Here is a 111,776-nt window from a genome sequence, read left to right as displayed (position 1 = left end):
GACCACGGTGTGTCCCGCGTTGTTGCCACCCTGATAGCGGACGACGTAGTCGACGTCGCCACCGAGCAGGTCGGTGGCCTTGCCCTTGCCCTCATCGCCCCACTGGGCGCCAACGAGAACGGCAGCCGGCATGGTTCAGTCTCCCGTGCACAAAACGAAACCCCTGGCGCAAGCGCGACAGGGGCTCTTGCGTAGAGAGACTACCCGAACGTGCCTATTCGTCCCAAGACAACGAGGGCTAACCCTTTGTGAGGGCCTCGTAGCCCGTCTCGGTGCTGTCCTTGAGGAACTGTACGCACCGCTCGGCCTCGTCCTTCTCGCCGATCGCCTGGGCGGCCCTGGACAGGGCGTACAGGCAGCGCAGGAAGCCGCGGTTGGGCTCGTGCTCCCAGGGGATGGGCCCGTGTCCCTTCCAGCCGCTGCGTCGGAGCGCGTCGAGCCCGCGGTGGTAGCCCGTGCGGGCGAAGGCGTAGGAAGTGACGGCGTGCCCCTGCGCGAAGTACTCTTCCGCGAGCGTGGCCCAGGCCGCCGGGTAGGCGGGGAAACGGGCGGCCACGTCCGCGGCCTTGGCTCCGGATTCGAGCGCCTCCCTGGCCTCGGGCAGATCCGGCAGTTGAGTCGGGGGCGGCCCGGCGAGAAGGTTATCCATAGGACAAGTCATACCCGCCGGGCCATGAAACTGGCTAGGAGATCTTCGTCCCAGCGCTCTTGAGGTTCTCGCACGCCTCCACGACGCGCTTGGCCATGCCGGCCTCGGCGCTCTTGCCGTAGGCACGCGGGTCGTACATCTTCTTGTTGCCCACGTCACCGTCCACCTTGAGCACGCCGTCGTAGTTGCGGAACATGTGGTCCGCGATCGGCCTGGTGAAGGCGTACTGGGTGTCGGTGTCGATGTTCATCTTGACGACGCCGTACGAGATCGCCTCGTGGATCTCCTCCAGCGACGAGCCGGAGCCGCCGTGGAAGACCAGGTCGAACGGCTTGTCCTTGCCGTACTTGGCCGCGACCGCCTCCTGGATCTCCTTGAGCACGCCCGGGCGCAGCTTGACGTGGCCCGGCTTGTAGACGCCGTGGACGTTGCCGAACGTGGCGGCCAGCAGGTAGCGGCCCTTCTCGCCGATCCCGACGGCCTCGGCGGTGGCCAGCGCGTCTTCAGGGGTCGTGTAGAGCTTCTCGTTGATCTCGCCGACGACGCCGTCCTCCTCGCCGCCCACGACGCCGATCTCCATCTCCATGATGACCCGCGCCTTGGCGGACTTCTCCAGGAGCTCCTTGGCGATCTCCAGGTTCTCGTCCAGCGGCACGGCGGAGCCGTCCCACATGTGGGACTGGAAGAGCGGGTCGAGGCCCTTGGAGACCCGTTCCAGGGAGATGTCGAGCAGCGGCCGCATGAAGCCGTCGAGCTTGTCCTTCGGGCAGTGGTCGGTGTGCAGTGCCACCGTCACGGGATATTTGGCGGCCACCACCCGCGCGTACTCGGCCAGCGCCGTGGCCCCCGTGACCATGTCCTTGACGGTCGCGCCGGACAGGAACTCGGCGCCGCCCGTGGAGACCTGGACGATGCCGTCGCTCTCGGCCTCGGCGAAGCCCCGCAGAGCGGCGTTCAGCGTCTGCGATGAGGTCACGTTGATCGCCGGGTAGGCGAATCCGCCGGCCTTGGCCCGGTCGAGCATCTCAGCGTAGACCTCTGGAGTCGCAATAGGCATGATTCATCTCCCTGAGAAGTAACGGCTTCGCGCAGGCCCAGTATCCCGACTCACTACCCCGTGTGGTAGACACAACGCGTTTGTCGCCTCTACAGGTAGGCTCTCGGGCGTGGACTGGCTCTGGAATCTCCTCGACCCGACGTGGTGGCTGACCGTGTTGGGGGCTTTCGCGACGATCGGCGTTCTCGCCATCATCTTCGCCGAAACGGGCTTGCTGCTCGGGTTCTTCCTCCCCGGTGACTCGCTGCTGGTGGCCGCGGGGATTTTCAGCTCGGTCTCGGTGGCTCAGGGAATGGGCATCGAGCCGCTCTCCTTTCCCGTCCTGTTGATCGGCACCCCCCTGTGCGCCATTGCGGGCGCCCAACTCGGGCATTTCCTGGGCGCCAGGTTCGGCCGCAGACTCTTCGACAAACCTGATTCGCGCTTGTTCAAGAGGGAGCACGTCGTCAGGGCCGAGGAGTTCTTCGAGAAGTTCGGTCCGGCCAAGGCGGTGATTCTGGCCAGGTTCGTGCCGATCGTGCGCACGTTCATGAATCCCGTCGCGGGCGTGCTGGAGATGCCTGCCAAGCGCTTCTTCCTGTGGAACGTCGTCGGCGGCGTCGTCTGGGTCGAGGGCCTGCTCCTGCTCGGTCACTTCCTCGGCAGCAAGGTCGACCCCAAGCAGATCGACAGGTACATCCTGCCGGGCGTCTTCGTCATCGTGTTCATCTCGCTGATCCCGATCATCGTCGAGGTGATCAAGAAGCGCAGGGAGCAGAAGAACCTTCCCGAGCCCAACGGCAAACACCACCGCGTGCCGACCGACAGCCAGTACTGAGCCGAAAACCGGGGGTTACCCGGGGTACGCTGCCGACTGTGGGACGCCACAGGTCAGATCCGATGGGCGTCGCCCGCTTGGCGCTCGCCGTCCTCGCCGCGGGCGCCGTGGTGACGCTGCTGGTCATCGGCGGTCGCGCGCTGTTCGGCTCGTTCGGCGCGACGCCGCCCGAACGCGAGCGCGCGTCGGCCGTCACGCCCGGCCCCGCCGCGGAGACCGCCGCGCGGGTGCCGACCGTGCACATCGAGTGCTTGGCCGATGCCTGCCCGATCGTCACCGTACGCGTGCCGGGCGGCGACGTGCTGCAGTATCGCGAGATGAGCAGGGGCGAGGAGGTCAGCTACTACGAGCCCGAGCTCGACGTCGTGCTCAGCGACGCGGGCACCGTCCGCGTCACCGAGAACGGCAAGCCGCGCGAGCAGGGAAAGGTCGGCAAGCGGGAGGCGTTCACCGTCAAGGCGTCCGGCGGCTGAGGCCCCGCGGCCGAGGCCCGGCGGCTGAGGCCCGGCGGCCCCTCGGTTCAGAGCCCGAGGTCGTCGAGGGTGAAGACCGAGCGGTACTCCAGGCCCTCGCCGGTGATGCGCTCCCGCGCGCCCCGGTCGACGATCGTGGCCACGGCCACCACCTCGGCCCCCGCCTCGCGCAGCGCCTCCACGGCCGTCAGCGGCGATGAGCCCGTCGTGGAGGTGTCCTCGACGGCCAGCACCCGCCGCCCCTTGACGTCGGGCCCCTCGATCCGGCGCTGCATGCCGTGCTGCTTCTGCGCCTTGCGCACCACGAACGCGTCGAGCGTGCGCCCGCGCGCCGCCGCCGCGTGCAGCATCGCGCCCGCGACCGGGTCGGCCCCCAGCGTGAGCCCGCCCACCGCGTCGAACTCCAGGTCGGCCGTCAGGTCCAGCATCACCCGGCCGACGAGCGGCGCGGCCACGCCGTCGAGGGTGATGCGGCGCAGGTCGAGGTAGAAGTCGGCCTCCATGCCGGAGGACAGGATGACCTTGCCGTGGACGACGGCCTTGCTCTTGATCTCGGCCAGCAGGTTGTCGCGATCCGTCATGCGCCCAAGCTTATGGCTCCGGCCGGAGGACCCGTCGCGGCGCCCTCGAACCTTCCGAAGGTAAAGGCGCGGGTGCGGTTTAGTCCCGGCGGAGAGTGCGGAATGAATGCGCGGGGCAACCCCGCGTAATCGTGAGGTCACTATGGGTGTCGAAACTCCGCAAAGCGATGCAGAGCTCCTCCAGGCGGTCAGGGAAGGCAACGCCGCCGCCTACGGGCAGCTCTACGAGCGCCACGTCGCCGCCGCCCGCGCGCTGGCCAGGCAGCTCGTCAGGCGCGCCGAGGTCGAGGACGTGGTCGCGGAGTCGTTCACGAAGATCCTCGACCTGGTCGGCCGGGGCGGCGGGCCCGAGTCCGGCTTCCGCACCTATCTGCTGACCGTGGTGCGGCGCACGGTCTACGACCGCTCCAGGATCGAGAGCCGCCAGGTGACCACGGGCGAGATCGAGGAGTACGACCCTGGGGTGCCGTTCGTCGATCCGGCGCTCGTGGAGCTGGAGAAGTCGCTGATCGCCAAGGCGTTCCTGTCGCTGCCCGAGCGGTGGCGGGCAGTCCTCTGGCACACCGAGGTCGAAAGGTGCAAACCGGTCCAGGTGGCGCCGCTGCTCGGCCTGTCGCCCAACGGTGTGGCGGCGCTCGCGTACCGGGCGAGGGAGGGGCTGCGGCAGGCGTACCTGCAGATGCACCTGGGCTCGCCGCCGAAGCACGACTGCCGGCCCGTCCTGGGCAAGATGGGCGCGTACGTCCGGGACGGGTTGACCAGGCGCGACGCCAAGGAGGTCGACGAGCATGTGGCCGCCTGCGAGGAGTGCAACGGGGTCCTGCTGGAGCTGACCGACGTCAACCGCGGGCTGCGCGTCATGGTCGGCCCGCTGGTTACGGGGCCGATCTTCAGCGGGTACGCGGCGGCCCTGGCGAAGTCGGCCGCGGGCGTCGGCGGCGCGGGCGGGCTGCTGCGGGTGTTCGGCCGGCTGTGGCGGGGGCCCAGGCACCAGCAGGCCGCGATGGCCGGCAGCATGGCCGTCACGGTGGCCGTGGCGGCCGGGCTGATGCTGGTCACCGACGAGAAGCCGATCACGAGGCCCACCGCCGCCGTGCCGGTCGCGGGGCCGCCGCCCGTTGCCGGCGAGCCGATGCCGGTGCCCGTGCCGTTGCAGAGCGAGGAGCCCACGCGGGTGCGGCCGCCGGCCAGGAGCCCGGTCAAGAGCACGGAGCCGGGCAGGGCGCGGCTGCGTGCCACCGTCGAGGCGCTGGGATCGCTCGTACGCGCCCGGCCCGGCATCGTCGGCCTGCGCCTGCGCAACTACGGCGAGGCGCCCAGCGAGGCGCTGACGGCGCTCGTGGACCTGCCCTCCGGCGTGACGCTCGTCCCGCCCGCGCGGCACGACGACCGCGACACCGTGGGCACCGTGGACGGGTGGGCGTGCCGCCCCTCGGGGCACGACGCGCGGTGTGCCAGGGCACCGCTGGCGGCAGGGCAGGGCACGGCGCTGTTCCTGCGGGTGCGGGTGGCGGCGGAGGCGCCGGAGGGCGCGGGCCCGGCCGTCCGGATCGACTCGGGCCCGCTGCACGTCACGGCGCAGGCGGAGGACGGCGTACGGACGACCGGGGCGCCCGCCAGGTTCGCCACCGACGGGAAGGTGGCCGTCAGGGCGATCGGCAACTCGCTGCTGACCTGCCCCGAGACGGGCGCCGGCTGCGCGGAGGCCAGGCGGCGCCAGCGCGGCCAGCGCGACAACGACCTCTGGCCGATGACCGCGCTCGACCAGGACGACAGCCCCGCCACCGGCGCGTCCAGCGGGGCCGCGCTGAGCCTGCCCAAGGGGAGCAAGGTCGTGTGGGCCGGCCTCTACTGGTCAGCGAGCGCGACGACGGCCGGGCCCATCAAGGTCAGGCCGCCGGGGCGGAGCCAGTACACGCTGGTCAAACCCGACGACGTGGCGCTCCGCGAGCTGCCGTCGGGGCCCGTCTACCAGGCGTACTCCGACGTCAGCGAGCTGGTCGCCGCCTCGCACCGGAACGGCACGTGGTGGGCGGCCGACATGCCCATGGAAGAAGGGGTGTCCCGGCACGCCGGATGGAGCCTGGTGCTGATCGTCACGGATCCCGCGGAGCCGTACAGCCAGGCCATGGTGCTCGACGCGGCCACCGTGGTCGGCGGGCCGGCACGGCGGGTGCGCATCCCGCTCGGCGGGCTGAGCCCGGCAGCATCGCCCGCCCGGGTCGAGCTGGTGACGTGGGAGGGGGACGCCGACCTCAAGGGCGACAAGGTCTCCCTCGGGTCCGGCGCGCTCGCTCCCGAGGACGGTGATCGGGACGCCGCGAACGTCTTCGACGAGTCCTCGGCCGGTGCGGCGGAGATGACGTTCGGCGTCGACGTCGACACGATCGGGGCCGAGCTCGGGGTGGATCCGGGGCTGACGATCGCGACGGACAAGGATGTCGTGCTGTTCGGAGTGGCCGCGTTGAGCGTCCGCGCGCGATCATGACTGTGAACGGGACAAACTGGTACGGTCTGCCTGAATCGTCCGGTGTGGCAGCGGGTCGATGCCGAATCGTCGGGATTAACCCTCGCGCGATCACCTGCTTTCATTACCCTGAGAGAGGGCCGCCGAGTCCGGTCTCTGACGGTGCAGAGCCAGCCAGGACGGACCACCATGAAAGGGGCGGTGCTTAGTGGATCGCTGTGCGCTGTTCGTGGACGCCGGCTATCTGCTGGCCGATGGCGCGATGGCCGTGCACGGCACGCGTCATCGCGAAGCGGTTGCCTGGGACTACCCGGGGCTGCTCCAGCTGATGACCAGCCTGTCGCGCGAGCGCACCGGCCTGCCGCTGCTGAGGTGCTACTGGTACGAGGCGACGGTCGAAGGCCGCCGCACGCCGGAGCACGACGCGCTGGCCGACATACCGGGCCTCAAGCTCAGGCTGTCGCGCATCCGGCCGGGCCGGCGCGAAGGCGTCGACGCCCAGGTCCACCGCGACCTCATGACGCTCGCCCGCAACAACGCCATCTGCGACGCGGTGGTGGTGAGCGGGGACGAGGACCTGGCCCAGGTCGTGTGCGACGCGCAGGACCTCGGCATCAGGGTCAGCGTGATCCACATCGCGGCCGACGGCGGCTGGGCCGTGTCGCGGTCGCTGCGCCAGGAGTGCGACGACCTGGTCGAGCTGGGCGCCGTCCACCTGCGCCCCTACGTCAGCCTGGTCACGGGCATCACGGAGGCGTCCAACGGGCACCAGCCGGTCAGCAACGGGCAGGCCGCCCATTCGCTGCCGCCCGCCCAGCCGTCCCTTCCCCCGTCGCTGCCCCAGCTGCCGCAGTCCAGCGGCAGCCACGCCGCCGGCTCCTCCTCCACGCCGTCCTCGTCCAACGGGTCCTCGTCCGGGCGCGGTCAGTCGTCCACGCCGCCCGTGCTGCCGACGTACGCCAGCTACCAGCCCGAGCAGCTGCCGGCCACGCCCGCGCCGCCGTCCACTCCGGCCACCGGGCCCATCCAGTCGCAGTCGCCCAGCACCGGGCAGTTCGCCAGCCCGTCGTCGAGCGGCACCTACCAGCCTGCCCAGCTGGGGCCGTACACGGGGCCGCAGCCCGCGCCCGTCACCCCGCCGTCCGCCGCCACCGCCGGCGCCACCACGCTGTCGGACGCGGTCAAGTCCGCCCACCGGGAGGGACACGACTTCGGCGAGTCCGTGGCGCGCGACGCGCCCGCGCTGTGGCTGGAGGCGGTGCTGGCGCGCAAGCCGCGAATGCCGTCGGACCTGGAGGCGCGGTTGCTGCAGGGGTCCTCCCTGCCGATCGACTTCCTGCTGCACGACGAGGTACGGCACGCCCTGAGACGCGGCTTCTGGGACGCCTTGGAACGCGCCCGCCACTGACCCCCCACCAGCCACTGCAGCTTCCACCGCCCCGCGGTTCACCCCCCGGCCGCTCCCGCTTCGCCGCCTCGCTCACCACGCGACCTTCCGGCCACGGGCCCCCGGCCACAGCACCCCCGCAACGCGACCCCTCTGGTTCCCGGCCGCCCCATGCACCGACGCCCCGCCCGGTAACGCGCGAGGTCAGGAGAGGGCGTCGAAGCCGGCGCGTAGGTGGTTGAGGCGGTCCGCGAGGTCGGACAGGGGCACGGCGAGGGCCGGATCCTGGGACTTGCGGGCCAGCTCCCGCACCCGGGCCAGCTCGTCCTCCACCGCCGTCAGCCGCCGCGACAGCTCAGGCAGCACCGAGGCATGGTCGCCGACCCCAGGCGGCAGCTCGCCGCTCACGCGGTCGCGGAGCAGGGACGCCTGCTCGGCCAGCCGCTTGTTCATGTTGTACAGCTCGGTGAACACCGACACCTTCGCCCGCAGGACCCAGGGGTCGAAGGGCTTGGTGAGGTAGTCGACCGCCCCGGCCGCGTAGCCGCGGAAGGCGTAGTCGGGCGCGCTGTCCACCACGGTCAGGAAGATGATCGGGATGTTCCTCGTCCGCTCCCGCCGCTTGATGTGCGCGGCCGTCTCGAAGCCGTCCATGCCGGGCATGCGCACGTCCAGCAGGATCAAGGCGAACTCGGTGTTGAGCAGCGCCTTGAGGGCCTCTTCGCCCGACCTGGCGCGGACGGGCACCAGGTCGAGCGAGGAGAGGATGGCTTCGAGAGCGATCAGGTTCTCCTCGCGGTCGTCAACGAGGAGAATCTTGGCGCGATCCGGCATCGATCACGACCCTTCGGCTGCTGAGGCTGACGAGTCGGACATGGACCCGCGCCCGCGGCTCAGCCAGCCGCGCAGGCGTTCGAGCAGGCGGTCCACGTCCACCGGCTTGGGGACGTAGTCGGACGCGCCGGAGGCGATGCTCTTCTCGCGATCGCCCCGCATGACCTTGGCGGTCAGCGCGATGATCGGCAGGTCGGCGAACTGAGGCATGCGCCGGATGGCGGAGGTGGTGGCCCAGCCGTCCATCTCCGGCATCATGATGTCCATCAGCACGAGCGCGACGTCCTCGTTTCGTTCGAGCTGCTCGATCCCCTCCCGACCGTTTTCAGCGTAGACGACCGTGGAACCGTGTCGTTCCAGGACGCTGGTCAACGCGAAAACGTTGCGGATGTCGTCGTCCACGATGAGGATCTTGGCACCGCTGAGCGGGTCGTCGCCCTGCCACTGGACCGGCGTCTCCACCGGCTCGACGAGTTCCGGCATCGGCAGGTCGAGCGGCGGCGGCGGCTCCGGCGTGACCGCGGCCGACTCCTCCGTCGGCGCCGTCATCAGCTGGCGGCGGGGCGCGCCGCCGTCGGTGGCGGCCAGCGGGCCGGTGTACGAGGCCGGCAGGTAGAGCGTGAACGTGCTGCCCTTGCCCAGCTCGCTGTCCACGTGGATCTCGCCGCCGAGCAGCCGGGCGATGTCGCGGCAGATCGCCAGGCCCAGGCCCGTGCCGCCGTACTTGCGGCTCGTCGTGCCGTCGGCCTGCCTGAACGCCTCGAAGATGACGTCCCGCTTGTCGGGCGCGATGCCGATGCCGGTGTCGATCACCTGGAAGGCGAGCAGGTCGTCGGCGCCGTGCAGGGTGTCGTCGTCGAAGTCGACCCCGGGCGGCGCCATCGAGACGCGCAGCTTCACCTCGCCCCGCGGCGTGAACTTCACCGCGTTGGAGAGCAGGTTGCGCAGCACCTGCTGCAGGCGCTGCTCGTCGGCGCGCAGCTCCTTGGGCACGTCGGACTCGACGTCGACGCTGAACGACAGCCCCTTGTCCTGCGCCAGCGGCGTGAACGCGGCCTCCAGCAGGTCCACCATCTTCGGCAGCGACACCTGGATCGGGTGGATGTCCATCCGGCCCGCCTCGACCTTGGACAGGTCGAGCATGTCGTTGATGAGCTGGAGCAGCGAGGAGCCCGCGCTGTGGATCGTGCGGGCGAACTCCACCTGCTGCGAGGTCAGGTTGCCCTCGGCGTTCTCGGTCAGCAGCTTGGCCAGCACCAGCAGGCTGTTGAGCGGCGTACGCAGCTCGTGGGACATGTTCGCGAGGAACTCGGACTTGTAGCGCGAGGAGACCGCGAGCTGCTCGGCGCGCTCCTCCAGCGTGCGGCGGGCCTGCTCGATCTGGAAGTTCTGGATCTCGATCGCGCGGTTCTGCTTGGCCAGCAGCGCCGCCTTGTCCTCCAGCTCGGCGTTGGACCTGCGCAGCTCCTCCTGCTGGCGCTGCAGCTCGTCGGAGCGCTCCTGGAGCTCCCTGGTGAGCCGCTGCGACTCGGTGAGCAGGTCTTCGGTGCGGGAGTTGGCGATGATCGTGTTCATCGTGACACCGATGGTCTCGACGAGCTGGCGCAGGAAGTCGAGGTGCACCTCGCCGAACGGCGTGAACGAGGCCAGCTCGAGCACGCCGAGCACCCGGTTCTCGAACAGGATCGGCAGCACCACGATCTGCGCGGGCGTGGACTGGCTGAGCCCGCTGTCGATGGTGATGAACTGCGGCGGCACGTCGTCGAGCATGATGTGCCGGCCCTCGGCCGCCGCCTGGCCGACGATGCCCTCGCCGATCGCGAACCGCTGGCGCGGGCCCCGGTCGGGGCGCACGCCGTACCCGCCGATCAGGATCAGCTCGTGGTCGCCCTCGGGGTCGATGCCGTAGAAGGCGCCGTAGCGGGCCGAGACCAGCGGCGTCAGCTCGCTCATCGTCAGCTTGGCCACCTCGAGCAGGTCGCGGTGGCCCTGCATGAGCCTGGAGATGCGGGCCAGGTTGGACTTGAGCCAGTCCTGTTCCTGGTTGGCCTGGGTGGTCTCGCGGAGGTTGGCCACCATCGAGTTGATGTTGTCCTTCAGCTCCATCAGCTCGCCCTGCGCCTCGACGGCGATCGAGCGGGTCAGGTCGCCCCGGGCCACGGCGCTGGTGACGGTGGCGATGGCGCGCACCTGCGTGGTGAGGTTGCCGGCCAGCTCGTTGACGCTCTCGGTGAGCCGCTTCCACGTGCCCTCGACGCCCTCGACCCGGGCCTGGCCGCCCAGCTGCCCCTCGGAGCCCACCTCTCGGGCGACTCGGGTCACCTCGGAGGCGAACGACGACAGCTGGTCCACCATGCGGTTGATGGTGGTCTTCAGGGCCAGGATCTCGCCCTGGGCGTCCACGTCGATCTTGCGGGTGAGGTCGCCGTTGGCCACGGCCGTGGTGACCTCGGCGATGTTACGCACCTGCGAGGTCAGGTTGTTGGCCATGAAGTTGACGTTGTCGGTGAGGTCCTTCCAGACGCCCGACACGCCGGTTACCCGGGCCTGGCCGCCGAGCTGGCCCTGCGTGCCCACCTCGCGGGCCACTCGGGTCACCTCGTCGGCGAAGGAGGACAGCTGGTCCACCATCGTGTTGAGGGTGTCCTTGAGCTGCAGGATCTCGCCCTGCGCGTCGACGGTGATCTTCTTCGACAGGTCGCCCTGGGCCACCGCCGACGACACGGCCGCGATCTGGCGCACCTGTGAGGTCAGGTTGTTGGCCATGAAGTTGACGTTGTCGGTGAGGTCCTTCCAGACCCCGGACACGCCGCGCACCTGCGCCTGGCCGCCCAGCTGGCCCTCGGTGCCCACCTCGCGGGCGACTCGGGTCACCTCGGAGGCGAACGACGACAGCTGCTCGACCATCGTGTTCATGGTCGACTTGAGCTCGAGGATCTCGCCCTGGGCGTCCACGTCGATCTTGCGGGTGAGGTCGCCGTTGGCCACGGCCGTGGTCACCTGGGCGATGTTGCGCACCTGGTACGTCAGGTTGTTGGCCATCGAGTTGACGTTGTCCGTCAGGTCCTTCCAGACCCCGGACACGCCCTTCACCTCGGCCCGGCCGCCCAGCTTGCCCTCGGTGCCCACCTCTCGGGCGACTCGGGTGACCTCGTCGGCGAAGGAGGACAGCTGGTCCACCATCGTGTTGAGGGTGTCCTTGAGCTGGAGGATCTCGCCCTGCGCGTCGACGGTGATCTTCTTCGACAGGTTGCCCTGGGCCACCGCCGTCGCCACGGTCGCGATGCTGCGCACCTGGGAGGTGAGGTTGTTGGCCATGAAGTTGACGTTGTCGGTGAGGTCCTTCCAGACGCCCGAGACGCCGGTCACCTGGGCCTGGCCGCCGAGCTGGCCCTCGGTGCCCACCTCGCGGGCGACTCGGGTGACCTCCTCGGCGAAGCCGGAGAGCTGGTCGACCATCGTGTTGACGGTGTTCTTCAGCTCGAACATCTCGCCCACGGCGTCGACCGTCACCTTGCGGCTCAGGTCGCCCTTGGCCACCGCGGTGGTCACGACCGCGATGTCGCGCACCTGCGCGGCCACGCGGGACGACATCGTGTTGACGGCCTCGGTGAGGTCGCGCCAGCTCCCCGACATGCCACGCAGGTTGGCGCTGCCGCCCAGCCGGCCCTCGGTGCCGGCCTCGCGGGCCACCCTGGTCACCTCGCTGTTGAACAGCGCGAGCTGGTCGACCATGCCGTTGATGGCCTTGCCCAGGCGCCGCACCTCGCCCCTGGCCGACCGGTCGAGGTCGATCCGGCGCGACAGGTCGCCCTTGGCGACCGCGTCGATCACGTCGGCCGCGCCGCTCACGGGGCTCACCAGGGCGTCGATCAGCTGGTTGACCGACTCGACGCTCTCCGCCCACGCGCCGACGCCCGGTCCGGGCGTCAGCCGCTCACCGAACCGGCCCTCCTTGACGACCTCTTTACGAACGCGCACCAGCTCGTTCGCCAGATGCTCGCGGCGGTCGGCCACTTCGTTGAGCAGCAGCCGGACCTCGCTGAGGATCCCGGGAGGCGCATGTGGGACACGACGCCGGAAATCACCATCACGCCAAGAGAAAAGGGTCTCGAGGATGGGAATGAGATCCGACTCGGTGTAGGTCCTCTCCTCCGGGGTTGGCGCGGCCTTGGCCGTGGTCATGGGGCCTCCTTCACTCGCGGCGGGCTCCGGCGAGTGATTCAAGTCTGTCACGATGAGTAGCTCTGAGTCCTGCCCTTGGATTTACCCCAAGTCAGCTGGAAGTGTGGTAGGCACGGTGGGATGACTGCTTCTCCCCATGCGGTGCTCGCCGCGACCTTCGCGCCGGGCGAGACCGCTGTGACGGCTGCGATGAGGTTCACGCGCGAAGTGATGACAGCGTGGGCCACCGGCGGCGTGCTCCATACCGCCGAACAAGTCGCGGGGGATCTGGCCGAGCAGGTCGCTGACGAGCCGTTTGAGGTGATCTGGAAGCATCTCGGGGATGCCGTACAGGTAGAACTGAGGCAGCGAAGCCTCTCCCAGGGTGATCCGAAAGCTCCTTCCGCTAACGTCGAAGAGTGGGGCGTCACCTTCACGGGGGATTCCCGTGTCCATTGGGCTAGGCTCACGCTACCTGGCTCCCCGGACAGAGTGGCAGCCGAATGGCTGGAGGAGAGCGCCCGAGGGCCGCACTGGCTCGGGTTTCTGGCCGACGCGAGTGACCTGCTCGCGGGCACGCTCGACCCGGACATGGTACCTGCCATCATCGCCCAGGTCGTAGTGCCGAGGTTGTCCAGCTGGTGCGCCGTCTACACCTCCGACAACTCCGGGCCGATGCGGCTGGTCTATCTCTGGCACGCCGACGAGGCCAGGATCGACGGGCTGCGCGACCAACTCGCCGAGATGGACGTCGACGCCGCCGACGCCAGGGTCACCTCGACCGTCCATCTGGCCGACTCCCAAGTGCTCGCGGTGCCGCTCATGGCGCGCGGGCGCGGTCTCGGCATGATGTGCCTGGGCCGGCCCGACCGCTTCCCCGACGACGTCATCCAGTTCGCCGAGGACATCGGCAGGCGTGCCGCGCTGGCCATGGACAACGCCCGGCTCTACGCCCAGCAGGCCGCCGCCAACCGGGCGCTGCAGCGCAGCCTGCTGCCGCCCAACGAGCCCGAGGTCCCCGGGCTCGACTACGGCGTCATCTACGAGCCCGCCGGCGAGACCAACGAGGTCGGCGGCGACTTCTACGACCTGTTCAAGGCGGGCGACGACTCGTGGCGGTTCGCGATCGGCGACGTGTGCGGCACGGGCCCCGAGGCCGCCGCCGTGACCGGGCTCGCCCGCCACACGCTGCGGCTGCTGGCCCGCGAGGGTTACGGCGTGGCGGCCGTGCTCGGGCGGCTCAACCAGGCGATCCTGGAGGAGGGCGAGCGGGCCAGGTTTCTCACGCTGCTGCACGGCGACATCACGCCCGTGTCGACCGGGCTGGAGGTGCGCCTGGTGTCGGCCGGGCATCCCGAGGCGCTGCGGCTCAGGCCGAGCGGCAAGGTGGAGGCCGTGACCACGCCGCAGTCGCTGCTGGGGGTCTTCCACGAGGTCATGTTCGAGGCCGACACCGTGCACCTGGAGCACGGCGACGTGCTGCTTGCGGTGACCGACGGGGTGACGGAGCGGCGCTCGGGCGGACGGCTGCTCGACGACGACGGCGGGCTGGCCAAGCTGCTGGCCGAGTGTGCCGGGCTGTCGGCCAGGGCGGTGGCCGAGCGCATCCGCAGGGGCGCGGCCGAGTTCGCCTCCGAGCCGAGCCAGGACGACCTGGCCATCGTGGTCCTGCGCGCCCGCTAGCACGCTCAATAAACGCCTCCCTGTGACAGCGTCGGCACATGCTGTCACCGGGAGAGTCTGACGGTCAAGTCCGTCAGGAAACTTCTTACAGTGTGTCAAATGTCACTGTGATTGAGGTGTTTCCTGGCGAATTCGAGCTGGAGGGCGGTCTGCGCGATCCGCTCCGCCATCACGAGCGAGCCGCCGATGGCGTCGTACATGTACAACTCGTGCTCGCGCCCGTGCTCGGCCAGCTTGGCCACGTACTTCTCGATCTGGCGCAGCGGGCAGCGGGTGTCGTTCTCGCCCGCGAGGATCAGCAGCGGGCTCTTGACCTGGTCGACGTAGGTGATGGGGGAGCTGGCCGCGTACTGCTCCGGCCGCTCGTCGGGTGAGCCGCCGAGCAGCGCGCGGTGGTAGGCGCGCAGGCTCTCCGCCTCGTCCTCGTACGAGGTCTGGTGGCAGGCGATCGGCACCGCCGCGATGCCGGCCGCCCACAGGTCCGGCTGGGTGCCGAGGCCGAGCAGCGTGAGATAGCCGCCCCAGGCCGCGCCGGCCAGCACGACCCGGTCCGGATCGGCGATGCCGCGGTCGACCACGACCTGGCGTACGGCGGCCACGTCGGCCAGCTCGATGTGCCCGACGTCGCCGTGCAGCGCGTCGCGCCAGGGCGAGCCATATCCGGTCGAGCCCCGGTAGTTGACCCGCACCACCGCGAACCCCGCGTCCACCCAGGCCGCGACCTCCGGCGAGAACGCGTCGCGGTCGTGCGCCGTCGGGCCGCCGTGCAGCAGGAAGACGGCCGGGTACGGGGCGACGCCCGTCTCGGGCTTGGAGACCAGCGCATGGATGCGGCCGCCCTCGCCGTCGACGTCCATGTCCTCGACGGGGACGCTCGGCGGGGCGGGCGGGCCGCCGGGATTGACCACGACCTGGCCGCTGCTGGAGCGGATGACCGGCGGGCGCGAGGCGCTGGACCAGGAGTACTCGACGTGGCCGCCGGGCCGGGGAGCGGCCTCGTCGATCACGCCGTGCGGCGTGTCGATGAGCGTCAGGCCGCCGCCCGCGAGGTCGTAGCGGTGCATGTACGTGCGGGCGCGGTGGTCGCGCAGGATGAGCAGGCCGCGGCCGTCGTCGTACCACTCGGCGTTCAGGTCGCCCGGGTCCTTCAGCCAGATCTCGCGCTGCTCGCCGCTCACCGGGTCCCAGACCAGGAGTTCGTGGCGCTGGCGGCGCTCGTGCAGGGCCAGCAGGCGGCGGTCGCCGACGACGGGGGCGAAGTGCAGGCCGGTGACGCCCTTGAGGGGCCCGTCGTACAGCTCGCCCACCGTCTCACCGCTCTGGCGGACGACGCGGAGCGCAGGGTGGCGGAAGTCGCCGTACTCGCCGTGGTTGATCGCGATGAGCGAGCCGTCGAGGGACATGTCGGCCACCCAGGCGGCCTCGCTGTGCTCGTACAGGAGCGTCGCCGGGCCGCCGATGCGGACGACATGGATCCTGAACGTGCCCTCGCTGGCCATGCTGATCGCCGCGACGCCCGTCGTGGACAGGGCGATGCCGCCGGGCTGGCCCGGCGGCAGGTCGGGGGCGACCGGCTCGTTGGGGCCGCCGGCGAACGGCTGGCGCCACCACACGCCGAACTCGTCGCCGCCGGTGTCGGCGAACCAGTAGATCCACTGTCCGGTGGGGTCGATGGCGGCGTACGCGGTGCCCTTCGGACGGTCGGTGACCTGGCGGACGGCGCCGGTCACGCGGTCCCAGGCGTAGACCTCCCAGGTGCCGGTGGCGTTGGAGCGGTAGATGGAGCGGTTGGGGGCCTGGCGCGCCCAGGACGGCAGCGTCATGCGCGACGCGCGGAACCTGGCCTGCCAGCGTTCCTCCGCCTTCATCCGGTGCGCCCCCTCCCATTGATGTCCCGTGCCTCCGGGCGCGGGATGCCGTCCAGTATTGCGCGTGTTCCGGGGAAAAACTTGGGGAATGTGGGGGAATTTCGGACTAAATGCCCCATCAGTAACACCAGTCCCACATGCCCGTCAAGGAACAGGTCTTGATCGGGGTGCGGTCTCGAAGATAGACACGTGAAACGCGGCGTGCGTTACTACTTTTTGCTGTCCTTTCATGACATTTCGGGAGATAAATCCCGCTATTCGCCTGTCAAGCTCCGCCGCGTCGGTATGCCAGGCACTCGGGCCCATACCGACCACCTGGGCGATGTCGTCATGCCCCAGCTCCATCTCGAACTCGACCGAACGCCGCTCCACCTCGGCGAAGCCGTCCAGGCTCCGCGCCAGCCTGCGTTCCTTCTCCTCGTCCACGGAGAGCAGCCCGAGCTCCTCGACCAGCGGGCTCAGGTGCCGCGCCGCCGGTGTCACGACCACGGCGACGCCGCCAGGCCGCAGGATCCTCCTGAACTCGGGCCCGTTCCTGGGCGCGAACACGTCCATCACCACATCGGCCACCCCATCCCTGATGGGGAGCGGACGCCACACGTCGGCCACGAACGCCCCTGCCCTGGGATGCACCCGCGCCGCCCGGCGTACAGCGTGCTTCGACACATCGAACGCCATCCCGATGCCATCGTTCACCGCGTCCAACGCGGCCGCCAGGTAGTGCCCGGTGCCCGCGCCTGCGTCGACGATCAACGGCGCGGCCCTGCCCTCCGCGCGACGATCGCCGTCGATTTCCGGCTCGTACGCGGGATCCGTTGACCCAGCGCCGTAACCGGCCTCCACTCCAGCCCCACGGTACGCCCTCAGCCCCGTGCCGTCATTCGATTCGGTGGAGTACTCACGTTTTGCTGGAACGTTCTTGTCGCACACGTACTTTCGTACGGTTTCCGCTACCGCGTCGTGCAGTGGTGCGTAGTGGCCCGCATCGAGAAATCGCGCCCGCGCGGCCACCATCTCGGGGCTGTCGGCGGTTCCCGGGGGTTTGTTGCCGACCAGGAGGCTTACGTAGCCCTGCTTGGCGACGTCGAAGGCATGCCCTTGGGCACACCGGAGCGCGCCGGCGTCGAGCCGGAGGGCGGCTCGGCAGACGGGGCACGCCAAGTATTCGACGATATCGGCCAGCATGCCGCCCATTCTCGTCCACCACCCCGGGACCCTTCCCACGGGGCGGGTTGCATCGCGGCGCATGGGCTCCCGACGCGGGCCCTGCCACGCTGCCGGTCGCCCGCCGTCCTGGAACGAGCGGCCGATCTTCGACACCCGGGCGGCACCCCGGAGACCGGGTTTCCGCGCGGCGGCCGGCTGGGCGCTATGGAGGCTGGATGCTCGTGCGGCGGGCAACTCGGCCCTACGGACACCGGGTTTGCGTGCGGCTGGGCGCTACGGAGGCTGGATACCCGTGTGGCGGCTGGCTGGGCGCTACGGCGACCGGGCGCCCGTGCAGCGGGTGGCTGAGCGCCGGTGCGTTGCGCCGGGCTCCGCCGTACGCCTGCTCGCCGATGCGGTGCGTCAGGGTGCGGAGGTGTGTGGTGCGGTGAAGCAAGGGGGGAAGGGGCGGGGTCAGGCGGCGGCTGCTTCGAGGAGGAAGGCGGCGTTGGAGGGGGTGGAGCGGAGCTTGTCGACGAGGATCTCGAGGCCCTGCCGCTTCTCCAGGGCGGTGAGCATGCGCCGCAACCGCCACACCACCTGCCGCTCCTCCGTGTGCAGCAGGATCTCCTCCCGCCGGGTCCCCGAGGCGTCCAGGTCCACGGCCGGGAAGAGCCGGCGCTCCGCGAGCTCGCGGACGAGGTGCAGCTCCATGTTCCCCGTCCCCTTGAACTCCTCGTACAGGTTGTTGTCCATCCGCGACCCCGTGTCCACCAGGGCGGTGGCGAGGATGGTGAGGGAGCCGCCGCCCTCGACGTTGCGGGCGGCGCCGAAGAAGCGCTTGGGCGGGTACAGGGCCCCGGCGTCGATGCCGCCGGTGAGGACCCGGCCGCCGCCGGGCGCCAGGTTGTTGTACGCCCGCCCCAGCCGCGTCAGCGAGTCGAGCAGCAGCACGACGTCCTGGCCGGACTCGACGAGCCGCTTGGCGCGTTCGATGGCCAGCTCGGCGACGGCGGTGTGGTCGCGGTCGGGGTGGTCGAAGGTGGAGTAGAAGATCTCGCCGGAGATCGTGGAGCGCATCTCGGTGACCTCTTCGGGCCGCTCGCCGACGAGGAGGACCATGAGGTGCACCTCGGGGTGGTTGCGGGTGATCCCGGCGGCCAGCGCCTGCAGGACCATGGTCTTGCCGGCCTTGGGCGGTGCGACGATGAGGCCGCGCTGCCCCTTGCCGATGGGCGCGAAGAGGTCGATGACGCGCGTGCTGAGCGACTCGGTCTCGATGTGGAGCCGCTCGGTCGGATGTACGGGTGTCAGCTCGGCGAAACTCGGCCGGTCGCGCCACTGCGTGGAGCCGTTGACCGAGGTGACGCCGACGAGCTTGTTGCCGGCGAACGACGCGACGACGTGGTCGCCGGGCCGCAGGTCGAACTGCCGTACCTTGTCGGGCGTGAGGCGCACGTCGCCAGGGCCGGGAAGGTGCCCGGCCCGGAGGAACGCGGATTTCTCGCGTACGTCCTGGAGGCCCTCGACCTGGCGGACGGGCACGTCGGAACGCTGCTCAGGAATGTGTACAGACATGGTGGAACCCCTTTGGGGGAATGCGCCGGACCAGCCCGAAAGCGGCCGGGCGCGGTGCGGAAAGAAAGGAAGCCGGCCCCTTGAGAGAACGGGGCGAGACTCAGATGAAGACCAGCGGAGCGGAAGCTCGACGCCTGGTGGCAAGATACCACACCATCTGGTCCAGTAAACGCCTAGCCCTCTTGGGCTATTCCCGGACCGTTCTCGGAGTTTCTCCCACGGACGCGGGCAGGGGGACGTGACAATGTTCTTCTCGGCACCGTACTGCGAGGAAAATTACCGCACCCGGTGTGCCGGAGGGCATACGGCCCCCGTCGAAGCAGCGCCATCGTGTCAAGCGACATGCAGGACCCCTGCAACTCGGTGAGGGTTCCATAGAACCAACAGAAAACTCCTTGGGGGAGCACCATGAAGACCGTCAACCACTGCCCGCGGTGCCACCACGAGCTCGACGAGGGCCCGATCATGTACAGGTGCGCGCACTGCTGCCGCGCCGTCTACGCGGCCGACATCGAGAACGAGTTCGTCCCGCGCCAGCAGCAGGTAGCCGTAGCCGCCTAATCTGGGCAAGTGCCGCATACATCTATAACAGTGTCCGGCGTCGAAGTGACGCCGCTCTGCGACGCCGTAGGTCCCATGGGAGCGGCGATCCGCCGCCCGCTCGCCGAGATGTTCCCCGGTTCCGGGCTCCAGGACGAGCCTTGGGTCCTGCACTTCCACTGCTACCTGATCCGCGACGCGGCCGGTCGGCTGACCCTCGTCGACACCGGCATCGGTGACGAAGACTCACCGGCCGCGAGCTGGGCCCCGGTTCCCGGCACCCTCGCCGGCGAGCTGGCCGCCGCGGGCGTCTCGCCCGCCGAGATCGGCACCGTCGTACTCACGCACCTGCACAGCGACCACGCCAGCGGCGTGGTGGCCGACGGCAGGCCCGCGTTCGAGAACGCCCGGTACGTCCTCCAGCAGGCCGAGGTGGACGCCGCGCAGGGTCCCGTGCTCGACCGGCTCCTCACCCCGATCAAGGGGCAGCTGCACGTCGTCGATGGCCAGGCGGAGGTCTCGCCGGGCGTCCACGTGCATCACGCGCCCGGGCACACGCCGGGCCACCAGATCGCCAGGGTCGGGGACGTGGCCGTCACCGGCGATCTCGTGCTCCACCCGGTCCAGCTCGACGACCCGGCCATCCGGTACGCCTACGACGACGACCAGGAGGCGGCCGCGCGCACCCGGGCGGAGGTGCTGGCGACGCTCAGGGCCGAGCGCGCGATTCTCGCGACCGCTCACTTCGGCGAGCCGTTCCTGCGTCTGTGACGTTTCCCGGGCACGATGTGTAGCCATGAAGATACGCGTTGTGACCGGTGTCGCACTCGGCGCCGCTCTGGTCGTCCCGTCGGCGGCGTGGGCGGCGCCCACGCCCGATCTGTCGGGGGCCGCCGTCTACGTGGCGGCAGGCAACCAGCTCAGCCGATACACGGCCGCCGGCGAGTGGCACCAGCTCGCCAGCTTCGGAGCCACGCAGTTCGCCGCGTCGCCCGACGGCACGAAGGCCGCCTGGATCACCGAGAGCGGCAACCTCAACATCAGGGAGCGCGGCAGGACCAGCACGATCGTCAGCGGTCTCCAGGGCAGTACGCCGTGCCTCACCCCGGTCTGGTCCGCCGACTCGACCAAGGTGGCCTACCCGAGCACGAACGGCACGATCACGGCCGTCCGGGCCGACGGCAGCAACGCCCCGCGCAAGCTGGGCGTGTCCAAGGGCGTCTGCCACCTCGCCTGGTCGGGTAACGGACGCTACCTCGCCGGCTACACCACCACGGGCGACGGCCTCTACCGGCTCGACTCCAAGACGGGCAAGACCGTCATGGTCAAGGGCGTCAAGTCCATCACCCACGTGCAGAGCCTCTCGCCCGACGGCACCAAGGCGGTCGTGGCGTTCCCGGAGGGCGCGCAGGCGCTCAGCGCCAGGACCTGGCCCACCACGTTCAAGCCGGTCATCCTCCAGATCCCGTCGGGCAAGAGGCAGAAGCTGCCGGTCAAGGGCAACGCGATCGGCGCGTACTACCTGCCGGACGGCCGTCTCGTGATGCGGATGGCCGCCGAGCGTACGCAGTCGCGGCACGCGGCCGTCCACGCCCACAACACGCTGGTCGTGTTCGACAGCGCGGGCAACGAGCTCCAGCGGCTGGCCGAGCCGCCCAAGGCCAAGAACCAGGCGCTGCTCCAGGTCGTGTCGTAGCGGCTACCGCCCGCTCATGACCGGCTGATCGGCCAGGAGCGACGTGGGCAGCGAGGCCATCGCGGTCAGGCCGCCGTACGGGGAGGGCGCGAGAGTGACCTTGATGCCGTGCCTGGCCGCGAGCCTGCTCACCACGAACAGGCCGAGCCGGTCGCTCTGCGCCAGGTCGAACTCCGGCATCTTCGCCAGCCGCTCGTTGAGCTCGTCCAGCTCGGCCCTGACCAGGCCGAGACCGCGGTCCTCGACCTCGATCATCAGGCCGTGCGGGGTGGTCGAGGTCCGCAGGTCCACCCTGGTCTGGGGCGGGGAGAAGAGGGTGGCGTTCTCGATCAGCTCGGCCATCAGGTGGGCCACGTCCGTGACCACCGCGCCGTGCAGCGCGACCGGCGGCGGCTGGAGGATCTCGACCCGCTCGTACTCCTCCACCTCCGCCACGGCAGCGCGCAGCACGTCGAGGATCGGCACCGGGTTGCGCCAGCCGCGCCCGGGAGCCTGGTCCGACAGGATGATGAGGCTCTCGGCGTGCCTGCGCATGCGGGTGGTGAGGTGGTCGAGCTTGAACAGGTCCGCCAGGGCCTCGGGCTCCTCCGTCGCCCGCTCCATGCTGTCGAGCTGGAGCAGCTGCCGGTGCAGCAGCGACTGGTTGCGCCTGGCCAGGTTCACGAAGACCTGGCTGACGCCGTGCCGGAGCCGGGCCTGGCTCACCGCGGCCGCGACTGCCGTGGACTGCACGTCGTTGAACGCCTGGACGATGTCGCGTACCTCGGACGTGTGGGACTTGACCTCGATCGGGGCGACCTCTTCGGCGGTGGGCGGGGCCGTGTTCGTCCGCAGCCGCTTGACCAGGCCCGACAGCCGCACCTCGGCCAGCTCCGTGGCGGCGTCGCGGAGCCCGGCCAGCTCGCGCACCAGCCGCTTGCGGAAGCGCAGCGAGAGCATGATCGACGCGATGACGGCGATCAGGCCGAGGCCGCCCGCGACCCCGATCTTGATCAGCATGCCGATGGCCGTCGGCGTCACCCGGTTCACGAGGCTCTTGACGGCCAGGGCCTGGTTGCGCTCGACCGCCGCCCACAGGTTCTGGCCGTCGACGGGCCAGGTGGCGGCCGTGGCGGGCAGGCCGTTCGTGGCCGCCTGGCCCCGGATGGCGTCCTCGGCGTCCAGGAACTCCTTGTAGACCGGTGACGCGGACAGCCGCGCGTACGGGCCACGCAGGTCGCTGTCGAGATGCGAGAGCGCCTGCGAGAACAGCAGCCGCCTGGTGGCCACCATCCCCGTGAACGCCTCGTGCTCCCCGGGCTCCACCCGGCCCCTGGCCAGCACGACCGCGATCAGCGCCCGCTCCCTGGACAGCAGGTCCTTGGCCTCGCCCAGCATGGTCACCGCCCTGGCCTGCTTGTAGAGGGCCATGTCGGGCACCAGCACCATGGCGTCGTACAGGCGGAAGGACGCGTCCACGATCTGGCTGTAGCCGTCGATCACGTCGAGCGGCGCCACGGTCGTGCCGTCCACCGCGCGGCGGACCTCCGTGAGCTGGTCGAGCTTGGTGTTCACCGCGACGAGCTGCGTGGTCATCTCCGGTGACAGGTCACGCTGGTTCTTGGCGAGCGCGCGGAACGCGGCCACGGCCTTGTCCGTCTCGCCGCGCTGCTTGACCATCTTGGCGGCGCCCTGCCCGCTGACCAGGAACTCCACGGAGAACAGCCGTTCGTCCTGCAGCTCGATGTTGACGCGCTCGGACGGATCGGCCAGGTTGGTCGCCAAGTCCTTGATCGACAGCAGCCGCATGCCGTCGCCGCCGGTCAGGCCCGCGGCGAACGCCCACAGGCCCACGAGGGACAGCAGCGGGACGAACAGCAGGACGAGGAGTTTCACGGCGATGGGGCGGCCACGCGTGGGGGGCATGCGACCTCCGGGTGCAAGATGAGATCGCCTCGCAGAGTACACCCCCCTTTGGAAGGATTTCTGTGCGTCTTCCGCGTTCTTTCTCCGGCTGGACCATCGCGGTCTTCGGATTCCTCGCCTTCGCGCTCGGCCTGCTCGGGTTGGTCTCACCCGACTCGCTGCTGGCCATGCTGGGTTTCGAGGTGCTCGACGTCCGGCCCGCCGGGGACTACACGCTGGTCTATATGGCCGCCTCGTCGATGGCGGCAGTGAACATGGGCGTTTATTACGTTTTCGCCGCTTCTAACGACTACACGCCGTTCTTCCGGTGGACGGTGCCGTTCAGGCTCGTGACGTTCGCGGTCTTCACCACGCTGGTGGTGACCGGGGCCGCGCCGGCCAAGTTCTTCGGCGTCGGGCTCTGGGAAGGGCTGGGCGCGATCATCACGGGGTTCGCGCTCTGGCGCGAGGGCAAGCTGGTGCCCTCGCGCCAGTGAGTCACGGCCTGGCCTCCTCCGAGTCGCGCGCGACCAGTCGGTCGCCCGGCTCGGGGGTGTGTTGCAGGCGCCTCTCCAACTCGCGCTTCTCGTCCTCCAGCCGGGCCACCCGGTCGGAGGCCTCGGCCCTGGCACCCTGCAACCGGCGGCGGCGCCTGGCGGACCTGCGCGAGCCCGAGCCGATCAGCCAGAGGCCCAGCAGCAGGACGGCCATGGCCGCCGCCCCCGCGAGGAACATCTCCACCTGATTGGGCTCGAAGGTGTACCCGAACAGGATGTACCTGGCGCTCTCCTCGGTCAGGACGAGGGCCACGGCGCTGCCGGCGAGGAGGACCAAGAGTACTCCAAGCAGAATCATCCAACTCACCCCTTGTCGTAAGAGCCCGTGTCCACTGCCCTCACGGGGACGGGGTATGCGCCAAGATTGCAATCATGAGACCTGAGCCGGGGCAGGTGCTCCACTTCTCCGAGGACCCGACGATCGAGCGGTTCGTCCCGCACGTGGCGCCGACGTCGAGCCAGAAGGAGCCGTACGTGTGGGCCGTCGGTCACGACCGTTGCCCCGACTACTGGTTCCCCCGCGCCTGCCCGCGGGCCATGGCCTGGGTCGGGCCGCGTACCACCGAGGAGGACGCGGCCCGGATCATCGGCACGGGGTGCGGCGAGCGGGTGCACGCCATCGAGTACGGCTGGCTCCAGGCGATCGGAGAGGTCCGGCTGTACGCGTACCGGCTGCCCGCCGACGGCTTCGCGCCCATCGGGGACCCGCCGACCGCCGTGGTGTCCACGGTCGCCGTGACGCCGCTCGGCCCACCGGAACGGGTGGGCGACCTGTTCGAGCTGCACGAGGAGGCGGGGATCCAGCTCAGGGTGCTGCCCAGCCTGTGGCCGTTCTGGGACGAGGTGATCGCCAGCACGCTGGAGTTCAGCGGGATCAGGCTGCGCAACGCCCGTCGATGAGGGCCTGCAGGGTCTCCAGCGGCATCGAGCCGGGCGGCCGCTTCTCCTGCGCGAACTTGTTGGCCTCGCGCCGCAGCACCTCGTTGACCGGGGTGGGCATGCCGTGCAGGCGGCCGAGCAGCACGATCTCGCCGTTGAGATAGTCGGCCTCGATGGAGCCGCTGCCCCTGGCCAGGCTCTGCCACGACGACCCGCCGCCGCGGACGATGCCCTCGATGGACCGGACGTCCACCTGGTTGCCGCGCAGGCTCGCCTCTTCCTCCGGAGTGGAGTACGTGATCCCGGCCCGGTCGAGCAGGTCTCTGGCCTCGGCCCTGGCCGCCTCGACCACCTTCTCCCTGCCGGGGACGTGGCCCACGAGCGCCTCCACGGCGTTGCCCAGGTTGCTGAGCAGCTTGCCGTACTTCCAGCGCATGACGTCGGTCTGGGTCAGGCCCACCAGGCCGTGCTTGCCGAGGTCGCCGGCGATCCGCTCGGCGAGGTCGTCCACACCCTGGGGATAGCGTCCGACGTGGAGCAGGCCCGAGTACGGGTGACCGTACGCGGCGACGACGCCGGGCTCCAGGTGCTGGGCCGGCAGCCACACGCAGATGCCGTAAACGCGGTCGAACCGCCGCAGGACCATGCGCTCGTTGGCGACGCCGTTCTGGGCGCAGGCCACGGGCAGGTCGGACGGCCAGCCGGCGAGCGCGGCGACGGTGTCCTGGGACTTGGTGGCCAGGATCAGCACGTCATCGTCACGCGCGGGGACGGGGCCGTCGGCGGCGGGGATGTCGAGGGTCTCGGTGGATTCGGGGGTGATCAGGCGCAGGCCGTCACGCTTGAGCGCCTCGTAGTGGGCGCCTCTCGCGACGAGGAGAACGTCGTGCCCGCCTTGGTGGAGGCGGGCACCGATGGTTCCGCCGACTGCCCCTGCCCCGATCACTATGTAGCGCATTGTCCAAGGATGTCACTTTGCGAGGGCGACCTGGGTCTGCGCCGGCACGCCCGCGCCCCGCGTACGCTCCCGCATGATCGTCTTGAGCACGCGCCAGCCGTCGCGCACCGCGTTCAGGTTGCTCACGCCGTGGATGCGGGAGCGCTCGTGGCTGGGGACCTCGTGGATGATGAGGCCGGCCTGGGCGGCGCGGACGTTCATCAGGGTCTCGATCTCGAAGCCGTCGCAGTCGAGCTCGAGGGAGTCGAGGTGACGGGCCCAGAAGGCGTTGTAGCCGTAGCAGAGGTCCGTGTAGCGGGTGCCGTAGAGCAGGTTGGTCATCCCGGTGAGGACCTTGTTACCGAGCGAGCGGATCGGACTGAGGTCGTCCGAGCCGCCACCAGGGGCGTACCTGGAGCCCTTGGCGAAGTCGGCGCCGTTGAGGAGGGTGGAGACGAAGGAGTGGATCTCCCGGCCGTCGGTCGAGCCGTCGGCGTCGATCATGACGATGATGTCGCCGCGGGCGGCCTGGAAGCCCTCGATGAGGGCGTTGCCCTTACCGCGCCGGCTCTGCACGACGACCCGGAGGTCGGGGCGCAGCCTGCGCGCTACGGCGACGGTGTCGTCGGTCGAGTTGCCGTCGACCAGGATCACCTCGTCGATCCAGTCGGGCAGCGTCGCGAAGACGTGGGGGAGGTTCTCGGCCTCGTTCATCGCGGGGACGATGACACTGACACTGACGCTGGCGGCGAAAGGCTGCTTGTTCATGGAATCAAGATGACTCCCCACACATGCAAGTCACTTGACACCGCCTTGCATTGGTCCGTCATTTATCGGACCAACGCCTCCGCGGCCCTCGCGATGATCTCGTCGACGGTCTCCTCGGGGGTCTGGCGCGTGGTGTCCAGCCACAGACCGATGCGCGGGGTCTCGGTCCGCAGCGACTCGTCTAGCTGGGCAATCGTCCAGTCGGAGCCGTATCCGACCTTGGGGCGGGCACGTTCGCGGCGATCCACTTCATCCGGCTCGGGCGCCAGGACGATTACATGAAGGGGACGAGTATGAATCAATTTCGTAAACCGTTCCAAGTCCGGGCCAAGAATAACGTCCTGGACTATTGGCGTGAATCCGGCATCGAAATACAGGTCCGCGGTGTTCGCCGCTATCCGATGACGCAGCCGCAGCTGGCGGACCGCCTCGCCGTCGAGCTCGGGGGTCATCTCGGCCCGGCCGCCCACGACCATGCGCCGGAACGTGTCGCCGCGCACGTGCGCCGAGCGCGGCAGCCGCTCGGCCAGCGCCTGTGCCACGGTGGACTTGCCGGCGGCCGAGATGCCGGTGATCAGGACGGCGCCCTTCACGTGCCGACCAGCTTCCGCACCCGGTCGGCGCCGATGGACAGCAGCAGCGTGGGCAGCCGGGGGCCGGTGTCGCGGCCGACCAGCAGCCTGTAGAGCAGGGCGAAGAAGGCCCGCTGCGCCGCCTTCAGCTCGGGCGTCGCCTTGGCGTCGGCCGGCAGGCCCGCCTGGAGCTTCGGCACGCCGTACACGAGCGTGGTGAGGCTCTCCAGCGACCAGTCGTCCAGGCCGTCGGACAGCAGCCGCAGCGACTCGCGCTCGGTCTGGCCGAGCGAGTCGAGCAGCTCCTCGTCCGGCTCCTCGCGCACGCGGGTGCGCTCGTCGGCGGGCACGTGGGCGTCGACCCAGCGCTGCGCCCGGTCCAGGCGGGGGCGGGCCTCGTCGAGCGTCTCGATCGCGTCGAGGTCGCGCAGGATCCGCAGGGTCTGCTCGGCGTCGCCGGTCGTCACGTCCACGATGGAGGCCAGCGTCCGGTACGGGACCGGGTGCGGGGTGGCGGGCAGCGGGCCCGCGGCCGTGCCCACAGCCCTCCTGTACGCGGCCAGCTCGGCGGGCTGGCCCTGGCCCTCCGCGATCTTGCGGCCCAGGGCGTCCCACTCGTCGTAGAGCCGCTGGATCTCCTGGTCGAAGGCGATCTTGAAGGACTGGGCGGGCTTGCGGCGGGCGTACAGCCAGCGCAGCACCGGCGCCTCCATGATCTCCAGGGCGTCGCCGGGAGTCGGCACGTCGCCCTTGGAGCTGCTCATCTTGGCCATTCCGGTGATGCCGACGAACGCGTACATGGGGCCGATCGGCTGCCGGCCGCCGAACACCTCGCCCACGATCTGGCCGCCGACGATCCACGCCGAGCCGGGAGAGTGGTGATCGACCCCGGACGGCTCGAAGACCACGCCCTCGTAGGCCCAGCGCATCGGCCAGTCGACCTTCCAGACGAGCTTGCCGCGGTCGTGCTCGGCCAGGCGCACGGTCTCGCCGAAGCCGCACTCGCAGGTGTAGGCCAGCTCGGTGGTCGCGTCGTCGTACGCGGTGACCGTCGTCAGGTCGCGCTCGCACAGGTCGCAGTACGGCTTGTACGGGAAGTACTCCTCCACCTGCTTCGACCGGTAGCGGGAGAGCACGGCGTCGATCTTCGCCCGCTCGCGCACGGCCAGCAGGATCTGCTCGCGGTAGGCACCGCGGGTGTACTGCTCGGTCTGGCTGATGCCGCGGTATTCGACGCCCAGCTCCTCCAGGGCCCGGATCATGGGCGCCTTGAAGTGCTCGGCCCAGTTGGCGTGCGAGCTCCCGGGAGGGGCGGGCACCGAGGTCAGCGGCTTGCCGATGTGCTCGGCCCACGACGGGTCGATGCCCGCGGGCACCCTGCGGAAGCGGTCGTAGTCGTCCCAGGACAGCAGGTGCACGCACTCCACGCCGCGCCGCCGGATCTCGTCGGCGACCAGGTGGGGGGTCATGACCTCGCGCAGGTTGCCCAGGTGGATCGGGCCCGACGGGCTCAGGCCCGAGGCGCAGACGATCGGTTTGCCGGGCGCGCGCCGCTCCGCCTCGGTGATGACCTCGTCCGCGAACCTGGAGACCCAGTCGGTCTCGGCACTTTCCGCCATCGCGCCATTCTTGCGGCTCCGCGCCGCCCAAGCCAACGCGTTACCAACCAAAGCCGCCGTGTCGCCGGTCCCGGACAGCCCGCGCCCCGCCGCCGACGAGCGGCGGGGCTGCGGGTGGGCGGGGTCGCTAGAGGGTGGCCGCGTGGGGGTCCCAGTCGGCAGGGAGCGGGTCCGGGGCGGTCGTGGTGGAGGTGATGGGCAGGAACTCCCCGCGCTCGCCCGACTCCGAGATGGCGCACATGAGCTCGAGCACGTGGTACGCCAGCTCCCCCGACGCCCGGTGCCCCGTGCCCGCCCGGAGGGACCTGGCCAGGTCGAGCACGCCGATGCCGCGCCCGGCCGTGGTGCCCGACACCGGCAGCTCGCGCCAGTCCGGGTCGCGCAGCCCTCGGGCCAGCAGCGGGCCCTCGAAGGTGTTGGGGTCGGGGAGCGACAGCGCGCCCTCGGTGCCGATGATCTCGATCATCCGGCGGGGGACCGGCGAGTCGAAGCTGAACGTGGCCGTCGCCGTCGCCGTCCCCGGGAAGTCGAGCAGCGCGTTGACGTGCGTCGGGACGTCCACGGGGAAGACCAGGCCCTCCTTGGGCCCCGAGCCGACGACGCGGTGCGGAAGCGCCTTGCGGGTGTCGGCCGCCACCCGGGTGACGGGCCCGAGCAGCGACACCAGGGCGGTCAGGTAGTAGGGGCCGAGGTCGAAGAGCGGGCCGCCGCCCGGCTGGTAGAAGAACTCGGGGTTGGGGTGCCAGGACTCCGGCCCGAGGTTCTGGATGGCGGACGTGACGGCGACCGGCTCGCCGATGAGGCCGGAGCGCAGGGCGTGCAGGGCCGACTGGAGCCCTGCCCCCAGGAACGTGTCGGGGGCGCCGCCGACCCGCAGGCCCAGGTTGGCGGCCTCGGCCACGACCTTGGCGGCCTCGTCCACGTTCATGGCCAGCGGCTTCTCGCCGTACACGTGCTTGCCGGCGCGCAGCGACTCCAGCGCTACGGCCGCGTGCGCGGACGGGACGGTGAGGTTGACGACGATCTCGACCTCGGGCACCGCCAGGACGGTGGCGAGGGTGCCCGACACGGGCACGCCGTACTCGGCCGCGACCGCGGCGGCCCGCTCGGTGTCGATGTCCGCGAGGCCCAGCACGCGGACGTCGGGGAAGGAGGTGAGGTTTCGGAGGTATTGGCCACTGATGTTCCCGGCGCCGATGAGGGCGACGCCGATGGGGCCGTTGCTCAAGAGCTCTCCAGGGAGGTGAGGTAGGCGTGGCTGTCAGCGAGCGCGGCGAAGATGTCGGTCGCGCACTCGTCGAGCTCGACGATGCGCCAGGCGTCGGGCGCGGCGGCGAGGATCTCGGGCACCGGCATGACCCCGCGGCCCACCGCGGTGTGCGGCTCGCCCCTGACCACCGGGCCGTCCTTGACGTGCAGCGCCAGCGTGCGCTCGGAGAGGCGGCCGAGCAGGGCGGGCACGTCCGCGCCGCCCACCGCCGCCCAGTACGTGTCGATCTCCAGGAACACCTCGGGCGCGAGCAGGTCGGCCAGCACCTCGATGGCGTGCCGGCCGTCGATCTCGGGCTCGATCTCCCACCAGTGGTTGTGGTAGCCGATCCGCATCCCGTACGGGGCCGCCTGCTCGGCGAAGCCGTTCAGCAGGTCGGCCGTGCGCGACAGGCCGTCGCGCGTGGTGAACTCCTCGTGCTCGATGCCGCCGGGGATGATCACCAGGTCGGTGCCGACCGTGGCGATGGCGTCGAAGACCTCCGCCGGCTCCTTGCTGAGCAGCGCGTACGCGTGCGTGCTCGACACCGTCAGCCCCAGGTCGTCCACGACCTCGCGGAAACCCTTGGGGTCCGTCGTGGGGTCGTAGGGCTCCACGGCCCGGTAGCCGATCTCCGCGATCCGGCTCAGCACCGTGTCGCGGTCGGCCGCCAGCGCGTCCCTGACGGTGTAGAGCTGGACACTGATGGGTTTCGTCATCCGCGTACCCCCAGGAGGTGCTCGAGTGCGAGCTGGTTGAGCCGGGTGAAGTGGAAGCCGCGGGCGGCGGCCACCTCGGGGTCGAAGTCGTCCTTGGCCAGGTCGGCCAAGGTCTCGCCCGGCGCCAGCGTAGGCTGGGCGAGCTCGTCCACGCGGGAGGCGCGCAGGGCCTCCTGCACCTCGGGGTCGGCGCGGAAGACCCGCGACTTCTCCTTGAGGATCAGGTAGGTGCGCATGTTCGCGGCCGCCGAGTCCCACACGTCCTGGGCGTCATCGGTACGCAGCGGCTTGTAGTCGAAGACGAGCGGGCCGTCGTAACCGTGGGATTCCAGCAGGTCCACCAGGAAGAACGCGCTCTTCAGATCGCCGTGTCCGAAGATCAGGTCCTGGTCGTACTTCGGGCCGTGCTGGCCGTTGAGGTCGATGTGGAAGAGCTTGCCGTGCCACAGCGCCTGGGCGATGCCGTGCACGAAGTTGAGCCCGGCCATCTGCTCGTGGCCGACCTCGGGGTTGACGCCCACCATCTCGGGGCGCTCCAGCTCGTTGATCAGGGCCAGGGCGTGGCCGATCGTGGGCAGAAGGATGTCGCCGCGGGGCTCGTTCGGCTTGGGCTCGATGGCGAAGCGGATGTCGTAGCCCTTGTCGATGACGTACTGGCAGAGGAGGTCCAGGGCCTCCTTGTAGCGGTCCATCGCGGCCTTGACGTCCTTGGCGGCGTCGGACTCGGCGCCCTCGCGCCCGCCCCAGCACACGTACGTCCTCGCGCCGAGCGAGGCGGCCAGGTCGAGGTTGCGCATGACCTTGCGCAGAGCGTATCGCCGCACGTCGCGGTCGTTGCTGGTGAAGGCGCCGTCCTTGAACACCGGGTGGGTGAACAGGTTCGTGGTGGCCGCGGGGACCTTCATGCCGGTCTCGTCCAGGGCCTTCCTGAAGGCGGCGATGGCCTTGTCCCGGTCGGGCTCGACGGCGAGCAGGTCGTCGTCGTGGAAGCTGACGCCGTGGGCGCCCAGCTCGGCCAGGCGGTGCACGGTCTCCACCGGGTCGAGAGCGGGGCGGGAGGCGTCACCGAACGGGTCGCGCGCCTGCCAGCCGACCGTCCAGAGGCCGAAGGAGAAGCGGTCGTCAGGGGTGGGAGTGAATGCGGTCATCGAGGTGCGCTCCATCTGTTTAGTCCATAATCTGTACATAATCCTGAGGAGGTAGGCATGGTGGCGTCAAGAGGGGTCCGGCATGATTCCATGCGCGCCCGTAACCTGGCCGTGGTCCTGGGCGCCATCCACCGATCAGGACCTCACACCCGGGCCGCGCTCGCCGAGATGACGGGGCTCACCAAGACCACCGTGTCCAGCCTGGTTTCCGACCTGATCGAGGCGGGGGCGGTGGCCGAGGGCGGGGCCGTGCGGGGCGGCGAGCGGGGGCGGCCGGGCGTGGCGGTGAGCCTCAGCGGCGACCGGGTCGCCACGCTGGGGCTGGAGATCAACATCGACTACCTGGCCGCGTGCGTCGTCGATCTCACCCGGGACGTGCGGCTGCGCCGTACCCGGCCGGCCGACAACCGCAACTCCGACCCCCTGGACATCCTCGGCAGCCTGCGCGACCTCGTGAAGGAGACCACGGCCGAGGCCGAGCTGGCCGGGCTGCGGATCATCGGCGCGGCCCTGGCCGTGCCCGGCACGGTCGAGGGTGAGGTGCTGCGCAACGCGCCGCATCTGGGCTGGCGGGACGTACGCGTGCCGGACCTCGTCGACCTGCCCTTCGTCATCGACAACGAGGCGAACCTGGCGGCGCTCGGCGAGCTGTGGTTCGGCTCGCGGGAGACGGACTTCCTCTACGTGTCCGGCGAGATCGGCATCGGGGCCGGGCTCGTGGTGGACGGCACCGTGTTCAGGGGGACGTTCGGGCTGGCGGGCGAGCTGGGCCACGTGGTCGTCGTGCCCGACGGGCCCGCCTGCAGGTGCGGCGGGCGGGGCTGCCTGGAGGTGTACGCCGGTCAGGACGCCCTGCTGGGTGCACTGCCCTCGGTGTCCGAGCTGGTCACGCGGCTGGAGTCGGGGGACAGCCGGGCGCTGGAGGCGTGCGGGCGGGCCGGGCACGCGCTCGGCGTGGCGCTCACCTCGGCCGTGCACCTGCTCGACCCGGGCCGGATCGTCCTCGGCGGGATCTACGCGCCGCTCTTCCCCTGGCTCGAAGGGCCGGTGGCGGAGGGGCTGGGCGCCCGGCTGGGCCACATGCGGGGCACGCCGCCCGCGCTCGTGGTCTCGGGCATCGGCGCGGACGCCGCCGTGCTGGGCGCGGCGGGGCTGATCATCCAGCAGGTCATCGCCGAGCCCGCCCAGATGCTCGGGCTCTAAGGGGCGATCTCTACCATATCGGCATGCTGATCGAAGAGCGGGCCGCCGAGGACGGCGAGTTGGCGAAGCTGCTCGACGCGGCGTTCGCGGAGCTGGTGGCGCGTTACGGGCCCGAGGGGCGCTCGCAGGTCAAGGAGGGCGCGAGGTTCCTCGTGGCGTCGGTGGGCGGCCGGGCCGTCGGCTGCGGCGCCGTACAGCGCGTGGACGACCTCACCGGGGAGCTCAAGCGCATGTACGTGCTGCCCGAATATCGCGGGCGCGGCATCGCCACGTCGATCCTGGGCGCGCTGGAGGGGCTGGCCTGGGATCTGGGCTACCGGCGGCTGCGGCTGGCGACCGGGCTGCGGCAGCCCGAGGCCATCGCGCTGTACGAGCGGTGCGCGTACCGGCCGATCGCGCCGTACGGGAAGTACGTGGACGCCCCGCTGACCCGCTGCTACGAGAAGCCGCTGGCTCAGTAGTAGCCCTTGGCGCCGTCGAGCAGCTCCCTGACCGTGTCGAGGTGGCCGACGTGCCTGGCGGTCTCCTCGACCATGTGGAGCAGGATCCAGCGCAGGGTGGCGGCGTTCGAGCTGAAGCCGGGGAACTCGCCCACGTCGTCGAACGAGTGGGCGGCGACGATCTCGTTGGAGACCGCGCACTGCTGGTCGTACTCGTCGAGGAGCCGGGCCAGCGGGACGCCCTCGACCCGCATGTCGGCGTCCTCCGCCGTCTCGTCGAACTGCGGGTTGAGGGCCGAGTCGCGGCCCAGGAAGAGCACCTCGAACCAGCAGTGCTCGGTCCAGCGCATGTGGGAGACCAGGCCCGCCACCGTCATGAGCGGCGAGGTCGGCAGGACCGGCCGGTGGGCGTCCTCCTCCGACAGGCCCTGGCATTTCCACCGCACGAGCGCGCGCTGCATGTCGAGCCAGCCGATGAGCTGGGTACGTTCGTCTGCGACGGCGGGAGGGCGTACACGCGAGAGGCTCATGGCCGCCGACGCTACTTCAGTGATCGCCCTGCCGCACCGCATTTTTCCGACGGTGGGCGAACCGTCCCGGCCCGCCCACCGTGCCTAGCCGTTGGCCGCGTCCTCCAGGCCCTGAACGTCGATCTTCCGCATGCCCAGCATGGCCTTCATGGCGCGCTGCGCCCGCTCCGGGTCGGGGTCGCCGATCAGCTCCTGGAGCCGGCGCGGGATGATCTGCCAGGACAGGCCGTACCTGTCCTTCAGCCAGCCGCACTGCGACTCCTCGCCGCCCTCGGTGAGCTTCGCCCACAGCTCGTCGACCTCCTCCTGCGAGTCGCAGTCGACGTAGAGCGAGACGGCCTCGGTGAACGTGAACTCCGGGCCGCCGTTCAGCGCGATGAACCGCTGCCCGGCCAGCTCGAACGTCACCACCATGGCCGACCCGGCGGGCCCGGGCGTGACCTCGAGGACGCGCGAGTCCTTGAAGAGCGAGGTGTAGAACTCGGCGGCCTGCTCGGCCTGGTCGTCGAACCAGAGGAACGTGGTGATCTTCTGCATGGCGTTTCCTTCCTACGAGGTCTCTCGCCAACGCGTCGAACTCCCCCGGGCCGGATCGACAGACCAGACATCGGATCTTCTCTTTTTTTCTGACGTCTTTTCTGACGCGCCACCCGCAGGTCGCTAGCCGGGCGCCGGCGCGGTGCTCTCGCGGATCACCAGGCTGGTCGCCAGCTCGACCCGCGGCGTCTCGGGCTCCTGGCCGTTGATGAGCTGCATCAGCATGCGGGCGGCCATGCCCGCCATGTTGGCCAGGGGCTGGCGCACGGTCGTGAGCGTGGGGGAGATCCACTGGGCGAAGGACAGGTCGTCGAACCCGACCACGCTCAGGTCCTCCGGCACGCGCAGGCCGCGCGCCCGGGCCGCCCGGTACGTCGCCAGCGCCTGGATGTCGTTGCCCGCGAAGACGGCCGTGGGACGGTCGGGCAGGTCCAGCAGCTCCAGGGCGCGGTGGTAGGCGGGCTCGTGGCTGTAGTCACCGTGCCGGATCAGGGCGGGGTCGACCTCGATGCCCACCTGGTCGAGCGCGGCGCGGTAGCCGTCGAGCCGGGCCCGCGAGGTCAGCCGGTGGGCGGGGCCGGTGATCATCGCGATCCGCCGGTGGCCGAGCTCGATCAGGTGCCTGGTCGCGGTGAAGCCGCCGTTCCAGCTGGTCGAGCCGACCGACGGCACGTCGGGGCCCTCGTCCACGGACGGCTGCACCACCACGAACGGGATGCCCAGCCGCCGCAGCTCGCGCTCCTGGTCGGCCGAGAGCTCGGAGATGACCAGGATCGCGCCGAGCGAGCCGCGCGTGCTGAGGTCGTCGAGCCACTGGCGGGCCAGGTTGCTCCGCTTGTGGACGGCCGAGACGACCAGGCCCATGCCCTCGGCCTGCAGCGCCTCCTCGGCGCCGCGGATCAGCTCCACCGCCCAGGGGTTGTCCAGCTCGTTGATGACGAACTCGATCAGGCCGCCCGGGTGCTCGTAGCGGCCGGGCAGCGTGTAGCCGTGCTGGCCGAGCAGCCGCTGGACCTTGCCCCGGGTCTTCGCGGAGACATCCGACCTCCCGTGCAACACCTTGGACACGGTCGAGACCGAGACGCCGGCCTGGGCCGCGATGTCGGCCATCGTGCTCCGACGCTCCGTCGTGATGTCGTCCACTGTTCACATCCTTCCGCCCTCTAAGTCTGCCGTCTCGAAGAAGCTCTTGACGACATCCGACGTTTCGCCTACGTTTCCGGCAGATTGATGTTTCGCAACATTTCGCAAATCCCCTGGGGGACTTTACATGACCCTCACCGCCGCACCTTCCTCACCGCCGCGGCCGCGGCCACCCTGGGCCTGGCGGCTCCGGCCCGCTTGGAGGACGCCTTCGACGCGGCCCGCCTGCGGTGGACCGGCATGATCGCGGGCGGCTCGTTCGACCCGGGCGACCCCGACTTCGCCGCGAAGGTGGCCGCCGTCGACTCGGCCGCCGCCTCGCTGCGGGCGTCGATGAGCCCGGATCCGGCCCGCCCGAGCCTGTGGCCCGGGCAGGGGTGGGCGCAGCTCGGCGGGACCGGCGGCTGGCTGGGCCGGCCGACGGCTGACGGGCTCGCCCGGTGGGCCGTCTCCGTCGCGGTCGGCGGCACCCGCGGCCACACCACTCCGCCGTACTCCGACTCCACACCTAGGAGGAACGCATGGATCACCCACCCAGCCGCCGCGTGGTGCTCGGCGGCACGATGGCCGGTCTCGCCGTCCCGCTCCTCGGCGGCGCGCCGGCCGCCCGGGCCGCCGCCGCCCAGGCGGCGGGTCCCATCGGCTCCGGCTGGACGGAGATCTTCCCCACCTACTCCGTCCACCAGCCGCCCGACAGGACCCGTCACACGTACGACGCCGCCACCGGCGAGCACCACTTCTGGCTGTACGACACCGACCCCAGCACCTTCCCCGGCCAGGATTCGGGCCCGCGCAGCGAGCTGCGCTTCCACAACGACTACACCTCGGGGCACGCGCAGTTCGAATGCGACATGAAGATCGGGGCGGGCGCCCACCGGGTGTGCGTCATGCAGGTCTTCGGCGGCGCGACGTCGGCGACGGCGTTCATGACGCTGGCCATGAACACCGACAGCATCAACTACTACGACTCCACGACGCAGATCCACGCCCCGGTGTACGACAGGTACATCCGCCTCAACGTCGTCCACGAGACCGACCTCGGCAAGATCCACATCTTCGTCAACCGCCAGTACCGCACCAGCTTCAACGACCGCGGCGCGGCCACCCACTACTTCAAGTGCGGCCTCTACGGCCGGACGGACATGTCGGCGCGCAGCGACAACCACATCAAGAACATCCACATCTACCGCAAGTGACCCCCGCCGGCCCGCCCCCGTTTCCAGGGGCGGGCCGCCTCGTTAGAGTGCCGATCATGGAGCCGACGACCGCGGAACAGTACCGGCGCTTCGCGTCGAGGGAGGCCCGCGGCTCCTCGCCGCTGTACGAGCAGCTCGCCTCCGGGGTGGCCGGCGACCCCGACCTCATCGCGCTACTGTCCAGCCTCCCGCTCGCCAAGCGGCAGCCCAACCTGCTGTTCGCCGCCGCCCGGTACGTCGCGGGGACGCCCGCCGACTACCAGGACTTCCGCCGGTCCGTGCTCGACCACCGTGACGCGGTCGTCGCCACGATGCTCTCCCGCCGTACCCAGACCAACGAGGCGGCCCGGTGCGCCGCTCTCTACCCGCTGCTCGCCGCGCTCCCGCAGCCGCTGGCGCTGCTGGAGGTCGGCGCGTCGGCCGGGCTGTGCCTGCTGCCCGATCGCTACGGCTACGACTACGACGGCCGCCTGGCCGGGGACGTGGACAGCCCGTTGCGGCTGAGCTGCCGCACCGAGGGCGAGCCGCGCTTCGCTGTGCCGGGCTTCTTCGGGCCCGGCTTCTTCGGGCCGGGCGCGGTGACCGTCGCGTGGCGGGCCGGCATCGACCTCAACCCCCTCGACGTCACCGACCCCGACGACGTCCGGTGGCTCCGGACGCTGGTCTGGCCCGAACAGCACGACCGCCTGCGGCGCCTGGACACCGCCATCGACGTGGCGCGCGCGGATCCGCCCCGCGTCGTGCGGGGAGACCTCAACGCGCGTCTCGGCGAGGTGGCCGCCCAGGCGCCCGCGCACGCCACGCTCGTCGTCTTCCACACCGCGGTCCTCTATTACGTGCCGGACGCCGAGCGCGCCACGTTCGTGGAGCAGGTCCAGCGGCTCGACGGCCACTGGATCGCCCAGGAGGACCCGGGCGTCCTCCCGGGCGTCGACGCCCGCCTCCACGAGCGGCCGCCGGCGGACGTCGTCACCTACGCGCTCGCGCTCGACGGCCATCCCGTCGCGTTCTCCGCGATGCACGGCGGCCGGTTCCGCTGGCTGTCCGCCTGAGACCCGTCACTCGCGCGCCCCGAGCGTGTCCGCCGGACGGGGGCTCAGCGCGAACCTGCCCGGTACGGCCGTGGCCGCCAGCGCCAGCGCAGCCACGGCGGCGATCACCGCGAGATACGTGCCCGGCGGCACGTACGGCAGCGCCGACCCCGTCATCCCCGCGCTGAAGGCGGCCAGCGTCACCAGCGAGATCGCCGTCCCGAGGGCCAGCGCCACCACCGTCGCCGTCAGCGTCTCCGCGCGCAGCATCCGCGCCGCCTGCCGCCGCGTCGTGCCCACCACCCGCAGCAGGGCGAGCTCCCTGGACCTGGCCAGGGTGGACATGGCCAGCGTGTTGACCACGGCGATCGCGCAGAAGGCGATGATCAGGCCCATGGCGACGTACGTGACCGCCGCGTTGGGGCTCTCCACCTGTGCCGTCCCGGCCCCGTCGAGCGCCGTCACGCCGGATGCCCGCCGCAGCGCCTCGCGGTCGCCGCCGGAGACCAGGACGGTGCCGCGCGGGTCGTCGACATGGCCCGCGACGAGCTCCCGGGAAAGGGTCAGGTCGCCGAAGCCGAGCCCGCGGGCGTAGATCGCGACGACCCGCACCTCGGCGGGGGTGCCGTCGCCGAGCACCAGAGCGATCCGGTCTCCCAGGCGGGCGTCCAGGCGTTCGGCGGCGGTGCGGCTGATCGCCGCCGACGTCTCGCCGAGCCCGTCCAGCGAGCCCGCCACCACGCCCAGATCCATCGTCCGGTCCAGGCCGGCAGGCGTGACGGCCTGGACGGCGTACTTCTCGAGATCGATCCTGACCGACGTGCGCAGCACCTCCGTGACGGCACGCACGCCGGGCACCTGGCGCGCGGCGGCAGCGGAGGCGCCGGGCCCGAGCACGTGGTCGGCCTTGACGCCCGCGCTCAGCTCGCTCTGCGCGGCGTGCCCCATGGTGGTCTGCACGAACAGGATCGTGCACGTCATCGCCGTCATCAGGGTCAACGGCACGATCACCGAGGCCAGCCGCCCGGTGCCGGCGCGCAGGCTCTTGCGCGCGAGATAGCCCGCCACGCCGGGCGCGCGCAGCGGCAGCGCCGTCACCGCCCGCGCGAGCAGCGGCCCGAGCAGGGCGACCGCGATCGTCCACACCAGCGCGGTCAGCATGGTGACCGGGCTGGAGGCCGCCTCCGTGTTCAGGCCGGACAGCACGATCGTCAGGGTCACGCCGCCGGCCAGGGCGAGCAGGCCCGCGACCAGCCGCAACGGCGGGATCCCGGCGGCGGGCAGCGCCGTCTCTCCCAGGGCCTCCACCGGCCTGATCCGCGCGGTACGGCGGGCCGAGACGCGCGCCGCCACCCACGCGGCCACCAGCGTGGTCAGGACCGCGACGATCGAGGGGAACGGGCTGACCACCAGCCGCAGGTTCGCCGGCATCGCGCCCAGGTCGACGAACCTGGACCGCAGCCAGAACCCGAGCAGGATCCCGGCCCCCGAGCCGAGCACCCCGGCGGCCGCACTGATGAGCAGGGCCTCGCCGCCGACGAGCCTCCTGACCTGCCGCGGCAGGGCGCCGACGGCCCGCAGCAGGGCTATCTCACGCCGGCGCTGCTGCATCGACAGGGCGAACGTGCCCACCACGACCATGATCGCCACCAGCAGCGAGGTGCCGCCGAGCGCGCCGCCCAGGCTGATGAGCTTGACCCGGGAGTTCTCCGCCTCGGGGAACTCGACCGCGCCGCGCTCGTCGCCGGTGTAGGCCACGGCGCCCTTGACGGCGACCTCGACCCCGGGCCAGACGCCGATCGCCGTCACCAGGCCGTCGCGTCCGGCCAGGCGGCGGGCCTCGCCGGTGGCGAAGAAGATCGTGTCCTGGCCGGGCAGCGCCTGCGCGGTCACCCCCACCACGCGGTGGCCGGGGATCGCCCGGCCGGCGTGGCGGGCGTCCACGACCACCTCGTCCGCGGCCTTGGGGGCCCGCCCCTCGGCGAGCGTGAACGGGGTGAGCGCGGCCGACTCCCAGCCGTGGGCGGTGAAGCCGGCGTAGGGGAAGCTCACCTCGGTGACCACCTTCGTCACGCCGGGCACGCGGGCGAGGTCCCGCGCCAGGGAGGCCGGGATCCATCTGCGCTCGGACAGGAGCTTGGCCTTCTCCTTGCCGCTCTCCTTGCTCTGCCGGACATACTGGTCGCCCGCCACGATCACGGGGGCGCCGGCGTACCGCTCGGGCGCCACCCCGCCGCGCAGGCCCGTCTCCAGCAGCATCCCGCACGCCGTCACCAGCGCCGCCGCGCACAGCAGGGCCACGAACGCGCCGGCGAACCCGGCCTTGCGGTGGCGGAGCATCCTCAACGCGAAGGAGATCATCAGTTCCACGCCCCCAGCCCGGTCATGCGCCCGGCCACCTTCTCGGCGGTGGGAGCCGTCATCGCGTCCACGATCCGGCCGTCGGCCAGGAACAGCACGCTGTCGGCGTACGAGGCGGCCACCGGGTCGTGGGTGACCATCACCACGGTCTGGCCGAGCCCGGAGACCACCTCCCTCAGCAGGGTCAGCACGTCGCGGGCGGTCATCGTGTCCAGCGCGCCGGTCGGCTCGTCGCCGAAGACCACCTCCGGCCTGGTCACCAGCGCCCTGGCGATCGCCACCCGCTGCTGCTGGCCGCCGGAGAGCTCGGCCGGGCGGTGCCCGGCACGGCCGTCGAGGCCCACCCTGCGCACGACCTCCTGCAGCCAGCCCTGGTCGACCCGGGTGCCGGCCAGCATGAGCGGCAACGTGATGTTCTCCGTCACGGTCAGCGCGGAGACCAGGTTGAAGGCCTGGAACACGAAGCCGACGCGCTGCCGCCGGAGCTCGGTCAGCGCGTTCTCGTCCATGCCCGCCAGGTCGGTGCCGCCCAGCCGTACCGATCCCGAGCTGGGGACGTCGAGCCCGGCCGCACAGTGCAGGAACGTGCTCTTGCCCGAGCCCGAGGGACCCATGACGGCGGTGAAGGTGCCCCGGGGGATGGCGATCGACACCTCGCGCAGGGCCGCCACCGCGCTCCGGCCCCTGCCGTACACCTTGCTCACCGCGTCCAACCGCACTGCCTCTGTCATGGCTCCAGCCTGCTGATCTGCGCTTTCAGCCACCAGAGAGCCGGTCACGACCCCGCCATGACCTCATCATGATCCGGACATAATGGTCAGGTGATCCGCATTCTCCTGGCCGAGGACCAGCACGTCATCAGGGAAGCGCTCGTGACCCTGATCAGCATCGAGCCCGACATCGAGGTGGTCCAGGCGGTCGAGTCCGGGGACGCGGTGGTCTCCGCCGCCCTGGTCCACCAGCCGGACGTGGCCGTCCTGGACGTCGACATGCCCGGCGCGATCGACGGCCTCGACGCCGCCGGCGAGTTGCGCGCGAAGCTGCCGGGCTGCCGCACGCTCATGCTCACCGGCCACGGCAAGCCGGGCCACCTCCGCCGCGCGCTCGCCTCCCAGGTGGACGGCTTCATCCTGAAGACCGCCTCGCCGGAGGAGCTGACGGGCGCGATCAGGAAGGTGGCTCGGGGCGAACGGGTTCTCGACCCCTCGCTCGCCAGCACCGCGTGGAACCTGGCCGACAACCCGCTCACCCCGCGCGAGGCCGACGTGCTGCGGCTGGTCGCGGCGGGCGCGGAGGCGACCGAGATCGCGGGTCAGCTCTTCCTGAGCGCGGGGACCGTCCGCAACTACATCACCGCGATCGTCGCCAAGCTCAACGCCCGCAACCGCACCGACGCCGTGCGCATCGCCACCGAGGCCGGCTGGATCTAGATCGGGACCGTGGCCGTCAGCTCGAAGCAGTCGTCCTCCTGGGACACGGCGAGCCGCCCGTCGAGCGCCGTCAGCCGGGTGGTGAGGTTACCGATCCCGGCCGAGCCGCGGCGGCCCGCCGCGCCGCTTGCCCCGTCGTTGCGCACGCTCAGCCGTACGGCGCCGTCCCGTACGGACGTCGTGATCGTGCACCGGCGGGCCGAGCTGTGCCGCAGGACGTTGGTGACGGCCTCCCTGAGCACGATGCCGAGCGTGGTGTCGGCCTCCCCGCCGAGGGTGTCGTGGCCCAGGTCGAGCAGGACGTCGATGCCCGCGGTCGCCAGCAGCGAACGGGCCGACTCCGCCTCGGTGGCCAGGGACAGCTCCCGGTGCCCGCCCGACACCGTCCGCAGGTCCTCCATCGCCTGCTCGGTCATCGACAGGACGTCGTCCAGCTCCTTGCGCGCCCGCTCGGCGTCGAGGCGTCGGGCGAGCTCGCACTTGAGCAGGATCGCCGCCAGGGTGTGCCCGAGGAGGTCGTGCAGGTCACGGGCGGCACGCAGGCGTTCCTCGACGACGGCCGCGCGGGCCGGGCCGTCCCGCGACTCGTGCAGCTCCCTGGCCAGCTGGGCGAGCTTGAGCAGCCCGTACACGACCAGGCCGGTCACGACCGTGCTGATCGCGTAGTTGACGGTCAGCGGGATCGGCAGGCCGAGCAGCACGCCGGCCGCCGCGACCACCGCGACGATGGCCGCCACCAGCGGCAGCGCCACCGCCCACGGGAAGGCCAGCAGGATCGGCCCCGCCAGGAACCCCGCCACTCCCAGCCAGGACTGCCCGAACAGCGGGATCGGCGCGAACGTCAGCACCGCCATGATCGACAGCGCCACCGGGTGCCGCCCCTCGACCGATCGCAGCTGCATGAAGACGATGACGGCCAGCGGGACCGCCGGCCACGGCGAGCCCGCCACCAGCAGCGCCTTGGCCGAGAACCCCACCAGCACGGCCGCCAGCAGCGCCATCGGCAGCACGCTGCCGCCCGTGTCGGGCACCGGCTCGGTGGCCGTGGTGGGCAGCCTCGCCTCCACCGTCACCAGGGCCTCGTCGGTGAGCCCGACGGCGAGCGTGCCGCCTGCCGCCTCGACCTGGGCCGGCAGGTCGCCCAGGCTCTCGTCGCCGGCCGTGCGCGCGCCGTCGTGGGAGACGCGCAGGCGTACCGTGCCCGCCTCCGTGAAGGTCTCGATGCGGCAGGTGGTGGCCGTGCGCCGCCGTACGATCTCCGTCACGGCCTCTCGAAGCACCGCCGCCAGGAGGGCTCCCGCGGGACCCAGCGGCTCGGCGTGCCCGATGCGTACGTCCACGGTGACGCCCGCGGCGGTCAGCATGGCCCTGGCGGTGGAGGTCTCGGGAGCCAGGGACATGGCCCGGTAGCTCGCCGCCGCGGCCCTGGCATCGGCGAGGGAGCGGCGGGCGGTCTCCACGTCGGGGTCGCCCGTCCGGGCGCCGGCGGCGATCGCGGCCAGCGCCCTGCCCAGGCCCGCGCTCAGCTCGGCGGCGATGCGCAGCCGCTCCTCGGCCGCCGCCGTCACCGCCAGCGCGAGCCTGGCCGCGTTCACCTCGTCGATCCGGTCGATCATCTTCGTCAGCCCGTAGACGACCAGGGAGATCAGCACCATGCTGATCACCGGGTCGGCGGGGCCGAGCAGCGCGGCGCTCGCCGCCACCGCCGGGGCGAGCGGCCACAGCCGGGTCAGCAGCAACGACCCGCCGACGAAGCCGAGCATGCCGACCGAGGAGCCGGACAGCAGGACCGACCCGTACGCCAGGACGGCCTGGAGGGGGACCAGCCACCACGACCGCCACCGGGCGAAGGCGACCTGCACCCCGAACACGGCCAGCGCCAGGGGCGAACCGGCGGCCACATAGACGCTCGCGAAGCCCGCGAACACCACGACAACGATCAGCATCGCCCGCTTGTGCACCCGAGCAGCCTAGGAGACGCCGGGTGCCAGGGCTCAGGCGGACGTCCCGACCGGAGCGGCGGGAACGCGCCGCCCGCCGAGCGCGGCCGAGGTCCCGGGCCGGCGGGCGGAGACGGCCAGGACCGCGACCGCGCAGGCCGACACCAGACCGGCGAGTGCGGCGGCGGCCCCGAGCGTCAACGCGTCGGGGTGGACGAGGGCCTGCCCGCGCTGCGCCTGCCACAGCACCAGCCCCGTGAGCCCCGCGTACCCGAACGCGGCGACGACCACCAGCGCGGTACGGGTGCCGGCGCCCGCGAGGACCCGGAAGCGCCGGGAGAGCAGGCGCAGGCCGATCGCGACCAGCGGGAGCACCTGCAGGGCGTGCAGGCCGACGAAGTGCGCCACCCGCAGGTCGCCCGCGCCGCTCTCCCAGCCGGTGACCGGCATGCCGGCGCCGCCGTCGGGCGCGCCGACGCTGTGCGCGCCGATCGTGGCCAGGCTCAGCCCCTTGGCCAGCCCCTCCGCCTGGTCGGGGGTGGGAGCGGTCATCAGGTAGCCGACGGACATCCCGGCGAGCGAGACGGCCAGCCCGAGCGGGATCGCCCAGGCCATCGCCCGGTCCAGGCGGCGCTGCGCCATCAGCAGGATGCCCATCGCGAAGGTCAGCAGCCAGCCCAGGTACGCGGCGCCACCCATGATCATGAACACCGTCTCGTCCACCCCGGTGGTGAAGTTGAAGTGGCTGCGCACGCCCCGCGCCGCCTGGAAGGTGATGGCCGTGATCTCCGGGAGGAGGAAGCCGCCCACGGTCACCGTGCCCAGCCACCACAGCGTCCGCCGCCACCGCTGAGCCTGGCCGATCATCCAGGCCAGCGTGAGCGCGTACAGTCCGAGGGACATCGCGAACTTGATCGGCTTGAGCCACACTCCCTGGCCCATCAGCGTCCGCCCGTCCACCGCGAGCCCTATGGCGCAGACGACGGCCAGCACCGCCATCGCCGCCGCGCAGTAGCTGAGCGGACCATGCCACGCGGACGTGGCCTTGCGAAAGTCCCGGCGCTGGAGCAGGGCACCCATGACGACTCCTTCACATCGACTGGGTGCAACTCTGCTGGTCAGCGTCCTGCCCAACCAGAGACGTGATCACCGGTTCGGCATGACCTCGTCACAAACCGGGCATCTCGTTACGGCTGGTCCGATAGTGCTGAGACTGTACTGGTCAGTCTCCGATTTATACGTTTTCTTGACGCCCTGACCAGGCTAATCACCTCTTTGGCCTGGATAGTGTGCGATGCATCTTTATGCGGCCATTACGGAGGGGTGACCGTTATGGTGCTGGCGAAAAAGCCGGCCCCCACGGAAGGGACGCTGCGTTCCTGGTTGCTGGAGGGTTTGCAGACCGACCGGAAGCAGATCCAGCACGGCCCCCATGTGAAGCACCCGTGGTGGCGGGTGATGTGCCTGACCGGCGTGGACTACTTCTCCACGCTGGGCTACCAGCCGGGTATCGCGGCGCTGGCGGCCGGGCTGCTCTCGCCGCTGGCCACGTTGTTCCTGGTGGCGCTCACGTTGCTGGGCGCGCTGCCGGTCTACCGCAGGGTCGCGGTCGAGAGCCCGTACGGGCAGGGCTCGATCGCGATGCTGGAGAAGCTGGCGCCGCAGTGGTGGGGCAAGCTGTTCGTGCTGGCCCTGCTCGGCTTCGCGGCCACCGACTTCGTGATCACGATGACGCTGTCGGCGGCGGACGCGACCGCCCACATCCTGGAGAACCCGTTCGTGCCGGACTTCCTGGCCGGACAGCGGGTCATCGTCACGCTCGTCCTGCTGGCCCTGCTCGGCGGCGTGTTCCTGATGGGCTTCACCGAGGCGATCGGCATCGCCGTGGTGCTGGTCTTCGTCTATCTGGTCCTGAACGCGGTCGTGGTCGCGACGGCCGTCCTCCACGTTCTGGAGGCCCCTCAGGTCGTCGTGGACTGGCAGCGCGCGCTGAGCCTGGACTTCTCCAGCCCGCTGGTCATGATCGGCCTGTCCCTGGTGGTCATGCCGAAGCTGGCGCTGGGCATGTCCGGGTTCGAGACCGGGGTCGCGGTGATGCCGGTGGTCAAGGGCGAGATCCAGGAGCGGATCAAGGGCACCAGGCGGATGCTCACCACCGCCGCGCTGATCATGAGCGTCTTCCTGATCTTCTCCAGCTTCGTCACGACCGTGCTCATCCCGCACCACGAGTTCGAGGAGGGCGGCCGGGCGAACGGCCGGGCGCTGGCCTACCTGGCGCACGAATATCTGGGCAACTGGTTCGGCACCGTGTACGACATCTCCACGATCGCGATCCTGTGGTTCGCCGGGGCCTCGGCGATGGCCGGGCTGATCAACCTGGTGCCGCGTTACCTGCCCCGCTACGGCATGGCGCCGGAGTGGACGGGCGCGATCAGGCCGCTGGTGCTGGTGTTCTCGGCCATCGCGTTCGCCATCACGATCATCTTCGACGCCGACGTGGACGCCCAGGGCGGCGCTTACGCCACCGGCGTGCTGGTGCTCATGCTCTCGGCCGCGTTCGCGGTGACGCTGTCGGCCTGGAAGCTGGGCCAGCGCAAGGCCATGGTCGGGTTCGCGCTCATCTCGGTCGTCCTGGCCTACACCCTGATCGACAACATCATCGAGCGGCCCGACGGTGTCAAGATCGCCTCGTTCTTCGTCGCGAGCATCGTCGGCCTCTCGCTGATCTCCCGCGCCACCCGCTCCACCGAGCTGCGGGTCACGGCGGTGCACCTGGACTCGCTGGCCGAGCAGTTCGTCAACGAGGCGGCGTGCGGCGAGATCCACGTGATCGCCAACGAGCCGCACCAGCGGGACCAGACCGAGTACAACGACAAGTTGCGCGAGGCGTGGCTCACCCACCGGCTGCGTCCCGCGGAGCCCGTCCTGTTCGTGGAGGCGACGGTGCCGGACGCCTCGGAGTTCGAGTCGGAGCTGCACGTCAAGGGCGAGGAGCGGTACGGCCACAAGATCCTGTCCGTCGAGACCTCCGCCGTGCCGAACGCGCTGGCCGCGCTGCTGCTGCATCTACGCAACCGGACGGGCTCCGTGCCGCACATCTACTTCCACTGGACCGAGGGCAATCCGGTCGTGGCGATGCTGCGGTACCTGGTCTTCGGCGGCGGCGACGTGCCGCCGCTGACCAGGGAGGTGCTGCGCCAGGCCGAGCCGGACCCGGAGCTCCGGCCGCGCGTCCACGTGGGCTGACCGCTCAGTCGTCGGTGAAGCGCAGGTCCTCGCGGTCCAGGTGACGTTGCAGGCGTCGCCGGGTGCGGCGGGCAGCCACGACTGCTCCTCCCCCGACAGCCGCCGGATCTGGCTGGGCAGCTGCAGCCCGATGAGGCTGAACACCACGCTCTCCAGCAGGAAGATCACCGTGCCGTAGACGGCGGCCAGCTGCAGCCGGATGCGCGCGTCGGGGTCCTCGGTGCGCCGCCGGACGAGCGCCACCCCCGCCGCCACCACCGCCCCGATCGCCGCCCCCGACCGCGCCCAGCACGAACCCCAGCGCGAGCGGCAGCGGGGTCAGCAGGACGGTGACGAAGCCGACGGCGGCCGCCGAGACGACCACGAGCCCCACGGTCAGCAGCGTGACCGGTTTCCAGACCCGCTTCAGCTCGTGCCAGGACAGCTCCTCGCCGGCGGCGTAGATGAGCGGCGGCAGGACCACCAGGCTGACGATCTCGGGGCTGACGTGGATGTTCGACGCGTACGGGGTCAGGCCCACCAGGAGGCCCGCAAGGACCAGCAGGGACGGGGCGGGCACGCTGATCCGATCGGTGAACGTGGCCACCACCGTGGCTGCCCGCGGGGTCGTGTACGGATCCCGTCAAGAATCAACCCCCCGCCGTATGAAACCCGTCAAGAACGGCAAAACGGGCTTATTTCCGGGTTTTCCTTGCTCAAGAGCCGCTCATCTCGGGCGGTAGGAAACGTGTTCCGGAGTTGAGGAGTGGGGATGGCCGACGTCATCTTCGTCGCCCTGACGATCGCGATCTTCGTGATCTTCGGGCTGGTGGTCAAGGCGGTGGAACGGCTGTGAGTGCCGTCAACGCCACCGGTCTCGTCGTGGTCGCCGGGCTGGTGATCTTCATGGTCGTGGCACTGCTGTTCCCGGAGCGCTTCTGATGAGCACGACCGTCGCGGGGATGATCTTCATCGTCTCCCTGATCGCCGCTCTGGCCCTGGTGCACAAGCCGCTGGGCGACTACATGCACCGGGTCTACACGAGCGCCAGGCACAACGCCGTCGAGCGCCTGATCTACCGGCTGCTCGGCGTGCGCGCGGACGCCGAGCAGAGCTGGGCCGTCTACGCGCGCAGCCTGCTGGCGTTCTCGCTGATCTCGGTCCTGTTCGTGTACGCCGTGCAGCGGCTGCAGGACAAGCTGCCGCTCAGCGTCGGGATGAAGCCGGTCACCGACCACATCGCCTGGAACACGGCGGTCAGCTTCGTCACCAACACCAACTGGCAGGCCTATTCCGGCGAGTCCACGATGGGCCACCTGACCCAGATGGCCGCGCTGGCGGTGCAGAACTTCGTGTCGGCGTCGGTGGGCATGGCCGTGGCCATCGCCCTGGTGCGCGGGTTCGCCCGGCGCACCTCCGACACGATCGGCAACTTCTGGGTGGACCTGGTCCGCGGTTCGCTCCGGATCCTGCTGCCGATCGCCTTCGTCGGCGCCCTCGTCCTGGTGGCCGGCGGGCTGATCCAGAACCTCTCCGGCCCGCACGAGGTCACCACGCTGACCGGCGGCACCCAGTCGATCACCGGCGGCCCGGTCGCCTCGCAGGAGGTCATCAAGGAGCTGGGCACCAACGGCGGCGGCTTCTACAACGCCAACTCGGCCCACCCCTTCGAGAACGCCACCACCTGGACGAACTGGTTCGAGATCTTCCTGATCCTGGTGATCCCGTTCACGCTGACGCGCACCTTCGGCAAGATGGTCGGGCAGGTCAGGCAGGGGTATGCGATCCTCGCCGTGATGGGCGTGATCGCGCTGGCCAGCGTGCTGCTCACCAACGTCTTCGAGCTGGGCGGGCACGCGACCGTGCCGCAGGCCGTCGGGGCGGCGATGGAGGGCAAGGAGGTCCGCTTCGGCGTCTCCAACTCCGCCACCTTCGCCGCCGCCACCACGCTGACGAGCACCGGCGCCGTGAACTCCTTCCACGACTCCTTCACGCCGTTCGGCGGCATGATGACGCTGTTCAACATGATGCTGGGCGAGGTCGCGCCCGGCGGCGTCGGCTCGGGACTGTACGGCATGCTGATCCTGGCCGTGATCACGGTGTTCGTGGCCGGGTTGATGGTCGGCCGCACCCCCGAATACCTGGGCAAGAAGATCAGCTCGCGCGAGATCAAGCTGGCCTCGCTGTACTTCCTGGTCACGCCGGTGCTGGTACTGGTCGGCACCGCGTTCGCGATGGGCTCGGCCCAGCAGCGGGCGAGCATGCTGAACTCGGGCCCGCACGGCCTGTCCGAGGTGCTGTACGCGTTCACCAGCGCCTCCAACAACAACGGGTCCGCCTTCGCCGGGATCACCGTCAACACGCCCTGGTACGACGTGGCGCTCGGCCTGTGCATGGCCTTCGGCCGGTTCCTGCCGATCATCCTGGTGCTGGCGCTGGCCGGTTCGCTGGCCGCCCAGGCGCCGGTCCCCGAGAGCGCCGGCACGCTGCCGACGCACCGGCCGCAGTTCGTCGGCATGGTCGTCGGCGTGACGATCATCCTGGTCGCCCTCACCTTCCTCCCGGCGCTCGCGCTCGGCCCCATCGCAGAAGGACTGTCCTGACATGTCATCCCCCGCGCTCAAGGCAGCGCAGCGGAACGGCCGCGTGGGCGGCGGTCTGCTCGACCCGGAACAGATGCTGAAGTCGCTGCCGGACGCGTTGAAGAAGCTCAACCCGGCCACGCTGTGGCGCAACCCGGTGATGCTCATCGTCGAGATCGGCGCCCTGTTCACCACCGTCCTGGCGATCCTCGACCCGTCGTTCTTCGCCTGGGCCATCGTGGTCTGGCTCTGGCTGACCGCCGTCTTCGCCAACCTGGCCGAGGCCGTCGCCGAGGGGCGCGGCAAGGCACAGGCGGCCACGTTGCGCAAGGCCAAGACCGACACCCAGGCCCGCCGCCTCAAGAGCCGCACGTCCACGGAGTGGGACGTGGTCGGCGCGCCCGAGCTGCGGCAGGGCGACTTCGTGATCGTCGAGGCCGGGGAGACCATCCCCGGCGACGGCGACGTGGTCGAGGGCATCGCCTCGGTGGACGAGTCGGCCATCACCGGCGAGTCCGCCCCGGTGATCCGCGAGTCCGGCGGCGACCGCTCGGCGGTCACCGGCGGCACCAGGGTGCTGTCCGACCGGATCGTCGTCCAGATCACCCAGAAGCCCGGCGAGAGCTTCATCGACCGCATGATCGCCCTGGTCGAGGGGGCGAACCGGCAGAAGACGCCGAACGAGATCGCCCTCAACATCCTGCTGGCGGCCCTGACGGTCATCTTCCTCGTGGCCACCGTCACCATGCAGCCGCTGGCCATCTACTCCAAGCTCACCAACCCGGGCGTGCCGGACTCCCTCGCCTTGAACGCCGACGGCGTCACCGGCGTGGTGCTGGTCTCGCTGCTGGTGTGCCTGATCCCGACCACCATCGGCGCGCTGCTGTCGGCCATCGGCATCGCGGGCATGGACCGCCTGGTCCAGCGCAACGTGCTGGCGATGAGCGGGCGCGCGGTGGAGGCCGCCGGGGATGTGTCCACGCTGCTGCTGGACAAGACCGGCACGATCACCCTGGGCAACCGGCAGGCGTCGGAGTTCGTCCCCGTCGCCGGTGTCACCGAGGCCGAGCTGGCGGAGGCCGCGCAGCTGTCCAGCCTGGCCGACGAGACCCCCGAGGGCCGCTCGATCGTGGTCTTCGCCAAGCAGCGCCACGGCCTGCGCGAGCGGGAGATCCACGGCGCCGAGTGGGTGCAGTTCACCGCCCAGACCCGCATGTCCGGGGTCAACCTGGGCGAGCGCCAGGTCCGCAAGGGCGCGGCGACCGCGGTGATGAAGTGGGTCCGCGATCAGGGCGGCCACCCCACCGACGAGGTCGGGCACATCGTGGACGGCATCTCCGGCTCCGGCGGCACCCCGCTGGTCGTCGCGGAGAAGGGCCGCGTGCTCGGGGTCATCCACCTCAAGGACGTGGTCAAGCAGGGCATGCGCGAACGCTTCGACGAGATGCGCCGCATGGGCATCCGCACCGTCATGATCACCGGCGACAACCCGCTGACCGCCAAGGCCATCGCGGACGAGGCCGGCGTGGACGACTTCCTGGCCGAGGCCACCCCCGAGGACAAGCTCGCCCTGATCAGGAAGGAGCAGCAGGGCGGCCGCCTGGTCGCGATGACCGGCGACGGCACCAACGACGCCCCCGCCCTGGCCCAGTCGGACGTCGGCGTGGCGATGAACACCGGCACCTCGGCCGCCAAGGAGGCCGGGAACATGGTGGACCTCGACTCCAACCCGACCAAGCTGATCGAGATCGTCGAGATCGGCAAGCAACTGCTCATCACCCGCGGCGCGCTGACCACGTTCTCCATCGCCAACGACATCGCGAAGTACTTCGCGATCATCCCGGCCATGTTCGCGGCCGTCTACCCGGGCCTGGACGCCCTGAACGTCATGCGCCTGGCCAGCCCGCAGTCGGCGATCCTGTCCGCGGTCGTGTTCAACGCCCTGATCATCATCGCGCTGATCCCGCTGGCGCTGCGCGGCGTCCGGTACCGGCCTTCCAGCGCCTCCAAGCTGCTGTCGCGCAACCTCTACGTCTACGGCCTGGGCGGCATCGTCGCGCCGTTCGCCGGCATCAAGATCATCGACCTGTTCATCCAGTTCCTTCCGGGGATGTCGTAATGGACCGTCTACCCAGCTGGCTCCGCCAGCATCTGGCCGCGATCCGTGCGGTCGTCGTCCTGACCGTGCTGCTCGGCCTGATCTATCCGCTGGCCACCACCGGGATCGCTCAGGCGCTGTTCAACGGCAAGGCGAACGGCTCGATCGTGCAGGCCGGCGGCAAGGACGTGGGCAGCGCGATCATCGGCCAGTCCTTCACCGACGCCGACGGCAAGGCGGTGAAGAAGTACTTCCAGTCCCGCCCGTCGGCCGCCGGCGACGGCTACGACCCGACCTCGACCGGAGCCAGCAACCTCGGCCCCGAGGACGTCGTCGACGTGCTGCCGGTGCCCGGCGCCGAGGGGAAACAGTCGCTGCTGACCCGGGTGTGCGCCCGGTCCAGGGCGGTCGGCGAGCTGGAGGGCGTCAGCGGCGCCCGCCCGTACTGCACCGCCGACGGCGTTGGCGCGGTGCTGAAGGTCTTCCCCGACCGGGCGGTCAGCGTCAACCAGGCCTGCCCCGCCGCCCCCTTCGTCGCCAGCTACCAGGGGCTGAAGGTGGAGTGCGCCAAGCCCGGCGAGGACTACGCCGCGGGCCGGACCGTGCCCGTGCGCGGCGCGGTGAGCCGGGTGCCGGTGCCCCCGGACGCGGTGACCGCGAGCGGCTCCGGCCTCGACCCGCACATCTCGCTCGCCTACGCCGAGCTCCAGGCCCCCCGCGTGGCCAGGGAACGCGGCCTGCCCCTCGACAGGGTCAGGGCGCTCATCGACGGGAACACCACCGGCCGGGCGCTCGGCTTCATGGGCGAACCCGCCGTCGACGTGCTCGAACTCAACCTGGCGCTGGACCGGTCATGAGCCGGGGCCGCCTGCGGGTCTACCTCGGGGCGGCGCCCGGGGTTGGCAAGACGTACGCGATGCTCGGCGAGGGCCGTCGCGGCATGGAACGCGGCCGGGACGTGGTCGTGGGTTTCGTCGAGACCCACGGCCGCCCCCGGACCTCGGCCCTGCTGGAGGGCATGGAGGTGATCCCGCGCAGGACGATGACGCATCGGGGCGCGACGTTCACCGAGCTCGACGCCGACGCGGTGATCGCCCGCGCCCCCAGGGTGGCGCTGATCGACGAGCTGGCCCACACCAACGTGCCCGGCTCCAGGAACGTCAAGCGCTGGCAGGACATCGACGACATCCTGGACGCCGGGATCGACGTCATCTCGACGGTGAACATCCAGCACCTGGAGTCCGTCAACGACGTCGTCCAGGAGATCACCGGCGTCCCGCAGCGCGAGACCGTCCCCGACGAGGTGGTGCGCCGCGCCGACCAGGTCGAGCTGGTCGACATGTCACCGGAGGCGCTGCGCCGCCGCATGGCCCACGGCAACGTCTACGCCCCCGCCAAGGTCGACGCCGCGCTGTCGAACTACTTCCGCGTCGGCAACCTCACCGCGCTGCGCGAACTCGCCCTGCTGTGGGTCGCAGGGAAGGTCGACGACCAGCTCGACCGCTACCGCGCCGAGCACGGCATCGCCACCACCTGGGAGGCACGCGAGCGGGTCGTGGTGGCCCTGACCGGCGGCCCCGAGGGCGACACGCTGGTACGCCGGGCGGCCCGCATCGCCGCCCGCACCAAGGGCGCCGACCTGCTGGCCGTCCACGTCACCAGCGCCGACGGGCTGACCGGGGCCGACCCGGCCGGCCTGGCCCGCCAGCGGACGCTGGTCGAGAGCATGGGCGGCACCTACCACCAGGTCGTCGGCGACGACATCCCCCAGGCGCTGCTCGACTTCGCCCGCGGCGTCAACGCCACCCAGCTGGTCCTCGGAGCGTCGAGGAGAGGCCGGTTCGCCCAGATCTTCTCCCGGGGCGTCGGCGTGGAGACCACGGCGCGGTCGGGCTCCATCGACGTCCACATGATCACTCACGACGAGGTCAACAAGGGCCGTCGCCGACCGGCCCGCTCGCGGGCCGCGCTCACCAGAAAGCGCCGTCTGACAGGCTGGGCGCTGGCGGTGGCCGGGATGCCGCTGCTCACCTTCCTGCTCTCGCCCTTCAGGGACGTGCTGTCGCTGCCCAGCGAGATCCTGTTCTTCCTCTGCCTGACCGTCGGGGTCGCGCTGGCCGGTGGCATGTGGCCGGCCATCACCGCGGCCATCGGGGGATCGCTGCTGCTCAACTGGTACTTCACGCCGCCGATCGGCGAGTTCACCATCAACGATCCGGAGAACCTGTTCGCGCTGGTGGTGTTCGTGCTGGTCGCGGCGGCGGTCAGCACGATCGTGGACATCGCCGCCCGCCGTACCAGGCAGGCCGCCCGCGCGAGCGCGGACGCCGAGCTGCTGTCCACGCTGGCCGGGCACGTGCTGCGCGGCGAGGCCGCGGTGCCGTCCCTGATGGAGCGGATGCGCGAGACGTTCGGCTTCACCTCGGTGACCCTGCTGGAACGCCGGCCTGAGGCCGGCCGCACCCCCGACCACCGGTCGGACCCGGACGCCTGGCGGATCGTGGCCACCTCCGGCGGCGCCCCGTCCACCTGCCCGGGGCAGTCCGACACCGACGTGGTCATCGACGACGACATGATCCTCGCCGCCAAGGGCGGGCCGATGGACGCCGCCGACCGTACGGTGCTGGAGTCGTTCGCCGCGGAGGCCGCCGTCGCGCTGCGGCAGGAGCGCCTCCAGGAGGCGGCGGAGCGGGCCCGCCCGCTGGCCGAGGCCGACAGGATGCGTACGGCGCTGCTCGCCGCCGTCAGCCACGACCTGCGTACGCCGCTCGCCTCGGCCAAGGCGGCGGTGGAGAGCCTGGACAACACCGACGTGGACTGGAGCGACCACGACCGCGCCGAGCTGGTCGACACCGCGAAGGAGTCGCTGGACAAGCTGGGCCGCCTGGTGGCGAACCTCCTGGACATGAGCCGCCTGCAGGCCGGCGTGCTCGGCCTGACCCCGGAGCCCGTCGCGCTCGAGGAGGTCGTCCCCCGCGCGGTCGACGACCTCGGGCCGGTGCGCGAGCGCATCGAAGGGGACGTCTCCATCGAGCTGCCGGAGATCGTCGCCGACCCCGCCCTGCTGGAACGCGTCCTGGTCAACCTCATGTCGAACGCGGTCCGCTACAGCCCGCCGGACGAGCCGGTGCTGGTCACCGCGAGCCGGCACGGGGACCTCGTCGAGATCCGCGTCATCGACCGCGGCCCCGGCATCCCGCCCGAGGCGCACGACCGCGTCTTCCAGCCGTTCCAGCGGCTCGGCGACCGCGACAACCACTCGGGCGTCGGCCTCGGGCTGGCGCTCTCCCGCGGCCTGACCGAGGCGATGGGCGGCACCCTCGTACCGGAAGAGACACCAGGGGGAGGCCTCACCATGATCCTGACCATGCCCGTCTCGTCAAGGACGGTGCCGGCATGACCCGCATCCTCGTCGTCGACGACGAGCCCCAGATCCTGCGCGCGCTCCGCATCAACCTCGTCGCCCGCCACTACGACGTGGACGTCGCCGCCGACGGCGCCGCGGCCCTGCGCATGGCCGTCGACATGCCGCCGGACCTGGTCATCCTCGACCTGGGCCTGCCCGACCTGGACGGCATCGACGTCATCCACGGCCTGCGCGGCTGGACCGCCATCCCGATCATCGTGCTGTCCGGGCGGGCCGGGAACCAGGACAAGATCGAGGCCCTGGACGCGGGCGCCGACGACTACGTCACCAAGCCCTTCGGCATCGACGAGCTGCTGGCCAGGGTGCGCGCCGTCACCCGGCGCACGGCCATCCAGGAGGCGGAGTCGGCCCGCATCCAGCTCGGCGACCACGTGGTCGACCTGGCCGGCAAGACCGTCACCGGCGACGTACGCCTGACCCCGACCGAGTGGCAGATCCTGGAGATGCTGCTGCGCCATCCCGGCAAGCTGATCAGCCAGCGGCACATCCTCACCGAGGTGTGGGGCGCCAAGTTCGTCAAGGAGACGCACTACCTGCGCCAGTACATGGCCCAGCTGCGCCGCAAGCTCGAACGCGACCCGGCCCACCCCGCCCACCTGATCACCGAGCCCGGAATGGGCTACCGCTTCAAACCGTGATTCGGCGTCCTGGCGTGGATGTCAGAGCCTTGATTGTTCGTCCCCGTCAGGGTGGGCACGTGCGCCTCGACCCTGCGGTTGTTCCGCACGGCCTCGGGCAAGCGGACGGCGGTCGCGTTCTCCTCGGCGCTCAAGCCGGCCAACGTCCTCGGGGCGGACCAGCCGTGGGCGCTGCTCACCGCCCCGGCTCTGCACTCCATGATCGCCGGGCTCGACATCATCGGCATCGTCATCGACCCGGCGCGCACGATGACGCGGCCTGCGAAGCGCGTGGCCTGACCGGCCGCCGGGTCACCCTCGACCTCACCGGCCATCGCGGTTTCCAGCGGTGCGCCGGGACGTGGGGTTGTGACTTCCCGTGCGTGAATAACGCGTCAACGGCTGTAGCGAGTGCGTAGTAATGCCGTAGAAGATATCGCCCCCGCGGGCCCGGGCGGGTTTTATGAAATTGCTCCCACAGAAAGGATGGTCGATGCGCGGGCGTCCTGTGGAGATGCTGCTTCCGGCCGGGTTCGTGTGGGCGGTCGGCGCTTGCGTCGTCGCCTCGCTGGCCTTCTCCGAGGCCACGGCGCGCGTCATCGTCATGGCGGTGGCGGTCGGCGTGTTCGGCGTCTGGGTGCGGCGCTATTTCGCCGCACTGGCGACGGGCGCGATGTCGTGGTGTTTCGCGACGGGCTTTCTGGCGCATTCCGAAGGCCAATTGGCCTTCGGGGTCGACGACCTGCTCCGGCTGGCCTCGTTCACCGCCGTGGCGCTCGTGGGCTGCGCCTGGGGGTACGTGTGCGGCGCCCGCCGCCGCCACCGCCTGATGCGGGCGGACCCCCGTCGTACTCCCGTGATCCTCGGGCGACTACACGGGCGCCCCGAGGAGCTGCCGCACGAGGCGCAGTGAAGGTTCACACCTTCTCGACCGTCTCCTGGATGCCCTTCAGGACGGCGTTCAGACGAGAGGGCCGAGGTACGTGCCGCCGGACACGTCGATGGTCTGGCCGGTCACCCACCGGCCCTGCGGCCCCGCCAGGAAGCCGACGACGTCGGCGACGTCCTCCGGCTCGCCGAGCCGCCCGAGCGCGGTGATCGACTCCAGCGCGGCCACCACCTCGGGGATCGAGGTGTAGCCCGCGGTCATGTCGGTACGCACCGCGCCGGGCGCGACCGTGTTCACCGTGATCCCGCGCCCGCCGAGCTCGTTGGCCAGGGTCGGGGCCATCGACTCGAGCGCCGCCTTGCTGATGGTGTAGGCGATCTGCGTGGTGACCGCGAACCGGCTGGCCGTCGAGCCCATGTTGACGATGCGGCCGCCGTCGTTCAGCAGCGGCAGCGCGCGCTGGATCACGAAGAACGGCGTGCTGACGTTGATCGCCAGCACCCTGTCCAGCTCCTCCGGGGTGACCTGCGAGATCGGCTTGGCCGAGCTGATGCCCGCGTTGTTGACCAGGACGTCCAGCCCTCGCCCCGCGAGCCCGGCGGTCAGTCCCTCGAACAGCTGGTCCACCGCGCCCGCCTCGCCGAACCGGGCGCGGACGGTGAACGCCTGACCGCCCGCTTCCTCGATCCGCGCCACGGTCTCCTTGGCCGCCTCGTCGTTCCCGCCGTAGTGGACGGCGACCAGAGCGCCCTTGGCGGCCAGCCGCAGCGCCACCGCCCGCCCGATGCCCCGCGAACCACCCGTGACCAGCGCCGTCCTGCCTGCCAGAACGCCCATCTTCAGCTCCTTGCCAGCGGCCGGTCCTCGGTGCGGATCCGGCGATGGCTCAACCCTGGTGGCAGCGCCTCACCCCGTACTCACCGCCCGCTCACCGCGTCTCACCGGCGTTGCCAGCCCAGGTAGCCGCCGTCGAGGGCGCGGGCCGCGTAGCCGTGCTCGCTCAGGACGCGTACCGCCTCCGAGGACACCGCGCAGTACGGCCCGCCGCAGTACGCCACGATCTCCATCTCGCCGGGCAGCTCGTCCAGGCGTTCGCGCAACTCGTCCATGGGCAGGGAGATCGCCCCCGGCACGTGCCCGGCCGCGTAGTCGGCGGCCGGGCGCACGTCCACGATCAGCGTGCCGGGATCGGCCAGGCGGGAGGCCAACTCGTCGGCGGTCACGCCCTCAAGGGGTCCGAGCCGCGCCCGTACGGCGTCGCGCAGCTCGGCCAGCCGCTCCTCTGCGAACCCCCGCAACTCCGCCAGGAACCGCGACACCCGCTCGTCCGCCAGCCGGTAGTAGACCCGCTGGCCCTCCTTCCTGCTGGTCACCAGGTGGACGGCACGCAACTGCTGGAGCTGGGCGGAGGTGTTCTTGAGCGCCACCCCCGCCGCCTGGGCCAGCTCCTCGACCGTGTGCTCGCGCTGGCCGAGCACGTCCAGCAGGCGCAGCCGCACCGGGCTGGCCAGGGCCTTGCCGATGCGGGCCAGCTGCTGGTAGATCGGCTCCTCCGGGGACTCGGACATCAGACCATGTACTGGTCGTGGCGCAGGAACAGCTCCGTCCACTCCTCGGGACTGAGCTGGCGCCCGGTGTTGGAGATCTCGGCGAGCTCCTCGAAGTACGCCTCGCGGGGCGCGCCCGGGGTGAAGAGGATCAGCATCGAGGCAGGCTCGCCCGATTCGTTGCGGAAGGCGTGCACGCCGCCCTCGGGCACGTACAGGAAGTCGCCGGGCTTCCCCTCGGCCCACTTCTCGCCGTTGTAGAGCCTGATGGTGCCGGACAACACGTAGAACGATTCGGTCATCGTGCGGTGGAAGTGCGCGCCGGGACCGGACGGGCGCGGGCCCATCTCCCACCGGTACAGCCCGAACGCGCCATTCGTCGAGCCGCCCGTGCCGAGGTAGTGCACCTGCGTGCCGCTGGCCATCGACAGGTCAGGCGGGGTGTCCGCCGTGCGCAGGACGCCGCTGTGCTCGCCGGCCTCTGCCAGGTACCGGGGCTCGGGATAAGACATGTCCACTCCTTCTGATGTTCTAAGGAATCTTAGAATAACGTCCACTCCCGGCCAGGGGATCACGATTTGGCGAAGCGCGCCGTTCCTCAGCGATCACGATCACTAGGTTCTGATCGAGCGCGGGGAGAGGAGCAGCGACGATGCCGCTCGATCTCACCGCGCTGCATGAGGCGGAGCTCCTGCGCGGCGCGCTCCGCGGGTCATGGCCACCGGGCACATGGGCCCTGGCGTGGGAGACCGGCGAGCGGCCCACGGCCTTCCAGGTGTGCCCGGCCCGGCACGACGGCCCGGTCCGGGCGGTGGCTGAGGGCGAGTTCGGGGGCCGTACGTTCGTGGCCAGCGGTGGCGACGACCACGTGGTACGGCTGCGCGACGCGTCCGACCAGTCGGGGCCGGACCTGGAGGGCCTTACGGCGAGCGTCCGCGCCTTGGCGTTCGGCGTGGTGGACGGACGCCCGGTGCTGGCCGGCGGCGATCACGACGGCATGATCCGTACGTGGGACCCGCTCACCGGAGCGCGCGGGTTCGCCCGCGCCATGACCCCCGGCCACCCGGCGCGACAACGAAGTGGATCTCTGGAACCCGCTGACCGGCCGCCACCTCCAGGTGTTCGACGTGGACGACACCGGTGGGGGCCTGGCCATGGGCCGGATCGCCGATCGCGACGTGCTCGCCGTCGGCAGCGGCAGGTACGTGCACCTGTGGGACACCGCCGCCTGGGAACGCCGCGATTGGATACCGCACACCTCGACCGTCACCTGCCTGAGCCTGATCGAGCACGGAGACCGGGTCCTGCTGGTGACCGGGACCGAGGACGGCACGGTGACCCTCTGGGACGCCGCCTCCCAGCGCCGCCTCGCCGTCTTGGGCGCGTTCGCCCGCCCGGTCCGCTCCGTCGCCGCGACGACCATCCGGGGGAGCCCGCACGTGTACGGCCAGTCCCACTACGGCCGCGTCCTCGCCTGGCGAGTCGCCGCCCCCTAGCGGTCAGTCTTCGTCTTCTTCGTCGATCAGGTGCTGCGCCCATTCCGGGACCTCGTCCAGGTTGTTGCCGGAGGCGTCCAGCTCCTCCAGCGCGCTCAGGCCCGCCAGGCTTTCCGGCAGGTCCCACAGCTCGTTGTCCGCGACGTCCAGGCGCGTCAGCGCCGACAGGTCGCCGAGGGAGGCTGGGAGGCTTTCCAGGAGGTTCCCGTGGAGGTCGAGAAGCGTGAGGAACGGATATTCGCAGAGCCATTCGGGAATCACGGTGATGTGGTTGTCGCTCAGGTCGAGCACATTGAGCGAGCCGAAGCTCCGCAGGCAGGGCGGGACGGATTTGAAGGCGTTCCCGGCCAGATAGAGCTCTCGCAGGGAAACGAGGCTCGCGAGCGGGTCAGGAAGGCTACGGAGCCGGTTTCCGGTCAGGTTGAGCTCATGCAAGGAGCCCAGCTCTCCCAGCCAAGCCGGGACTTCCGCGAGCCGGTTGAAAGGTAAGCGCAGCCGGGTGAGGCCGGTCAGCTCCCTCACGGACTCCGGAACCCGTTCGAGCCGGAGATTCGTGAGATCCAACGATTCGGCATTCTCCGTCAGCGCCTGGGCGATGCGCTGCTCGACGGCGGGGTTCGTGCTCACCAGTAGACCAGGGTAGCTTCGATCTTGCTCTCGCCCTGGCGGGTCAGCAGGACGTACATCACTCGTCCGTCGATGGACTTCATGGCCCCGCCGGAGCAGTCCCAGCCTTTGCACGCCTGGTCGCCGGGTGGAACCTCGGACCATCCTGCCGCGTAAAACCCTTCAAGAGCTTCTTTCTTGGTCCCGGAGAATACGTCGAGATCGACCGATCCACCCTCTGCGGAGTCGCACGAGTCGGAGGCGTATACGTTGCTGACACTGCCCTTGGGAAACAGGTCGCGGGTGGCTCTCAGCAAGGCCTCGTTATCCTTCTTCGCCGCAGCGACGCAGTGCTCCCGTGACTTGTTCCCCTGTTCTACCATTCTGTCCAAGGCCGAGTTGAAGAGCAGCATTCCTGCGGTCACAGCGACGGTGATCACGGCAAGTGTCAAGAGAGAGGCGTACACCGCGCGTCGAGTTTTGTCGCCCAAGGATGATTTCCTCTTTCCGCTCTCGATGTCCTTCCCCATCGACAGCATGCCAGCCGGAACGGCCGGCCGGGCGATCTCGGTAAGGTCGCTGACTTATGCACACCCGACGTCGGAGGATTCCGTGGGCACATGGGCCGCTTACCTCGCATGTCAAGCATCGAGCGACGCCGTGAAAGTCCTTCCCGCAGGCGATGCCTGGGGTCCGGATCGATGGGAGGGAGCGGTTGCCCCAGGATGGTCGGTCGCTGAGACGGAGATTCTGGCGGTCGGCGATCCTGAAGCCGTCTTGGCGCGGACGAGCGGGCCCGCGCTGTTGGCCTTTGTATTGGACAGCGACCTTGCGCACGTGATGGGGGCGGCCGATGGCGAGACTCGCTGGGAGCTGTATCTCAATGAGCACTGCGCCGAGGCGTACGACGCTCCGCTGCCCGAAGTCGCCTGTGCCCAGAACGCCGACCTTCACCAGGAAATAGCTGTCTGGATCAAGGCTGCCACCGGCAACGTCGTGTCACCAGAGCGAATCCGGAAGGTCATCTCCACCCAACGCGTCCTCGCCGATGACGCCCTGCGCTCCCTGCTGTACGTCTGTGGCATCGTCACCGAGCACATGTCGTTCGGCGACGACCTCCCCGACCTATGACGCCCGCGGCCGCCGGCGAACTCCGGTCGGCCCGCCCAGGCTGCCGCCGGAAAAGCGGGAGCGGAGGGCGGGCATCACGTGGGCTGGCCGGTGGGGCGCACGACGACCGTGTTCACGTCCACGCCTTCGGGCTGGGCCAGCGCCCAGGCGACGGCGTCGGCGATGTTGTCAGCGGTGAGCAGCGGCCCGGCGGGGCGGCCGTCCGGCCAGAACGAGGTGTCCACGCGACCGGGCGCGACCAGCGTCACGCCGACGCCGTCGCCGGTCACGAGCATGCGGGTGTTCTCGGCGAGCGCGGTCACCGCCCACTTCGTCACCGAGTACATGTTGCCCGGCGAGTGGATGAACCCGGCGACGCTGCCGACCAGCACGATCCGCCCGCGGCTCTCCCGCAGCGCGGGCAACGCCGCCTTCACGAGCAGGGCGGGGCCGAGCACGTTGGTGAGGACCATGTCCCGCAGCCGGTCCGGGTCGGTCTCGGTGAGCGGGCCGTGGGTGGAGAAGCCGGCATTGGCGACAACGTGGTCGAGCCTGCCGTACTCCTTGACGGTCGCCGCCACGGCATCCTGTACGGCGTCGTAGTCGGTGGCGTCCCCCGGCAGGCGTAACACGCCAGGCACCTGGGCGAGCCTGGCCTCGTCGCGGCCGGTGACGGCAACCGCCTGGCCGTCGGCGACCAACCGCTTGGCGAGCGCGAGCCCGATCCCACTCGCGCCGCCGGTGATCAGCGTTGTCTTCACGGCGACACCGTAGGGTGCATAGCCCACCAGCAGCCAATAAATCCGCTGATGGCTGCCCAGACCGAAACCGATGACGTACGACGCCCCCAGCAGTCCGGTGCGAGCTAATGTGACGGCAGGTCCGCCAGGGCAGGCTGGGACATCGTGCGTCGCTCTGCCGGGAAGAGCCGGTAGACCGTGTCACGGAGCGCCTCGTCCCGTACGGAGACAATGAACTCCTCGGGGGTGCTCCCGCACAGCCGGCGCAGCTCGGGCGACTCGTCCAGGAGGCACTGGATCAGCGCCCGCTGATCCGCGAGCCGTCTGGCCTCGCCGGTCTCGTCCACCAGACACCCATGCCTGCCGACATAGACGAAGCAGGACGGGAGCGGGCCTCCGGAGTCGAGCGTCACGGGATGGCGCTCGGCGGGCAGGCGGCGACGCCAGTAGTTCGGCTCGGTGAGGTCGAGCACGGCCAGCTCGCGTTCGTCGAGCCAGAGCACGAAGAGCCGCGAGGTCTCGCCCGGGGCCTCCACCGGCACGGCCGGCACGTAGCCCCACCGGTTGACGTGCGCGGAGACGCCCGGAGCGAGGCCGTCCACGTCGGCGAGCGTCATGGGGACGACCGGCGGGATCCCGCGGCCAGCGAACTTGCGGCGCAGCTGACCGGGCGAGGCGTTGGAGCCCACGGCGACGACCGGGTGGCGCTCCGACATAGGGGAGCGGCCGAGGCGCGCCAGGAGCTCGCCCAGCGTCTCGTCTCCGGCCTGCCAGTCGTCCGCCGGGGCGGACTCCTCTAAGCGCAACTGCAGGTACGCGCCGTCCATCAGCATGCCGGAGGTGGCAGGGGTGCGTCCCGGGTAGGTCAGCGGCTGCGTCATGGGGTCGCCGTGGAAAAGGTCCACGGCCTCGGCCACGGTCATGAAGCATCGAGTTCGTAGACGAGCGTGTGCCGGTCTCCCGGTGCGACCGTGACCATCACGCGCACCGGCCTGCCTTCGGCGTCGTAGCCGGTGCGCATGTGCTCGGCCACCGGCGTGCCCGCAGGTAGCCCGAGTCGGGCGGACTCGTCCTTGGTGGGCATCCGGACCTGGATCTCGTCCACCAGCCGTCGCTGAGGGTGACCGATGGACGCGAGCAGGCCACCGGGGGCGCTCACGTTCTTCGGCTGCATCAGCGCCGTCCCTCTGGCAAGGTCCTCCGGGAAGTAGCTGTCGGCCACCTGGAAGGGAACGTCGTCCACGTACCGCACCCTGCGCCGGACCACCACGATGTCCTTCTCGGCGTCGAGCCTGAGGCGTTCGGCCACCGTTTTCGGCGGGATCTCCAGGCCGACGCTCACTTCCTGCAGGGGGACGCGGCCCTGGTCCTGGACCTCGGCCGCCCACGCGTCCGCGTCGGCACTGTGGCTCGCCCGGTGCTCGAAGTGGGAGAGGCGCCAGCGCAGGCGCGTCTGTGAGCGCACGGTACGGCCGCGGCCTCGCCCACTGCTGAGCAGCCCCTCGTTGGTGAGCTGCTGCAACGCCTGTCGCACCGTCTGACGCGACACGCCATGTCTCTCTGCCAATTCCTGCTCTGGCGGCACCGTGTCCCCTGGTGCCAGTTCGCCTCGCTCTATCGACGTGCGCAGGGTGTCCGCGACGCGTTCGTACAGCGCGCGAGGGTCGGATCCGGCGGGCACTTGAATTCTCCTTGGACGACTTGTACGTACTCACCGTACCAAGAGACCCTATGGTGACCGCAAAATGACAGAGCGTAGGGATGCTGAAAGCTAAAGCACCTCTCAGGCGGATGTCTCAAGCCAGGCGACGATGCTGCGCACGTACCCCTCGACGTTCGTCAGCGGACGGCCGTCAAGGATCCCGACGAGATGCCCGACCCCGAATGGGGCGTCGTAGGCGCGGGCGCGCCGGTAGGTCTCGGCGTCCACGGCCATCCTGATGGTGTCCCAGCCGCGCCAGGCCATCAGGGCCGCGTCGATGGCGGAGTCGAACAGGTGGGCCTGGTCCCAGTCGAGGACGCCGATCAACTTGCCGTCCCGGCCCCAGTGCACGTTGGTGCCGCCCAGGTCGCCATGGACCACCGCATCCGATACGGCTTCCAGGGCCGATGCGGCCTCCAGACGCCGGCGGCACTCATCCCGCCACCTGTCCGGCAGATGCGGCACCACCTGCCCGGCCAGAACCTCGGCCCAGCCCTTCTCCCTGGGTGCGTTGAGCAGTTGCCGCAGGCGCGGCGTGACGGGGACCTCGCGCACGGCACGTAGCAACTTTCCGATCTGATCCGGGTCGCCCTGCCCCTCGGGCTGCGCCTCCCCGTCGATCCACGAAACGGCGACCGTCGCGTACCGGCGAACCGGGTCACGGGTGTGAGCGGCTCCGGCACCGCGAAGGGCAGCCCGGCGTCGGCGATCTCCCGCAACACCTCCATGCGGCGCGGCATCGCCTCCGCCGACGACGGCCGCTTGCTCACTCGTACAGCCGCTGTTCCTGGGATGAGTCCGATTGCCCTCGGTGACCCGGGCGGAGTCGAGGGAGTGGCCGGGGAGGAGGGCGTCGGCAATCTCCAGCAGTTCGCCGGCGGGCACCCGCCCTTCAGCGAAGTCCAGCCCGCGCTCACGGCAGAAACCCGTCGTACCCCCTCGGACCCGGTCCGCCTTTTGAGCTGTTCGAGGGTGCAGTCGCAGTAGTACGCCCGCCCGGCCGCTTCCCGGTGTCGCGTGGCGTTGTCGGACTGGAAGTATGGACCCTCGAAGGACGGATCGGCAGTGCTGATCCCGATCGCCGCCAGGGCGTCAATGAGGCCCTGGGTTCACTCCGGCCGGTTACGCGCTGTGTCGGTGTCTTCACTGCGGAGCACGAACTTACCCCCGGATTGTCGTGCCACGGCCCAGTCGTACAGAGCCGACCGCGCCCCACCCACGTGGAACATCCCAGTAGGAGAAGGAGCGAAACGCACACGAACCGAAGAAGCTGACACGCCGCACAACTCCACCGATCAGACTGCCAGGAGCCCGGCAATTTTCTGCTGCCGAGCGGGCGGGATGCCGTCGTCCTGTTCCGGCCGGGCCGCCTCTGGGTTCCTGGCTTGCTCAAGGTTTCTTCGCGGGCGCGCCAAGAGGCGTGCCCGCAGGCGGAACCGGCGGTAGGGCAGAGCTGTATGGACATCGACCTGCGCGGCTTGGCCGTCGACGGCAGCAGCGCGGTGACGTAGTCACGGATCGTCCGCCGCGGGGCCCGCGAGACGAGCAGGCCGTCGAACCGCGCCAGATACTCCTCCAGCGGGCCGGGCGCGGGATCGACCGGAAGCCGCTCGGTCATGGCGATCTCCCAGGCAGACGGGGGTAAACGCCTGCCCCCACCGCGAGATCGTCAGTACTTACGCGGAAACTCCGCCGGCCATACAGGTCAGCCGAGACGACTATCCCCTGAGTCATCGAGGCCGAGGACGAACTACGCCATATGTGTTGGGTGTCAGCCGCCGCGGCTCGGCGCAATCTCGTCCTCCCGCTATCCCTGAAACGCAATTAATCAGACGCCTTTCGGATATCGCCATCATCTGCCTGGGGTTACTCTCAAATAGAGTGAGACCAAAAATGAGCGTAGGAAGCATGATGGCCTCGGCGCGGACTGTGCCGTCTCGCTGCCTTGAGTACTTCTCACTACGTCGGGCCATGGTCGGCGGCGCTTGTTGAGCGATGGCGTACGAATGGCTTTCGCGATTAGCGCCCACCGTACGTCTTGTCGGCATGACTCGATTTGGCGCCGTGAGCTCAAGCCCGCATATTCGTCACAGAATTGACAGCTCTCTTTGGCCCGTGGCAGCATGTGGCGCGCAATTGAGCAATTGGAATGGAGGTGCGATATGACTATCACCATTCGAAAGGTGGAGCCGGTGAAGGCGACCAGCCAGCCGACGGACAGCTAATACCATGTGTTTCCGGTGGGGTCATCCGACTCCCACCGGAAACATTCCGACAATCAGGTTGAACTGGGCTCGCTGAATGATGCTCGCGAGGATGGCTGGGCCGTATGAGAATCTCCCTGAAGCAGACCGTGTGGGAACGGTCCTCCGACACTCTTGTCGTCGTCTGCGACCCGAGCAGACAGATAACGCTGCATGATCCTGACGGCCAGGCCGAGGAGCTGCTGGTGGCGCTGTCCCACGGACCTCAGACTCTGCCGGAGCTTCACGAAAATCTCACTCGGCGTGGTGTCCGCGCCACCGTTGACCAGCTTCAAGCCGCATTATCCGTCTTTGACTCTCTCCGACTCCTCTATGACGTCGACGATGATGCCACGCCGATGTCGCCTGATGGCGGTGAGCGTTACTACAGCAATCTTGCGTTCTTCTCGGCCTTCGCCACGCTGGACGTGAGCGCCGCTGAGATGCAGCGCCGCTTGGCTCGCGCACACGTGCTCCAACTGGGCACCGGCGGACTGGGGTCGAACGTGCTGCAAAGCCTGGCCGGGCTCGGCGTGGGCCGGTTGACTCTACTCGACCATGACATTGTCGAGACGCGCAATTTCGCGCGCCAGTTTCTGTATCGCGAGTCCGACCTCGGATCTTCCAAGGTCAAACGAGCCATGGCCTGGGTCCAGGACTACGATTCACGGATCGATGTCGCTGCGGTGGAGCGGAAGATCTGCGGCCCGGACGACATTGCGGACCTGCTCCCGGAGGTTTCCCTCGTCGTCAGTGGTGTCGATCAGCCTGCCGCCGTGGACCAATGGGTCAACGAGGCCTGCGTGAGAGCCGGCGTGCCATGGGTCCGAGGCGGAATGCTGGGCACAGAACTGCAATACTTCTCTGTTGATCCCGGCCGGAGTCCATGTCTGGCGTGCCGTGACACTTCCTACGCAGAATTGCTCGCCGGTGATGACGAGGACCTCATCGGCAGCAGGCTTGGGAGTCGCTTGGCCAGGCTCAATCGAGGGATCGGGCCCGCGGCGGCGCTCATCGGCTCGCTGGTGGCCTTCGAAGCACTGCGCTATCTCACCGGGTATGAGCCCCCTCACGCCTCCGGAGCTCAGGTCAGGATACAGATCAGCGAGGGGATTCACCCGCGTCGTCAAGCCTGGAAACCGGACCCGGCCTGCGTACTTTGTGATCTGGCGCGCAAGCGGCTCGAGGCCGGATCTCATGAATGAGGGGACTTCCGCCGACCCGATTCACATGACGGGATCGGTCCGGCTGCGGCCCCTCACGCTGGTTGACGAAGGCGATGACGTCTTGGTCGGCGATCCGGAGACAGGGACGTTCATCACCGTGCCGATGATCGGTGGAGTGGTGATCAGAGCCCTGCAGCAGGGCGCGACCATCGATGAAGCCGCGGTGGAGGCGGCCCGGCATGCGGGCGAGCCGGTCGATGTGGCGTCTTTCGTGGCAGGTCTCCGTGACATCGGTTTCGTGGCCGAGGACACTGCGGCGCAAGCCGAGCCTCCGCGTACCGCGCCCATTCAACATCGGCGCTGGTTGACCGGCCCTGCGCCACAACTCGTGCGGCCTCTGTTCTCGCGTGCCGCGTGGTGCTGTTACGCGGCGGCGGCCTTCTTCTGTTTGATCTGCTTCGCTTTCAGAACAGATCTGCGGCCAAAGCCTGCGGATGTCTTCATCGTTGCGGACCAGGGCCTCAGCATGCTGCTGTTGATTCCCTTCGTCTATCTGACCACAGGACTGCACGAGGTCTGGCACTGGCTGGCCGCCCGCTCACTCGGATTGACCGCACGCTTCGGCGTGGACCGCCGGCTGTATTTTCTCGTATTCGAAACGGATCTCTCTCAGCTGTGGAGCGTGCCACGGAGCCGCCGCTTCGGGCCCCAACTCGCGGGGCTGGCCATTGACTCGACCGTCATCGCGCTGCTCCTTGTCGTCAAGCTCCTCCACAACAGTGGGTGGTACACGCTGCCACCGGTCGGCTTCAGAATCGTCAGCGCGCTCATCTTCACCGGCGTGGCGAGCGTCCTCTGGCAGTGCATGATTTTCATGCGCACCGATCTTTATGGAGTGATGGTCACGGCCATGGGATGCCGTAATCTCTGGCGCATAAAGGATCTCTCGCTCCTTCATGCGTTCGGCCGGTTGTCGGAGAAGCAGAAGTCCGAGCTCGGCAACGCCCATCCCAACGACGCGAGAACCGCCCGCTGGTTTCGCTGGGTGTACCTTGGGGGCCTGGTCATCGCCTTGCTGTATTTCGCCGTTTTCTATGTGCCGATCCTCGCCGAGCTGCTGAGATGGTCGGTTCATGGCTTGGCGCAAGGCCCGCTGCGGCTACATTTCTGGACCACCCTCATCGCGTCAATCCTGCTGTACACGCCACTACTCCTTCCGCCCGGTCTGCAAATCTCAAGGCTGCTGGGCCGAGCTGCGAAGCAAAGACAGTGAGATGTTCTCTGTAACTGTTCGTCGCCTTGCGTAGTGCTCGGCTGCCCCGGCATACCACGGCGCGATGATCGACATGCGTAAGCCCCTTGCACCGCTGCGGTGGCGATGTTGCCGAGAAGACCGGCGAGTGCCCGGTCGGCGAGCGTAGCGGGAACGTACACGACCAAGTGAGATGATCTCAGGGAAACCACAATCTTCGGCTACAAGCCGAGGGGTTGAGTCCGAGTGAGATGGCTCCATCGACTTCCGAAACGGTAAAGGGCTTGACCCGCTTTGCGGATCAAGCCCTTTACCTGGCTGTCGGGGTGGCGGGATTTGAACCCACGACCTCTTCGTCCCGAAGGAAGGCCAGGGAGTCTGGTGATGTCGACCCGAGTCGATCGGGGTGCCTCTCACTTCAGAGAACACATTGGGGAGGACGCGGGAAGTCTGATGGAGCCTTAAGGCGTCGGCTCCCGAAATTGGCTCCCGTGGCTTCTCCTTGGGGGCGCGGAGGGCCCGAAGTGAGCAGTAGTGGGCACCTGGACGCACTTCAAGGTGGGCAGCCTTCTGCGGCAGCGTGACGGGCGCGGCATCACGTTGAGACAGGAGCATGTGGGTGACCACGATCTGCCCAGGAAGGCGAAGCCATGACGCGGCGCTGTCCTCGTTGCGCGCCCACAACAGCAGGCTCCGCTCCGCCCTGGCGGTTCCCCGGGGAGGCGGCACCGGCATGCTCACGCACATTTCGGGTGGCTACGCCTTGCATGTCGCGCGCGAGAGCGTGAGGTGGACCGGCTGTCGGAGCTGCGGTGGTCCGTTCAGGAACTGGCGCTGAAGAGTTGCTTTGCGCGCCTTCAGCCGCATCTCCGCCGACGTTGCCCCGCTCGCCAAATTGACCACATGGAGAGACCTTGAGCGCCACAAGCACATTCGACCAAGCCATCGCGCTTGCCCGCGCCGAACGTGCGGCCGTCCACCACGCCGAACTGGACGCCGCCTCCTGGGGGTTCGGCCCGAGGGTCCACGGTGGGCTGCTGATGGCCCTCGGCGGACACGCGCTTTCGCTGGATCTGCGGGAGGAGTCGGGGCACGCCGATCCCATCTCCCTGAGTGCGTACTTCCTCTCACCCGCGCAGTCCGGCAAGGCCGTTGTGAGCACGCAAGTCCTCCGCCGCGGGAGAAGTCACACCAGCGCGATGGCTTGCCTCGCACAGGACGGGCGGGAACGGATGCGTATCCTCGCGACGTTCGGCAATATGGCCGACCAGCCTTCTGCCGATCCTGTGCGGGTGTTCACGGCTCCGCCGAGGATGCCTTCCCCCGAGAAGTGCGTGGGTACGGAGGCGGCACCACCCGAGCTGCTCAAGGAGGCACCATTCCTGGAGCGTTTGGACCTACGCCTCGACCCCCAGTGTGTGGGCTGGGCGCTCGGGGTGCCTTCCGGCCAGAGCTGGATGCAGGGCTGGCTGAGGTTCCCGGACGATCGTGAGCCCGATCCACTGATGCTCCTCTTGGCCGTCGATTGCCTTCCGCCGGTCAGCCTCGACCTCGGTGTCTTGGGCTGGGCGCCGACGCTGGAGCTCACCGCGCACATCCGGGCGAGGCCCGCCCCGGGCTGGCTACGGTTGAAGCATTCCACGGTTCTGGTCGGCGGCGGCTACATGGAAGAGGACGCCGAGATCTGGGACTCGGAAGGACGTCTGGTTGCGCAGTCCCGGCAACTGGCCCGGGTGGGGCGGGCGTAGCCTGGTCCGGCGGCCGGCGACCTTCCAGCGCCCGCCCGCCGTACGATGTCACGCTCCTCGACACCGCGGCTGAGCAGAGCGGCCCTTCAGCGCCCTGAATGCAGGTGGTGGAACAGTGCGTAGAAGCTTCGGGTCCATGAAAAGACTGGCCACTGCCTGACAGCCTTCAAGAACTCAACAAATCCCCAAGCGTTCCGGTGTGATCGCCTCCCGATCATCAATCATGTCGAGCTCGGTGGCGGTATGGCGATGATCAGATGGCCGATCGACGATACGTGCCTCGATGCCAACGCGGTTGCGGCGTACGTGTCCAAGTGCTGGAAGGAGGACATCGGTCAGCACTGGATCAGGAAAGTCGATGGCTGACAGCACCGAGACCACTGACGCGATGTCGCGCCCCAGGCCCAGCAGGCGTTCTTCGGCCGGAGGCGCCGGGCCATCCCACATCTGACGCAATCCGTACCCCACCGGATAGGCAAGAATCACCGACGCGAACGTGCGCGGCCCACTGCGATCGTCGTGAGCATGAGCAGCGCCCCTCCTCAGGCTCATACCAGCACACCTCCGGTCATCCTGCCGGATGCCGTCGCAGGGGAAACGCGCTCGATCGTGAAGCGATCCCCACGTGTCGCGAAGCGTGCGGCAGCGGCCGGAAAGGGACTGGTGAGCAGTGGAGGGGTGGGCGTGTTAGAGGGCCGAGTGCAGGCGGCACGAGACCGTGCCTTCGTGGGGCGGGTGGCCGAGCTGGGCATTTTCCGCGCCGCGCTGTCCGGTGGCGAGAAGCCTGTCGCGGTGGTGTACCTGCACGGGCCCGGAGGCACGGGCAAGTCCATGCTGCTACGCCGTTTCGCCGCCGAAGCGCGAGCGGCTGGACGTCATGTGCTGGAAATCGACGGCCGGCTCATCGAGCCTACTCCGGAGGCGTTCGCGAAAGAGGCCGAGACGGTGCTCACCGACGAACGCGCCGTCCTGCTCGTCGACACCTTCGAACGATGCCAGGGACTCGAGGTATGGCTGCGGGACAGGTTCCTGACCCGGCTGCCGGCCGGGGCACTCGTCGTCATCGCGGGACGGCAGCCGCCGGACGTGCGGTGGGTCTCCGATCCAGGCTGGGCGGAGCTGCTGCGGACCGTGGCCCTGCGGAATCTCGCCCTCAACGAGGCCACGGACTTCCTGCGCCTGCGTGGCGTGCCGGAGCGGATGCACGCGGCGCTGCTGGCCTTCACCGGCGGCCACCCCCTCGCCCTGACGCTCGCCGCGGCGGTGGCCGAGGGGGACGAAGGGGAGAGGGCGGACTGGCGGCCCAGCCGGGATGTGATCGAGACGCTGCTGCCCCAGCTGATCGGCGAGGTGCCCACGCCGGTGCACCGCCGGGCTCTGGAAGTGTGCGCCCACGCCTATCTCACCACGGAGTCGCTCCTGCGTGCCGTGCTCGGCGACGAGGCGGTGCAGATGTTCGCCTGGTTGCGTGGTCTTCCGTTTGTCGATTCCGCCCAGCAGGGCCTGTTCCCGCACGACGTGGTCCGTGAGGCGCTGGAGGCCGACCTGCTATGGCGCGATCCCGAGGGGTACGCGGAACTGCACGGCAAACTCCGCCGCCACTTCTTCGAACGGATCCAGACGGCCCCGGAAAGCGGGATGCTGCCCGCCGTGGGAGCGTTCATGTATCTGTACCGAACCGATCGGTACACCTCCGACTACACCACCTGGCGTGGTGAGGGCGAGCTGTGGCTGAGCCGCTGCGAACCGGCCGACCACGCCACGGTGATCGACATGACGGCCGAGATCGAGGGCCCGGAATCAGCGGTCCTGGCGCGTTACTGGCTGAGCCGGCAGCCGGAGGCGTTCCGGCTGTGCCGGTCGACGCGGAACGACGAGATCGTGGGCTTCTCCGCCTGGCTGCGGCTGACCGAGCCGTACGGCGAAGACACCGACCCCGTGATCGAGACGGTCTGGGCGCACACCCGAAGCTCCGCCTCGCTGCGTCATGGCGAGCATCTCGGCGTAGCGCGCTTCTCCGTGACCTCGCGGAAGTATCGCAAAACCCCCCACAGTCCCATCTCGCCGGTCGAGGATCTCCATCAGTGGCGAATGGTGGCCGAGGTCGCCCGTGCCGGGCCCAGGCTGGCCTGGTCGTACCTCGCGGTCCGCGCCGGAGAGTTCTGGGCTCCGTACCTGACGAGTCTCGGCCTCGAGAGCGTCGCGGACCGGCCACGAGTCGGCGACCTGACCTACACGCTGTTCGGATACGACTGGCGGACGCAGCCGGTATGGACGTGGGCGGAGGAGAGGACCCGTCTCATCCTGTCGGGCCTGCCGGGTGTTCCTGAGGCGCCCGCCACGGGCCGGCGCACCGAACTCGTGGTCCTGGACCGGCCGGAATTCGATGCAGCCGTGCGCGACGCGCTGCGCGAGCTGCAGCGGCCGGCGGAGCTCGCGATGAATCCGCTGGCCCGCAGCAGGTTGATCGTCGAGCACGGTGCGGCGCTGCATGACGTACTGACCCAGGCCATCGAAGCGCTGCGCAAGGAGCGGGGCGGCGAGAAGCACCATCGTGCGGTCGCGGCCACCTACCTGCGCGGCGTGTCCACCCAGGAGTCGGTCGCCGCGCGGCTGGGGCTGCCGTTCAGCACGTATCGCAGGCATCTTGCCGGCGGGGTGGAGCGAATCTGCGATGCGCTGTGGCGCCAGGAGATATACGGGGCAGGCGCCGATCAGCGGGATGCAGGGCATCACTGAGCTGTGAACCGCCGATCGTCGCAGGCCAGTGCGGGCGGTGGACGGTATCGAACGCGGGAGCGCTCACGGAACGGAACGGGCGAAGCGTACGTGCACGGTGAGGCCGCCGGCGGGGTTGGCGGTCGCGGTGAGCGTGCCGCGGTGCGCGGTGGCGACCGCGCGGACGATCGCGAGGCCGAGGCCATGCCCGCCGGGCCGCCCGGCGTCGCGGTGGCGGGCCCGGCCGGTGCCGCGTGTGAAGGGCTCGAACAGCACCTCCACCTGCGCTGGGGTGACCCGCGGGCCGGTGTTGGTGACGCTGATGACGGCCTGGCGGCGGTCGGTGCCGACTTCGACCGTGGCCTGGCCGCCAGGGTGGTTGTGCCGGATCGCGTTGACCACGAGATTGACGGCGAGCTGGCGCAGCAGGGTCGGATCGCCGTCCACCAGTGCGGTGGCGAGCCGCGCGGTCACCGCAACGCCGCGCTCGGCCGCCTCCCTTGCCGTGATGGCGATGGCGTCGCGGGCGAAGCCGGCCAGGTCAGCGGGTGCCGTGGTGGCGACGCCGTTCTCGGCACGGGCGAGGTCGAGCAGGGCGGTGACGATCCGCTCGCTGCGCTGGTTGACCTCAGTCAGCTCGGCGAGCAGCGTGGACAGGTCACAGGCCGGCGGGTCGGCCGCGGCGAGGTCCAGGAGGGCCTGACTGGTGGCCAGCGGGGTGAGCAGTTCGTGCGAGGCGTTGGCGGCGAAGCGCCGGTGCCCCTCGAAGGCGGCCTGGAGCCGGGAGAGCATGCCGTCGAAGGTGTCGGCCAGCTCCCTGAGCTCGTCGTACGGCCCCTGCAGCGAGACCCGCTCGTCCAGGTTCCCGTCGGCGATCCTGCCCGCGGTGGCGGTGATCCGGCGGATGGGGGCGAGCATGCGGCCGACCACGAGCCAGCCGACGCCCGCCGCGCCCAGTGCGCACACCGCCAGGGCCACCCCGGAGGCGAGCAGCAGCGTGTCGAGCACCTGCGTTCCGGCGCCGGTCGGCGCGGGAGCCGTGCCGCTTGGAGAAACGGCCGGCGTGGGGGCGACGGCAGGGGTGAGCAGGCGGGACATCAGCAGGTAGACGATGGCCAGCGCGGCGGCCGTACCGGCGGTGAAGGTGGCGCAGTACAGCAGGGTGAGCCAGGCCCGGATGGTCAGACGGGGGCGCAGGCCCATCACGGCACCAGCCGGTAGCCGGAGCCGATCTCGGTGTGGATCGCGGGCGGGTCACCGAGTTTGCGCCGCAGCGAGTGCACGGTGATCCGCACCGCGTTGGTGAAGGGATCGGCGTGTTCGTCCCATGCCTTCTCCAGCAGGTGCTCGGCGCTGACCACGCCGCCCTGGGCGATGAGCAGGATCTCCAGCACGGCGAACTCCTTGCGGGTCAGCCGGATGTCACGGCCGTCACGGCTGACGCGCTGGGTGTGCGGGTCGAGCCGTATCCTGGCGCCGGTCAGCACCGGCGGGCGGGTCTGGGCCGGGCGCCGGTGCAGCGCCCGTACCCTCGCGACCAGCTCAGGGAGCCGGAACGGCTTGGTCAGGTAGTCGTCGGCGCCCAGGCCGAGCCCGCTGACGGTGTCGTCGAGCGTCCGCGCCGCGGTCAGCATCAGGATGCGGCACGCCGAACCGCTCTCGACCAGTCTCCTGCACACCTCGTCACCGTGCACGAGGGGCAGATCGCGGTCCAGGATCAGCACGTCGTACGCGGTGACGGCGAGCCGCTCCAGCGCCGCGGCCCCGTCAGGAGCCAGGTCCACCGCCATGGCCTCGCGGCGCAGACCCGCCATCAGGGTCCGCGCCAGCAGTGGTTCGTCCTCGGCTATCAGAACCCGCACCGGCCCACTCTCTTCACCGTGCCCATCACTCCTGTGCCCCATCCTGGCCGACGCGGTATTCGGCCGGCGTTCGCTCGCCGACCGCGTCGATGGACCGGTTTCCAAACCCTGGCCGAATGCGCCTGCTGGCTCAATGGGCTTGCTCGAACACCGACGAGCGAGAACATCGGCGAACAGGAGAAGCGATGAAGATAGGGCTCAAGCCGGCGGTACTGATCGGTGCCCTGGTCCTGGGCGCGTTCACCACCGCCGGGGTGGCGTACGCCTGGGAGGGCGACGGCAACACTTGCGGAGTCCCCGGCCCGCTGACGTCGGCGGTCGGGTCGGACTCCGCTCCGGCCGCCGACGCAGGAAAGCGGGAGCCCGGCGACGGCCCGCTGTGCGTACCGGCCGTCCCGGCGGTCCCGGCGAAATGACCGCACGCGCCCGCGCACCTCAGTGCGCGGGCGCGTGCCGCCGCGATCGGCGATCCGGGCCGGATGTCCAGGTCGCGCCCCTCGAAGGGTCGGAACGGGCAGAAGTTGGCATCGAGTGGCCTGGAAAGTGAGCAACTCGCCATCCGATGCTTTGGCGCGGCGTCACAAGGCGTGACGTCAGGGAGGATCTGATGGTCGAGTTCAACCGTTCGAGCGCGATCGCCGTGGTGGCCACCGCGGTCATGGCCAGTGGCTGCCTGATGGCGGCCCCGGCGACCGCGGGGACGGCCGTGGACGTCTATCTCGCCGCCACCCTGCTCGGGGACAACGAGGTGGGGACGGGTGACAAGGACGGCGGGGCGCTCGCCCTGTTCCACATCACCGGGGACAAGATCGAGTACGCCGTCCAGTGGCGTGGCACCGAGGCCCCGTCCGCGTTCCATCTTCACCAGGGCAAGGCGGGGAAGAACGGCAAGGTCGCCGTGCCCTTCTTCGGCGAGCAGCTGCCCGGCCGGCTCAACGCCGTGGCAGGCGTGGCCCGTGCGGATTCCGGGCTGCTCAAGAGCATCGCGAAGAACCCCAAGAGCTGGTACGCCAACCTGCACACCGCCGAGTTCCCCGACGGCGCCGTACGCGCCCAGCTCAGGCGGGTGGCGAAGGTGGACCTCGACTCGCTCCTGGACGTGGGCGCGAAGACCACGTTCAGCGCCGTGGCCAACGCCGAACAGGAAGTACGCGAGCCGGGCAAGAAGGTCGGGGACAAGAACGGCGTGGCCGTCTGGCTCGTCTGGCCCAAGGGCGGCAAAGTCCACTTCGCCACCCTCTGGCAGGGCATCGCAGCGCCCACCAACGGCCACCTGCATCGGGGCAGGAAGGGCAAGAACGGCCCTGTGGCGGTGGACTTCTTCGCCGCGTCCGGCGGGCTGCCGGCGGGTGTCACCGGCGTCGCGGGCAGCGTGAACGCGTCGTCCTCGATCATCAAGGGCATCAAGCGGAGCCCGAAGAACTGGTACACGAACCTGCACACCGCCGAGTTCCCCGACGGCGCGGTCCGCGGCCAGCTCGCCAAGGGCGGCTGGTAGCGGGCGCGGCTCTGCATGGGGGGTCATGACCATCGTGATCTCCCTCATGCCGGCGACAGGCTCCACCCGCCGGCGAAATGGTCACACCGGAAGCCGGGCTGGGGCGCGATGGCGGCGGCGATGGGACGCGAGGTCTCCGGCCGGGGCACCTGAGATGCTGTCATTGCGATCAGGCTCTCCCGCTTCAGCCGGGGCCGGACTCCCGGCAAAGGGAATCCGGCCCCAGCATGTCTTCTAGCCGATGATCCTCTTGATGAAGGCAGTCATCATGACGTGCCCCGTCAAGTTGGGGTGGGCGGACTTGGTGCCGAGGGGCATCACGGGCTCGATGAACCGCTTGTTCGCGGGCTGGCACATGTCCGCGCCCTTGGTGGCCGTGTACAGGTCGACGTAGGTCGTGCTGTTCCACGCCGCCTGCTGCCTGAGCATCTCGTTGAGCTGGAAGACGGTGCGGTCGAGGTACGGGATGTCGCCCTTGGCGAAGGGTACGGACTCCCACTTGCAGCCGGCGCCGTTGGCGGGTAGCAGCGAGGGGTAGCCGACCAGCACGACCCGTGCGCGGGGACTGCGGCGCTTGATGTCCCGCAGGACCGCCCCGATCCGGGGGGACAGCTTCTCGATCCGCTGCCTTAGCTGGTCGCCGTAGTACTTCTCGCAGGGGTTGCCGTTGCGGTCTTTCGCGGCGCCCGACATGCAAGTGGCGATGATCTCCGAGAAGCCGATGTCGTTGCCGCCGATGGTCAGGGTGACCAGTGTCGTGTCCGCGGACAGGGAGTTGGCCTGCGGCGGTTTGCTGCCCTGGTGGTTCCAGATGCTGCGGGTGGTGGCGCCGGTGCAGGTGGCGTTCTTGAACGAGGACTTGTAGACCAGGGCCAGCAGGGCTGGGTGGCTCCTGCTGGAGCGTGCGCACTGGGAGTCCTGCTGGCCGCTGAGGCCGCTGCCGGAGGCGTACGAGTCGCCGAGGGCGACGTAGCGGGAGGTGACGGCCGTACCGGTCGTGCTGCCGGTCCCGGCGACGGCGAGGCCGGCGGTGGCTGAGATCGAGGCGCTGACCACTGTGGCCGTCGTGGCGATACGCCGCGCGAATCGCATGCGGATATGTCCGGTCATAAGGGTTCTTGGCTCCATGGGGTGTCCGGGTGTGAACGAGACGATGGGGCGTCGTCGGAGCGCCATGCGCTGCCTGTGACCGCCAGACGGAGACGATCGCACCGCGCGCTGATCACTTCACAGCTCAGACGGGTGTTCAGTCGCGCTCACCACTGATCAGAGCGGGACACCCGATCCATCCGTACGCCCGGCCGACGCGGGGGATTCGCGCATACCCTCAGGCACTGGGCGGCCAGACGTCATGGGTTCGAGATGGAGCGGCCGGCTCATCGAGCCCACGCCCGAGGGCCTGAGTTCGACGCCGCCGTGCGTGACGTGCTGCGGCGGCATGCGCTGATCGGCGGAACTTGTGCCGAACCCGCTGACCTCGGCAGGCCGACCGTCGAGCCGGCTCATGAACAGCGGTCAGCTTTCCGGCTTGCTCGCGATCTTCTTTCCGCGTACCGCGTGGTACAGCATGGATGCCTGGAACACGCCGGCTGTCGTCAGAACAAACAGGAACGTGGAGGGCGCGAGGTCTGGCGCGATGAGCGTTACCAGCCAGGACAGCGGCATGGTCACCACGAACAGCCAGACGCCCGCCAGGCCGTCGTCGTCCGGCAGCCGGACCGAGATCTCCACGAGGATCCTCACACCGATGACGAGCAAGATGTAGGACCCGCTGAGCGCCACGGCCAGGTTGCCCCGCTTGTACCCGGCGATATGGCGAAATGCGTTACGAACCGATCTCATGAATGCCGCTCTGTCGAAGGAGGGCCATCCGGGTACGCGTCCGGGCCCAGTGGCAGGCGTTGGAACGATGAACCGCCCCGAAGCCCGTGACGGAAGTCCTCTGGCCTGATCTGTTGGGCACACCATGGCAACGACGATTGCTCACCCACCAGTCCACTCGTTGCTCATCCGTGCTCGCTTGCCGCGTCCCGCGCAGGCCGAGCGCCGTCCGCGTCGGCATGCTCTCCACCAGCCCTCGCCCTCGCCACCTGACCGGCGTACGGCACGTCACTCGGGGATGTGGTTCTCCGCGAACGGGGACGTCACCCCGGTGTACCCCAGATGCATGATCATGCCGTCGGCGCCATGCCGGAAGTTGTGGCAGTGGTCCATCCAGATCCCCGGGTTGTCGGCGACGAAGTCGATCTCGAAGATCTCGCCGGGTGCGACGTTGAGGGTGTCGGTCCACCAGGTGCCGCCGGTGGTGGCGACGCCGTTGCGGGACAGCACGCGGACGCGGTGACCGTGGAGATGTAGGGGATGGTCGATGATGCTGCGGTTGACGATCGTGATCTTGACGCGGTCGCCTTCGGTGACCGTCAGCGTGGGTACGGCCGGGTAGAGGCGGCCGTTGATGGAACTGCTGACATAGGTGAAGGAGCCCTGGGTGAAACCGAAGCCGTCATCCAGGCGGATCTCGAAGTCACGGTCATAGGTCACTCTTTCGGCAGGCCGGCCTGTGCCGTACCGCAGAGGGTCGAAGAGCGGACCGGTGCCGAGGTGAGCGGGTGCGGCATGGCCGTCGGGGCTGAAGGCCAGTGCCGCGGTGTCGGGGATCTCGTTGACGTCGATCGACAGGCTGACCGTGCTGGGCGTCATGGTGAAGGCTACGTCGAGCCGGCCGCCGGCGGCCAGGAGCAGGTCGGTGCCCCGTGGGAGCGGCGTGGCGCCGTGGGTCGGATTGCCGTCGATGGCGGTCACCCGGTACTGCGTGCCGCCGAGGTGCAGGCGGTGCGGCTCCTCGGAGCTGTTGATCAGGCGGAGCAGGACGGGCCGGCCGGCTGCGACACGTCGGCCAGTGGGGCGGTCTGCGGTGTCGAAGGCCGCGATGGGATCGTCGCCGTCGGGCCAGAGATGGGTGAAAACCGTCTGTTCCGCCGTTCGCGGGGCCGGGCCGCCCTCGGCGGCTGCTGCGTGCGGGGCCGGGACGTCCTCGACGATCAAGGCGCCGAACAGGCCGCGCTCGACGTTTCGGGCTGCGTCACGGTGAGTGTGGTACCAGAAGGTGCCCGCCCGTTCGGGGACGAACCTGTAGACGTGCTGGTCGCCGGGCATGACCGCCTCCTGGGTGACGCCGGGCACGCCGTCTTCGGCGTTGGGCACGTCCACGCCGTGCCAGTGCAGCGTCACGCCCTCGGCGACGTCGATGTTCGACAGGGTGACCTCGACAAGCGTGCCCCGCTGGACCCGCAGTTCGGGACCGGGCGTCCGGCCGTTGAAGGTCAGCGCGTCGATCTCGCGGCCGGAGGCGAGCGTGACCTTGCCGTGTGCGGCGCTCAGCGTGAAGCGTACGTCGGGGGCGCGGTCGCGGGGGCCGGTGAGCGTGGCGAGGCTGACGCTCTCGTGATGGATCGGCTCCGACCCATGGCCGTGGTGGGCAGCAGGCTGGGTGTGGTGGACGTCGGCCACGTTGCCCTGGTAGGCGAAGGCCAGCAGGATCGCGGGCGGGAGCAGGAAGCCGAGGGCGCCCCAGGGGCCGCGGCGGCGGGACAGGATGGCGGTCAGGCACATCGCCGTCAGCGAGAGGGCGAGGGCGATCAGGGCTTCCTGCTGGGCGTACGGGATGAACTGCCATGCCGCGGACAGGCCGATGCCGACCGCCGCCGGGCGTTGGAGAACGGGGCGTGCGACGGCGAGGGCCAGGGGAAGCAGGGCCAGCGGGATCTGGAGCAGCAGGCGGGTGTCGGCCAGCGGCGGGCCGCCGGTGATCAGGAGCGCGAGGGCGACCAGGAGCCGGGTCACCACGAGGGCGGCCGTGCCGTACAGGACCCAGCGGGGGCGGCCGGCCTTCCAGCCCAGGGCCGCGGCGGCGGCCAGGACTGCCAAGGCCAGGAGCAAGTCGGTGAGGAACAGCGGCTCGGACACCGGTCAGTCCCACAGGGCGATGGCGGCGAGCAGGGCGATGGCCGGGATCAGCAGCCACGGTTCGGCCAGGATCAGGACCGCGGTGCCGAGCAGGGCGAGGTAGGCCAGCCCCTTGGCGACGCGGCGCTTGTTCTTGCGTTTGCCCCCCTTCTTGGCGGGACCGCCGGCAGGGGGCACGCCAACGGTTTCAGTGGCGTTTTCCTGGAGGGGGATGGAGGTGGTGGTCTCGTCGGTGAGCTTCGCGACGATGTCGGTGTTCGTCATGTCACTGACCTTCGCGGGAGGCGCCGGGGGCTCGCGTCGGCGAAAGCCGCCTATAGGCCGACGTCGACGACCTAGGTGAAGATCATCCCCCTGGCGACGCCGACAACCTAGGTGAACATCGCCGACGCGGCCGGGCGCCGGGGCACGCGAACGTGATCCCATGGACGCCATTGAGATCACGATGCGCGTACGGCGCGCGGACGGCCGCTGGTCGGCCCGGCCCATCTGGGTGGTGGCGGTCGACGGCGAGGCCTACGTGCGCTCCGCCTTCGGGGAGCGCAGCACCTGGTACCGCCAGATCCGGAAGAACCCGGTGACCGAGGTCGAGGTCGGCGGCATCACGCTGCCCGTCCGGCTCGACCCGGTGGACGACGAGGAGCTGATCGCCCGGGTCTCCGCCGCCTACCGCGCCAAGTACGGCCCGAGCTGGCCCGGCCCCATCGAGACGATGACCGGGCCGGAGGTCGCCACCACCACCATGCGGCTAACGGATCTCCGGGAGGCCACGTAGCTGCCTGCGAGAGGTGAGCCCGAGCTTGCGGAAGATGTTGCGCAGGTGCGCGTCCACGGTTCGCGGGCTGAGGAAAAGCTTGGCCGCGATCTCCTTGGACGTGGCCCCCTCCGCGACCAGCCGGGCGATGTGCACCTCCTGCACGGTCAGGTGGTCGGAGGTCTGCGCCGACCGGCTGCGCGCCTGCTCGCCGGTCGCGCGCAGCTCGCCGACCGCCCGTTCTGCGAAGGCCTCGGCGCCGAATCCGGACAGCAGTTCGTGGGCCGTGCGCAGTTCGGCGCGGGCCTCACGGCGGCGTCCCTGCCGCCGCAGCCACTCCCCGTACAGCAGATGGGCACGGGCCCGATAGATCCCCAGAGGGGTTGGCTCCAGCAGGGATATCGCCAGCTGATAGGCCTCCTCGTCCTCGTGGACCAGCGCCCGCGAGTAGGCCTCGACCCCGAGCCCCCAAACCTGCCCGCCCGCCTGGGTCCGCTCGCGCAACGTCACGAGCGCCGACCGTGCCTTGTCCACCTCGCCGCACCGCACGGCCGCCTCGATCAGCTCGGGCAGTGCCAGCCCGGCCAGTCCGAGGTCGCCGTGCTCGGCGGCCTGCTCGGCGGCCTTCATCGCCGCCGCGTAGTCGGCCAGGCCGTTGTTGAGCACGGCTGTCGCCCACTGCACGCTGAGCGTCATGTGCCGGCCCACCCCGGCGAACAGCTCGGCTGCCTCCTCTCGTCGGCCCCGCAGCGCGGTCAGGTGGATGCGCGGGTAGACCAGCGGGGCCGCGCCGGTGGCCGCGGCGATCGCCTCCTCCTCGGAGATCATCTCCATGGCGGCGCCGAAGTCTCCGGCGTGCACGGTGGCGGTGGCCAGCATGGCCAGCCCGATCGGCAACATGTGGAAGGAGCCGGATTCGCGGCCGGCCGCGGCGACGCGGGCGGCTATGCCGTGGAGTGCTCCGTAGTCCCACAGCTCGGCGGCGAGCATGAAGCCGAGCGAGGGCCTCCTGATCCACACGTCGTCGTCGGTGTTCCGTACGATCGGGCGCAGGATGTCCGCGGCGGCTAGGTGACCTTCGGCGGTCAGCGCTACCAGGCCGTCCAGCACCACGTCGGAGCTGGAGCGTTCCCGTGGAACGGACGGCGCCTGGCGCGCGGCGGCGATCACCTCGTCCAGGCCACCGACGAAGATGCCCATCTCGATCGCATCGACATAGCAGGCACGCGACCAGGCCGGGTCGGTGTCGGCCAGACGTCCTGCGGCACGCAGCAGGTAATCGGCCGGCCGGTCGCCGCCCCGGTTGCGTACGAAGGAGAGCCGGCCGCGCAGCAGGTCGACGCGGGGATCGCCGGGATCCAGGGTCGAGAGCAGCTCGGCGGTCACGTCGAACGCGCCGACCGACAGCTTGGCCTCGGCGGCGGCCAGCACCCGTTCGGCGCGAAGGTTCGGATCGAGGGTGAGCGCCGCGGCACGTTCGAGGAACGCGGCGGCGGCGGCCACCCCTCCCCGAGCCTGGGCACGCGTCGCGGAGCGGGCCAGCTCGGCGGCGACCTCCTCGTCGGGCCCGGCGCTGGCCTGCGCGCGGTGCCAGGCCACCCGGTCGGGATCGGCAACCGGGTCGCTCACCGCCGCCAGCGCCGCGTGCGCCCGCCGCCGGTCCTCGGCTGAGGCGGTCCGGTAGACCGCCGAGCGGGCCAGCGGGTGGCTGAAGCGGATCCGGGTGCCGAACTCGACCAGTGCGGCGGCTTCGGCCGTGGCCCTGTCCTCGAGGCCCAGCAGCGACGCCGCCCGCCACAGCAGCCCCGGGTCGCCCACGGGATCGGCGGCGGCGAGCGTCAGCAACAGCCTGGCCTCCAGCGACAGAATCTCCAGCCGGGCGCGGAAGCTCTGCTCGACGACGCCCGGTGGCGGCAGGTCGAAGCCGCCGGCCATGCCGGCCAGTCCCGCGGTCCTGGGCAGCTCCAGCAGGGCCAGCGGGTTGCCGCGGGCCTCGGCCAGGATACGGTCGCGCACCCGCTCGTCCAGTGGGGCCTGGATGGCTTGGATCAGCAGGGTACGGGCGTCGGCCTCACTGAGCGCGCCCAGGGACAGGCCGGGCAGCCCGGCCAGTTCCGGCAGGCCGTCGGGCCCGACCGGCTCCCGTACGGCGAACACCACGGCCACGCGTTCCGCGCTCACCCGCCTGGCCAGGAAGACCAGCGCCTGGGCTGAGGCATGATCCAGCCACTGGGCGTCGTCGATGACGCACAGCAGCGGCCCATCCCGTTCGACGAGGAGCCCCAGCGTCGCCACCCCCACCAGGAACGGGTCGGCGGTGCCGACGTCCAGGCCGAAGGCGACCTCCAGAGCCTTGCGGTGCCGCGCGGGCAACGCCGTCACATGTTCAAGCGCCGGCGCGCACAGCTGGTGCAGTGCCGCGAACGGCAGCTCCATCTCGAACTCGGCGCCGGACGCCTGCATGACCTGGAAGCCCGTGGCGGCCTGCGTCAGATGCCTCAGCAGTGCGCTCTTGCCGATGCCGGGCTCGCCGCGCAGCACCAGCGCGCCGCCACGGCCCTGCCTGGCCGCCGCGAGCAGCGCCTCCAGCTGTGCGACCTCCTGGTCACGCCCAATCAACATATGTCCAGAGCCAATCACTTAGAACCACGTGTAGGTGAAACCTACCGACGCGAGCGAACCCGGCCCGCTGCGACCTTGGTGGCATGAAGCACATGCCGTTGATTGTCCTGGCCACGGCCCAGTTCCTCGTGGTGCTGAGCACCTCGATCGTGAACGTCGCCCTCCCGGCGATCCGCACCGGCCTGGGGCTCTCCGCAGCCGGACTGTCCTGGGTGATCAACGCGTACGTGCTGGTCTTCGGCGCGCTGCTGCTTCTGGGCGGGCGCGCCGGCGACGTGTACGGCCTGCGCCGCGTCTTCCTCATCGGCATCGGCCTGTTCGCGATCGCCTCGCTGGCCGCGGCGATCGCCCCTGGCGATGCGACTTTGATCACCGCCAGGGCGCTGCAGGGGTTGGGCGCCGCATTACTGGCCCCGACCGCGCTGGGACTGGTCCTCACCCTCTACCCCGGCGGCAGGGCACTGGGAGTGTGGGGGGCGGTCTCCGGCGCCGGCGGCGCGGCGGGCGTACTGCTGGGTGGCCTGCTCACGGACCTGTACGGCTGGCGCTCGGTGTTCGCCGTCCTGGTCCCTTTCGCACTGGCCGCCCTGCTCGCCACCTGGCGCCTGGTCGAGCCGACCCCGCCCCGCGGCGGACAACTGGACGTGCCCGGCGCGGTCACCGTCACCGCCGGCCTGGTCGCGCTCACCTACGGCCTGACGAGCTCCTGGCCGGCGGCCCTCGTGGGGGTGGCGCTGCTGGCGGCGTTCGCGGTGCTGCAACGCCGCTCCCGCGACCCGCTCCTCCCGTCCCGGATGGCCCGGGTGGCGCTGCCCAACACGTTGATGGCGATGCTGGGCGCGGTCTGGCTGGGGCTGTTCTACTTCCTGCCCCTCTACCAGCAGCGCACCCTTGGGTACACGCCGATGGAGGCCGGGCTCACCCAGCTTCCCCTCGCCCTGATGATCACCATCTCGTCGTGGGCGGCGGCCAGGCTGCGCGGTCGCGCCATCCTGCCCGCCGGGCTGCTCGCGCTGGCCGCCGGCCTCGCCTGGCTGGCCCGCACGCCCGCCCACGGCACCTTCCTCATCGACATGCTCGGCCCGACGCTCCTGATCGGCGCGGGCCTGGGCGTGGCCTTCGTGCGGATCACCGCCCTGTCGTCCGCCGGGGTGCCGGCCGAGGACAGCGGGCTGGCCGGGGGCCTGGTCAACGCCGCGCGGCAGGTCGGCGGCGCCGTCGCCCTGTCCGCCCTGACCCTTCTTCCGACGTACGGCGGAGCCTTCCTGGCCTGCGCCGTCATCACACTCCTCATGATCGGAAAGGCAAAACTGTCATGAAAGAACTGGCCAAGCCGTACATCAGCGATCACTTCAGACCGGTCACCGACGAGATCACGGCACACGAGCTGACCGTGCACGGCAGCCTGCCGCCGGAGCTGAACGGCCGCTACTTCCGCAACGGGCACAACCCGAAGCCCGGCGTCACGCCCAGCCATTGGTTCCGCGGCGAGGGCATGCTCCACGGTGTGCGCCTGGCGAACGGGCGCGCCGAGTGGTACCGCAACCGCTGGGTCAAGACCCCGTTCCTGGACGGCGTGCCGTTCACCGGGACCGAGCTGGACGTCAGCGCGGCGGCAACCAACATCATCTTCCACGGCGGCCGCTACCTGGCCCTGCAGGAGGCCAACCTGCCGTGGGAGGTCACCAGCGAACTCGAGACGGTCGGCGTGTACGACTTCGGCGGCAAGCTGACCAGCGCGATGACCGCGCACCCGAAGGAGGACCCGGTAACCGGCGAGCTGCACTTCTTCTCCTACAGCCCGTTCCCGCCCTACCTGACCTACTACGTCGCCGACGCCACCGGCGAGATCATCCGGTCGCAGGTCGTGGACGGCTCCGGGCCGTCCCTGATGCACGACTTCGCGATCACGCGTGAGCACGCCGTCTTCATCAACTCCCCGGTGGTCTTCGACCACGCCGAGCACTCCGGCATCCCGTACCGCTGGCACGACGACGTTCCCTTCCGCATCGGCGTCATGCCACGGACCGGACCGGCGAAGGCCACGTGGTTCGAGATCGACGACCAGGCGGCGATCCTGCACGTCACCAACTCCTACGTGGACCAGTGGGGTCGCGTGGTCCTGGAAGGCCCCCGCTTCGACCGCGCCGCGTGGGAGACCTCCTGGAAGTGGTGGGTCGGTGCGCCGGGGTACGGCTCCACCTTCGACGCCGGCTCCACCTTCCACCGCTGGATCCTCGACCCGGCCACCGGCAAGGCCACCGACGAGGCCCTGGACAACCTGACCACCGAGTTCCCCTCCATGAACGACGACCACACCGGTTCGGCCAACCGCTACAGCTACGCCATCGCCTTCCCCGGCGCCGGGCTGAGCGGCTACCACACCATCAAGTTCGACACCGCCACCGGAGAGCGGCAGCTCTTCTCGCACGGCGAGGGCCGCCTGCCCGGTGAGGCCGTCTTCGTCCCGGCCGGCGACGGCACGCGCGAGGACGACGGCTACCTGCTCACCATCGTCAGCGACCTCAGGGCCGATGCCTCCCAGCTGCTCGTCCTGGACGCCTCCAACCTGACCAACGACCCCATCGCCACCATCGAGCTGCCGCGCCGCGTCCCGGCGGGCATCCACGGACACTGGATCGAGGACCACAAGTGATCACCACCATCGACAACGCGGCTCCCGTCGTCGTACGGCTCGACATCGAGATTGACGCGCCACTCCAGAAGGTCTGGGACCTCCACACCGACGTGAACTCCTGGACCACCTGGCAGCCCGACATCACCGCGGCGTCGGCCGACGGACCGCTCGTTCCTGGATCGGTCTTCCACTGGAGCACCTTCGGCCTGGACATCGCCTCCACCGTCTACGCCGTCGAGCCCGCCTCGCGCATCCTGTGGGGCGGCCCTGCCCACGGCATCACCGGCGTCCACCAGTGGACCTTCACGCGGCACGGCACTCGTACGCTGGTGCGAACCGAGGAGTCCTGGGACGGCGAGCCCATCGTGGCCGACGAGGAGGGCATGCGGCAAGCCCTGGAGGGGTCGCTGACCATGTGGCTGAACCATCTGAAGAAGGCAGCCGAGAGCGCTTGACCACCCTGAAGGGTCGTGCCGCACGACCCTTCGCCATGCTCTTCGGCGACAGTCGACAGGTTGAGTCGGGCGAGATGGCTCCCATCGACGTCCAGAAACGGAAAAGGGCCCGACCCGCTTGGCGGATCAAGCCCTCTACCTGGTCTAACTGTGTCGGGGTGGCGGGATTTGAACCCACGACCTCTTCGTCCCGAACGAAGCGCGCTGCCAAGCTGCGCTACACCCCGGTGCACGCCGGTCTTGCGCGTGCTTGGAAAAGTCTAGCGGACTCCCAAGGTACTTGTGACCGTGTCAACGGCGGGGAACGAGAGTGAGCAGTGACGCCTCCGGGAAGCAGGCGAAGCGGGCGGGGGCGTACGGGGAGGTGCCGAGGCCGGCCGAGACGTGGAGCCAGGCGCTGTCGTGGCGGCTCAGGCCCTTGACGCGGGCCCGGTCGATGCCGCAGTTGGTCACCAGGGCGCCGTAGAACGGGATGCAGAGCTGGCCGCCGTGCGTGTGGCCGGCCAGCAGGAATTGGTAGCCGTCCGCGGCGAAACGGGTCATGTTGCGGGGCTCGGGGGAGTGCATGACGCCCAGCCGGAGGTCGGCGTCGGCGGGGGCCGGACCGGCGACGAGGTCGTAGCGGTCGCGGTTGATGTGGGAGTCGTGGATGCCCGCCACCGCCACGTCGAGGTCGCCCACCTTGATGCGGGCCGTGGTGTTGTTCATGTCGAGCCAGCCCTCGGCCGCCATGCCGGCCCCCAGCTCCTCCCAGGGCAGGGAGGGCACGTGCTGGCGGCGGTCGTTCTTGGAGGTGCGCCAGAGGTAGCGGGCCGGGTTTTTGGGCTTGGGGGCGTACAGGTCGTTGGAGCCGTAGACGAACAGGCCCGGGCGGGACAGCAGGGGCTCCAGGGCGTGCAGGAGTGAGGGGACGGCGTCCGGGTGCGCGATCGAGTCGCCGGTGTTGACCACCAGGTCCGGCTTCAGCGGGCCCAGGGAGCGGACCCAGTTGATCAGCATCGTACGGCGCGGCGTCAGGTGCAGGTCGGACAGGTGGAGGATGCGTACGGGACGCTGACCGCGCTCCAGCACCGGCACGTCGAAGCGGCGCAGGCGGAACCAGTTGCGCTCCACGACAGAGGCGTAACCCAGCCCGGCCAGGCCGAGACCGAGCATGGACAATGGCACTGCGACGGCTTTCCTCACCTACTCATGATGCCCGACATCGCGCGCGCGGCGTCCGGACAGTCCGCGCAGACGGCAAGATGGAGCGCATGAGCGCATTGAAGGACAAGCTGAAGGCCGATCTGACGGCCTCGCTTAAGAGCCGGGACGAGGTACGTCTCCGGACGATTCGGATGGCACTGGCCGCGGTGAACGTCGAGGAGGTCTCCGGCAAGGCAGCCAGGGAGCTGACCGACGACGAGGTCATCAAGGTGCTGACCAAGGAGGCCAAGAAGCGCAAGGAGGCCGCCGAGGCGTTCGGGAACGCCGGGCGGGCCGAGCAGGCGCAGGCCGAGCTGGACGAGCAGGCGGTGCTGGAGGAGTACCTGCCGGCGCAGCTCAGCGACGAGGAGCTGGGCGCCCTCGTCGACGCCGCCATCGCGGAGACGGGCGCCGCCGGGCCGCAGGCCATGGGGCAGGTCATGAAGGCGGTCAACCCGAAGGTCGCCGGGCGGGCCGAGGGTGGCCGCGTGGCCGCCGCCGTCCGCGCCCGACTGGCGGGATAGTTCCAGCCCCGGTTGTTCCACCGCCCGGCTGTCCCGCTGTCCCGCTGTTTCATCCCCCGGGTGCCGGGTGCCGGTCCTGGCTACCAGGCTTGCTGCCGGGTGTTGCGGGCCCATGGCTCCCAGGCGGTCCAGGAGCCGGGCTGGCGGCTTGCGTGGGGTCTGTGGCCGGGATCGTACTGGCGGGCCCTCAGAAGGGCCTGGAGGCGGTCTCAGCGGGCCGGGAGACGGGTCCCCGCCGCAGGGGTAGGCGGCGGGGGCCGAAGTGAGCCTCAGGCCGTCAGGCGGCGGGAATCCAAGTGGGCCTTGGGCCCGTCGGTCAGCGGCCGCGGCCGTTGCCCGGGCCGTCCCCGCCGCGCCCGTCTCCCCGGTCCCCGTTCGGCGGGTCGAAGATGTCGAACGGGTCGCCGTCCCCACCGGAGGGCGGCCCTTCCTCGTCCTTGTCCTTCTTCTCGGGCTTCTTCGGCGCGCAGTTCTCCGTGCACCCGCCGAACCGCGACGTGTCCACCGGCGTGAACTCCGCGGCCTCGATCCCCTTCAGCGCGGTCAGCATCGAGTCTTTCCAGATCCGCCCGGAAATGGAGGCCCCGTACACGTACGGGTAGTAGCGCCCCCCGATCGTGACCCCGATCAGCTCGTTGCCCCTGGTGCCACGCGGGTCGCCCAGGCTGACGGCCGACGACAGGTTGGGGGTGTAGCCGGCGAACCAGGCCGACGCGTAGTTGTCGGTCGTGCCCGTCTTGCCGGCCGCGTCGCGCCCGATGCCGCCCACCTCCTGCATCGTGCCCTTGGTGAACACGCCGGACAGGATGCCGCTGACCGCGTCGGCGACCTCCTCCTCCAGGACCTGGGAGCACTTCGGCTTGTACTGCTTCGCCTTGCCGTTCCTGTCCTTGATCTCCGTGATCGCCAGCGGCTTGCAGTATTGCCCGCGCGAGGCGAACACGGCGTACGAGCTGGCGATCGTCACGGGGTCGACCTCGTTGACCCCCAGCGTGAACGTCTCCACCTCCGACAGCTTCTGCCCGTCGGCCCGCTTGACCCCGAGCTTCTTGGCCATCTTGACCACGCTGCAGAGCCCGACCTTCTCCTCGAGCTTGAGGAAGAACGTGTTGACCGAGCCCCAGGTGCCGGACTGCAGCGTCTTGAAGCCGCCGCCGCCCTCGCTGGAGTTGTGCACGGTGTGGGACGGGTCGCCGACGTTCTCGCCCTTGCAGTTCTTGAACGTGCTGTAGCCGCCGGCCGTGTAGCCCGCGGGCGCCGGGAAGCCGTCGGCGTACTTCAGGCCCTCCTCCAGCGCCGTGGCCAGCGTGTAGACCTTGGCCGTCGAGCCCTGCTGGAACCCGCGCCCGCCGCCGTGCGCCGCGTCGGCCACGATGTTGTAGCTCATCTCGTTCTTCTTCTTGCTCCCGCCGAACTTCCGCGAGGCGGCCATGGCCTTGATCTCGCCGGTGCCGGGAACGACCATGGCCTGCGAGGCCACGGGCTTGTCCTTCCTGGAGACGAACTTCTTGATCGCCTTGTCGGCGGCGGCCTGCATCTTGGGGTCGATCGTGGTCTTGATCGTCAGACCGCCCCGCTGGAGCAGCTTCTTGCGCTCGTCCTGGTTCTTGCCGAAGTCCTCGTTGTTGAGGATCTCGTACTGGACGTAGAGGCAGAAGTACGGATATTTGCTGGCCTCGCAGCCGCCGGGCGCCTTGATGTTCTTCCAGCCCAGCTTCTTCGCCTTGGCCTCGTCGGCCTCCTGCCGCGAGATCTTGCCGATCTCGGCCATCCGGTCGAGCACGGTGTTGCGCCGCTGCAGCAGCCGCGCCCGCGACTCGGGGCCGACGCTCGGGTCGGTGCGCGCGGGGTTCTGCACGGCGCCGGCCAGCGTGGCGCTCTCGACGAGGTTGAGCTCGGAGGCGGGCTTGTCGAAGAAGCGCCGGGCCGCGGCCTGGATGCCGTGGGCGCCCGCGCCGAAGTAGGCGATGTTCAGATATTTCTCGAGAATCTGGTTTTTCGAGTACTTCTTCTCGATCGCCATCGCGTTACGCAGCTCGGACAGCTTGCGGGAGAGCGTCGGGGCAATGGCCGCCGCCTGCTGCTCGGGCGTCTCGGCCTTGTTGACCAGCACCTGCTTGACGTACTGCTGGGTGATCGACGAACCACCCTGCATCACGCCGCCGCCCGACAAATTCTTGACGAGCGCTCTGGCCGTTCCCTCAACATCGATCGGCCCATGCTGGTAGAAACGGAAGTCCTCGATCGCGATCAGCGCGGTCTGCATGATCGGGGCGACCTGGTCAAGGCGGACAGACTGCCGGTTCTCAAAGTAGAACTGGGCGAACTGCTTGCCGTTGGCGTCCTTCAGGATGGTGCGCTCGGGAAGAGGGGGTTCGTCGAGCTCTTCGGGCTTGAGGTTGAGGCTTTCCACAGCGCTCTTCGTGGAGATCCCCGCCCCTCCGATCGCAGGCAGGGCCACGGCCGCGGCGAGCACCCCCGCGACCGATCCGGCGATGATCAGACGCAGGATGCTGAGGATGGGGTTGGAGCGATCTTTGCGCTGCGCTTGCACGGTACCAAGAGTACGTCGAAAGACTGACCTAATCGGTAGCCCGACACCATTTCGCCTTGACTGACGGGGGTGACTAGTCATTCCCGGTCAAGATGGCGGCGAGAAATTGGTCCTCTGGGGTCTGTCGGCCCGAACGGGTAGTTGCGTACGTTCTCCTCTGCGGCAACTGAATACGGAGGCTCGGCGCCCGCGCCCGTCGGCCCCAAATGACGACTGACCACCTAAGGGGAGTGGGGTCGAACAATGTGGATCACGGATTGGACCTCCCGTGCCGCCTGTAAGGGTGCGGATCCGGATGCCCTGTTCGTGCAGGGCGCCGCGCAGAACAGGGCCAAGCTCATCTGCCGGGGCTGCCCGGTCCGTACTGAGTGCCTCGCCGATGCGTTGGACAACCGCATCGAGTTCGGGGTGTGGGGCGGTATGACCGAGCGCGAACGGCGTGCGCTGCTTCGACGGCGGCCTGACGTGGACTCGTGGCGAGACCTGCTCGAGTCGGCCAAGGAAGAGTACGAACGAACCAACGAGCTGATCGCGGGCTGAACCAGGCCCGGCGAGCCGTAGTACGGCCGGCGCCGTCCGCCGGCCGTACTTTCATGCGCTCGCCAGCAAGGCCCCGATCTGCCGCAGACCAGTGAGATCGTGGACGTCCTCGGACATGGCGCGAACCTGCACCACGGGCACCGTGGGGTGGGCCGAGACGAAATGCTCCTGCTCGCGATGCTCGCGAGCGGTGAGCTGCATTCGCCCGGCGTGCAGCCGCAGCACGGCGGCGGTCAGCTCATGCTCGCCCCGCGCCTCCAGGTCTTCGGCGGCCGCGGCGCTACGGGCGGCCGACAGGACCGAGGCGGGTGACATGTGCACACGGTTGACCACCAGGCCGGCCAGTGGCATGCGCTCCTCGGCGAGCCTTTCGACGAAGTAGGACGCCTCCCGCATGGCGTCCCGCTCGGGCGCGGCCACCACGAGGAAGGCCGTGCCGGGGGCCTGCAGCAGTTTGTACGTCATCTCGGCCCGCTGCCTGAAGCCGCCGAAGACGGCGTCGAGCGCGGAGACGAACGTCTGCAGATCCTTGATCACCTGCGCGCCGAGTAGCTTGGTCATCGCTCCGGCCATCAACCCGAACCCGGCGTTGAGCAACCGGAAGGCGCTGCGACCTCCGGCCTTGGCCGGTGCCGTCAGCAGCCGGATGAACCGTCCGTCGAGGAAGCGTCCGAGCCGCTCGGGCGCGTCGAGGAAGTCGAGCGCGGACCGCGACGGCGGCGTGTCCACGATGATCAGGTCCCACTCGTCCGACCGGCGCAGCTGGCCCAGCTTCTCCATGGCCATGTACTCCTGCGTGCCGGAGAAGCTGGAGGAGAGGGACTGGTAGAAGGGGTTCGACAGGATCTGGCGGGCCCGCACGGGATCGGCGTGCGCCTCGATGATCTCGTCGAACGTGCGCTTCATGTCGAGCATCATGGCGTAGAGCTGGCCGCCGCCCTCGGGCGAGCTGACCAGGCGCGGGGTGTTGTCGAGCTCGGTCAACCCCATCGACTGGGCCAGCCGGCGCGCGGGGTCCACGGTCAGCACGACGGCGCACCTGCCGCGTTCGGCGGCCCGCAGCCCGAGCGCCGCGGCGGTCGTGGTCTTGCCCACGCCGCCCGCTCCGCAGCAGACGATGATCCTGGTGCCGGGGTCGTCGAGTATCGCGTCGATGTCGAGTGCGGCGGGCTTCTTCACGCTGCTCCTTGGGTGCGCATGCTCTCTGCCAGCTCGTACAGGCCGGCCAGGTCGACGCCGTCGGCCAGCAGCGGCAGCTCGTAGCTCTTCAGCCCGGCCTCGCCCAGCGACTCGCGCTCGGCGCGCTCCAGCTCGGTGCGGTGGGCGTGCTCGGCGATCTCCTCCGCGAGCGCCTCGGCCATCGACGTGGCCTCCGCCCCGTCGGCCACCCCGGCGGCCTTCAGACCGAGCACGAGCTCACCGGGGTCGAAGCGGCCCTTGACAGCTGTGTCAAGAGCGGCCTGTGGGATCAGTGATTCGCGCACCATGTTGACGAAAATGCCGCCGGTGGGAAGCCCTGCCGAACGCGATTCGGAGATGCCGTCGAGCGTCTCCTGCACGGGCATCTCCTCCAGCAGTGTCACGAAGTGCACCGCCGTCTCGGGAGATTTCACGACCCCGTTGACCAGCTCGGAGTGGTTCTTGATCGGGCCGACCCTGGCCAGGCCCGCCACCTCCTGGGTGACGTTCAGGAAGCGCGTGATGCGGCCCGTGGGCGGCGCGTCGAGCACGACCGCGTCGTAGACCCTGCGGCCGTTCTTGCCCCGCCTGCGCACCGCCTCGGTCGTCTTGCCCGTGACGAGTACGTCGCGGAAGCCGGGGGCCACGGTGGTGGCGAAGTCGACGACGCCCATCTTGGTCAGCGCCCGGCCCGCCCGGCGCATCCCGTAGAACATCTCCATGTACTCGAGCATGGCCTCCTCGGGATCGATGGCCAGCGCGTACACGTCGCCGCCGGAGGGCGCCACGGCGATCTTGCGCTCCTCGTACGGCAGCGGCGGCAGATCGAAGATCTGCGCGATGCCCTGCCTGCCCTCGACCTCGACGAGGAGCACCTTGCGACCGCCCGCGGCCAGCGCGAGCGCGAGAGCGGCGGCCACGGTCGTCTTGCCGGTGCCGCCCTTGCCGGTGACCACGTGCAGTCGCACACCGGCCCAATCCGTGTCCGGAGAGTCCACCATTCGAGGCTACCGAAGGGTCACTTGCCGGAAGCCGACGACCACCCTTTGAGATTGCTCACACCCCGGCCGGGAACTTGCCGGGACCACGGTCTTGAGCAGGCACAAGGCAGGCCGGCGGGCGGGTTTCTTGTGAGAAGCTGACCTTCATGAAGAAATGGGAGTACCTCACCGCTCCGGTGCTGATCCACAACACCAAGATGATCCTTGACAACTTCGGCTCCGACGGCTGGGAGCTGGTCCAGATCGTCCAGGGTGCCACGCCCGAGCAGCTCGTCGCCTACTTCAAGAGGGAGAAGCAGTGACCCCCGAGCAGAAGATCGCGGATCTCGGCCTGACGCTGCCCGAGGTGGCGGCGCCGGCGGGCGCCTACGTGCCGGCCGTGCGCACGGGCAACCTCGTCTACACCTCCGGCCAGGTGCCGTTCGTCGACGGCAAGCTGCAGCGGACCGGCAAGCTCGGGGCCGACCTGACCACGGAGGAGGGCGCGGAGCAGGCCCGCATCTGCGCGCTCAACGCGCTCGCCGCCCTCAAGGCCGAGGTGGGCGACCTGCAGAAGGTCGTGCGGATCGTCAAGGTCGTGGTGTTCGTGGCCAGCGATCCGTCCTTCACCGAGCAGCCCAAGGTCGGCAACGGCGCCAGCGAGCTGCTCGCCGAGGTGCTGGGCGAGCCGGGCAGGCATGCCCGCAGCGCCGTGGGCGTGGCCGTCCTCCCGCTGGACGCACCTGTGGAAGTGGAGCTGATCGCCGAAGTAGCCTGAGGCACTATGACCGATGTGACCGGATTGCCGCTTCCAGTCGAGCTCGCCGCGCGGGCGCGAGACCTCCTCGCCGGGAGGGTCGAGCCGGTCCCGACCCGCGACGCCGCCACAGTGGTGATTCTGCGCGGGAGCACAACACCTGAGGTCTATCTGCTGCGGCGCAAGGCCACGATGGCCTTCGCGGCGGGCGCGTACGTCTTCCCCGGCGGCTCGGTGGACGCCCGCGACACCGACCAGGCCGTGGCCTGGGCCGGCCCGTCGCCGGCCGAGTGGGGCACGGTCTTCAACGCGAGCGAGCAGGTCGCGCGCGGGCTGGTGTGCGCGGCCGTACGCGAGACGTTCGAGGAGTCCGGCGTGCTGCTGGCCGGTCCCGGGCCCGAGTCCGTGGTCGCCGACACGACGGGCGACGACTGGGAGTCCGACCGGCTGGCGCTGATCGACAGGAGCCTGGGCTTCGCCGACTTCCTCGCCAGGCGCGGCCTGGTGCTCCGGTCCGACCTGCTCAAGCCGTGGGCCCACTGGATCACGCCGGAGATCGAGCACAGGCGCTTCGACACGCGGTTCTTCGTCGCCGTGCTCCCCGAGGGCCAGCGCACCCGTGACGTCGGCGGTGAGGCCGACCAGGTGGCCTGGAAGCGCCCCGCGGAGGCGATCGAGCTGGCGCACCAGGGGGAGATCTTCCTGATGCCGCCGACCTATCACACGCTGAGCGAGCTGGCGGCCCACGACAGCGTGGCGGGGATCCTGGCCGAGCACAGGGAGATCGTGCCGATCATGCCGAGGGCCGTGGAGATCCAGGGCGAGATGCGGCTGGTGACCCGGTGAGCGGGCTGCACATCCCGATCGGGACGCCCGACGGCTCCCGTACCGAGCACGCCGAGAACCTGCTCGCGCCCAACCCGTCCGCCATGACGCTCGACGGCACCAACACCTGGGTCATCGGCGGGGACGAGGTCGTGGTCGTCGACCCCGGGCCGGAGGACGAGTCGCATCTGCTCCGCGTACGCGATCACCTCGGGGAGCGGCGCGTCACCGAGATCCTGCTCACCCACGGGCACTTCGACCACAGCGGCGGTGCCAGGCGCTTCGCCGAGATGGTGCGCGCGCCCGTCCGCGCGCTCGATCCGCGGCACCGGCTGGGCGACGAAGGGCTGGCCGACGGCGACGTGGTGACCGTGGCGGGCCTGGAGATCCACGTGTACGGCACGCCGGGCCACTCGTTCGACTCGCTCTGCTTCTGGCTGCCGCAGGACCACGCGATGCTGACCGGCGACACCGTGCTCGGCAGGGGCACCACGATCATCGCCCGCGACGGCGGCCTGGCCGACTACCTGCGCAGCCTCGACCGGCTCAGGGCGGCCGCGGAGAGCCTGGAGGCGCGGGCGCTGCTGCCCGGCCACGGCCCCGTGCTGCCCGACCCGATCGCCGCGCTCGACGGATACATCGCGCACCGGCGGCAGCGCCTCGACCAGATCAGGGCGGCGCGCGCCCAGGGCGCGCGCACGCCGCGCGAGATCGTCAAGATCGTGTACGCCGACGTCGACCGCTCACTCTGGGCCGCCGCCGAGATGTCGGTCGTGGCCCAGCTCGACTACCTGGACCGGTTGTAGAGCCGGTCCATGTCGAGGATGACCACGGCCTTGGCCTCGATCCGCAGCCAGCCGCGCTGGGCGAAGTCGGCCAGCGCCTTGTTGACCGTCTCGCGCGAGGCGCCGACGAGCTGCGCCAGCTCCTCCTGCGTCAGGTCGTGGTGCACCCGCAGGCCGTCGTCCGTCTTGGTGCCGAACCGCTCGGCCAGGTCGAGCAGCTGCTTGGCCACGCGCCCGGGCACGTCGGTGAAGACCAGGTCGGCCAGCACGTCGTTGGTGCGGCGCAGCCGCTGGGCGAGCGCGCGCAGCAGGTGGAGCGCCACCTCGGGGCGGCCGGTCAGCCAGGGGCGCAGGTCGTCGTGGCCGAGCCCGGCCAGCCGCACGTCGGTCAGCGCCGTCGCCGAGGCCGTACGCGGCCGCGGGTCGAACAGCGACAGCTCGCCGAACATCTCGCTCGGCCCGAGCACGCTCAGCAGGTTTTCCCGTCCGTCGGGCGAGGTGCGGGACAGCTTGATCTTGCCTTCGAGCACGACGTAGAGCCGGTCGCCGGTCTCGTTCTCGTGGAAGAGCGTCTGTCCCTTGGAGAGCTGGACCTCCGTGATGCTCGTACGCAGCGCCGCGGCGCTCTCGCGGTCCAGCGCGGCGAACAGGGGGGCCTTGCCCAGCACATCTTCGGTGTTCACTCTGCCTCCTCTGCTGCCATTGTGACTCACCCCACTCTGCGTGGCACACACAGGTTATGGGAATGCTGGAGTGTTCTGCGCTTTTCGGATGAGTCGTATCCAGGGGAAAGGTACCGGATGCCCTGATTTCAGGGGCTATCGACCCTCCCTGTGCGGCAGAAGGGGCTCAGGAGGCGAGCAGACCGTCCACGGAGGCCACCGCGGCCGCCACCGACTGGCCGAGCAGCACGCGGAGCACGTCGGCCGCGCGTGGGCGGGAAGTGGGGTCCGCTTGGCGGCACTGCCGTACCGCCAGGTGCAGCGCGGGAGGCAGCACGGCGAGGTTGCCGTCCGTGCGGCCCGTCGCCGCGAAGACCACCAGGTCGGCCCAGGCCAGCACGTCGTCGGCCGCCGAGCCCGGCGTGACGCCGGGCTGCCAGCCGATCAGCACCTGGCCGTGGGCGCCGAGCGCGACGCTCTCGTGGCTGAGCCGGAGCCCCACGTTGCCGCGGGCGTGCAGCTTGGCCACCGCGGAGGCGCAGGTCAGGGCCAGGCGATGCAGCGCCTGCCCCCGCAAAGGCCCCGATGTACGCACGAAGTCCGACAGCACCGCACCCTGACCGCTCATGGCCACCGCCTCCTGTGTCGCCCCCTTGTACGCGAGCAAGGCGGTCCTGGGTTCAACACTTCGCGGAAGCTTCTAGTCTTGCGGCATGGCCACGAACGCGGCGGGGCGCAAGCCGGAGACCCGGCTCGCATTGGTACGGCGGGCCCGCAAGATGAACCGCATCCTCGCGGACACCTATCCAGAGGCCCACTGCGAGCTCGACTTCGGCAACCCGTTAGAACTTCTGGTCGCGACCATCCTCTCCGCCCAGTGCACGGACAAGCGGGTCAACATGGTCACCCCCGTCCTCTTCGCGAAATATCCGACAGTGGAGGACTATGCCGCCGCCGACCGGTCCGAGATGGAAGAGATCATCCGCTCGACCGGCTTCTTCCGCGCGAAGACCAACAGCATCATCGGCATGGCGCAGGCGGTGTGCGACAAGTACGGCGGCGAGGTGCCCGGCAAGCTGAAGGACCTGGTCACCCTGCCCGGCGTGGGCCGCAAGACCGCCAACGTGGTGCTGGGCAACGCGTTCGACGTGCCGGGGCTGACCGTCGACACCCACTTCCAGCGGCTGGTACGGCGTTTCGGCTGGACGGAGGAGACCGACCCCGTCAAGATCGAGCACGTCGTGGGGGAGCTGCTGCCCAAACGCGAGTGGACCATCTTCTCCCACCGGGTGATCTGGCACGGCCGCCGCATCTGTCACGCACGGCGGCCCGCGTGCGGCGTGTGCCCGCTGGCCGCGCTCTGCCCGTCGTACGGCACCGGCCCCACGGCGGCCGCCGAGGCCGAGAAGCTCGTCAGGTCCGGCCCCTTCTCGTGATCGCGGGAAGTCCCCGGTGTCCCGGCGTGTTGGAGGATGCGTGACCCAAGTGCCCGACTGGCTCGACACACTGGCGGCGCAGGCTCAGCGCTTCGACGTACCGCGATGGTGGACGCCTCCCAACGGCAGCGGGCGGGCCGCCGCGGTGCTGATGCTGTTCGGTGAGGGGCCGCTCGGCCCCGACGTCCTGCTCATCCAGCGCAGCACGCACGGGCGCAGGCACGCGGGCCAGCCGGCCTTCCCCGGCGGCGGCGTCGACCCCGACGACGGAGGGCCCGTCGCGGCGGCGCTGCGCGAGGCCGAGGAGGAGACCGGGGTCGATCCCGCGGGCGTCCACGTGCTGTGCACGATGCCCGAGCTGTACCTCGGCCACAGCGACAACCGGGTCACGCCCGTGATCGCCTGGTGGCGCGAGCCGTCGGCCGTGCACGCGGCCTCGCCGCGCGAGGTGGAGTCCGTGGAGCGGGTGCCGATCGCCGAGCTGGTCGATCCCGCCAACCGGGTCACGCTGCGGCATCCGAGAGGGACGGCGGGGCCCGCGTTCCGGGTGCGGGGGATGCTGGTGTGGGGGTTCACCGCGATGGTGCTCGACACCGTGCTGCGCGAGGGCGGGCTGGAGCGTCCGTGGGACCCCGCGCAGGTGGAGGACCTCCCGCAGGAAGTGATCGACCTGGCATCGAGGGGTTAGCGGGGCGATCGCAGGGCCACGCCCAGGGAGGCCCAGTCCGCCACGTCCTTGTCGCTGTCGGCCGCCAGCGCGCGCAGCATCTCCAGGCCGGCCCGGTCAGGGGGGTCGCCCAGCACGTGCTGCAGCGCGTACGCGGCGCCGTAGCGCACCCGCGCGTCCTCGTGGCCGGCCAGCTCGATCACCGACGGCAGCGACCGCGGATCGGCCAGGTGCCCGAACGCGATCAGCACCGAGTAGAGCACCACGGCGTCGTCCTCGCTGGCCGCCAGATAGCGCAGCACCGGCAGCGTACGGTCCACGAACGGCCGCAGCATCCCCATGATGTCCACGCCGAGCAGCCGCTCCGCCACGGTGTTCGCGGCGCACAGCCGGCGCGCCTCGATGAAGGACTCCAGATCACTTCGCTGGCGCAGCACGGAGATCACGTGCCAGCGCAGGGGGCCGTCGGGGTCGGTGTCGCACAGAGCAGCCTCGATGAGATCGCGCACTGTTCCCTCGGCCGACGGCATACCGCTCAAGGTAGCCACGCGGTGACGCCGTCCTGGCGGAAGACGTGCACACTTGACCGTATCCCTGGTTACCTTTGAAACGTGCGCGGTGATCTGCTTGACCTCATCTTGATCGGCCTCGTGATCGCCTTCGGCGTCTCGGGTTACCGGCAGGGCTTCATCATCGGGGCGATGAGCTTCGTGGGGTTCGTCGGCGGGGCCGTGCTCGGCGTCTTCATCGCGCCACCGATCTCCAAGGCCCTGGTCAGCGGTGACACGCCGCAGGCGCTGCTGGCGATCGTGATCGTCTTCCTGGCCGCGACCATCGGCCAGTTCGCGTCCTCGACGCTCGGCGCCGTCGTACGCAGCCACGTCACGTGGGAGCCGGCCAAGGTGGCCGACGCGGTCGGCGGCACGTTCTCCAGCGCGCTGTCCGTGCTGGTCATCGCCTGGCTGATCGGCTCGCTGATCGTCTCCACGGCCTTCAGCCCCCTCGTCGACCAGGTGAAGAACTCCGCGCTGCTGACCACCGTCGACGACGTGATCCCGCAGGCCGCGCGCAACTGGCAGCAGCCGTTCAAGAAGTTCATCGACCGGTCGGAGTTCCCGCCCGTCTTCGACGCCATCGGCGCGGGCACGATCGTCGACGTGCCGCCGCCCGACCAGAGCGTGCTGCAGGGCGCCAAGCTGAGCCGCGCCCGGCGGGCCATCGTCAAGGTGCAGGGCAACGCGGAGAGCTGCAACAAGCACATCGAGGGCACCGGCTTCGTCTACGCCCCCGGCCGCATCATGACCAACGCCCACGTGGTCGCCGGCGTGACCCGTGACCTGCAGGTCATCGACTCCAACAACACGCCGCACGCGGCCACCGTCGTGCGCTACAACCCGCGCCGCGACATCGCCGTCCTCTACGTGCCCGGCCTCGACCTGCCGCAGCTCTCCTTCGACGGCGAGGGCTCGCGCGGCGACAGCGCCATCATCGCCGGGTTCCCCAAGAGCAAGGGGTTCACCGCGGAGCCGGCCAGGATCGGCGGCCAGCTCGACGCCGAGGGGCCCGACATCTACCGCGACGCCACGGTCAGGCGCAAGGTCTACGCGATCCGCGGCAAGGTGCTGCCCGGCAACTCCGGCGGCCCGCTGCTCACGGTGGACGGCCGGGTCTACGGCGTGATCTTCGCCGCCGCGATCAACGAAGAGGAGACCGGCTACGTCCTGACGGCCGAGGAGGTCGCCCCCGACGCGGCCCAGGGCCGCAACGACACCACCCCGGCCAGCACCCAGAACTGCGACTGACGCCCGGCTCTCAGTCGGGCAGCTTGTCCAGGATCGCGGCGACGGCCTCGTCGGGGTCGCTGTCCTGGCCGAACCCCGAGGCCGCCTTGCCGACCGCGTCGTACGCGCCGCCGTACCCCTGGACCCTGGCGGCGCCACGGCTGAAGAGGGTCAGCGCACCGCGCCCGTTGCCGCGCTGCAGGTGCGTCAGCCCGACGCAGATCTGCGCGAGGCCCTGCCACAGCTCGCGCTCGTCCTCCGGCGCGCATTTCCAGCGGCCCTCGAACACCTCGTGCGCGTTGAACGGCAGTCCCTCGCCGAGGAAGCCGCGGGCGTCGGCCAGGGCCTGCTCGGAGGTGGGGGCGTAGTCGTCGGGGACCCGGGGGACGCCGGGTTCGCCGTAGGGGAGCGGCCTGCCGTACGCGTCGCGCGGCCTGGCGTTACGGGGCCTGCCCTCGGGATCGCGGTCTCTCATCGTTCGGGCTCCGGATCGGCCAGCCAGCCGAGCAACTCGGTGTCGAACACGTCGGGGATCTCCTCATGGGGGAAGTGGCCGGCTCCTTCGAGCAGCCGCCACCGGTACGGGGCCGCCACGTAGCGGCCCGAACCCTGCGCCGTACGCGGCAGGGCGCGCGGGTCGAGTGCCCCGTGCAGGTGGAGCGTGGGGGCCTCGACCTCGGTGCGCATGGCCCTGGCGTAGCGGCGGCCGTCGGGACGCAGCTGGGAGCGGCCGAACCAGCGGTGGTACTCCAGCGCGCAGTGTGCCACGGCGGGGATGCGGAACGCCTCGCGGTATGTGCGCGCGGTCTCGGGATCGGGCCAGCCGGGCCGCGACCAGTCGTCGAGCAGCCTGCCCACCAGGGCCGCGTCGCGGCGCCTGAGCCGGTGCTCGGGCAGCAGCGGCAGCTGGTGGCCCAGCGACTGCCGGCTGGCCCTGAGCTGGCCGAACGGATCGGTCAGCAGCGCCTTGCGCTGGCGCAGGGGATGGGGCGCGGACACGGCGATCAGCCGGTGCACGCACTTGGGGTCGAGCACGGCCATCGTCCAGGCCAGCAGCCCGCCCCAGTCGTGCCCCACCACGATCGCCCCGGTCTCGCCCAGCGCCCTGATCAGGCCGGTCGCGTCGGCGGCCAGCGTGGGCAGGTCGTAGCCGCGCGGCGGCTTGTCGCTGCCGCCGTAGCCGCGCAGATCGGCCGCGACCGCCCGGTAACCCGCCTTGGGGAGCGAGACGAGCTGGTTGCGCCACGTCCACCAGAACTGCGGGAACCCGTGCAGCAGCAGCACCAGCGGCCCTTCGCCCGCCTCGACCACGTGGAAGCGGGTGCCGCCCGCGTGGACCGCGCGGTGCGTCCAGGGTCCCTCGATCTGTACGACCGACTCGTCAGGTGCCATCACGTGTCACCGGCTCACGATCGGGACGCACCGCCGGAAGCGTCTCGTCCTCGGGCGTGGCGATCTCTTTGAGCCCCTTGATCGACCTGGCGGTGCGCTTCATCCCGGCCAGTCCCTTGAGCCGCCTGACTCCGACGAACACCAGCAGACCCGCCACCAGCAGGTAGAACACGGTCACGATGAGGAAGGACAGCCAGTAGGGCAGCCACTGCGCCAGCACGAACGCGATCGTGAACGAGGCGAGGATCAGGCACAGGTGCGCCATGAAGGCGGCGGCGGCGAACAGGCCGCCCGCCGTGCCGACCCGCTTGGCGTCGAACCTGAACTCGGCCTTGGCCAGCTCGATCTCCGAGCGGACCAGGTCCGAGATCTGACTGCTCGCCTGGGCGACCAGCGAGCCCAGGGATTCTTCCTCGGGAGTCTGCGGCATGAACGTCTCCTATCGAGGCCTGGCGGCCGTGTCAAACATCATCCAGCGCGATGCGACGCTCTCGTACCGTGTGCAGCGGCACCGCCGCCAGGAGCTCTTCCGACAGTTTCGCCAGGCCGAGCCGCGCTGACAGCCAGGCGCCCCGAACACGCCGAAACTTGTCGAGCGCGAGTCCCGCTATCCCAGAACTACCCGATCGAACAAGATAGCGCCCGCGTCGGGTACGCCGGGCTTCGCCCCAGGGTCTCAGGAGCCAGGCGTATGTCCCTCTTTATTGGGACATACGCCTGGAATGTGGAATCAGTCCTCGGACTTGGCGGACGGGAGCTTCTCCGAGATCAGGTTCATCACCGTGCTGTCGGCCAGGGTGGTGACGTCGCCGATGCTGCGGTTCTCCGCCACGTCGCGCAGGAGGCGGCGCATGATCTTGCCGGAGCGGGTCTTGGGCAGCTCGGGCACGACCAGGATCTGGCGCGGCTTGGCGATCGGGCCCAGGGTCTTGGCCACGTGGTTGCGCAGGTCGGAGGCGATGTCGTCGCTCTCCTCCGCCGAGCCGCGCAGGATCACGAACGACACGATCGCCTGGCCGGTCACCGGGTCGGTCGCGCCGACCACGGCCGCCTCGGCCACCTTCGGGTGGCTGACCAGCGCGCTCTCCACCTCCGTGGTGGAGATGTTGTGGCCGGAGACGAGCATGACGTCGTCCACGCGGCCGAGCAGCCACAGGTCGCCGTCGCCGTCCTTCTTGGCGCCGTCGCCGGGGAAGTACATCCCCTCGAACCTGCTCCAGTACGTGTCGATGTAGCGCTGGTCGTCGCCCCAGATCGTGCGGAGCATCGACGGCCACGGCTCGCGTACGACGAGGAAGCCGCCGCCCCCGTCGGGGACGCTGTTGCCCTGGTCGTCCACCACGTCGGCGGCGATGCCGGGCAGCGGGCGCATCGCGGCGCCCGGCTTGCCCGCGGTGACGCCGGGCAGCGGGCTGATCATGATGGCGCCGGTCTCCGTCTGCCACCAGGTGTCGACCACGGGGCAGCGCTCACCGCCGATGTGCTCGCGGTACCAGACGTACGCCTCGGGGTTGATCGGCTCGCCGACGGAGCCCAGGATGCGCAGGCTGGACATGTCGAACTTCGCGGGGATGTCGTCGCCCCACTTCATGAACGTCCGGATCGCCGTGGGCGCCGTGTAGAGGATCGTGATCTTGTACTTCTGCACGATCTCCCAGAACCGGCCGCGGTGCGGGGTGTCGGGGGTGCCCTCGTAGATGACGCTGGTGGCGCCGTTGGCGAGGGGGCCGTACACGATGTAGGAGTGGCCGGTCACCCAGCCGATGTCGGCCGTGCACCAGTAGATGTCGGTCTCGGGCTTGAGGTCGAAGACCGCGTGGTGCGTCCAGGCGGTCTGGGTGAGGTAGCCGCCGGTGGTGTGCAGGATGCCCTTGGGCCTGCCGGTGGTGCCGCTGGTGTAGAGGATGTACAGCGGGTCCTCGGCGTCGTGGGGCTCGGCGGTGTGCTGGTCGCTCTGCCGGTCGACCAGGTCGTGCCACCAGACGTCCTTCTCGCCGAAGGCGACGTCCTGGCCGGTACGGCGTACGACGAGGACGTTCTCGACCTGCGGGCACTCGGCGACGGCCTCGTCCACCGTGGGCTTGAGCGCCGACGGGTTGCCCCTGCGGTAGCCGCCGTCGGCGGTGATGACGAGCTTGGCGTCGGCGTCGTCGATCCGGCTCTTCAGCGCCGTGGCCGAGAAACCGCCGAACACCACCGAGTGGATCGCCCCGATGCGGGCGCAGGCCAGCATCGCGATCGGCAGCTCGGGGATCATCGGCATGTAGACGGCCACCCGGTCGCCCTTGCCGACGCCGAGCTCCTGAAGGGCGTTGGCGGCCTTGCTGACCTCGCGCTGGAGGTCGCTGTAGGTGAGGGTACGGGTGTCGCCCTCGGGCTCGCCCTCCCAGTAGTAGGCGACCTTGTCGCCGCGGCCCTCCTCGACGTGGCGGTCGACGCAGTTGTAGGCGACGTTGAGCTCGCCGCCGACGAACCACTTGGCGAAGGGGGCGTTCCACTCGAGGGTCGTCTCCCACCGTTTGGCCCACGCCAGCCTCTCGGCTGCACGCTCCCAGAAGGCGAGACGGTCGGCGGCGGCCTCGTCATATGCGGCGGCGGTCACGTTCGCGGCCGCCGCCAGGTCGGCCGGCGGTGCGAACCGGCGATTCTCCTGTAGCAGGTTGGACAGCGCCTGGGTCTCGTTGCCAGGGGTCTCCGGGGCCACCTCGTGCTCCTTCTATGGCCAGATTGGATAGGTCGTGTCCCACTTCACCAGCTCACGGCCTCCACACACAAGAGGTCTAGACAGGTCTGTACCGAGGGGCGTCGCTTATCAGGTCGCATGACAACCGCTATTGAAACGTTGTCATCCTGAAATCATGTGGGGACCCATAAAGGGTTAGGCATATTCGGCCGCCGGGATTTCTCAACCCACCGTCACCTTTGGGCGCGCGCCGCCTCCGCCCGGGGCGCCGGTACGGTCGTCACCCGGTGGAGCGGGAACGGTCGTACCCGCGGGTAAGGTCGGTTTCCGTGAGTGACCCACTGGCTGTCATCGCGGAGTTCCCCGGCGTCCCCGAGGCGGTCGACTCCGCCAGGCAGGCCGTCGACCGGCTGTACCGCCACCGAGTCCTGCGCCGGGCCAGCCCGGCCGTCTCCACGGAGTCGTCGCTGCGCGGCGCCCGGGCCTCGGCCGCCCTGGAAGGTATGGACGTGTCCCTCGACGCCCTGCGCAGAGACGAGGTCCACGACCCGCTGGTCCAGGGAGCCCTGCGAACGTCGGCGGAGCTGGGCCGCCTGGGCTCGACGTGGAGGGCGGCGCCGAGGCAGGTGCTCGCCCGCCTGCACACGGTGGCGGCCGCCGGCCTGGCGCCGCAGCCCGCCCTGGGCCGTCCGCGGGCGGTGGACGAGGCGCCGGACCCGCTGGGGCTGGGGCCCGCCCCCGGCGCTTCGGAGACGGCGACGCGCATGGAGGGGCTGCTCGGGCTGCTCGAACGGCCCACGAAGGCGCCCGCGATCGTGCTGGCCGCCGTCCTACACGCCGAGCTGGCCGTACTGCGTCCCTTCGGTACGGCGGACGGGATCGTGGCGCGCGCGGCCGAGCGGCTGACCCTGGTCGAGTACGGCCTGGACCCGAAGTCCCTTGTGGCGGTGGAGGTGGGACACCTGGAGCAGAGCTCGTACACCGAGGGCTTGAGGGCGTACCTGAGCGGGACCCCGGAGGGCGTCGCGCAGTGGGTACAACAGTGTGCCTCCGCAGTAAGTCTCGGAGTGCGCGAGGCGACCGCCATCTGCGAGGCGATGCAACGAGGGTGAGGCCGCGGCGGCGGAAGCGCAGGTGGGAGCGTTTGGCCGGGCCGCCGACATAGCTGACGGCGTCTCAGTCAAGAGACGCCGTCTGCCGGCGCATCACACCGGGTTACCAAGCGTGCACCTCTATTCGTCGGAGCGGGTCAAGCCCGTCACGACGCGCCTCCCGCGGCTGGTCGCGCGTGGGTACCCGGCTGATGCGCCCGGACAAGTGGTCCGTGACACCTTTCTACGTCGGATCCGCCCTGATGGGAAGCCCTCGGACCAAGACCTTTACCCGGCCATGAGCGGGGTCCTGGCATACATCGCCATGACCACCCTCCGTGATCTGGTTACCAACCTGTGATGATTACGGAGAGTGACCACCTTTATGTGATCGTTATGCCAAAGACAAAAAACTTGGCGAAAATGCGAGATTGCTCCTCGACGAAACTCGAGTCCATCGGGCAGCATACGGGGGTATCGCCCGAAACTGGAGCGACCGTGCACGGGGTAGCTTTGCCAGTCCCTTGCCAGGCTCTGGTGAAGTGATGAAAGCTTTCTTCTGAAACGGGACCGGCTCTACCCCCCCGGAGCCGGACCGATCAGGCGACCCCCGCTCTCCCCCCCGGCGGGGGTCGCCCCTTTTCCACCCCAAGCTCCGCACACCGCGATCCACCACCGCGCCCTCCACAAGCCCCCTCACCCAATCACGCCCTCCCCGGGCACCCCACTACGGCGCCTTCCCCCGGATCGCCTTCTCACCACGCGCTCTGCGCTACGGCGCCTTCCCACGGCGGCGCTTCTCCCCGAGCGCTCTTCGCTACGGCGCCTTCCCAGGCGCCCTCCACCGAGCCCCCCGCCACCGCCCTCCTGCGGATGGCCTCTTACCGAGCGGCCCACACCCACCGCACCCTCCCGCGGGGCGTCTCCACCACCGCGCCCGCTCACCGCGCCCGCTCACCGAGCCCGCTCACCGAGCACCTCCCGCCAGCATGCCTCCACCGCAGCGGCACCCAACCACCGCACTTCGCGCGCCCTCCCATGCCGCACTCACGCCCCACCCCACGGCCGCGCCCGAGCATTCCTGCACCCGCGCCCCACGCCACCATTTGGGCCCCCGGCACCCGCAATCCGAGCCCACCGCACCCGCCTGAGCATGCCGGCATCCACCTTCCCCGCCGGAGCCTCCGGGATCCCGCACCCCACCCCCGACCCCAACACGCACACGCCCGAGCACGGCGGCCTTCACCACCTCCACGACGTCAGCAGCAACACATCCCCATTGCCCTCCAAGCCATGCCGCCGCTTATCCACAGGCCCCACCCAACCCCCACCCAACAATCCCCAGAACCCCGTTCACCCTCTCCCCACCCCACCCACCTCCAGCAACGTTGGCCTCCCGACACCACCCCGCCCCCCGAGAGGCCGACATGCACCGCCCCCTGGTCATCACCGAAGACCACGCCCTGCTCGACGACCTGGTCCGCATAGCCGCCGCAGCCGGCGCCCAACTCGACGTGGCCCACATCCCCGCCCACGCCCGCCCGTTCTGGAACCTGGCCCCGCTGATAGCAGTAGGCGCCGACCAAGCAGACGCCGTGGCCGCGAGCTCACCCCCCACCCGAGACCAGGTCCTCCTCGTGACCCGAGCCCCCGACGACCCGGACACATGGCGAAAATGCGTGGCCGTGGGCGCCCAGGCCGTCGTCACCCTTCCCAACGACGAGCGCCACCTGGTGGAGCGGCTGGCGGACGCCATGGAGCCCGACCCCCGCTCAGGATCCGTCATCTGCGTGATCGGCGGCCGAGGCGGAGCAGGCGCGAGCGTGCTGTCGGCGTGCCTGTCCCTGCGCGCCTCGGGCGACCACCTCCGTACCTTGCTGGTGGACGCCGACCCACTGGGCGGCGGCATAGACGCACTGCTGGGCCACGAGGAGGCCCCGGGCGCCCGCTGGGGAGACCTGGTCGCCAGGGAGGGCCGAATCAACTCCAGCGCACTTCAGGCCGCACTGCCGTCGTTCGGCGACCTGGCAGTTCTCTCCTTCCACAGAGGCGAGGTGGCGGCGATCCCAGCCCAAGCCATGCGCTCCGTCCTGGAGGCAGGCCAACGAGGCTTCGACCTGATAGTCGTCGACCTCCCCCGCCACCTCGACCCAGCCGCGATCGAGGCCCTCACCAGAGCGAAGACCACGCTGATGGTCGCCACGGCAGACGTACGCGGCATCCTCTCGGCCGTACAGGTGCTGGGCGAGACCCGCAAGCACACCTCGGACATCCGCGCGATCCTCCGTCCAGGTGTGGTGGACGACGAGATGGCCGCGGGCGCCCTGGGCATCCCGTCCGCCGGCACCCTGCCCGACCAGCCCAGACTCACCGCGACCCTCAACCGGGGCGAGCTGCCCAAGCTGGGCCCCCGCACCGTGATGGGCGCCCTGTGCACCACACTCCTACGAGACCTCCTCCCGACATGACCACCCCGAAATCACCCACCCCCGCAGGGGCCGTATCCCAGGAGCTGGTGGAAGCAGTCCGCGTACGCCTGGCCAGAGCTGGCGTCGAGCCCAGCGCCGCCCAGGTGGCAGTAGCCCTGCGGGCCGAGAAATCCGTGTACGGCGACGCGGAGATCCTCGCAGTGGCCAGGGCCCTCTGTGCCGACCTCATGGGTGCCGGCCCTCTGGAGCCGCTCCTGGCCCGGCCAGACGTAACAGACGTCCTGGTCAACGGCCCACGCGAGGTCTGGATAGACGACGGTAGCGGCCTGCGCCGTACCTCTGTGACCTTCACAGACGACGGGGCAGTCCGCCGACTGGCCCAGCGCCTCGCGTCCGTCGCGGGCAGACGACTCGACGACGCCTCCCCGTACGTGGACGCCAGGCTCGCCGGCGGCGTCCGCCTCCACGCCGTGCTTCCACCCGTGGCGTCCGGCGGCACCTGCGTCTCGCTACGCCTACCGCCACGCCGTACGTTCACCCTGGACGACCTGGTGTCGGCGGGCACGATCACCCCATCCGCCATCCCGGTGTTGACCGCCATGGCGACCGCCAGGCTGGCCTTCCTGGTGACGGGCGGCACAGGCACCGGCAAGACGACACTCCTGTCAGCCCTGCTCTCGCTCGCCGACCCGGCAGAACGCCTGCTCCTGGTCGAGGACTCAGCCGAGCTCCGCCCCCTCCACCCCCACGTCGTCCGCCTGGAAACCCGCCCGGCGAACCTCGAGGGCGCGGGCGGCGTGAGCCTGCGCGACCTGGTACGCCAAGCGCTGCGCATGCGCCCGGACCGCTTGGTGGTAGGTGAGGTCAGAGGCAGCGAGGTGGTCGACCTGCTGGCCGCCCTCAACACCGGCCACGAAGGCGGCTGCGGCACCCTCCACGCCAACACCGCCGCCGACGTCCCCCCACGCCTCGAAGCACTGGGCTGCGCAGCAGGCCTGACCAGGGAAGCCGTACACAGCCAACTGGCCGCCGCGCTCGACGCGGTCATTCACCTGACCCGCGGCCGCCCGGACGGCCGACGCCGCATCGCCGAGATCTGCCTGCTCTCCAGAACGTCAGCCGGCTTCGTCGAGTCGATCCCGGCCCTGACCTTCGACGCAAAGGGCAACTCCCAACCCGGCCCCGCCTACGAAGCCCTCACCCGAAGAGCCCAGCCATGATTCCCCGCACGAAGGCCACGATATGACCGGCGCCCTCATAGCAACACTGTCCACAGCCTGCGCAGTCTGGCTGTGGACGGCCCCAGACACCCCCACCACCCGCCTGACCAGACTCGTCACAGGCAGGAACAACCCCCACTGGACCTCCCTGACCACCCGCCTAACCCGTCCCACCCCGGCCCGCCGCGCGCAGCTCTGGCGCCACGCATCAATCGAGCTATGCCAGTCCCTGTCGGCAGAGCTCTCGGCCGGCCGCACCCCCGGAGAGGCACTCACCAGGGCAATCGCCTCAGTGGACTTCCCCGCCGCAGAAACCCTGCGCCCGGTCGTCGCCGCGGCAAGAGACGGCGGCGACGTCTCCGCAGCCCTCACCTCATCGGCCCCACCCCAGGGCGGCGAGGGCCTCCGCCAACTGGCAGCCTGCTGGGAAGTAGGCGTCGCGGTAGGTGCGGGTCTGGCCGCACTGGTCGATCGAGTCGCGAGCACGTTACGCGCAGCCCAAGCCCACCGCCAGGACGTCGCCGCCCAACTCGCAGGCCCCCGCACCACAGCCCGCCTCCTGGCCGTACTCCCAGCCCTCGGCCTCCTCATGGCCGCAGCCCTCAACATGCACCCGCTCGACTTCCTCCTCGGCAGCCTCCCAGGCCTCATGTGCCTAGTAGCAGGCATCGCCCTCGACACCTGCGGCCTGTGGTGGACCAACCGCATGGCCACCCAAGCGCAAACCTAACCAACGCCCCAACCACAGACCCAGCCCAAGAGGGCGCCCTACATACACACGGGGCCCGAACACCTACCCACCCCCACGGAGCAGCCCATCCACACAGCGCCGCCAGCTACATACGACCGTCACCCGCATACCGCCGTCAGCTACATACGACCGCCACTTGCATACCGCCGTCAGCTAGACCGCCACCCGCATACCGCCGTTAGCTACATACGGCCGCCACCGCACAGCGCCACCAGCTACATACGCCACCGCATACCGCCGTCAGCTACATATGACCGCCACCGCACAGCGCCGCCAGCTACATAGCACCGCTACTCATACAGCACCGCCAGCTACATAGCACCGTCACCCGCACACGGCACTGTCCCCCAACAGAGCACCATCAGCTACATAGCACCGTCAGCCATATACAGCGCCGTCACCTATCGGGACAGGCGACACAGCACAGCACCATCGCCCATTCGGAACCGCAACTCACGCGGAGCCTGCCAACTCACGCGGAGCCCGCCACGGATAGCCCGTCGACCCACGGAGAGCGTCAGAGCCCGCCACTTACCAAGTGCACCACACCGAACCGATCGGACCCCGCCTGATGCTCGAATGTCTCTCAGCCTTGCTCGCCGGCCTCGCCACGTGGTTGTGGTTCTCCCCCCGAACCCCCACAGAACGCCTATCCCGACTACGCCCGCCACCCAATCCCCACCCTCAACAGCCACATCCAAACCAGCAAACGCAACCCCGCAGTGACGAGCCGCTCTGGCAAGATTCCCCCCAAACCCGCATCACCCGTAAGACGATCACCATCGCCGCCTGCACCGGCCTGTTCACCGCACTCCTCATCGGTGGCATCCCCGGAACCATCGCCGGCCTCCTGATCACCCCGGCCGCCGCAACCTTCCTCCACAAGAAACAACAACCCCAGCAGACCCACCACGACCGGCGCCAAATCGCAGCAGACCTCCCATTCGCCGCCGATTTGATGACCGCATGCCTGCTCGCCGGCCGCCCGGTGAGCGACGCCACGGACATCACTGCCAACGCGATCGGCGGCCCCCTCGGCCGGCGACTGAAATGGGTCAGTACCCAACTACGCCTGGGCGCCGATCCCGACCCCACCTGGGCCACCCTCGCCAAGGACCCAGCCACGGCCCAACTCTCCCGAGCCATGAGCCGAGCGGCTCAAAGCGGCGCACCGGTAGCGGACGTCCTGACCCGCCTGGCCGACGACGCCCGCGAAGCCGCCAGAGCCGATTCCGTCGCCTCAGCCAGAAGCGTCGGCGTAAAAGCAGTAGCCCCACTCGGCCTCTGCTTCCTCCCGGCATTCGTCCTGCTGGGAATCGTCCCCGTGATAGCCGGCCTGGCCTCCACGATCATCATCCCCTGAAGCAACGACACAGCTTCAACATTTCCAGAACTAGCTGATCACCAAGGGCCGAACCTCGCCTGCTTCGTCGTGGGCTTGTGTAGGAAATCAGCCCGCTGGCTGGCCACGTCGAGGCGAAACGTGGCGAGCTGTCTCATTGCCATGACCCGGTTGCTCGAGCCCAGCCTCTTCTTCGACACGGCCTTGCTCGCCCTCCGCAGGGCTGCCTGCAGCGGCTCTGGTGCGTCGATCTGTGACAGTGCCGTCGTCGTCCACGATCGTGGCGAACGTCTTCACGTCCGTACCAATCCCACATGCGGGTGCATTGTCGGGTACGGCGCGCTGTCCGTTGAGTCCGGTCCGGCGATCTCAATTTGGAACGACACTCATCAGCGGCCGGCCTGCTCATCGACCGTGGAGCCGATCACTCGGACGCACCCGTTCGCGATGCGGTTCGTGAGTCACACCATGCCCTCGAGCACGCGAACCTTGCCGACGCCGAGCAGTCGCACCCATCGGGCCTCTTCAGGCTGAGCACGGTTGGTGTCGTAGCGGTACCTCGAGCCGTGCTTCCGCTTGCACCAACTGGGGACGCCGACCTTGCGCCCTTTACGTCTGCCCGACCTGGACTGGAAGAAGTTGCTGAACCAGGCAGCCCGGATGCGGCACGCCTCTTTCGGCACCCTCGAGGGCAGGCCCTCCTCGGTGAACCACGGATAGCGTTCACGGTGCTCGGCACGCCATAGCCGCTCCAAGGTCAGGGCCGACCACGGGACCGGAGTACGGCCCGCCTCAGGCACGTACGCCGTGGGTCTTTCGGCTTCTCGCTGCGTGAGTGCGGCCTTGACCTCCTCCTGAGGTTCCCCCAGTTCTCCGGACACTTGACCTGAGGTCACCCTTGATCATCAGGAAGGATGTCCTTCATGCCCGCACCTCACCCTCCCGAGTT

107 protein-coding genes, 1 tRNA gene and 1 pseudogene (1 of these 109 running past the window's edge) are annotated in these 111,776 nt (G+C 69.9%); 51 read left to right on the top strand and 58 right to left on the bottom strand.

Annotated elements, in window-relative coordinates:
• The 3 genes from ACIBI9_RS45695 to fbaA all read right to left on the bottom strand — a co-directional run.
• Positions 1–132 carry the 5' portion of an adenylosuccinate synthase gene (locus ACIBI9_RS45695; RefSeq protein WP_397232413.1) on the bottom strand. 1,152 nt of this gene lie to the left of the window's left edge, so the window shows 132 of its 1,284 coding nt (coding positions 1–132); the start codon lies at positions 130–132; its stop codon lies off the left edge, out of view.
• A 106-nt stretch (positions 133–238) separates the two neighbouring features.
• Positions 239–649 carry a DUF3151 domain-containing protein gene (locus tag ACIBI9_RS45690; protein ID WP_364851981.1) on the bottom strand — a complete coding sequence of 137 codons (411 nt, stop codon included), beginning with the start codon at positions 647–649 and terminating at the stop codon, positions 239–241.
• Between the two features lie 34 nt (positions 650–683).
• A complete protein-coding gene (gene fbaA / locus ACIBI9_RS45685; RefSeq protein ID WP_397232411.1) occupies positions 684–1,706 on the bottom strand; it encodes a class II fructose-bisphosphate aldolase in 1,023 nt (340 codons plus the stop codon).
• Between the two features lie 109 nt (positions 1,707–1,815).
• Here fbaA and ACIBI9_RS45680 point away from each other — a divergent pair, with 109 nt between their 5' ends.
• On the top strand, positions 1,816–2,523 hold the full coding sequence (locus ACIBI9_RS45680; RefSeq protein ID WP_397232409.1) for a DedA family protein: 708 nt from the start codon (positions 1,816–1,818) through the stop codon (positions 2,521–2,523).
• Positions 2,524–2,585: 62 nt separating this feature from the next.
• Positions 2,586–2,996, top strand: coding sequence for a hypothetical protein (locus ACIBI9_RS45675; protein WP_397232407.1), 411 nt, complete (start codon positions 2,586–2,588; stop codon positions 2,994–2,996).
• A gap of 47 nt (positions 2,997–3,043) precedes the next feature.
• Here ACIBI9_RS45675 and pyrE read toward each other — a convergent pair whose 3' ends face one another.
• Complete coding sequence (pyrE, locus tag ACIBI9_RS45670) at positions 3,044–3,577, bottom strand: orotate phosphoribosyltransferase (RefSeq protein WP_397232404.1); 534 nt, start codon at positions 3,575–3,577, stop codon at positions 3,044–3,046.
• 142 nt (positions 3,578–3,719) lie between these two features.
• Between pyrE and ACIBI9_RS45665 the strand changes: the two genes are divergently transcribed.
• Together ACIBI9_RS45665 and ACIBI9_RS45660 are read left to right on the top strand one after the other, a co-directional pair.
• A complete protein-coding gene (locus ACIBI9_RS45665) occupies positions 3,720–6,065 on the top strand; it encodes a sigma-70 family RNA polymerase sigma factor (protein ID WP_397232402.1) in 2,346 nt (781 codons plus the stop codon).
• A 187-nt stretch (positions 6,066–6,252) separates the two neighbouring features.
• The gene (locus ACIBI9_RS45660) at positions 6,253–7,452 is read left to right on the top strand and encodes an NYN domain-containing protein (protein WP_397232400.1); all 1,200 of its coding nucleotides are present in this window, start codon (positions 6,253–6,255) and stop codon (positions 7,450–7,452) included.
• A 183-nt stretch (positions 7,453–7,635) separates the two neighbouring features.
• On the opposite strand, the gene ACIBI9_RS45655 is transcribed toward ACIBI9_RS45660, so the two are convergent.
• Together ACIBI9_RS45655 and ACIBI9_RS45650 are read right to left on the bottom strand one after the other, a co-directional pair.
• The gene (locus tag ACIBI9_RS45655; RefSeq protein WP_397232398.1) at positions 7,636–8,265 is read right to left on the bottom strand and encodes a two-component system response regulator; all 630 of its coding nucleotides are present in this window, start codon (positions 8,263–8,265) and stop codon (positions 7,636–7,638) included.
• A gap of 3 nt (positions 8,266–8,268) precedes the next feature.
• Positions 8,269–12,450: a HAMP domain-containing protein gene (locus ACIBI9_RS45650; RefSeq protein WP_397232396.1), complete on the bottom strand. Its 4,182-nt coding sequence runs from the start codon at positions 12,448–12,450 to the stop codon at positions 8,269–8,271.
• Between the two features lie 471 nt (positions 12,451–12,921).
• Here ACIBI9_RS45650 and ACIBI9_RS45645 point away from each other — a divergent pair, with 471 nt between their 5' ends.
• Entirely contained in the window at positions 12,922–14,112 is a 1,191-nt protein-coding gene (locus ACIBI9_RS45645; protein WP_397232394.1) for a PP2C family protein-serine/threonine phosphatase, read from the top strand.
• Between the two features lie 95 nt (positions 14,113–14,207).
• Here ACIBI9_RS45645 and ACIBI9_RS45640 read toward each other — a convergent pair whose 3' ends face one another.
• From ACIBI9_RS45640 to rho, 3 genes are all read right to left on the bottom strand, one after another.
• Complete coding sequence (locus tag ACIBI9_RS45640; protein ID WP_397232392.1) at positions 14,208–15,980, bottom strand: S9 family peptidase; 1,773 nt, start codon at positions 15,978–15,980, stop codon at positions 14,208–14,210.
• Between the two features lie 144 nt (positions 15,981–16,124).
• Positions 16,125–17,165 (bottom strand): putative RNA methyltransferase, encoded by a 1,041-nt coding sequence (locus ACIBI9_RS45635; RefSeq protein ID WP_397232390.1) that lies wholly within the window; start codon positions 17,163–17,165, stop codon positions 16,125–16,127.
• A gap of 435 nt (positions 17,166–17,600) precedes the next feature.
• Positions 17,601–18,704: a transcription termination factor Rho gene (rho, locus tag ACIBI9_RS45630; protein ID WP_397232388.1), complete on the bottom strand. Its 1,104-nt coding sequence runs from the start codon at positions 18,702–18,704 to the stop codon at positions 17,601–17,603.
• A gap of 408 nt (positions 18,705–19,112) precedes the next feature.
• Here rho and ACIBI9_RS45625 point away from each other — a divergent pair, with 408 nt between their 5' ends.
• From ACIBI9_RS45625 to ACIBI9_RS45615, 3 genes are read left to right on the top strand one after another with little or no spacing between them, the layout of a single operon-like run.
• On the top strand, positions 19,113–19,265 hold the full coding sequence (locus ACIBI9_RS45625; RefSeq protein ID WP_387572230.1) for a hypothetical protein: 153 nt from the start codon (positions 19,113–19,115) through the stop codon (positions 19,263–19,265).
• A gap of 30 nt (positions 19,266–19,295) precedes the next feature.
• A complete protein-coding gene (locus ACIBI9_RS45620; protein WP_397232386.1) occupies positions 19,296–20,015 on the top strand; it encodes an MBL fold metallo-hydrolase in 720 nt (239 codons plus the stop codon).
• A gap of 25 nt (positions 20,016–20,040) precedes the next feature.
• Positions 20,041–20,940 carry a hypothetical protein gene (locus ACIBI9_RS45615; RefSeq protein WP_397232384.1) on the top strand — a complete coding sequence of 300 codons (900 nt, stop codon included), beginning with the start codon at positions 20,041–20,043 and terminating at the stop codon, positions 20,938–20,940.
• Positions 20,941–20,943: 3 nt separating this feature from the next.
• Here ACIBI9_RS45615 and ACIBI9_RS45610 read toward each other — a convergent pair whose 3' ends face one another.
• Complete coding sequence (locus ACIBI9_RS45610) at positions 20,944–22,845, bottom strand: nitrate- and nitrite sensing domain-containing protein (RefSeq protein ID WP_397232382.1); 1,902 nt, start codon at positions 22,843–22,845, stop codon at positions 20,944–20,946.
• A gap of 62 nt (positions 22,846–22,907) precedes the next feature.
• On the opposite strand from ACIBI9_RS45610, the gene ACIBI9_RS45605 reads away from it, so the two are divergent.
• On the top strand, positions 22,908–23,321 hold the full coding sequence (locus ACIBI9_RS45605; RefSeq protein WP_397232380.1) for a hypothetical protein: 414 nt from the start codon (positions 22,908–22,910) through the stop codon (positions 23,319–23,321).
• A gap of 1 nt (position 23,322) precedes the next feature.
• Here the strand turns inward: ACIBI9_RS45605 and ACIBI9_RS45600 are convergent, their stop codons facing one another.
• Complete coding sequence (locus ACIBI9_RS45600; protein ID WP_397232378.1) at positions 23,323–23,658, bottom strand: hypothetical protein; 336 nt, start codon at positions 23,656–23,658, stop codon at positions 23,323–23,325.
• A gap of 95 nt (positions 23,659–23,753) precedes the next feature.
• On the opposite strand from ACIBI9_RS45600, the gene ACIBI9_RS45595 reads away from it, so the two are divergent.
• On the top strand, positions 23,754–24,281 hold the full coding sequence (locus tag ACIBI9_RS45595; RefSeq protein ID WP_397232377.1) for a DUF6886 family protein: 528 nt from the start codon (positions 23,754–23,756) through the stop codon (positions 24,279–24,281).
• Here ACIBI9_RS45595 and ACIBI9_RS45590 read toward each other — a convergent pair.
• From ACIBI9_RS45590 to xylA, 7 genes are all read right to left on the bottom strand, one after another.
• The gene (locus tag ACIBI9_RS45590) at positions 24,256–25,218 is read right to left on the bottom strand and encodes a ketopantoate reductase family protein (protein WP_397232376.1); all 963 of its coding nucleotides are present in this window, start codon (positions 25,216–25,218) and stop codon (positions 24,256–24,258) included. The two genes, ACIBI9_RS45595 and ACIBI9_RS45590, sit on opposite strands and share 26 nt — an antisense overlap.
• A 12-nt stretch (positions 25,219–25,230) precedes the next feature.
• The gene (locus ACIBI9_RS45585) at positions 25,231–25,965 is read right to left on the bottom strand and encodes a glycosyltransferase family 2 protein (RefSeq protein WP_397232375.1); all 735 of its coding nucleotides are present in this window, start codon (positions 25,963–25,965) and stop codon (positions 25,231–25,233) included.
• 62 nt (positions 25,966–26,027) lie between these two features.
• Complete coding sequence (locus ACIBI9_RS45580; protein WP_397232373.1) at positions 26,028–26,558, bottom strand: AAA family ATPase; 531 nt, start codon at positions 26,556–26,558, stop codon at positions 26,028–26,030.
• Positions 26,555–28,156: a lysine--tRNA ligase gene (gene lysS, locus ACIBI9_RS45575; protein ID WP_397232371.1), complete on the bottom strand. Its 1,602-nt coding sequence runs from the start codon at positions 28,154–28,156 to the stop codon at positions 26,555–26,557. The genes ACIBI9_RS45580 and lysS overlap by 4 nt, the downstream gene beginning before the upstream one ends.
• Positions 28,157–28,283: 127 nt before the next feature.
• A complete protein-coding gene (locus tag ACIBI9_RS45570; RefSeq protein ID WP_397232369.1) occupies positions 28,284–29,384 on the bottom strand; it encodes a Gfo/Idh/MocA family protein in 1,101 nt (366 codons plus the stop codon).
• Positions 29,381–30,124 (bottom strand): sugar phosphate isomerase/epimerase family protein, encoded by a 744-nt coding sequence (locus ACIBI9_RS45565; protein WP_397232367.1) that lies wholly within the window; start codon positions 30,122–30,124, stop codon positions 29,381–29,383. Before ACIBI9_RS45565 ends, ACIBI9_RS45570 begins: the two co-directional genes overlap by 4 nt.
• Positions 30,121–31,272, bottom strand: a complete 1,152-nt coding sequence (gene xylA, locus ACIBI9_RS45560) for a xylose isomerase (RefSeq protein ID WP_397232366.1) — start codon at positions 31,270–31,272, stop codon at positions 30,121–30,123. The genes ACIBI9_RS45565 and xylA overlap by 4 nt, the downstream gene beginning before the upstream one ends.
• A 90-nt stretch (positions 31,273–31,362) precedes the next feature.
• Here xylA and ACIBI9_RS45555 point away from each other — a divergent pair, with 90 nt between their 5' ends.
• Together ACIBI9_RS45555 and ACIBI9_RS45550 are read left to right on the top strand one after the other, a co-directional pair.
• Entirely contained in the window at positions 31,363–32,475 is a 1,113-nt protein-coding gene (locus tag ACIBI9_RS45555; protein WP_397232364.1) for an ROK family protein, read from the top strand.
• A 23-nt stretch (positions 32,476–32,498) separates the two neighbouring features.
• A complete protein-coding gene (locus tag ACIBI9_RS45550) occupies positions 32,499–32,936 on the top strand; it encodes a GNAT family N-acetyltransferase (RefSeq protein WP_397232362.1) in 438 nt (145 codons plus the stop codon).
• On the opposite strand, the gene ACIBI9_RS45545 is transcribed toward ACIBI9_RS45550, so the two are convergent.
• From ACIBI9_RS45545 to ACIBI9_RS45530, 4 genes are all read right to left on the bottom strand, one after another.
• Positions 32,930–33,445, bottom strand: a complete 516-nt coding sequence (locus tag ACIBI9_RS45545) for a DinB family protein (RefSeq protein ID WP_397232360.1) — start codon at positions 33,443–33,445, stop codon at positions 32,930–32,932. The two genes, ACIBI9_RS45550 and ACIBI9_RS45545, sit on opposite strands and share 7 nt — an antisense overlap.
• 84 nt (positions 33,446–33,529) lie before the next feature.
• Positions 33,530–33,982, bottom strand: coding sequence for a VOC family protein (locus tag ACIBI9_RS45540; protein WP_397232358.1), 453 nt, complete (start codon positions 33,980–33,982; stop codon positions 33,530–33,532).
• A 123-nt stretch (positions 33,983–34,105) separates the two neighbouring features.
• A complete protein-coding gene (locus ACIBI9_RS45535) occupies positions 34,106–35,125 on the bottom strand; it encodes a LacI family DNA-binding transcriptional regulator (protein WP_397232356.1) in 1,020 nt (339 codons plus the stop codon).
• Positions 35,126–35,259: 134 nt separating this feature from the next.
• A complete protein-coding gene (locus tag ACIBI9_RS45530) occupies positions 35,260–35,655 on the bottom strand; it encodes a hypothetical protein (protein WP_397232354.1) in 396 nt (131 codons plus the stop codon).
• Between ACIBI9_RS45530 and ACIBI9_RS45525 the strand changes: the two genes are divergently transcribed.
• Together ACIBI9_RS45525 and ACIBI9_RS45520 are read left to right on the top strand one after the other, a co-directional pair.
• The gene (locus ACIBI9_RS45525) at positions 35,647–36,321 is read left to right on the top strand and encodes a polysaccharide lyase family 7 protein (RefSeq protein WP_397232352.1); all 675 of its coding nucleotides are present in this window, start codon (positions 35,647–35,649) and stop codon (positions 36,319–36,321) included. The two genes, ACIBI9_RS45530 and ACIBI9_RS45525, sit on opposite strands and share 9 nt — an antisense overlap.
• 56 nt (positions 36,322–36,377) lie before the next feature.
• Positions 36,378–37,373 carry a DUF2332 domain-containing protein gene (locus tag ACIBI9_RS45520; RefSeq protein ID WP_397232350.1) on the top strand — a complete coding sequence of 332 codons (996 nt, stop codon included), beginning with the start codon at positions 36,378–36,380 and terminating at the stop codon, positions 37,371–37,373.
• 6 nt (positions 37,374–37,379) lie between these two features.
• On the opposite strand, the gene ACIBI9_RS45515 is transcribed toward ACIBI9_RS45520, so the two are convergent.
• Together ACIBI9_RS45515 and ACIBI9_RS45510 are read right to left on the bottom strand one after the other, a co-directional pair.
• Positions 37,380–39,713 (bottom strand): FtsX-like permease family protein, encoded by a 2,334-nt coding sequence (locus ACIBI9_RS45515; protein WP_397232552.1) that lies wholly within the window; start codon positions 39,711–39,713, stop codon positions 37,380–37,382.
• Entirely contained in the window at positions 39,713–40,444 is a 732-nt protein-coding gene (locus ACIBI9_RS45510) for an ABC transporter ATP-binding protein (protein ID WP_397232348.1), read from the bottom strand. The genes ACIBI9_RS45515 and ACIBI9_RS45510 overlap by 1 nt, the downstream gene beginning before the upstream one ends.
• 90 nt (positions 40,445–40,534) lie before the next feature.
• Between ACIBI9_RS45510 and ACIBI9_RS45505 the strand changes: the two genes are divergently transcribed.
• Positions 40,535–41,143, top strand: coding sequence for a DNA-binding response regulator (locus ACIBI9_RS45505; RefSeq protein WP_397232346.1), 609 nt, complete (start codon positions 40,535–40,537; stop codon positions 41,141–41,143).
• Here the strand turns inward: ACIBI9_RS45505 and ACIBI9_RS45500 are convergent.
• Together ACIBI9_RS45500 and ACIBI9_RS45495 are read right to left on the bottom strand one after the other, a co-directional pair.
• Positions 41,140–43,089: a histidine kinase gene (locus ACIBI9_RS45500; protein ID WP_397232344.1), complete on the bottom strand. Its 1,950-nt coding sequence runs from the start codon at positions 43,087–43,089 to the stop codon at positions 41,140–41,142. The genes ACIBI9_RS45505 and ACIBI9_RS45500 overlap by 4 nt on opposite strands.
• A 48-nt stretch (positions 43,090–43,137) precedes the next feature.
• The gene (locus ACIBI9_RS45495) at positions 43,138–44,163 is read right to left on the bottom strand and encodes a hypothetical protein (RefSeq protein WP_397232342.1); all 1,026 of its coding nucleotides are present in this window, start codon (positions 44,161–44,163) and stop codon (positions 43,138–43,140) included.
• A 252-nt stretch (positions 44,164–44,415) separates the two neighbouring features.
• Here ACIBI9_RS45495 and ACIBI9_RS45490 point away from each other — a divergent pair, with 252 nt between their 5' ends.
• The gene (locus tag ACIBI9_RS45490) at positions 44,416–46,329 is read left to right on the top strand and encodes an amino acid transporter (RefSeq protein ID WP_397232340.1); all 1,914 of its coding nucleotides are present in this window, start codon (positions 44,416–44,418) and stop codon (positions 46,327–46,329) included.
• A 4-nt stretch (positions 46,330–46,333) separates the two neighbouring features.
• Here ACIBI9_RS45490 and ACIBI9_RS45485 read toward each other — a convergent pair whose 3' ends face one another.
• Entirely contained in the window at positions 46,334–46,918 is a 585-nt protein-coding gene (locus ACIBI9_RS45485; protein ID WP_397232338.1) for a cation:proton antiporter, read from the bottom strand.
• A gap of 242 nt (positions 46,919–47,160) precedes the next feature.
• Between ACIBI9_RS45485 and kdpF the strand changes: the two genes are divergently transcribed.
• The 8 genes from kdpF to ACIBI9_RS45445 all read left to right on the top strand — a co-directional run bounded on the left by kdpF (position 47,161) and on the right by ACIBI9_RS45445 (position 55,945).
• Positions 47,161–47,250: a K(+)-transporting ATPase subunit F gene (kdpF, locus tag ACIBI9_RS45480; RefSeq protein WP_364852056.1), complete on the top strand. Its 90-nt coding sequence runs from the start codon at positions 47,161–47,163 to the stop codon at positions 47,248–47,250.
• On the top strand, positions 47,250–48,911 hold the full coding sequence (kdpA, locus tag ACIBI9_RS45475; protein WP_397232335.1) for a potassium-transporting ATPase subunit KdpA: 1,662 nt from the start codon (positions 47,250–47,252) through the stop codon (positions 48,909–48,911). The genes kdpF and kdpA overlap by 1 nt, the downstream gene beginning before the upstream one ends.
• A gap of 1 nt (position 48,912) precedes the next feature.
• Positions 48,913–51,009, top strand: coding sequence for a potassium-transporting ATPase subunit KdpB (gene kdpB, locus ACIBI9_RS45470; RefSeq protein ID WP_397232333.1), 2,097 nt, complete (start codon positions 48,913–48,915; stop codon positions 51,007–51,009).
• Positions 51,009–51,845 (top strand): potassium-transporting ATPase subunit C, encoded by an 837-nt coding sequence (locus tag ACIBI9_RS45465; protein ID WP_397232331.1) that lies wholly within the window; start codon positions 51,009–51,011, stop codon positions 51,843–51,845. Before kdpB ends, ACIBI9_RS45465 begins: the two co-directional genes overlap by 1 nt.
• A complete protein-coding gene (locus ACIBI9_RS45460) occupies positions 51,842–54,388 on the top strand; it encodes a DUF4118 domain-containing protein (protein WP_397232329.1) in 2,547 nt (848 codons plus the stop codon). Before ACIBI9_RS45465 ends, ACIBI9_RS45460 begins: the two co-directional genes overlap by 4 nt.
• A complete protein-coding gene (locus ACIBI9_RS45455; RefSeq protein WP_397232327.1) occupies positions 54,385–55,053 on the top strand; it encodes a response regulator in 669 nt (222 codons plus the stop codon). The genes ACIBI9_RS45460 and ACIBI9_RS45455 overlap by 4 nt, the downstream gene beginning before the upstream one ends.
• A gap of 33 nt (positions 55,054–55,086) precedes the next feature.
• Positions 55,087–55,332: an SAV_915 family protein gene (locus ACIBI9_RS45450; protein WP_397232325.1), complete on the top strand. Its 246-nt coding sequence runs from the start codon at positions 55,087–55,089 to the stop codon at positions 55,330–55,332.
• A 193-nt stretch (positions 55,333–55,525) separates the two neighbouring features.
• On the top strand, positions 55,526–55,945 hold the full coding sequence (locus tag ACIBI9_RS45445; RefSeq protein ID WP_397232323.1) for a hypothetical protein: 420 nt from the start codon (positions 55,526–55,528) through the stop codon (positions 55,943–55,945).
• A gap of 48 nt (positions 55,946–55,993) precedes the next feature.
• On the opposite strand, the gene ACIBI9_RS45440 is transcribed toward ACIBI9_RS45445, so the two are convergent.
• From ACIBI9_RS45440 to ACIBI9_RS45430, 3 genes are all read right to left on the bottom strand, one after another.
• The gene (locus tag ACIBI9_RS45440) at positions 55,994–56,758 is read right to left on the bottom strand and encodes an SDR family oxidoreductase (RefSeq protein ID WP_397232321.1); all 765 of its coding nucleotides are present in this window, start codon (positions 56,756–56,758) and stop codon (positions 55,994–55,996) included.
• A 101-nt stretch (positions 56,759–56,859) separates the two neighbouring features.
• On the bottom strand, positions 56,860–57,489 hold the full coding sequence (locus ACIBI9_RS45435) for an ArsR/SmtB family transcription factor (RefSeq protein ID WP_397232319.1): 630 nt from the start codon (positions 57,487–57,489) through the stop codon (positions 56,860–56,862).
• Complete coding sequence (locus ACIBI9_RS45430) at positions 57,489–57,980, bottom strand: cupin domain-containing protein (protein ID WP_397232317.1); 492 nt, start codon at positions 57,978–57,980, stop codon at positions 57,489–57,491. The genes ACIBI9_RS45435 and ACIBI9_RS45430 overlap by 1 nt, the downstream gene beginning before the upstream one ends.
• Before the next feature lie 567 nt (positions 57,981–58,547).
• Here ACIBI9_RS45430 and ACIBI9_RS45425 point away from each other — a divergent pair.
• A complete protein-coding gene (locus tag ACIBI9_RS45425; protein ID WP_397232315.1) occupies positions 58,548–58,964 on the top strand; it encodes a WD40 repeat domain-containing protein in 417 nt (138 codons plus the stop codon).
• Positions 58,965–58,967: 3 nt separating this feature from the next.
• Here the strand turns inward: ACIBI9_RS45425 and ACIBI9_RS45420 are convergent, their stop codons facing one another.
• Positions 58,968–59,591 carry a leucine-rich repeat domain-containing protein gene (locus ACIBI9_RS45420; protein WP_397232313.1) on the bottom strand — a complete coding sequence of 208 codons (624 nt, stop codon included), beginning with the start codon at positions 59,589–59,591 and terminating at the stop codon, positions 58,968–58,970.
• A complete protein-coding gene (locus ACIBI9_RS45415) occupies positions 59,588–60,100 on the bottom strand; it encodes a hypothetical protein (protein ID WP_397232311.1) in 513 nt (170 codons plus the stop codon). Before ACIBI9_RS45415 ends, ACIBI9_RS45420 begins: the two co-directional genes overlap by 4 nt.
• 130 nt (positions 60,101–60,230) lie before the next feature.
• Here ACIBI9_RS45415 and ACIBI9_RS45410 point away from each other — a divergent pair, with 130 nt between their 5' ends.
• Positions 60,231–60,701, top strand: a complete 471-nt coding sequence (locus ACIBI9_RS45410) for a hypothetical protein (RefSeq protein ID WP_397232309.1) — start codon at positions 60,231–60,233, stop codon at positions 60,699–60,701.
• Positions 60,702–60,775: 74 nt separating this feature from the next.
• On the opposite strand, the gene ACIBI9_RS45405 is transcribed toward ACIBI9_RS45410, so the two are convergent.
• The 5 genes and pseudogenes from ACIBI9_RS45405 to ACIBI9_RS45385 all read right to left on the bottom strand — a co-directional run.
• On the bottom strand, positions 60,776–61,441 hold the full coding sequence (locus tag ACIBI9_RS45405) for an SDR family oxidoreductase (protein WP_397232307.1): 666 nt from the start codon (positions 61,439–61,441) through the stop codon (positions 60,776–60,778).
• Positions 61,442–61,545: 104 nt separating this feature from the next.
• Positions 61,546–62,343, bottom strand: coding sequence for a hypothetical protein (locus ACIBI9_RS45400; protein ID WP_397232305.1), 798 nt, complete (start codon positions 62,341–62,343; stop codon positions 61,546–61,548).
• Positions 62,340–63,101, bottom strand: coding sequence for a GntR family transcriptional regulator (locus ACIBI9_RS45395; RefSeq protein WP_397232303.1), 762 nt, complete (start codon positions 63,099–63,101; stop codon positions 62,340–62,342). The genes ACIBI9_RS45400 and ACIBI9_RS45395 overlap by 4 nt, the downstream gene beginning before the upstream one ends.
• A gap of 102 nt (positions 63,102–63,203) precedes the next feature.
• Positions 63,204–64,007 carry a phosphotransferase family protein gene (locus ACIBI9_RS45390; protein WP_397232550.1) on the bottom strand — a complete coding sequence of 268 codons (804 nt, stop codon included), beginning with the start codon at positions 64,005–64,007 and terminating at the stop codon, positions 63,204–63,206.
• Positions 64,008–64,351: pseudogene (locus ACIBI9_RS45385) on the bottom strand (glutamate--tRNA ligase family protein); the annotation flags it as partial.
• A gap of 1,100 nt (positions 64,352–65,451) precedes the next feature.
• On the opposite strand from ACIBI9_RS45385, the gene ACIBI9_RS45380 reads away from it, so the two are divergent.
• The 3 genes from ACIBI9_RS45380 (at position 65,452) to ACIBI9_RS45370 (ending at position 69,531) form a co-directional block, all read left to right on the top strand.
• Positions 65,452–66,570, top strand: coding sequence for a HesA/MoeB/ThiF family protein (locus ACIBI9_RS45380; RefSeq protein WP_397232301.1), 1,119 nt, complete (start codon positions 65,452–65,454; stop codon positions 66,568–66,570).
• A complete protein-coding gene (locus ACIBI9_RS45375) occupies positions 66,563–67,804 on the top strand; it encodes a hypothetical protein (RefSeq protein ID WP_397232299.1) in 1,242 nt (413 codons plus the stop codon). The genes ACIBI9_RS45380 and ACIBI9_RS45375 overlap by 8 nt, the downstream gene beginning before the upstream one ends.
• A gap of 893 nt (positions 67,805–68,697) precedes the next feature.
• Positions 68,698–69,531 (top strand): thioesterase family protein, encoded by an 834-nt coding sequence (locus ACIBI9_RS45370; RefSeq protein ID WP_397232297.1) that lies wholly within the window; start codon positions 68,698–68,700, stop codon positions 69,529–69,531.
• Positions 69,532–69,705: 174 nt separating this feature from the next.
• Here the strand turns inward: ACIBI9_RS45370 and ACIBI9_RS45365 are convergent, their stop codons facing one another.
• Positions 69,706–70,017: a hypothetical protein gene (locus ACIBI9_RS45365; RefSeq protein WP_397232295.1), complete on the bottom strand. Its 312-nt coding sequence runs from the start codon at positions 70,015–70,017 to the stop codon at positions 69,706–69,708.
• Between the two features lie 198 nt (positions 70,018–70,215).
• Here ACIBI9_RS45365 and ACIBI9_RS45360 point away from each other — a divergent pair, with 198 nt between their 5' ends.
• Positions 70,216–72,270, top strand: a complete 2,055-nt coding sequence (locus tag ACIBI9_RS45360; RefSeq protein ID WP_397232293.1) for an ATP-binding protein — start codon at positions 70,216–70,218, stop codon at positions 72,268–72,270.
• A gap of 63 nt (positions 72,271–72,333) precedes the next feature.
• On the opposite strand, the gene ACIBI9_RS45355 is transcribed toward ACIBI9_RS45360, so the two are convergent.
• Both ACIBI9_RS45355 and ACIBI9_RS45350 read right to left on the bottom strand, forming a co-directional pair.
• Complete coding sequence (locus ACIBI9_RS45355) at positions 72,334–73,452, bottom strand: sensor histidine kinase (protein WP_397232291.1); 1,119 nt, start codon at positions 73,450–73,452, stop codon at positions 72,334–72,336.
• A complete protein-coding gene (locus ACIBI9_RS45350; protein ID WP_397232289.1) occupies positions 73,452–74,111 on the bottom strand; it encodes a response regulator transcription factor in 660 nt (219 codons plus the stop codon). The genes ACIBI9_RS45355 and ACIBI9_RS45350 overlap by 1 nt, the downstream gene beginning before the upstream one ends.
• 185 nt (positions 74,112–74,296) lie before the next feature.
• Here ACIBI9_RS45350 and ACIBI9_RS45345 point away from each other — a divergent pair, with 185 nt between their 5' ends.
• Both ACIBI9_RS45345 and ACIBI9_RS45340 read left to right on the top strand, forming a co-directional pair.
• On the top strand, positions 74,297–74,527 hold the full coding sequence (locus ACIBI9_RS45345; protein ID WP_397232287.1) for a hypothetical protein: 231 nt from the start codon (positions 74,297–74,299) through the stop codon (positions 74,525–74,527).
• 191 nt (positions 74,528–74,718) lie between these two features.
• Positions 74,719–75,609, top strand: coding sequence for a CHRD domain-containing protein (locus ACIBI9_RS45340; protein ID WP_397232285.1), 891 nt, complete (start codon positions 74,719–74,721; stop codon positions 75,607–75,609).
• A gap of 234 nt (positions 75,610–75,843) precedes the next feature.
• On the opposite strand, the gene ACIBI9_RS45335 is transcribed toward ACIBI9_RS45340, so the two are convergent.
• The 4 genes from ACIBI9_RS45335 to ACIBI9_RS45320 all read right to left on the bottom strand — a co-directional run bounded on the left by ACIBI9_RS45335 (position 75,844) and on the right by ACIBI9_RS45320 (position 79,839).
• Positions 75,844–76,719, bottom strand: a complete 876-nt coding sequence (locus ACIBI9_RS45335) for an SGNH/GDSL hydrolase family protein (protein WP_397232283.1) — start codon at positions 76,717–76,719, stop codon at positions 75,844–75,846.
• Between the two features lie 405 nt (positions 76,720–77,124).
• Positions 77,125–77,451 (bottom strand): SCO4225 family membrane protein, encoded by a 327-nt coding sequence (locus tag ACIBI9_RS45330; RefSeq protein ID WP_397232281.1) that lies wholly within the window; start codon positions 77,449–77,451, stop codon positions 77,125–77,127.
• Positions 77,452–77,718: 267 nt separating this feature from the next.
• Positions 77,719–79,575 (bottom strand): multicopper oxidase family protein, encoded by a 1,857-nt coding sequence (locus ACIBI9_RS45325; protein ID WP_397232279.1) that lies wholly within the window; start codon positions 79,573–79,575, stop codon positions 77,719–77,721.
• A 3-nt stretch (positions 79,576–79,578) separates the two neighbouring features.
• Entirely contained in the window at positions 79,579–79,839 is a 261-nt protein-coding gene (locus tag ACIBI9_RS45320; RefSeq protein ID WP_397232277.1) for a hypothetical protein, read from the bottom strand.
• 160 nt (positions 79,840–79,999) lie between these two features.
• On the opposite strand from ACIBI9_RS45320, the gene ACIBI9_RS45315 reads away from it, so the two are divergent.
• The gene (locus ACIBI9_RS45315) at positions 80,000–80,350 is read left to right on the top strand and encodes a nitroreductase/quinone reductase family protein (RefSeq protein ID WP_397232275.1); all 351 of its coding nucleotides are present in this window, start codon (positions 80,000–80,002) and stop codon (positions 80,348–80,350) included.
• Here ACIBI9_RS45315 and ACIBI9_RS45310 read toward each other — a convergent pair.
• A complete protein-coding gene (locus ACIBI9_RS45310) occupies positions 80,324–82,951 on the bottom strand; it encodes an AAA family ATPase (RefSeq protein ID WP_397232273.1) in 2,628 nt (875 codons plus the stop codon). The two genes, ACIBI9_RS45315 and ACIBI9_RS45310, sit on opposite strands and share 27 nt — an antisense overlap.
• 92 nt (positions 82,952–83,043) lie before the next feature.
• Between ACIBI9_RS45310 and ACIBI9_RS45305 the strand changes: the two genes are divergently transcribed.
• The 3 genes from ACIBI9_RS45305 to ACIBI9_RS45295 are packed head-to-tail and all read left to right on the top strand — an operon-like array spanning position 83,044 to position 86,044.
• Positions 83,044–84,270 (top strand): MFS transporter, encoded by a 1,227-nt coding sequence (locus ACIBI9_RS45305; protein ID WP_397232271.1) that lies wholly within the window; start codon positions 83,044–83,046, stop codon positions 84,268–84,270.
• Positions 84,267–85,607 (top strand): carotenoid oxygenase family protein, encoded by a 1,341-nt coding sequence (locus tag ACIBI9_RS45300; RefSeq protein WP_397232269.1) that lies wholly within the window; start codon positions 84,267–84,269, stop codon positions 85,605–85,607. The genes ACIBI9_RS45305 and ACIBI9_RS45300 overlap by 4 nt, the downstream gene beginning before the upstream one ends.
• Complete coding sequence (locus ACIBI9_RS45295) at positions 85,604–86,044, top strand: SRPBCC family protein (protein WP_397232267.1); 441 nt, start codon at positions 85,604–85,606, stop codon at positions 86,042–86,044. Before ACIBI9_RS45300 ends, ACIBI9_RS45295 begins: the two co-directional genes overlap by 4 nt.
• A gap of 153 nt (positions 86,045–86,197) precedes the next feature.
• Here ACIBI9_RS45295 and ACIBI9_RS45290 read toward each other — a convergent pair.
• Both ACIBI9_RS45290 and ACIBI9_RS45285 read right to left on the bottom strand, forming a co-directional pair.
• Positions 86,198–86,271 (bottom strand) — tRNA-Pro (locus tag ACIBI9_RS45290).
• A gap of 64 nt (positions 86,272–86,335) precedes the next feature.
• Positions 86,336–87,199 (bottom strand): metallophosphoesterase, encoded by an 864-nt coding sequence (locus ACIBI9_RS45285; RefSeq protein WP_394501629.1) that lies wholly within the window; start codon positions 87,197–87,199, stop codon positions 86,336–86,338.
• 98 nt (positions 87,200–87,297) lie between these two features.
• On the opposite strand from ACIBI9_RS45285, the gene ACIBI9_RS45280 reads away from it, so the two are divergent.
• Positions 87,298–87,753 (top strand): GatB/YqeY domain-containing protein, encoded by a 456-nt coding sequence (locus tag ACIBI9_RS45280; RefSeq protein ID WP_397232265.1) that lies wholly within the window; start codon positions 87,298–87,300, stop codon positions 87,751–87,753.
• A gap of 316 nt (positions 87,754–88,069) precedes the next feature.
• On the opposite strand, the gene ACIBI9_RS45275 is transcribed toward ACIBI9_RS45280, so the two are convergent.
• A complete protein-coding gene (locus tag ACIBI9_RS45275) occupies positions 88,070–90,307 on the bottom strand; it encodes a transglycosylase domain-containing protein (RefSeq protein ID WP_397232263.1) in 2,238 nt (745 codons plus the stop codon).
• 243 nt (positions 90,308–90,550) lie between these two features.
• Here ACIBI9_RS45275 and ACIBI9_RS45270 point away from each other — a divergent pair, with 243 nt between their 5' ends.
• Positions 90,551–90,847, top strand: a complete 297-nt coding sequence (locus tag ACIBI9_RS45270) for a WhiB family transcriptional regulator (protein WP_090771382.1) — start codon at positions 90,551–90,553, stop codon at positions 90,845–90,847.
• 51 nt (positions 90,848–90,898) lie between these two features.
• Here ACIBI9_RS45270 and ACIBI9_RS45265 read toward each other — a convergent pair whose 3' ends face one another.
• Both ACIBI9_RS45265 and ACIBI9_RS45260 read right to left on the bottom strand, forming a co-directional pair.
• Positions 90,899–92,026 (bottom strand): ArsA family ATPase, encoded by a 1,128-nt coding sequence (locus tag ACIBI9_RS45265; protein ID WP_397232261.1) that lies wholly within the window; start codon positions 92,024–92,026, stop codon positions 90,899–90,901.
• Positions 92,023–92,994, bottom strand: coding sequence for an ArsA-related P-loop ATPase (locus ACIBI9_RS45260; RefSeq protein WP_397232259.1), 972 nt, complete (start codon positions 92,992–92,994; stop codon positions 92,023–92,025). The genes ACIBI9_RS45265 and ACIBI9_RS45260 overlap by 4 nt, the downstream gene beginning before the upstream one ends.
• Before the next feature lie 179 nt (positions 92,995–93,173).
• On the opposite strand from ACIBI9_RS45260, the gene ACIBI9_RS45255 reads away from it, so the two are divergent.
• Genes ACIBI9_RS45255 through ACIBI9_RS45240 form a run of 4 tightly spaced genes read left to right on the top strand, consistent with a single transcriptional unit; the run spans position 93,174 to position 95,394 of the window.
• Complete coding sequence (locus tag ACIBI9_RS45255; protein WP_091100512.1) at positions 93,174–93,329, top strand: DUF4177 domain-containing protein; 156 nt, start codon at positions 93,174–93,176, stop codon at positions 93,327–93,329.
• On the top strand, positions 93,326–93,784 hold the full coding sequence (locus ACIBI9_RS45250; protein WP_394501529.1) for a RidA family protein: 459 nt from the start codon (positions 93,326–93,328) through the stop codon (positions 93,782–93,784). The genes ACIBI9_RS45255 and ACIBI9_RS45250 overlap by 4 nt, the downstream gene beginning before the upstream one ends.
• A gap of 6 nt (positions 93,785–93,790) precedes the next feature.
• Positions 93,791–94,609, top strand: a complete 819-nt coding sequence (locus ACIBI9_RS45245; RefSeq protein WP_397232257.1) for an NUDIX hydrolase — start codon at positions 93,791–93,793, stop codon at positions 94,607–94,609.
• Positions 94,606–95,394, top strand: a complete 789-nt coding sequence (locus tag ACIBI9_RS45240) for an MBL fold metallo-hydrolase (protein WP_397232255.1) — start codon at positions 94,606–94,608, stop codon at positions 95,392–95,394. Before ACIBI9_RS45245 ends, ACIBI9_RS45240 begins: the two co-directional genes overlap by 4 nt.
• On the opposite strand, the gene ACIBI9_RS45235 is transcribed toward ACIBI9_RS45240, so the two are convergent.
• Positions 95,376–96,056 (bottom strand): Crp/Fnr family transcriptional regulator, encoded by a 681-nt coding sequence (locus tag ACIBI9_RS45235; RefSeq protein ID WP_185069893.1) that lies wholly within the window; start codon positions 96,054–96,056, stop codon positions 95,376–95,378. The two genes, ACIBI9_RS45240 and ACIBI9_RS45235, sit on opposite strands and share 19 nt — an antisense overlap.
• A gap of 166 nt (positions 96,057–96,222) precedes the next feature.
• Complete coding sequence (locus ACIBI9_RS45230; RefSeq protein WP_397232253.1) at positions 96,223–96,663, bottom strand: hypothetical protein; 441 nt, start codon at positions 96,661–96,663, stop codon at positions 96,223–96,225.
• An 85-nt stretch (positions 96,664–96,748) separates the two neighbouring features.
• On the opposite strand from ACIBI9_RS45230, the gene nth reads away from it, so the two are divergent.
• Entirely contained in the window at positions 96,749–97,471 is a 723-nt protein-coding gene (nth, locus tag ACIBI9_RS45225; RefSeq protein WP_397232251.1) for an endonuclease III, read from the top strand.
• Between the two features lie 40 nt (positions 97,472–97,511).
• On the top strand, positions 97,512–98,159 hold the full coding sequence (locus ACIBI9_RS45220; protein ID WP_397232249.1) for an NUDIX hydrolase: 648 nt from the start codon (positions 97,512–97,514) through the stop codon (positions 98,157–98,159).
• On the opposite strand, the gene ACIBI9_RS45215 is transcribed toward ACIBI9_RS45220, so the two are convergent.
• Positions 98,156–98,668: a HEAT repeat domain-containing protein gene (locus tag ACIBI9_RS45215; protein WP_397232247.1), complete on the bottom strand. Its 513-nt coding sequence runs from the start codon at positions 98,666–98,668 to the stop codon at positions 98,156–98,158. The genes ACIBI9_RS45220 and ACIBI9_RS45215 overlap by 4 nt on opposite strands.
• An 81-nt stretch (positions 98,669–98,749) precedes the next feature.
• On the opposite strand from ACIBI9_RS45215, the gene ACIBI9_RS45210 reads away from it, so the two are divergent.
• On the top strand, positions 98,750–99,940 hold the full coding sequence (locus ACIBI9_RS45210; protein WP_397232245.1) for a MarP family serine protease: 1,191 nt from the start codon (positions 98,750–98,752) through the stop codon (positions 99,938–99,940).
• A gap of 10 nt (positions 99,941–99,950) precedes the next feature.
• On the opposite strand, the gene ACIBI9_RS45205 is transcribed toward ACIBI9_RS45210, so the two are convergent.
• Genes ACIBI9_RS45205 through ACIBI9_RS45195 form a run of 3 tightly spaced genes read right to left on the bottom strand, consistent with a single transcriptional unit; the run spans position 99,951 to position 101,741 of the window.
• Entirely contained in the window at positions 99,951–100,394 is a 444-nt protein-coding gene (locus ACIBI9_RS45205) for a DUF309 domain-containing protein (protein ID WP_397232243.1), read from the bottom strand.
• Positions 100,391–101,311: an alpha/beta fold hydrolase gene (locus ACIBI9_RS45200; RefSeq protein WP_397232241.1), complete on the bottom strand. Its 921-nt coding sequence runs from the start codon at positions 101,309–101,311 to the stop codon at positions 100,391–100,393. The genes ACIBI9_RS45205 and ACIBI9_RS45200 overlap by 4 nt, the downstream gene beginning before the upstream one ends.
• Positions 101,301–101,741, bottom strand: coding sequence for a phage holin family protein (locus ACIBI9_RS45195; RefSeq protein ID WP_397232239.1), 441 nt, complete (start codon positions 101,739–101,741; stop codon positions 101,301–101,303). Before ACIBI9_RS45195 ends, ACIBI9_RS45200 begins: the two co-directional genes overlap by 11 nt.
• Here ACIBI9_RS45195 and ACIBI9_RS45190 point away from each other — a divergent pair.
• On the top strand, positions 101,740–101,871 hold the full coding sequence (locus tag ACIBI9_RS45190) for a hypothetical protein (protein WP_397232237.1): 132 nt from the start codon (positions 101,740–101,742) through the stop codon (positions 101,869–101,871). The two genes, ACIBI9_RS45195 and ACIBI9_RS45190, sit on opposite strands and share 2 nt — an antisense overlap.
• Positions 101,872–102,041: 170 nt before the next feature.
• Here ACIBI9_RS45190 and acs read toward each other — a convergent pair whose 3' ends face one another.
• The gene (gene acs, locus ACIBI9_RS45185; protein ID WP_397232235.1) at positions 102,042–104,015 is read right to left on the bottom strand and encodes an acetate--CoA ligase; all 1,974 of its coding nucleotides are present in this window, start codon (positions 104,013–104,015) and stop codon (positions 102,042–102,044) included.
• Positions 104,016–104,323: 308 nt separating this feature from the next.
• On the opposite strand from acs, the gene ACIBI9_RS45180 reads away from it, so the two are divergent.
• From ACIBI9_RS45180 to ACIBI9_RS45160, 5 genes are all read left to right on the top strand, one after another.
• A complete protein-coding gene (locus ACIBI9_RS45180; RefSeq protein WP_397232233.1) occupies positions 104,324–105,106 on the top strand; it encodes an oxidoreductase in 783 nt (260 codons plus the stop codon).
• A 1,406-nt stretch (positions 105,107–106,512) separates the two neighbouring features.
• Positions 106,513–107,553 (top strand): septum site-determining protein Ssd, encoded by a 1,041-nt coding sequence (gene ssd, locus ACIBI9_RS45175; protein ID WP_397232231.1) that lies wholly within the window; start codon positions 106,513–106,515, stop codon positions 107,551–107,553.
• Positions 107,550–108,734, top strand: coding sequence for a TadA family conjugal transfer-associated ATPase (locus ACIBI9_RS45170; RefSeq protein WP_397232229.1), 1,185 nt, complete (start codon positions 107,550–107,552; stop codon positions 108,732–108,734). Before ssd ends, ACIBI9_RS45170 begins: the two co-directional genes overlap by 4 nt.
• A gap of 22 nt (positions 108,735–108,756) precedes the next feature.
• The gene (locus ACIBI9_RS45165) at positions 108,757–109,464 is read left to right on the top strand and encodes a type II secretion system F family protein (protein WP_397232227.1); all 708 of its coding nucleotides are present in this window, start codon (positions 108,757–108,759) and stop codon (positions 109,462–109,464) included.
• A gap of 559 nt (positions 109,465–110,023) precedes the next feature.
• A complete protein-coding gene (locus ACIBI9_RS45160) occupies positions 110,024–110,848 on the top strand; it encodes a type II secretion system F family protein (RefSeq protein ID WP_397232225.1) in 825 nt (274 codons plus the stop codon).
• A 440-nt stretch (positions 110,849–111,288) separates the two neighbouring features.
• Here the strand turns inward: ACIBI9_RS45160 and ACIBI9_RS45155 are convergent, their stop codons facing one another.
• On the bottom strand, positions 111,289–111,708 hold the full coding sequence (locus ACIBI9_RS45155) for a hypothetical protein (RefSeq protein WP_397232223.1): 420 nt from the start codon (positions 111,706–111,708) through the stop codon (positions 111,289–111,291).
• Positions 111,709–111,776: the final 68 nt, after the last annotated feature.

Source organism: Nonomuraea sp. NPDC050451, assembly GCF_044458585.1.
The sequence above is the reverse complement of the archived record's forward strand: the minus strand, read 5'-3'. Positions and strand labels throughout refer to the sequence as shown.

Excerpts from the sequence above, each read along its gene's own strand:
- ACIBI9_RS45690 (WP_364851981.1), bottom strand. The coding sequence starts at position 649 with ATGGATAACCTTCTCGCCGGGCCGCCCCCGACTCAACTGCCGGATCTG.
- fbaA (WP_397232411.1), bottom strand. The coding sequence starts at position 1,706 with ATGCCTATTGCGACTCCAGAGGTCTACGCTGAGATGCTCGACCGGGCC.
- ACIBI9_RS45675 (WP_397232407.1), top strand. The coding sequence starts at position 2,586 with ATGGGCGTCGCCCGCTTGGCGCTCGCCGTCCTCGCCGCGGGCGCCGTG.
- pyrE (WP_397232404.1), bottom strand. The coding sequence starts at position 3,577 with ATGACGGATCGCGACAACCTGCTGGCCGAGATCAAGAGCAAGGCCGTC.
- ACIBI9_RS45665 (WP_397232402.1), top strand. The coding sequence starts at position 3,720 with ATGGGTGTCGAAACTCCGCAAAGCGATGCAGAGCTCCTCCAGGCGGTC.
- ACIBI9_RS45655 (WP_397232398.1), bottom strand. The coding sequence starts at position 8,265 with ATGCCGGATCGCGCCAAGATTCTCCTCGTTGACGACCGCGAGGAGAAC.
- ACIBI9_RS45650 (WP_397232396.1), bottom strand. The coding sequence starts at position 12,450 with ATGACCACGGCCAAGGCCGCGCCAACCCCGGAGGAGAGGACCTACACC.
- ACIBI9_RS45640 (WP_397232392.1), bottom strand. The coding sequence starts at position 15,980 with ATGAAGGCGGAGGAACGCTGGCAGGCCAGGTTCCGCGCGTCGCGCATG.
- ACIBI9_RS45635 (WP_397232390.1), bottom strand. The coding sequence starts at position 17,165 with ATGCTGGCCGATATCGTCGAATACTTGGCGTGCCCCGTCTGCCGAGCC.
- rho (WP_397232388.1), bottom strand. The coding sequence starts at position 18,704 with ATGTCTGTACACATTCCTGAGCAGCGTTCCGACGTGCCCGTCCGCCAG.
- ACIBI9_RS45625 (WP_387572230.1), top strand. The coding sequence starts at position 19,113 with ATGAAGACCGTCAACCACTGCCCGCGGTGCCACCACGAGCTCGACGAG.
- ACIBI9_RS45615 (WP_397232384.1), top strand. The coding sequence starts at position 20,041 with ATGAAGATACGCGTTGTGACCGGTGTCGCACTCGGCGCCGCTCTGGTC.
- ACIBI9_RS45610 (WP_397232382.1), bottom strand. The coding sequence starts at position 22,845 with ATGCCCCCCACGCGTGGCCGCCCCATCGCCGTGAAACTCCTCGTCCTG.
- ACIBI9_RS45595 (WP_397232377.1), top strand. The coding sequence starts at position 23,754 with ATGAGACCTGAGCCGGGGCAGGTGCTCCACTTCTCCGAGGACCCGACG.
- ACIBI9_RS45590 (WP_397232376.1), bottom strand. The coding sequence starts at position 25,218 with ATGCGCTACATAGTGATCGGGGCAGGGGCAGTCGGCGGAACCATCGGT.
- ACIBI9_RS45585 (WP_397232375.1), bottom strand. The coding sequence starts at position 25,965 with ATGAACAAGCAGCCTTTCGCCGCCAGCGTCAGTGTCAGTGTCATCGTC.
- lysS (WP_397232371.1), bottom strand. The coding sequence starts at position 28,156 with ATGGCGGAAAGTGCCGAGACCGACTGGGTCTCCAGGTTCGCGGACGAG.
- ACIBI9_RS45565 (WP_397232367.1), bottom strand. The coding sequence starts at position 30,124 with ATGACGAAACCCATCAGTGTCCAGCTCTACACCGTCAGGGACGCGCTG.
- xylA (WP_397232366.1), bottom strand. The coding sequence starts at position 31,272 with ATGACCGCATTCACTCCCACCCCTGACGACCGCTTCTCCTTCGGCCTC.
- ACIBI9_RS45555 (WP_397232364.1), top strand. The coding sequence starts at position 31,363 with ATGCGCGCCCGTAACCTGGCCGTGGTCCTGGGCGCCATCCACCGATCA.
- ACIBI9_RS45550 (WP_397232362.1), top strand. The coding sequence starts at position 32,499 with ATGCTGATCGAAGAGCGGGCCGCCGAGGACGGCGAGTTGGCGAAGCTG.
- ACIBI9_RS45545 (WP_397232360.1), bottom strand. The coding sequence starts at position 33,445 with ATGAGCCTCTCGCGTGTACGCCCTCCCGCCGTCGCAGACGAACGTACC.
- ACIBI9_RS45540 (WP_397232358.1), bottom strand. The coding sequence starts at position 33,982 with ATGCAGAAGATCACCACGTTCCTCTGGTTCGACGACCAGGCCGAGCAG.
- ACIBI9_RS45525 (WP_397232352.1), top strand. The coding sequence starts at position 35,647 with ATGGATCACCCACCCAGCCGCCGCGTGGTGCTCGGCGGCACGATGGCC.
- ACIBI9_RS45520 (WP_397232350.1), top strand. The coding sequence starts at position 36,378 with ATGGAGCCGACGACCGCGGAACAGTACCGGCGCTTCGCGTCGAGGGAG.
- ACIBI9_RS45515 (WP_397232552.1), bottom strand. The coding sequence starts at position 39,713 with ATGATCTCCTTCGCGTTGAGGATGCTCCGCCACCGCAAGGCCGGGTTC.
- ACIBI9_RS45510 (WP_397232348.1), bottom strand. The coding sequence starts at position 40,444 with ATGACAGAGGCAGTGCGGTTGGACGCGGTGAGCAAGGTGTACGGCAGG.
- ACIBI9_RS45500 (WP_397232344.1), bottom strand. The coding sequence starts at position 43,089 with ATGCTGATCGTTGTCGTGGTGTTCGCGGGCTTCGCGAGCGTCTATGTG.
- ACIBI9_RS45495 (WP_397232342.1), bottom strand. The coding sequence starts at position 44,163 with ATGGGTGCCCTGCTCCAGCGCCGGGACTTTCGCAAGGCCACGTCCGCG.
- ACIBI9_RS45490 (WP_397232340.1), top strand. The coding sequence starts at position 44,416 with ATGGTGCTGGCGAAAAAGCCGGCCCCCACGGAAGGGACGCTGCGTTCC.
- kdpA (WP_397232335.1), top strand. The coding sequence starts at position 47,250 with ATGAGCACGACCGTCGCGGGGATGATCTTCATCGTCTCCCTGATCGCC.
- kdpB (WP_397232333.1), top strand. The coding sequence starts at position 48,913 with ATGTCATCCCCCGCGCTCAAGGCAGCGCAGCGGAACGGCCGCGTGGGC.
- ACIBI9_RS45465 (WP_397232331.1), top strand. The coding sequence starts at position 51,009 with ATGGACCGTCTACCCAGCTGGCTCCGCCAGCATCTGGCCGCGATCCGT.
- ACIBI9_RS45460 (WP_397232329.1), top strand. The coding sequence starts at position 51,842 with ATGAGCCGGGGCCGCCTGCGGGTCTACCTCGGGGCGGCGCCCGGGGTT.
- ACIBI9_RS45455 (WP_397232327.1), top strand. The coding sequence starts at position 54,385 with ATGACCCGCATCCTCGTCGTCGACGACGAGCCCCAGATCCTGCGCGCG.
- ACIBI9_RS45445 (WP_397232323.1), top strand. The coding sequence starts at position 55,526 with ATGCGCGGGCGTCCTGTGGAGATGCTGCTTCCGGCCGGGTTCGTGTGG.
- ACIBI9_RS45440 (WP_397232321.1), bottom strand. The coding sequence starts at position 56,758 with ATGGGCGTTCTGGCAGGCAGGACGGCGCTGGTCACGGGTGGTTCGCGG.
- ACIBI9_RS45435 (WP_397232319.1), bottom strand. The coding sequence starts at position 57,489 with ATGTCCGAGTCCCCGGAGGAGCCGATCTACCAGCAGCTGGCCCGCATC.
- ACIBI9_RS45430 (WP_397232317.1), bottom strand. The coding sequence starts at position 57,980 with ATGTCTTATCCCGAGCCCCGGTACCTGGCAGAGGCCGGCGAGCACAGC.
- ACIBI9_RS45415 (WP_397232311.1), bottom strand. The coding sequence starts at position 60,100 with ATGGGGAAGGACATCGAGAGCGGAAAGAGGAAATCATCCTTGGGCGAC.
- ACIBI9_RS45400 (WP_397232305.1), bottom strand. The coding sequence starts at position 62,343 with ATGACCGTGGCCGAGGCCGTGGACCTTTTCCACGGCGACCCCATGACG.
- ACIBI9_RS45380 (WP_397232301.1), top strand. The coding sequence starts at position 65,452 with ATGAGAATCTCCCTGAAGCAGACCGTGTGGGAACGGTCCTCCGACACT.
- ACIBI9_RS45375 (WP_397232299.1), top strand. The coding sequence starts at position 66,563 with ATGAATGAGGGGACTTCCGCCGACCCGATTCACATGACGGGATCGGTC.
- ACIBI9_RS45355 (WP_397232291.1), bottom strand. The coding sequence starts at position 73,452 with ATGGGCCTGCGCCCCCGTCTGACCATCCGGGCCTGGCTCACCCTGCTG.
- ACIBI9_RS45345 (WP_397232287.1), top strand. The coding sequence starts at position 74,297 with ATGAAGATAGGGCTCAAGCCGGCGGTACTGATCGGTGCCCTGGTCCTG.
- ACIBI9_RS45340 (WP_397232285.1), top strand. The coding sequence starts at position 74,719 with ATGGTCGAGTTCAACCGTTCGAGCGCGATCGCCGTGGTGGCCACCGCG.
- ACIBI9_RS45335 (WP_397232283.1), bottom strand. The coding sequence starts at position 76,719 with ATGACCGGACATATCCGCATGCGATTCGCGCGGCGTATCGCCACGACG.
- ACIBI9_RS45330 (WP_397232281.1), bottom strand. The coding sequence starts at position 77,451 with ATGAGATCGGTTCGTAACGCATTTCGCCATATCGCCGGGTACAAGCGG.
- ACIBI9_RS45320 (WP_397232277.1), bottom strand. The coding sequence starts at position 79,839 with ATGACGAACACCGACATCGTCGCGAAGCTCACCGACGAGACCACCACC.
- ACIBI9_RS45315 (WP_397232275.1), top strand. The coding sequence starts at position 80,000 with ATGGACGCCATTGAGATCACGATGCGCGTACGGCGCGCGGACGGCCGC.
- ACIBI9_RS45310 (WP_397232273.1), bottom strand. The coding sequence starts at position 82,951 with ATGTTGATTGGGCGTGACCAGGAGGTCGCACAGCTGGAGGCGCTGCTC.
- ACIBI9_RS45305 (WP_397232271.1), top strand. The coding sequence starts at position 83,044 with ATGCCGTTGATTGTCCTGGCCACGGCCCAGTTCCTCGTGGTGCTGAGC.
- ACIBI9_RS45300 (WP_397232269.1), top strand. The coding sequence starts at position 84,267 with ATGAAAGAACTGGCCAAGCCGTACATCAGCGATCACTTCAGACCGGTC.
- ACIBI9_RS45285 (WP_394501629.1), bottom strand. The coding sequence starts at position 87,199 with ATGCTCGGTCTCGGCCTGGCCGGGCTGGGTTACGCCTCTGTCGTGGAG.
- ACIBI9_RS45280 (WP_397232265.1), top strand. The coding sequence starts at position 87,298 with ATGAGCGCATTGAAGGACAAGCTGAAGGCCGATCTGACGGCCTCGCTT.
- ACIBI9_RS45270 (WP_090771382.1), top strand. The coding sequence starts at position 90,551 with ATGTGGATCACGGATTGGACCTCCCGTGCCGCCTGTAAGGGTGCGGAT.
- ACIBI9_RS45255 (WP_091100512.1), top strand. The coding sequence starts at position 93,174 with ATGAAGAAATGGGAGTACCTCACCGCTCCGGTGCTGATCCACAACACC.
- ACIBI9_RS45245 (WP_397232257.1), top strand. The coding sequence starts at position 93,791 with ATGACCGATGTGACCGGATTGCCGCTTCCAGTCGAGCTCGCCGCGCGG.
- ACIBI9_RS45230 (WP_397232253.1), bottom strand. The coding sequence starts at position 96,663 with ATGAGCGGTCAGGGTGCGGTGCTGTCGGACTTCGTGCGTACATCGGGG.
- nth (WP_397232251.1), top strand. The coding sequence starts at position 96,749 with ATGGCCACGAACGCGGCGGGGCGCAAGCCGGAGACCCGGCTCGCATTG.
- ACIBI9_RS45215 (WP_397232247.1), bottom strand. The coding sequence starts at position 98,668 with ATGCCGTCGGCCGAGGGAACAGTGCGCGATCTCATCGAGGCTGCTCTG.
- ACIBI9_RS45205 (WP_397232243.1), bottom strand. The coding sequence starts at position 100,394 with ATGAGAGACCGCGATCCCGAGGGCAGGCCCCGTAACGCCAGGCCGCGC.
- ACIBI9_RS45200 (WP_397232241.1), bottom strand. The coding sequence starts at position 101,311 with ATGGCACCTGACGAGTCGGTCGTACAGATCGAGGGACCCTGGACGCAC.
- ACIBI9_RS45190 (WP_397232237.1), top strand. The coding sequence starts at position 101,740 with ATGAACGTCTCCTATCGAGGCCTGGCGGCCGTGTCAAACATCATCCAG.
- ACIBI9_RS45195 (WP_397232239.1), bottom strand. The coding sequence starts at position 101,741 with ATGCCGCAGACTCCCGAGGAAGAATCCCTGGGCTCGCTGGTCGCCCAG.
- ssd (WP_397232231.1), top strand. The coding sequence starts at position 106,513 with ATGCACCGCCCCCTGGTCATCACCGAAGACCACGCCCTGCTCGACGAC.
- ACIBI9_RS45170 (WP_397232229.1), top strand. The coding sequence starts at position 107,550 with ATGACCACCCCGAAATCACCCACCCCCGCAGGGGCCGTATCCCAGGAG.
- ACIBI9_RS45165 (WP_397232227.1), top strand. The coding sequence starts at position 108,757 with ATGACCGGCGCCCTCATAGCAACACTGTCCACAGCCTGCGCAGTCTGG.